The organism is Kouleothrix sp. 19917 (genome assembly GCF_057073505.1).
Map to the genome: position 1 here is coordinate 3,978,090 of NZ_CP097099.1, position 115,343 is coordinate 4,093,432.

Annotated in this window: 96 protein-coding genes, 1 tRNA gene and 1 riboswitch (2 of these 98 cut by a window edge); of the genes, 41 read left to right on the forward strand and 56 right to left on the reverse strand. The window is 63.2% G+C overall.

Going from position 1 to position 115,343, the window contains the following annotated elements; genetic code table 11:
* The 4 genes from fabD to M1P90_RS16275 all read right to left on the reverse strand — a co-directional run.
* Positions 1-82, reverse strand: partial view of an ACP S-malonyltransferase gene (gene fabD, locus M1P90_RS16260; RefSeq protein WP_483704039.1) — the 5' end (the start) only. Its footprint begins 845 nt before the window's first position; only the first 82 of its 927 coding nucleotides appear in the window; its start codon is at positions 80-82; its stop codon lies beyond the left edge, outside the window.
* A gap of 188 nt (positions 83-270) precedes the next feature.
* Entirely contained in the window at positions 271-1,263 is a 993-nt protein-coding gene (locus M1P90_RS16265) for a beta-ketoacyl-ACP synthase III (protein ID WP_483704041.1), read from the reverse strand.
* Between the two features lie 123 nt (positions 1,264-1,386).
* Positions 1,387-1,584: a 50S ribosomal protein L32 gene (rpmF, locus tag M1P90_RS16270; RefSeq protein WP_483704043.1), complete on the reverse strand. Its 198-nt coding sequence runs from the start codon at positions 1,582-1,584 to the stop codon at positions 1,387-1,389.
* Between the two features lie 79 nt (positions 1,585-1,663).
* Positions 1,664-2,191, reverse strand: coding sequence for a YceD family protein (locus M1P90_RS16275; RefSeq protein WP_483704045.1), 528 nt, complete (start codon positions 2,189-2,191; stop codon positions 1,664-1,666).
* 60 nt (positions 2,192-2,251) lie between these two features.
* Here M1P90_RS16275 and M1P90_RS16280 point away from each other — a divergent pair, with 60 nt between their 5' ends.
* Positions 2,252-2,776, forward strand: a complete 525-nt coding sequence (locus M1P90_RS16280) for a hypothetical protein (RefSeq protein WP_483704047.1) — start codon at positions 2,252-2,254, stop codon at positions 2,774-2,776.
* A gap of 47 nt (positions 2,777-2,823) precedes the next feature.
* On the opposite strand, the gene coaD is transcribed toward M1P90_RS16280, so the two are convergent.
* The 5 genes from coaD to M1P90_RS16305 all read right to left on the reverse strand — a co-directional run bounded on the left by coaD (position 2,824) and on the right by M1P90_RS16305 (position 6,952).
* Positions 2,824-3,303 carry a pantetheine-phosphate adenylyltransferase gene (coaD, locus tag M1P90_RS16285; protein WP_483704049.1) on the reverse strand — a complete coding sequence of 160 codons (480 nt, stop codon included), beginning with the start codon at positions 3,301-3,303 and terminating at the stop codon, positions 2,824-2,826.
* 39 nt (positions 3,304-3,342) lie between these two features.
* On the reverse strand, positions 3,343-3,936 hold the full coding sequence (rsmD, locus tag M1P90_RS16290) for a 16S rRNA (guanine(966)-N(2))-methyltransferase RsmD (RefSeq protein WP_483704051.1): 594 nt from the start codon (positions 3,934-3,936) through the stop codon (positions 3,343-3,345).
* A gap of 2 nt (positions 3,937-3,938) precedes the next feature.
* Positions 3,939-4,790, reverse strand: coding sequence for an arginase family protein (locus M1P90_RS16295; RefSeq protein ID WP_483704053.1), 852 nt, complete (start codon positions 4,788-4,790; stop codon positions 3,939-3,941).
* A 1-nt stretch (position 4,791) separates the two neighbouring features.
* Positions 4,792-6,114 carry an aspartate aminotransferase family protein gene (locus tag M1P90_RS16300; protein WP_483704055.1) on the reverse strand — a complete coding sequence of 441 codons (1,323 nt, stop codon included), beginning with the start codon at positions 6,112-6,114 and terminating at the stop codon, positions 4,792-4,794.
* Positions 6,115-6,217: 103 nt separating this feature from the next.
* Complete coding sequence (locus M1P90_RS16305; RefSeq protein WP_483704057.1) at positions 6,218-6,952, reverse strand: metallophosphoesterase family protein; 735 nt, start codon at positions 6,950-6,952, stop codon at positions 6,218-6,220.
* Between the two features lie 103 nt (positions 6,953-7,055).
* Here M1P90_RS16305 and M1P90_RS16310 point away from each other — a divergent pair, with 103 nt between their 5' ends.
* Complete coding sequence (locus M1P90_RS16310) at positions 7,056-8,639, forward strand: GerMN domain-containing protein (RefSeq protein WP_483704059.1); 1,584 nt, start codon at positions 7,056-7,058, stop codon at positions 8,637-8,639.
* A 62-nt stretch (positions 8,640-8,701) separates the two neighbouring features.
* On the opposite strand, the gene M1P90_RS16315 is transcribed toward M1P90_RS16310, so the two are convergent.
* From M1P90_RS16315 to rpsB, 11 genes are all read right to left on the reverse strand, one after another.
* Positions 8,702-9,037 carry a hypothetical protein gene (locus M1P90_RS16315; protein WP_483704061.1) on the reverse strand — a complete coding sequence of 112 codons (336 nt, stop codon included), beginning with the start codon at positions 9,035-9,037 and terminating at the stop codon, positions 8,702-8,704.
* Positions 9,034-9,306, reverse strand: a complete 273-nt coding sequence (locus M1P90_RS16320) for a hypothetical protein (protein WP_483704063.1) — start codon at positions 9,304-9,306, stop codon at positions 9,034-9,036. Before M1P90_RS16320 ends, M1P90_RS16315 begins: the two co-directional genes overlap by 4 nt.
* A gap of 3 nt (positions 9,307-9,309) precedes the next feature.
* A complete protein-coding gene (gene cas4, locus M1P90_RS16325; RefSeq protein WP_483704065.1) occupies positions 9,310-9,831 on the reverse strand; it encodes a CRISPR-associated protein Cas4 in 522 nt (173 codons plus the stop codon).
* Entirely contained in the window at positions 9,822-10,070 is a 249-nt protein-coding gene (locus M1P90_RS16330) for a hypothetical protein (RefSeq protein WP_483704067.1), read from the reverse strand. Before M1P90_RS16330 ends, cas4 begins: the two co-directional genes overlap by 10 nt.
* Before the next feature lie 51 nt (positions 10,071-10,121).
* Complete coding sequence (locus M1P90_RS16335) at positions 10,122-11,243, reverse strand: M50 family metallopeptidase (RefSeq protein WP_483704069.1); 1,122 nt, start codon at positions 11,241-11,243, stop codon at positions 10,122-10,124.
* Positions 11,244-11,557: 314 nt separating this feature from the next.
* Entirely contained in the window at positions 11,558-12,457 is a 900-nt protein-coding gene (locus M1P90_RS16340) for a phosphatidate cytidylyltransferase (protein ID WP_483704071.1), read from the reverse strand.
* A complete protein-coding gene (gene uppS / locus M1P90_RS16345; RefSeq protein ID WP_483704073.1) occupies positions 12,417-13,133 on the reverse strand; it encodes a polyprenyl diphosphate synthase in 717 nt (238 codons plus the stop codon). The genes M1P90_RS16340 and uppS overlap by 41 nt, the downstream gene beginning before the upstream one ends.
* Positions 13,134-13,203: 70 nt before the next feature.
* Complete coding sequence (gene frr / locus M1P90_RS16350; protein ID WP_483704075.1) at positions 13,204-13,761, reverse strand: ribosome recycling factor; 558 nt, start codon at positions 13,759-13,761, stop codon at positions 13,204-13,206.
* 12 nt (positions 13,762-13,773) lie between these two features.
* Positions 13,774-14,505: a UMP kinase gene (pyrH, locus tag M1P90_RS16355; RefSeq protein WP_483704077.1), complete on the reverse strand. Its 732-nt coding sequence runs from the start codon at positions 14,503-14,505 to the stop codon at positions 13,774-13,776.
* Between the two features lie 53 nt (positions 14,506-14,558).
* Entirely contained in the window at positions 14,559-15,089 is a 531-nt protein-coding gene (locus M1P90_RS16360; RefSeq protein ID WP_483704079.1) for an elongation factor Ts, read from the reverse strand.
* Positions 15,090-15,256: 167 nt separating this feature from the next.
* Entirely contained in the window at positions 15,257-16,054 is a 798-nt protein-coding gene (gene rpsB / locus M1P90_RS16365; protein WP_483704081.1) for a 30S ribosomal protein S2, read from the reverse strand.
* A gap of 261 nt (positions 16,055-16,315) precedes the next feature.
* Here rpsB and M1P90_RS16370 point away from each other — a divergent pair, with 261 nt between their 5' ends.
* The 5 genes from M1P90_RS16370 to M1P90_RS16390 all read left to right on the forward strand — a co-directional run bounded on the left by M1P90_RS16370 (position 16,316) and on the right by M1P90_RS16390 (position 21,438).
* Positions 16,316-17,005, forward strand: coding sequence for an adenylate kinase family protein (locus M1P90_RS16370; RefSeq protein WP_483704083.1), 690 nt, complete (start codon positions 16,316-16,318; stop codon positions 17,003-17,005).
* A gap of 55 nt (positions 17,006-17,060) precedes the next feature.
* On the forward strand, positions 17,061-18,590 hold the full coding sequence (locus tag M1P90_RS16375) for a glycogen synthase (protein WP_483704085.1): 1,530 nt from the start codon (positions 17,061-17,063) through the stop codon (positions 18,588-18,590).
* Between the two features lie 296 nt (positions 18,591-18,886).
* Positions 18,887-20,251 carry an alpha/beta fold hydrolase gene (locus tag M1P90_RS16380; RefSeq protein WP_483704087.1) on the forward strand — a complete coding sequence of 455 codons (1,365 nt, stop codon included), beginning with the start codon at positions 18,887-18,889 and terminating at the stop codon, positions 20,249-20,251.
* A 149-nt stretch (positions 20,252-20,400) separates the two neighbouring features.
* Positions 20,401-20,625, forward strand: coding sequence for a hypothetical protein (locus M1P90_RS16385; RefSeq protein ID WP_483704089.1), 225 nt, complete (start codon positions 20,401-20,403; stop codon positions 20,623-20,625).
* A gap of 6 nt (positions 20,626-20,631) precedes the next feature.
* Entirely contained in the window at positions 20,632-21,438 is an 807-nt protein-coding gene (locus M1P90_RS16390) for a P-loop NTPase (RefSeq protein ID WP_483704091.1), read from the forward strand.
* A gap of 47 nt (positions 21,439-21,485) precedes the next feature.
* Here the strand turns inward: M1P90_RS16390 and M1P90_RS16395 are convergent.
* Positions 21,486-21,575, reverse strand: a tRNA-Ser gene (locus M1P90_RS16395).
* A gap of 183 nt (positions 21,576-21,758) precedes the next feature.
* On the opposite strand from M1P90_RS16395, the gene M1P90_RS16400 reads away from it, so the two are divergent.
* The 3 genes from M1P90_RS16400 (at position 21,759) to M1P90_RS16410 (ending at position 26,199) form a co-directional block, all read left to right on the forward strand.
* Entirely contained in the window at positions 21,759-22,415 is a 657-nt protein-coding gene (locus M1P90_RS16400; protein ID WP_483704093.1) for an O-methyltransferase, read from the forward strand.
* 78 nt (positions 22,416-22,493) lie between these two features.
* Positions 22,494-24,428: a GAF domain-containing SpoIIE family protein phosphatase gene (locus M1P90_RS16405; protein WP_483704095.1), complete on the forward strand. Its 1,935-nt coding sequence runs from the start codon at positions 22,494-22,496 to the stop codon at positions 24,426-24,428.
* Positions 24,429-24,471: 43 nt separating this feature from the next.
* Positions 24,472-26,199, forward strand: a complete 1,728-nt coding sequence (locus M1P90_RS16410) for an ABC transporter permease (RefSeq protein ID WP_483704097.1) — start codon at positions 24,472-24,474, stop codon at positions 26,197-26,199.
* Positions 26,200-26,434: 235 nt separating this feature from the next.
* Here the strand turns inward: M1P90_RS16410 and M1P90_RS16415 are convergent, their stop codons facing one another.
* The gene (locus tag M1P90_RS16415; protein ID WP_483704099.1) at positions 26,435-27,997 is read right to left on the reverse strand and encodes an FAD-dependent oxidoreductase; all 1,563 of its coding nucleotides are present in this window, start codon (positions 27,995-27,997) and stop codon (positions 26,435-26,437) included.
* A 154-nt stretch (positions 27,998-28,151) separates the two neighbouring features.
* The gene (locus M1P90_RS16420) at positions 28,152-29,438 is read right to left on the reverse strand and encodes a citrate synthase (RefSeq protein WP_483704101.1); all 1,287 of its coding nucleotides are present in this window, start codon (positions 29,436-29,438) and stop codon (positions 28,152-28,154) included.
* A gap of 239 nt (positions 29,439-29,677) precedes the next feature.
* Between M1P90_RS16420 and M1P90_RS16425 the strand changes: the two genes are divergently transcribed.
* Complete coding sequence (locus M1P90_RS16425) at positions 29,678-30,418, forward strand: PIG-L deacetylase family protein (protein ID WP_483704103.1); 741 nt, start codon at positions 29,678-29,680, stop codon at positions 30,416-30,418.
* Positions 30,419-30,508: 90 nt separating this feature from the next.
* Here the strand turns inward: M1P90_RS16425 and M1P90_RS16430 are convergent, their stop codons facing one another.
* The 5 genes from M1P90_RS16430 to M1P90_RS16450 all read right to left on the reverse strand — a co-directional run bounded on the left by M1P90_RS16430 (position 30,509) and on the right by M1P90_RS16450 (position 36,129).
* Complete coding sequence (locus M1P90_RS16430; protein ID WP_483704105.1) at positions 30,509-30,931, reverse strand: response regulator; 423 nt, start codon at positions 30,929-30,931, stop codon at positions 30,509-30,511.
* A gap of 121 nt (positions 30,932-31,052) precedes the next feature.
* On the reverse strand, positions 31,053-32,045 hold the full coding sequence (locus M1P90_RS16435) for a LacI family DNA-binding transcriptional regulator (RefSeq protein WP_483704107.1): 993 nt from the start codon (positions 32,043-32,045) through the stop codon (positions 31,053-31,055).
* A gap of 153 nt (positions 32,046-32,198) precedes the next feature.
* Positions 32,199-33,332 (reverse strand): carbohydrate ABC transporter permease, encoded by a 1,134-nt coding sequence (locus tag M1P90_RS16440; RefSeq protein ID WP_483704109.1) that lies wholly within the window; start codon positions 33,330-33,332, stop codon positions 32,199-32,201.
* Complete coding sequence (locus M1P90_RS16445) at positions 33,333-34,451, reverse strand: carbohydrate ABC transporter permease (protein WP_483704111.1); 1,119 nt, start codon at positions 34,449-34,451, stop codon at positions 33,333-33,335.
* Between the two features lie 136 nt (positions 34,452-34,587).
* Complete coding sequence (locus M1P90_RS16450; protein WP_483704113.1) at positions 34,588-36,129, reverse strand: ABC transporter substrate-binding protein; 1,542 nt, start codon at positions 36,127-36,129, stop codon at positions 34,588-34,590.
* A gap of 579 nt (positions 36,130-36,708) precedes the next feature.
* Between M1P90_RS16450 and M1P90_RS16455 the strand changes: the two genes are divergently transcribed.
* On the forward strand, positions 36,709-38,076 hold the full coding sequence (locus M1P90_RS16455) for a nicotinate phosphoribosyltransferase (RefSeq protein WP_483704115.1): 1,368 nt from the start codon (positions 36,709-36,711) through the stop codon (positions 38,074-38,076).
* Between the two features lie 113 nt (positions 38,077-38,189).
* The gene (locus M1P90_RS16460) at positions 38,190-38,834 is read left to right on the forward strand and encodes a hypothetical protein (protein WP_483704117.1); all 645 of its coding nucleotides are present in this window, start codon (positions 38,190-38,192) and stop codon (positions 38,832-38,834) included.
* An 87-nt stretch (positions 38,835-38,921) separates the two neighbouring features.
* On the opposite strand, the gene M1P90_RS16465 is transcribed toward M1P90_RS16460, so the two are convergent.
* A complete protein-coding gene (locus tag M1P90_RS16465) occupies positions 38,922-39,287 on the reverse strand; it encodes a hypothetical protein (protein ID WP_483704119.1) in 366 nt (121 codons plus the stop codon).
* Positions 39,288-39,504: 217 nt separating this feature from the next.
* On the opposite strand from M1P90_RS16465, the gene M1P90_RS16470 reads away from it, so the two are divergent.
* The 5 genes from M1P90_RS16470 to M1P90_RS16490 all read left to right on the forward strand — a co-directional run bounded on the left by M1P90_RS16470 (position 39,505) and on the right by M1P90_RS16490 (position 48,731).
* Positions 39,505-41,997: a hypothetical protein gene (locus tag M1P90_RS16470; protein ID WP_483704121.1), complete on the forward strand. Its 2,493-nt coding sequence runs from the start codon at positions 39,505-39,507 to the stop codon at positions 41,995-41,997.
* A 201-nt stretch (positions 41,998-42,198) separates the two neighbouring features.
* A complete protein-coding gene (locus M1P90_RS16475) occupies positions 42,199-42,912 on the forward strand; it encodes a response regulator (RefSeq protein WP_483704123.1) in 714 nt (237 codons plus the stop codon).
* A 77-nt stretch (positions 42,913-42,989) separates the two neighbouring features.
* Complete coding sequence (locus M1P90_RS16480) at positions 42,990-44,138, forward strand: sensor histidine kinase (RefSeq protein ID WP_483704125.1); 1,149 nt, start codon at positions 42,990-42,992, stop codon at positions 44,136-44,138.
* Between the two features lie 423 nt (positions 44,139-44,561).
* Positions 44,562-46,892, forward strand: a complete 2,331-nt coding sequence (locus M1P90_RS16485) for a VC_2705 family sodium/solute symporter (RefSeq protein WP_483704127.1) — start codon at positions 44,562-44,564, stop codon at positions 46,890-46,892.
* 417 nt (positions 46,893-47,309) lie between these two features.
* Complete coding sequence (locus M1P90_RS16490; protein ID WP_483704129.1) at positions 47,310-48,731, forward strand: MFS transporter; 1,422 nt, start codon at positions 47,310-47,312, stop codon at positions 48,729-48,731.
* A gap of 361 nt (positions 48,732-49,092) precedes the next feature.
* On the opposite strand, the gene M1P90_RS16495 is transcribed toward M1P90_RS16490, so the two are convergent.
* Positions 49,093-49,281 (reverse strand): hypothetical protein, encoded by a 189-nt coding sequence (locus M1P90_RS16495; protein WP_483704131.1) that lies wholly within the window; start codon positions 49,279-49,281, stop codon positions 49,093-49,095.
* A gap of 420 nt (positions 49,282-49,701) precedes the next feature.
* On the opposite strand from M1P90_RS16495, the gene M1P90_RS16500 reads away from it, so the two are divergent.
* Positions 49,702-51,204 carry a carboxypeptidase M32 gene (locus M1P90_RS16500; protein ID WP_483704133.1) on the forward strand — a complete coding sequence of 501 codons (1,503 nt, stop codon included), beginning with the start codon at positions 49,702-49,704 and terminating at the stop codon, positions 51,202-51,204.
* 203 nt (positions 51,205-51,407) lie between these two features.
* Here the strand turns inward: M1P90_RS16500 and M1P90_RS16505 are convergent, their stop codons facing one another.
* Both M1P90_RS16505 and leuS read right to left on the reverse strand, forming a co-directional pair.
* The gene (locus M1P90_RS16505; RefSeq protein ID WP_483704135.1) at positions 51,408-51,848 is read right to left on the reverse strand and encodes an META domain-containing protein; all 441 of its coding nucleotides are present in this window, start codon (positions 51,846-51,848) and stop codon (positions 51,408-51,410) included.
* A gap of 173 nt (positions 51,849-52,021) precedes the next feature.
* Positions 52,022-54,472 (reverse strand): leucine--tRNA ligase, encoded by a 2,451-nt coding sequence (gene leuS / locus M1P90_RS16510; protein ID WP_483704137.1) that lies wholly within the window; start codon positions 54,470-54,472, stop codon positions 52,022-52,024.
* 1,071 nt (positions 54,473-55,543) lie between these two features.
* Between leuS and M1P90_RS16515 the strand changes: the two genes are divergently transcribed.
* The 4 genes from M1P90_RS16515 to M1P90_RS16530 all read left to right on the forward strand — a co-directional run bounded on the left by M1P90_RS16515 (position 55,544) and on the right by M1P90_RS16530 (position 59,234).
* A complete protein-coding gene (locus tag M1P90_RS16515; RefSeq protein ID WP_483704139.1) occupies positions 55,544-56,305 on the forward strand; it encodes an SDR family oxidoreductase in 762 nt (253 codons plus the stop codon).
* A gap of 381 nt (positions 56,306-56,686) precedes the next feature.
* Positions 56,687-57,478: a Nif3-like dinuclear metal center hexameric protein gene (locus M1P90_RS16520; protein WP_483704141.1), complete on the forward strand. Its 792-nt coding sequence runs from the start codon at positions 56,687-56,689 to the stop codon at positions 57,476-57,478.
* Between the two features lie 219 nt (positions 57,479-57,697).
* Entirely contained in the window at positions 57,698-58,126 is a 429-nt protein-coding gene (locus tag M1P90_RS16525; RefSeq protein WP_483704143.1) for an FKBP-type peptidyl-prolyl cis-trans isomerase, read from the forward strand.
* A gap of 172 nt (positions 58,127-58,298) precedes the next feature.
* The gene (locus M1P90_RS16530; RefSeq protein WP_483704145.1) at positions 58,299-59,234 is read left to right on the forward strand and encodes an IS1595 family transposase; all 936 of its coding nucleotides are present in this window, start codon (positions 58,299-58,301) and stop codon (positions 59,232-59,234) included.
* Positions 59,235-59,374: 140 nt separating this feature from the next.
* Here M1P90_RS16530 and M1P90_RS16535 read toward each other — a convergent pair whose 3' ends face one another.
* Together M1P90_RS16535 and M1P90_RS16540 are read right to left on the reverse strand one after the other, a co-directional pair.
* Positions 59,375-60,706 carry an aminotransferase class I/II-fold pyridoxal phosphate-dependent enzyme gene (locus tag M1P90_RS16535; protein ID WP_483704147.1) on the reverse strand — a complete coding sequence of 444 codons (1,332 nt, stop codon included), beginning with the start codon at positions 60,704-60,706 and terminating at the stop codon, positions 59,375-59,377.
* 628 nt (positions 60,707-61,334) lie between these two features.
* Positions 61,335-62,267, reverse strand: coding sequence for a DMT family transporter (locus M1P90_RS16540; protein WP_483704149.1), 933 nt, complete (start codon positions 62,265-62,267; stop codon positions 61,335-61,337).
* A 342-nt stretch (positions 62,268-62,609) separates the two neighbouring features.
* On the opposite strand from M1P90_RS16540, the gene M1P90_RS16545 reads away from it, so the two are divergent.
* The gene (locus M1P90_RS16545; protein ID WP_483704151.1) at positions 62,610-62,756 is read left to right on the forward strand and encodes a hypothetical protein; all 147 of its coding nucleotides are present in this window, start codon (positions 62,610-62,612) and stop codon (positions 62,754-62,756) included.
* Between the two features lie 8 nt (positions 62,757-62,764).
* Here M1P90_RS16545 and M1P90_RS16550 read toward each other — a convergent pair whose 3' ends face one another.
* Positions 62,765-63,979, reverse strand: coding sequence for an IS701 family transposase (locus tag M1P90_RS16550; RefSeq protein WP_483696970.1), 1,215 nt, complete (start codon positions 63,977-63,979; stop codon positions 62,765-62,767).
* 170 nt (positions 63,980-64,149) lie between these two features.
* On the opposite strand from M1P90_RS16550, the gene M1P90_RS16555 reads away from it, so the two are divergent.
* The 4 genes from M1P90_RS16555 to M1P90_RS16570 all read left to right on the forward strand — a co-directional run bounded on the left by M1P90_RS16555 (position 64,150) and on the right by M1P90_RS16570 (position 67,487).
* Positions 64,150-64,605 carry a hypothetical protein gene (locus M1P90_RS16555; RefSeq protein ID WP_483704153.1) on the forward strand — a complete coding sequence of 152 codons (456 nt, stop codon included), beginning with the start codon at positions 64,150-64,152 and terminating at the stop codon, positions 64,603-64,605.
* A gap of 251 nt (positions 64,606-64,856) precedes the next feature.
* The gene (locus M1P90_RS16560) at positions 64,857-65,882 is read left to right on the forward strand and encodes a tetratricopeptide repeat protein (protein WP_483704155.1); all 1,026 of its coding nucleotides are present in this window, start codon (positions 64,857-64,859) and stop codon (positions 65,880-65,882) included.
* Positions 65,883-66,026: 144 nt separating this feature from the next.
* Positions 66,027-66,581 (forward strand): hypothetical protein, encoded by a 555-nt coding sequence (locus tag M1P90_RS16565; protein WP_483704157.1) that lies wholly within the window; start codon positions 66,027-66,029, stop codon positions 66,579-66,581.
* A 150-nt stretch (positions 66,582-66,731) separates the two neighbouring features.
* Positions 66,732-67,487 carry a DUF429 domain-containing protein gene (locus M1P90_RS16570; protein ID WP_483704158.1) on the forward strand — a complete coding sequence of 252 codons (756 nt, stop codon included), beginning with the start codon at positions 66,732-66,734 and terminating at the stop codon, positions 67,485-67,487.
* A gap of 108 nt (positions 67,488-67,595) precedes the next feature.
* Here M1P90_RS16570 and M1P90_RS16575 read toward each other — a convergent pair whose 3' ends face one another.
* From M1P90_RS16575 to M1P90_RS16585, 3 genes are all read right to left on the reverse strand, one after another.
* On the reverse strand, positions 67,596-68,921 hold the full coding sequence (locus M1P90_RS16575) for a nucleotide sugar dehydrogenase (RefSeq protein ID WP_483704160.1): 1,326 nt from the start codon (positions 68,919-68,921) through the stop codon (positions 67,596-67,598).
* 373 nt (positions 68,922-69,294) lie between these two features.
* The gene (locus M1P90_RS16580) at positions 69,295-70,530 is read right to left on the reverse strand and encodes a glycosyltransferase (protein WP_483704162.1); all 1,236 of its coding nucleotides are present in this window, start codon (positions 70,528-70,530) and stop codon (positions 69,295-69,297) included.
* 8 nt (positions 70,531-70,538) lie between these two features.
* Complete coding sequence (locus M1P90_RS16585; protein ID WP_483704164.1) at positions 70,539-73,442, reverse strand: glycosyltransferase family 39 protein; 2,904 nt, start codon at positions 73,440-73,442, stop codon at positions 70,539-70,541.
* A gap of 185 nt (positions 73,443-73,627) precedes the next feature.
* Between M1P90_RS16585 and M1P90_RS16590 the strand changes: the two genes are divergently transcribed.
* On the forward strand, positions 73,628-73,852 hold the full coding sequence (locus M1P90_RS16590; RefSeq protein WP_483704166.1) for a hypothetical protein: 225 nt from the start codon (positions 73,628-73,630) through the stop codon (positions 73,850-73,852).
* A gap of 79 nt (positions 73,853-73,931) precedes the next feature.
* Here M1P90_RS16590 and M1P90_RS16595 read toward each other — a convergent pair whose 3' ends face one another.
* From M1P90_RS16595 to M1P90_RS16620, 6 genes are all read right to left on the reverse strand, one after another.
* The gene (locus tag M1P90_RS16595) at positions 73,932-75,416 is read right to left on the reverse strand and encodes a GAF domain-containing sensor histidine kinase (RefSeq protein ID WP_483704168.1); all 1,485 of its coding nucleotides are present in this window, start codon (positions 75,414-75,416) and stop codon (positions 73,932-73,934) included.
* A 264-nt stretch (positions 75,417-75,680) separates the two neighbouring features.
* A complete protein-coding gene (locus M1P90_RS16600; RefSeq protein ID WP_483704170.1) occupies positions 75,681-76,832 on the reverse strand; it encodes an iron-containing alcohol dehydrogenase in 1,152 nt (383 codons plus the stop codon).
* Between the two features lie 233 nt (positions 76,833-77,065).
* The gene (locus tag M1P90_RS16605; protein WP_483704172.1) at positions 77,066-78,325 is read right to left on the reverse strand and encodes a CpXC domain-containing protein; all 1,260 of its coding nucleotides are present in this window, start codon (positions 78,323-78,325) and stop codon (positions 77,066-77,068) included.
* Positions 78,326-78,649: 324 nt separating this feature from the next.
* Positions 78,650-80,407 carry a long-chain-fatty-acid--CoA ligase gene (locus M1P90_RS16610; RefSeq protein WP_483704174.1) on the reverse strand — a complete coding sequence of 586 codons (1,758 nt, stop codon included), beginning with the start codon at positions 80,405-80,407 and terminating at the stop codon, positions 78,650-78,652.
* Positions 80,408-80,491: 84 nt separating this feature from the next.
* Entirely contained in the window at positions 80,492-80,662 is a 171-nt protein-coding gene (locus M1P90_RS16615; RefSeq protein WP_483704176.1) for a hypothetical protein, read from the reverse strand.
* Between the two features lie 172 nt (positions 80,663-80,834).
* A complete protein-coding gene (locus M1P90_RS16620) occupies positions 80,835-81,611 on the reverse strand; it encodes an anti-sigma factor (RefSeq protein ID WP_483704178.1) in 777 nt (258 codons plus the stop codon).
* A gap of 247 nt (positions 81,612-81,858) precedes the next feature.
* Between M1P90_RS16620 and M1P90_RS16625 the strand changes: the two genes are divergently transcribed.
* The 5 genes from M1P90_RS16625 (at position 81,859) to M1P90_RS16645 (ending at position 85,849) form a co-directional block, all read left to right on the forward strand.
* The gene (locus tag M1P90_RS16625; RefSeq protein ID WP_483704181.1) at positions 81,859-82,365 is read left to right on the forward strand and encodes a hypothetical protein; all 507 of its coding nucleotides are present in this window, start codon (positions 81,859-81,861) and stop codon (positions 82,363-82,365) included.
* 67 nt (positions 82,366-82,432) lie between these two features.
* A complete protein-coding gene (locus tag M1P90_RS16630) occupies positions 82,433-83,134 on the forward strand; it encodes a response regulator transcription factor (protein ID WP_483704183.1) in 702 nt (233 codons plus the stop codon).
* A gap of 93 nt (positions 83,135-83,227) precedes the next feature.
* Complete coding sequence (locus M1P90_RS16635) at positions 83,228-84,655, forward strand: sensor histidine kinase (RefSeq protein ID WP_483704185.1); 1,428 nt, start codon at positions 83,228-83,230, stop codon at positions 84,653-84,655.
* A 115-nt stretch (positions 84,656-84,770) separates the two neighbouring features.
* Positions 84,771-85,181: a RusA family crossover junction endodeoxyribonuclease gene (locus M1P90_RS16640; RefSeq protein WP_483704187.1), complete on the forward strand. Its 411-nt coding sequence runs from the start codon at positions 84,771-84,773 to the stop codon at positions 85,179-85,181.
* Positions 85,181-85,849, forward strand: coding sequence for a hypothetical protein (locus M1P90_RS16645; RefSeq protein WP_483704189.1), 669 nt, complete (start codon positions 85,181-85,183; stop codon positions 85,847-85,849). The genes M1P90_RS16640 and M1P90_RS16645 overlap by 1 nt, the downstream gene beginning before the upstream one ends.
* A gap of 148 nt (positions 85,850-85,997) precedes the next feature.
* Here M1P90_RS16645 and metX read toward each other — a convergent pair whose 3' ends face one another.
* From metX to M1P90_RS16670, 5 genes are all read right to left on the reverse strand, one after another.
* Positions 85,998-87,128 carry a homoserine O-acetyltransferase MetX gene (metX, locus tag M1P90_RS16650; RefSeq protein ID WP_483704191.1) on the reverse strand — a complete coding sequence of 377 codons (1,131 nt, stop codon included), beginning with the start codon at positions 87,126-87,128 and terminating at the stop codon, positions 85,998-86,000.
* 107 nt (positions 87,129-87,235) lie between these two features.
* Positions 87,236-88,525 carry a homocysteine synthase gene (locus tag M1P90_RS16655; RefSeq protein WP_483704193.1) on the reverse strand — a complete coding sequence of 430 codons (1,290 nt, stop codon included), beginning with the start codon at positions 88,523-88,525 and terminating at the stop codon, positions 87,236-87,238.
* A gap of 165 nt (positions 88,526-88,690) precedes the next feature.
* A riboswitch (SAM riboswitch) is annotated at positions 88,691-88,835 on the reverse strand.
* Positions 88,836-89,204: 369 nt separating this feature from the next.
* Positions 89,205-89,531, reverse strand: coding sequence for a hypothetical protein (locus M1P90_RS16660; RefSeq protein ID WP_483704195.1), 327 nt, complete (start codon positions 89,529-89,531; stop codon positions 89,205-89,207).
* 53 nt (positions 89,532-89,584) lie between these two features.
* A complete protein-coding gene (locus M1P90_RS16665; RefSeq protein WP_483704197.1) occupies positions 89,585-90,874 on the reverse strand; it encodes a vanadium-dependent haloperoxidase in 1,290 nt (429 codons plus the stop codon).
* Positions 90,875-90,961: 87 nt separating this feature from the next.
* On the reverse strand, positions 90,962-91,174 hold the full coding sequence (locus M1P90_RS16670; protein WP_483704199.1) for a hypothetical protein: 213 nt from the start codon (positions 91,172-91,174) through the stop codon (positions 90,962-90,964).
* A gap of 323 nt (positions 91,175-91,497) precedes the next feature.
* Here M1P90_RS16670 and M1P90_RS16675 point away from each other — a divergent pair, with 323 nt between their 5' ends.
* Positions 91,498-94,566 (forward strand): ATP-binding protein, encoded by a 3,069-nt coding sequence (locus tag M1P90_RS16675; RefSeq protein ID WP_483704201.1) that lies wholly within the window; start codon positions 91,498-91,500, stop codon positions 94,564-94,566.
* Positions 94,567-94,637: 71 nt separating this feature from the next.
* Here M1P90_RS16675 and M1P90_RS16680 read toward each other — a convergent pair whose 3' ends face one another.
* The gene (locus tag M1P90_RS16680) at positions 94,638-95,816 is read right to left on the reverse strand and encodes an MFS transporter (RefSeq protein ID WP_483704203.1); all 1,179 of its coding nucleotides are present in this window, start codon (positions 95,814-95,816) and stop codon (positions 94,638-94,640) included.
* A 711-nt stretch (positions 95,817-96,527) separates the two neighbouring features.
* On the opposite strand from M1P90_RS16680, the gene abc-f reads away from it, so the two are divergent.
* The 5 genes from abc-f (at position 96,528) to M1P90_RS16705 (ending at position 102,538) form a co-directional block, all read left to right on the forward strand.
* Positions 96,528-98,294, forward strand: coding sequence for a ribosomal protection-like ABC-F family protein (gene abc-f / locus M1P90_RS16685; RefSeq protein WP_483704205.1), 1,767 nt, complete (start codon positions 96,528-96,530; stop codon positions 98,292-98,294).
* Between the two features lie 128 nt (positions 98,295-98,422).
* Positions 98,423-99,214 carry an ABC transporter permease gene (locus M1P90_RS16690; RefSeq protein ID WP_483704207.1) on the forward strand — a complete coding sequence of 264 codons (792 nt, stop codon included), beginning with the start codon at positions 98,423-98,425 and terminating at the stop codon, positions 99,212-99,214.
* Positions 99,215-99,685: 471 nt separating this feature from the next.
* Positions 99,686-100,534 (forward strand): ABC-2 family transporter protein, encoded by an 849-nt coding sequence (locus tag M1P90_RS16695; RefSeq protein ID WP_483704209.1) that lies wholly within the window; start codon positions 99,686-99,688, stop codon positions 100,532-100,534.
* The gene (locus M1P90_RS16700) at positions 100,485-101,501 is read left to right on the forward strand and encodes an ABC transporter ATP-binding protein (RefSeq protein WP_483704211.1); all 1,017 of its coding nucleotides are present in this window, start codon (positions 100,485-100,487) and stop codon (positions 101,499-101,501) included. Before M1P90_RS16695 ends, M1P90_RS16700 begins: the two co-directional genes overlap by 50 nt.
* Positions 101,502-101,671: 170 nt before the next feature.
* Positions 101,672-102,538: an ATP-binding cassette domain-containing protein gene (locus tag M1P90_RS16705; protein ID WP_483704213.1), complete on the forward strand. Its 867-nt coding sequence runs from the start codon at positions 101,672-101,674 to the stop codon at positions 102,536-102,538.
* Between the two features lie 182 nt (positions 102,539-102,720).
* Here the strand turns inward: M1P90_RS16705 and M1P90_RS16710 are convergent, their stop codons facing one another.
* Positions 102,721-104,865, reverse strand: coding sequence for a CHAT domain-containing protein (locus M1P90_RS16710; protein WP_483704215.1), 2,145 nt, complete (start codon positions 104,863-104,865; stop codon positions 102,721-102,723).
* A gap of 230 nt (positions 104,866-105,095) precedes the next feature.
* Positions 105,096-107,015: a peptidoglycan recognition protein family protein gene (locus tag M1P90_RS16715; RefSeq protein ID WP_483704217.1), complete on the reverse strand. Its 1,920-nt coding sequence runs from the start codon at positions 107,013-107,015 to the stop codon at positions 105,096-105,098.
* 403 nt (positions 107,016-107,418) lie between these two features.
* On the opposite strand from M1P90_RS16715, the gene M1P90_RS16720 reads away from it, so the two are divergent.
* Positions 107,419-109,038 (forward strand): M2 family metallopeptidase, encoded by a 1,620-nt coding sequence (locus M1P90_RS16720; RefSeq protein ID WP_483704219.1) that lies wholly within the window; start codon positions 107,419-107,421, stop codon positions 109,036-109,038.
* Between the two features lie 96 nt (positions 109,039-109,134).
* On the opposite strand, the gene solA is transcribed toward M1P90_RS16720, so the two are convergent.
* The 4 genes from solA to M1P90_RS16740 all read right to left on the reverse strand — a co-directional run.
* Positions 109,135-110,277 (reverse strand): N-methyl-L-tryptophan oxidase, encoded by a 1,143-nt coding sequence (gene solA, locus M1P90_RS16725; RefSeq protein WP_483704221.1) that lies wholly within the window; start codon positions 110,275-110,277, stop codon positions 109,135-109,137.
* A gap of 267 nt (positions 110,278-110,544) precedes the next feature.
* Positions 110,545-111,420: a DMT family transporter gene (locus M1P90_RS16730; protein WP_483704223.1), complete on the reverse strand. Its 876-nt coding sequence runs from the start codon at positions 111,418-111,420 to the stop codon at positions 110,545-110,547.
* Complete coding sequence (locus M1P90_RS16735) at positions 111,421-112,065, reverse strand: GntR family transcriptional regulator (RefSeq protein ID WP_483704225.1); 645 nt, start codon at positions 112,063-112,065, stop codon at positions 111,421-111,423.
* A gap of 323 nt (positions 112,066-112,388) precedes the next feature.
* Positions 112,389-115,343, reverse strand: partial view of an AAA family ATPase gene (locus M1P90_RS16740; RefSeq protein WP_483704227.1) — the 3' portion only. 354 nt of this gene lie beyond the right edge of the window; only the last 2,955 of its 3,309 coding nucleotides appear in the window; its start codon lies off the right edge, out of view; it ends in the stop codon at positions 112,389-112,391.

A 115,343-nucleotide genomic window follows, 5' to 3' on the forward strand; every position in this document is an offset into this window, starting at 1 on the left:
CCGCCGCCGACGCCTCGTACAGGTCGCGCCCCATGCCGACGTGCTGCGAGCCCTGGCCGGGGAAGACAAAAGCAATTGCCATACGCTCCATCCTACAGAATGCGACGAGGAGACAAAGAGATGCGATCTCCTTGCCTCCTCATCACTGCGTCACCAAACAATTTCTAGTGCAATTCCAGGTGAGGTTTTCGGGCAGAGAAGGCCTTGCTGCGCATCGCAATCCCAACCCCTAACCCCCATTCCCTAAACCCTGCGCTGAAAGCGCACTCGTTACGGGCGGCCCCAGCGCACCACCGACGATGCCCAGGTCAGGCCGCCACCAAACGCCGTCAGCAGCACATAGTCGCCCGGCTTGAGCCGGCCCTGCGCAGCCGCTTCGGCCAGCGCAATCGGGATGGTGCCCGCCGACGTGTTGCCATAGCGGTCGAGGTTGACGAACACGCGCTCCATCGGCACATCCAGACGCTTGGCCGTGGCCTCGATGATGCGCAAGTTGGCCTGGTGCGGCACAACCAGCGCCAGGTCTTCTTTCGCCACGCCAGCCTCGGCCAGCGCCTGCGTCGAGGAATCGCACATGCCGCGCACCGCCAGCTTGAAGATTTCGCGCCCGTTCATGTAGACGTACTGGCGGCCCTGCTCAAGCAGCTCGGGTGTGGCAGGCATGCGCGTGCCACCGGCATCAACCGCCATCAGGTCTTCGTCCTTGCCCGAAGCGCCCAGCACGCTGGAAAGCTGGCCATACGGCTCGTCGCTCGGCTGGAGCACCACCGCGCCCGCGCCATCGCCAAACAGCACGCAGGTGTTGCGGTCATTCCAGTTGATGTAGTGCGTAAACACATCGCCCGAGATGAACAGGACGTTGCGCGCCGCGCCGCTGCGGATCATGCTCGTCGCCACGCTCAGGCCGTACACAAAGCCGCTGCACGCCGCCGCCAGGTCGAAAGCTGCCGCCTGCGGAATGCCAAGGTTGGCCTGCACCGTGCAGGCTGTCGCAGGGAAAGGCCGGTCGGGCGTGCAGGTGGCGAGGATCACAAGATCGATTGCAGACGCATCGAGGCCAGCAGTCGCAAGCGCGCGGCGGCCCGCCTCGGTCGCCAGCGTCGAGGTGCTTTCGCCCTCGCTCACCACGCGGCGCTCGCGGATGCCGGTGCGCGTTGTGATCCACTCATCGGAGGTGCTGACCATGCGCTCAAGATCGGCGTTGGTGAGCACGCGCTCGGGTACGGCCATGCCCCACCCGGTAATTGCGGCATACCTGGACATAGAGGCCCTCACAGGTCGATCGCCCGCAGCGATCGTCTACGGGATAATAAAAGATGGCGGATGAATGATGAACATAAGGGTTTCATCTTTCATCCGCCACCTTTATACGAGGCGCGCGTGGCGCTATGCGTTCTCCGACTGGTTGCGCTGCTCAACCACCTGGCGGCCACGATACGTGCCGCAGTTCTTGCACACATAGTGTGAGCGCATGAGCTGGTTGCACTGCGGGCAGGTCACCAGTGTCGGCGCGTCGAGCCGCTGATGCTGGCGGCGGTTGCCACGGCGGTGGCGCGAAACTTTTGTTTTTGGTGCGGCACCCATGATGTATCCAAATCCTTTCGTGATTGCTGGTATCACTTGATATTGCAGGTGCGCACAGCACAGCGCGCACGCATGGCCATTATTCGTTCAGCAGCGACTTCAGCACCGCAAAGCGGTCGTCGCCATCATCCGTCACGCATCCGCACTCGCCCTGATTGCGGTCGGCCCCGCAGGTCGGGCAGAGGCCCTTGCAATCGGGCTGGCAGAGCGGTTGCATCGGCATTTCAAGCAGCGCATATTCGCGCAGCGCCTCACCCAGGTCGACCAGATGACTCTCGTCGATGAAGAAAGGGTCGTCTTCGTCGGGCTTGGGCAGCGGCATTCCGGTGTTCACTTCGATGCGCGAGTGAAACTCATCCTGGAACTGGATATGCAGCTGCTCGCGGGCAGGGTTCAGGCAGCGGATGCATGGCAGCTCAACGATGCCTGCGGCATCGGCGTCGGCCAGCACCCCGGTGGTGGTGCGGGTAAAGCGCACTTTGCCATCGAGCTGCCGCAATGTCATGTCGTCGTCCAGCGGAAGGGCGTTTTCGGTGAAGGTATAATTTCGCCGTGCGCCAACTTCTTCGCGGAGCAACTGCGCGACATTGAATTTCAAGTCTGTCATTTTTTTGTCTAGGTGCATGGTTTGGTACGCTCCTGCGCACTCACAGAAGCTGCATTATAGGTGAGCCGCGCCGCGCTGTCAAGCCACAAACGCGCACGAGCCCGCCCGTGCCGCGCCAGCGCGCTGCCGAGCCACGATGCAGTTCATTCGGTTTCAGGGCTGGCCGGGCCGCCGCTAGCGCGCCGCTTCTTCGCCCTGATTCAGCGCGCGCAAGCCATTTTGCACATTGGCAATCTGGCGGGCGAGGCGCTCTTCAAGGTCTTCCAGAACCTCGCGGGCGTAGTCGTCGGCGCCTTTGCGCGTTTCTTCGGCATCGCGCTCGGCCAATTCCATCAGGCGCTGGCGCTCGGCCTCAACCGCGGCAAGCAGGCCATTTTCTTCCATGGCCTGCCGCACCTGCGCCTGGGCTTCGCCGATCAGGCGATCCTGCTCAGCGATTACGCGCCGGGCCTGCTTCAGCTCGTCGGGCACTGCCACGCGCATGCGGTCGACAATGTCGAGAATGCGCTCTTCATCGACCAGCAGGCGGCCGCTGAAGAAGACGCGGCGACCCTCGGCCAGCGCATCTTCCAGTTCGTCAATTAGTTGATCTAGCTCGATAGCCGATCACCTCCTCACCAGCGTGGCCCGCGCTAGGCGCGGTAGGCGCGTTTCAGCGCAGTGACAACATGCGGCGGCACCAGCCACGACACATCCCCGCCCAGCGAGGCGATTTCGCGCACAGTGCTGGAGCTGAAAAAGGTGTATTCGTGGCCCGCCATAAACAGAACAACGTCGATTTCGGGCGCAAGCTTGTTATTGATCTGCGCCATCTGAAATTCGTGGTCGAAATCGCGCGGGTCGCGCAGGCCGCGCACAATCACCGAGGCGCCGGCCTGGCGCACATACTCGATTGTCAGCTCGGAGTAGGTGTCGACCTTCACGCGCGGCAGATGCTGGGTCGCTTCCTTCACCATGCTGATGCGTTCGTCGGTGCTGAACAGCAGGTTCTTGTTCGGCCGGTCGAACACCGCCATAATCACGGTGTCGAACAGGCGCGCAGCGCGCGTCACAATCTCCAGGTGCCCATTCGTAATTGGGTCGAAGCTACCAGGATATACGGCAATCGTCACGACGAGCTCCTTTGCGAGTCGCGAGCGCGATCCCCACAATTATGGCTCGCTTACCGCCTGTGTTTCGCGCTCGGCAGTGTCGGTAGCTAATTCATAGATCGAAAAGCAGGAATCGCCCAGACGGCGGAATTTGCGGCGGCGAATGCCCGGATACTGGTCGGCAAGCTCCACGCGGGGCGAGTGCCCAACGATGAACAAGCCATCGTCGCCAAGCAGCCCCGAGGCGCTCACAGTGCGGATTGTGTCTTCTATCGCAGGGTCTGCGTATGGCGGATCCATCATGATTATATCATAGTTCTCTGGCGGGCGAACGCTGGCCAGAAAGCGCCCGACCTGCATCTGGTGCACGCGCGATTGCTCGGTGAAGTGGGTGTGCGCCAGGTTTTCGCGAATGATCGAGCAGACATGCGCCCGCATCTCGACGAAGTCGGCCCAGCTTGCCCCGCGCGACAAGCACTCAATGCCGATCGAGCCAGTGCCGGCATACAGGTCGAGCACGCGCCCGCGAATCGGGCCGTAGCCTTCCAGCACCGAGAATAACGCTTCCTTGACGCGATCGAGCATGGGGCGCGTTGTCATGCCTTTGGGGGCTTTTAGCCGGTGCCCCTTGGCCGAGCCAGTGATCACTCGCATAGCTACCTCGCCTCCGGCACGAACACTGCCGCCAGCACATTCAGCGCCGCCCGCGCCGTGCGCCCATCCGCGTCCTTCTCGGGGTTGACGGCGGTGAGCGACACGGCGGCCAGATTGCCCAGCCCGGCCACGTCGCGCGCTACTTCTGCCAGGTGCGCAACCGCAAGGCCGCCGCTGGTGGGGAAATCGACGCCCGGCGCAACCGCCTGATCGAGCACGTCGATGTCGATATGCAGGTAGAGCTGCGCGGCTCCGGCCAGCACTTCACGCGCTTCTGCCAGCGCCGCCGCGCCCTGCATCAGCATATCGCTGCTCAGCACCATCGCGCGCGAGTTGCGCAGCGCCTCGGCTTCCAGCGGGTCGAGGTCGCGCGCGCCCAGCAGCGCCACACGTTCTTCACTCACTGGCACAAGGTCGCACGCAGCGCGCATCTCATCCAGACCGCGCCCAACCGCGCAGGCCAGCGGCATGCCGCCCAGGTAGCCGCTGACCGAGATCGCGGGTGTGTTGAAATCGCCGTGCGCGTCGATCCATGCGATTGCGGTATCGCCCGCCCGGCCCAGACCCGCTACCGCGCCCAGCGCCACCAGGCAATCGCCGCCAAGAACAAGCGGGAAGCGCCCGTTCGCCCGCGCCGCACCTACCCGCGCAGCCAGTGCGGCGGCAAGCTCGCCAATGCGCGTTTCGCGCGGCGCAGCCGAAGGCGGGATCGTAACTGTTTCCAATACCACGCTGTGGCCTTGCGCGGCAAGCTGCTCACCCAGACCGCCGCGCAGCAGCGTTTCTGGTGCCAGGCCCTTGCCCACGCGCAGTTCGTCAAGGTCATATGGCACACCAATAATTGTTATGTCCATCTCACAGCTCGTCAAGCGTGGCCGCGAACGCCGCAACCGTCGCGTCAATATCCGCATCGGTATGCGCCGCCGACAAAAAGCCGCTGCGCCCGCGCATCAGGTCAACGCCGTGGTTGTTCAGGCCCAGGCGCAACTGCTGGAGCAGGCGCGCATCGCCGCCGCTTTTTAGCTCGGCCAGCGGCACGCCAGCGGGCAATTCGCCCGGTGCAAAATCAACGCTGCTGCCCACCAGCAAGTGAAAGATCGAGGCGTCGCCATAGGCTGCCCAGCCGCTTAGCTCACGCGAACGAAACACCTCGTTGATACCTGCGATCAGGCGCTGGGCCAGGGCCGTGGCGTGCGCGCCCGGCTTGCCATCTGCAATACGTTCAAGCATAGCCACGCCCGCCGCCGCCGACAGCGGGTTGGCGTTAAAGGTGCCGTTGTGGCGAATCTTGTGCTCACGGTTCCACGCAGCATCGCCAAAAGCCAGGTGCTCCATAATGTCGGCGCGCCCACCCACCGCGCCGCCCGGCAAGCCGCCCGCCAGCACTTTTGCCATGGTGGTCAGGTCGGCGCGCACACCCGAACGCTCCTGCACGCCACCCGGCAGCACACGAAAACCCGTCACCACTTCGTCGAAGATCAGCACGACGTTGCGGTCGTTGGCGAACTGGCGCAGCGCGCGCAAAAAGTCGTCGCTCAGCGGCACCGCGCCATACGACGCGCCGCTCGGTTCCAAAATCAGGGCGGCCACGTCATGGCGCTGGGCCAGCGTTTGCTCAATGGCGGGAAGGTCTGCGGGCAGCACCTCGGTGGCGTGAAACAGGCCGTCGGGCACGCCGGGCGGGTTGGCATCGGCGGCGGCGTCGCGCGTCAGCAGGTCGTGCCAGCCGTGGTAGTGGCCAGCCAGGCGCAGCACGGTGCTGCGGCCGGTGAAGGCCCGCGCCAGCCGCAGCGCCAGCATGGTCGCTTCGGTGCCCGAGGCGGTGAAGCGCAGACGCTCGACACTCGGGAACATGCCCATCACCAGCTCGGCCCAGCGCAATTCAAGGTCGTGCTCGGCGCCGTAGTGCGTGCCGCGCGCCATCTGCCCGGCCACGGCGGCTACAATCGCCGGGTGGGCGTGGCCCAGCATCAGCGCGCCATGCCCGGTCACATAATCGATCAGCTCGTTGCCATCGACATCCCACTTATGCGCGCCCGCGCTGCGCTCAACATACAGCGGAAAGGGCGCAACAAAGCGACCATCGTGCGTCACGCCATTCGGGAAAATGCTGCCAGCGCGGGCGTAGCGCTCGGCCGACCCAGGGTGGCGGCGCTGGTATTCGGTTTCAATTGTCATGGTTGTTCCTGGTTCAGCTGCGTCTCAGCTCCGCGCCAGCACGGCGCGTGCGAATTTCTGCGGCGGGTGGCGTTGTATTGAGTGGGGAAGAAGAAATGCCGACCTACATTCCATACTCAAGGCGGCGAATCAGCGCCGGGGGCAGGTGAGCTTCGCGCATCTGGCGCTGTGTCTGGGGCACATCGTACTCGATACGCTTGAACAACACCGTGTTTGCGTCGGTGTCGAGAATGATATAGGCCGCCCGCGGGTCCTGGTTGCGCGGCTGGCCAACGCTGCCGGGGTTGAAAAAGTAGCGAAAGCCGGGTTCAAGCTCGAACTGCGTGTCGGCCTCGCCCAGCATCGGGTCGCCACAGGTGCCATCGGGGTGCAGGCGCACTACCAGCGGCACGTGCGAATGGCCAATAAAGCACACTTGCTGCGTAAACAGCTCGAAATTATCTTCGGCCTGCGCGCGCGAAAGCAGGTATTCCCACACCGGCTCGCGTGGGCTGCCATGCGCCAGCAGAAAGCGATCATCAACTTCCATACTTGGCGCAAGGCCATCCAGCACCGCGCGGTTGTCGTCGTCGAGCTGCTTGCCGTTCCAGATATTCGCGGTGCGCGCGTCGGGGTTGAAATCGCTCAGGTCGATCTTGCCCAGGCAGGCCAGGTCGTGATTGCCGCTCAGCATCAGGTCGGCGCGCGCGCGCATCGCCAGCACGCACTCGTTAGGGCGCGGGCCATAGCCAATCGTATCGCCCAGGTTCCACAGCTGATCGTACTCACCAGCGACACTCAGAACCATATCGAGAGCTGTGTAGTTCGAATGAATGTCCGAAACAATCAACACGCGCATAGCTGTTAACTTTCAGTAATCGAGAGGCTTTGCAATCGGCGAACCCGGCACCGTATAATTATGCAAGAGCGTCGTACCACAACACCAGGGAGATCTGCTCATCATGGCCGAGCCAACCGGACACTGCCCATACCTCGGGCTGAAGCAAAATCGGGCGATTCGTTTCGCCTCGCCCACCGGCGAGCATCGCTGCTATATTAGCGGCGAACCGCTCGACATCCCTGTGGATCAATCGACATACTGTCTGTCGCAGGGCCATTTGCAATGCCCATTATACATGGGTTTAACCGTCCCCACAACGGTTGAGCCAAACGACACTGTGGTTGCTGCCGGGGCGGCGGGCGGGCTGGCCGGCTGGTATGGCTCGCTCTCGCGGCGCGATCGGCTGGTCTACACGCTGATGCTCGCCATGCTGGCGGTAATAATTGGCATTTACCTGCTGGTGGGCCTGCAATCCGTTTTGAACAACAACCCAGCGCGGCCAAGCGCAATCGCCGAGCTTTCAACCGACGCTGCCACAAACGGCGCTGCCGAGCTTGCAACGGCCGCAGCCAGCAGCGTGGCGAACGCGCCCACTGCGCAGCCCACCGACGCCCAGGCCACGCCAACCGATCTGCCAACCAGCACGCCCGAGCCGCAGCCGACGGATGAACCGACCGACGTGCCGATCATTCTGCCGCCCACCGGCGTATCCACTGCCGCGCCAACCAGCGCGCCTGTGCCGAGCGCAACAACCGCGCCAAGCCAGCAGCCAACGCAAGCGCCCGCGCCGAAGCCAACGCAAGCGCCCGCATCCAAGCCAACCCAGGCACCGGCGCCCACGCAAGCGCCCGCGCCGAAGCCAACGCAAGCGCCCGCACCCAAGCCAACTCAGGCACCGGCGCCCACGCAAGCGCCCGCGCCAACGGCGGTGCCCGTCGCCCAGGTTAGTACCGAAAATGTGACGCTGTACTTCGCCGACCCGAGCGGCACGCTACTGGTGCCGGTGCATCGCAACACGCGCGTCGAAAACAACCGCGTTGCCACGGCGGCAGTGAACGAGCTGATCGCCGGCCCACGCAACGGCCTGAACCGCATGGTCAGCGCGGAAGCCCGGCTGCTCGAGCTGCGCATCGAAAAGGGCCGCGCAATCGCCAACTTCGATCGCGACCCCGGTGGCTACGACGCGATCGTGTTCACGCTGACCGAATTTTCGACTATTAGCAGCGTGCAAATTCAGGTGAACGGGGCCAACCTGGGTGGGGTGCGCGCTCGGCCGATCCTGAACCCGCTGAACCCGCAAAACCTCGCCGTCAACTATAGCGCAACCGAGTTTCTGCCGCTGTACTTCCCATCGGCTACCAGCAACCACGACATCCGCCTGATGCGCATGGTGCCGAAAACCAAGCAAACTGCCCAGGCCACCGTGCAGGCGCTGCTGGAAGGGCCGGGCGCGTACAATGGCCTTGTGCGGCGCGTGCTGCCCGAAGGCACGCAGCTGCGCGGTATCAAGCTGAATGGCGACGTGGCGCTGGTCGATTTCACCGAGCCATTTGCCCACGCGCCCGAGCTCGACGCCGCCATGCGCACTGTGGTCGAGTCGCTCACGACGCTCAAAACCATTCGGGGCGTGCAATTCCTGGTCGAAGGCAATCCTTTCGCCGATGGCAAAATCTTCCGTCTCCCAGCGGCAATCAACCAGGAATAAGCCGCCAACGCAGCGAGGCCGCCGAGCATGGCTCGGCGGCCTCGTTTGTTATATTTCCTACCCTACCACCACGAGCCAAGCTCACGCACATGCGGCTCGGGCGGAACCACGCAGCAGCGCTCACACATCCGCAGCGGAATGCCAGTCTGCGTTTCCTCAATCAGCTTCTCGCGCCCGCCGCACGAGCGGCACACGCTCAAATTCTCAATGTCGTCGGCCCGCCAGAGCTGCGGCGAAACCATCATCTCCACGCGCTGGCTGAAATTCAGCAGGGCAACTTTCACGCATACTGCTGCGGGAAACACTTCTTCCACACGCGCAAACAGCTGGTGGCGGTAGGAATAGACTTCATCGCCAACTGCAATATCGCGCATGCGCGGGTGTTGGATTATTTTCATACGGTTTGCAGCTGCGCGATCAAGGCGCGCAGTTCCTCCTGATCCAGCCGAAAGCTCGGGTCGTCGCCAAACATCAGGGCGTCAAGCGCCTCCGCCAGCTCGTTCTCGGCGCCGGGCTGGTACGCCTCGGTGCCAAGCTCCTCGGCATAGAAGCGATCAAACGCCCAGGCGGCCAGCGCCTTTTCGCTCAGCGCGCCATCCAGAAAGGCCGCGATCTGGCTTGCAACCGCCGCGCGCGTGATCGGCGCGGGCTGGTCGTTCGTACTCACATGCTACTCCGCAAGCTCAAGCGCCTGGTCGCACTGTTCGAAAAAACCGCATCCCAGGCAGCGCCGCGCTTCGTCGTGGCTGCGCTCGCAATCAACATCAGCAAGCGCGTCGCGCATTTCGTCGAGCAGCGCCAGCACGTCTTCGCGCAACTGCTCGGTATAATCGAGCCGAAACGTGCGCGTGGCGTAGCGCAACAAGCCATAGGGCGGCGCAGCACCACTCGTTTCTTCCACCAGCACACAGTATGCGGCCAGCTGCATCAAATCCGACTCATACGGCCGCTCGGCGCGGCGCCCGGGCTTCACCTCTACCGGCACCGTCTGGCCGCGCACATTGAGCAGGTAGTCGGGCTTGCCAACCAGGCCCAGCTTACGCGCCAGCAGCGGCTTCTCGGGTGTGCTGCCGCCCGTATCCTGATACGACACCGGCACCCAGGGGAGGCCCGTGCCGCGCCGCATGCGCAGCGCCGACAGCCACACCAGAAAGGCCACCATCAGCAGCGCCAGGCCGAGCGTCACGCCCATCCGCGCCCTACGACAATCAGTAAGAGGCCCGCCAGCAACAATGCGCCCGCCACCAGCAGCAGCGCCCGGCTTCCCGCAACGGCGCGGCCATGGCGATGGTGCAGCACAGTGCCGAATTCGCGCCGCTCGTGGCCTTCCGGCTCCCAGCCGAGCGCGCGACGCAGCCACCACGCCCGCGCACAGTAGACATACTCGCCAATCTCACTGGCGCGAATAATTGGTGGCCGCTGGTTGCTCAATGCGTGTACCCGGTACTCTACCACAAATTGCTAGCCTTAGCCAACGATTGATTACTGACCGCCCAGCACTGGCGCGCCGCCGATCCAGTTTGCCACATCCGAAACGGTGATAATCAGCATCAGGCCCATCAGCATCATAAAGCCTACTGCGTGTACCATCGCTTCTTTCTCGGGCGGGATCTTCTTGCCGCGCCGCACCATCTCAATCAGCGAGAAGAGAATGTGGCTGCCGTCCAGCGCGGGAATCGGCAGCAAGTTCACCAGAAACAGGTTCAGGCTGATCAGGGCCGTCCACTGCCAGAAGCCGCTCCAGCCATCGCGCGCAATCACTTCGCCAGTGCCGCGCGCAATTCCCACCACGCCTGTCACGCCGCCGGGAGGGGCCGCATTCAAACCGATCAAGCCGCCAATCATCTGCCCCAGGCCACTAATAAAGCGACCAAGCACGTTCCAGGTATATTTGAAGCCATAGCCAAATGCCTCTGGCAGGCTTGCGCTCGCCATCTCGGTATTCTGCCCATACGAGAAGCCAAAGCCGCTCGGATGGCTGACACCCTGCTCATCCGTCCACGCGCCCGGCGTCACCGAAAGATTCAGCGTCTGGCCGTCGCGCTGCACCACAAGGGGTAGCGTTTGACCGCCGCTGTTTTGCGCCGCCTGCTTCACCAGGTCAATATTGCGGCCAATGGTCTGGTTATTCAGCGCAAGAATGACGTCGCCGGGCTGCAAACCAGCGGTGGCGGCGGGCGTACCCGCAAACACCCGGTCGATTTGCACGCCATCGGCGTCGCGCGGCACGCCCCGCACCGCGAACAGCGAGCCGAAGATCAGAAAGGCCAGCACGAGGTTCATCAGCGGGCCAGCCACCAGCACCAGAATCTTCTTCCACGGTGCCGCCTGGGCCAGGCTGCCCACGCCATACAGCGTTTCGCCTTCGCCGCCAAAGCGCACAAAACCGCCAATCGGCAGCCAGTTCAGGGTATATTTTACGCCATTGCGCTCGAACAGCGTAACGGCGCGCGGCGGGTAACCCAGGCCAAATTCATCGACCTTGATGCCAAGCCAGATCGCCGTCAAAAAATGGCCAAGCTCGTGCACCAGCACAAGGAGGCCAAGCATCACAAAAAAAGCAATCAGCGTTACCACGCCGCTCGGTATAGGCAAGTTCTCCAAGGCTCGGTACTCCTCATGATCTGGTTCGGCAGCTCCGCCCCAGCACGCCTCAGTGGCTAATGCTGGCTCTAAGTGTACCCCGCAGATTCGGGCCTGTCAACAGAATTGGCACGAATAGCAGGGCGAATATCTTTACACTTTTCGACGTTCATGAATAAAAGTATCAATACAAATGGCAAAATTTGGTTAGTTTCTCTGCGCTTCTGTAAAAGCCAATTCTCTGGATCAGTCGCTGCAACGCGCGCGGTGGCAAGCACAACAACGCCGGGATGCGTTCACCACACCCCGGCGTGCTGGGCACTCCTGCGCGCATTTTACATGAGAAACAGCTTGATCAGGTAGTACAGCACCGGGCCGGTAAACAGCAGGCTGTCAGCGCGATCAAGGATGCCGCCATGCCCTGGGATGAGATTGCCGGCGTCCTTCAGGCCCACCTGGCGCTTAATCAATGACTCGGCAAGGTCGCCCAGCGGGCCAACGATGCCGCCCACAATGCCGAGAATGACCGCCTGCGGCACGCTCAGCGGCAGCGCCAGCAGCAGCACAAACGCCACCGCCGCCACAACCGAGCCAAGCAGACCGCCAACCGCGCCTTCCCAGGTTTTTTTGGGGCTCAGGCGCGGGGCCATTTTGTGCCGGCCAAGGTATTTCCCGGCAAAATACGCGGCGGTATCCTGAATCCAGGTGATCGCCAGCACCACCACAATCCAGGCCGCGCCAGGGTCGAGCTTCAGGCCAATCGCGGCAAGCGCGCCCGTGCCGCCTGGTGTTTGCAGCGCGCGCAGCAGAATGAAATGCCCGAGCAGCCAGCCGATGTACACCGCGCCAGCCAGCGTCAGCGCCCACGAAACAAAGCCGTTCTGCTCGCTTGGGCGCGTCAGCTCGAAGATTAAGCTGCCGATCACCAGCAACGTCACCGCAGCAACAACGAGGTCGGCAATGCCAAGTGCCGCCAGCGCAAATGCCACAATCAGCAGCAGCGCCGCCACCAGGCCCACAGCCCGGCGCGGGTGGTAGCCAGCCTGCGAAAACGCGCCATACAGCTCGATCAGGCCAATGATGGCGGCAACCACCACAATCGCCACCACCGACCAGACGCTCCACCACACCGCCCCCACCACAATCGGCAGCAAAACGAGCGCGCTGATCACGCGCTGGCCCAGCGAGCTTTTATTACTTGACAAGGCCGCCGAAGCGGCGTTCGCGCTGTCCATACTCTTGAATCGCCTGGCGTAAAAGCTCAGGGCTAAAATCTGGCCAGTAGGTTGGCGTCACCCAGTATTCGCTATAGGCCGCCTGCCAGATCAGGAAGTTCGAAAGGCGCCACTCGCCGCTGGTGCGGATGATCAGGTCGGGATCGGGGATGCCGCCCGTAGACAGGCGCTCGGAGATGAGTTCTTCGGTGAGTGCGTCGGCAGAAATGCCCTCGGCCAGCAGCGTGCGCACGGCCTCGACAATATCGGCGCGGCCGCCGTAGTTGAAGGCAACGCACAGGTTGATGCGCTGGTTCTCGCGCGTGAGATCGAGCGCCTGCTGTGTTTTGCGCTGCAACGAAGGCGACACGCCTTTCATGGTGCCCAGGTGGCGGATGCGCACGCCCTCGGCGTGCAGCGAGCGCGTCTCGCGGTCGAGGAACTCGCTGAAAATACGCATGAGTCCCTCGACCTCGGCCGAAGGGCGCGACCAGTTTTCGGTGGAAAAGGCGTAGATCGTCAGGTATTGAACGCCCAGGTCGGTGCATTCGCGCAGAATTCGCCGAATATTTTCCACCCCCGCGCGATGCCCCGCAATTCGCGGCATGCCACGCTGCTTCGCCCAGCGCCCGTTGCCATCCATAATAATGGCGATATGGCAGGGCGGATGCGGCTGTGCTGGCTTATCCGGCGTCATGCTTAACCCCCAAGTGTACGATTGCAGGTTCAATTATTGCGGCGGGCAATCGCAACGGTACGCGCCGAACCTAGACTTCCATGACCTCGGCTTCTTTGGCCGCGCCGATCTGCTCGACTTCGCGGATGTACTTGTCGGTCAGCTCCTGGAGCTTTTCCTGCCCGCGCCGCTGGTCGTTTTCCGAAATCTGCTTGTCGTGCTCGAGCTTCTTCACTGCATCGAGCGCGTCGCGCCGCTGGTTGCGCACTGCCACCTTGCTTTCCTCCACCTGCGACTTGACCTGCTTGGTCAGCGCGCGGCGGCGATCTTCAGTCAGCGGCGGCACCGACAGGCGGATCACCACGCCGTCGTTCGACGGGTTGATGCCCAGCTCGGAGTTCTGGATGGCCTTCTCAATCGCCTTGATCGTCGATTTGTCGTAGGGCTGAATGACGATCATGCGCGCATCGGGCGTGGTGATGCCAGCCAGCTGGTTCAGCGGCATGTTTGAACCCCAGGCTTCCACCTGCATGTGCTCGACCAGGGCCGGCGAGGCACGGCCGGTGCGGATCGTCGTCAGGTGCTGGCGCAGCGACTCGACCGACTTCTTCATTTTCCCTTCGGTATCGCGCAATACATCGTTGATCATGCCTGTGCTCCTTTAGGCAGCAGCCGTGTCGGACACCAGTGTCCCGACGTTCTCACCGTTTACAATTCGCTCGATATTGCCCTGGCGCATGGCGTCGAAGACAACAATCGGGATTTTATTATCCATACAGAAGGTCAGCGCCGTGCGGTCCATCACTTCCAGCCCGCGCTGCAGCGCGTCCATATAGGTAATGGTATCAAAGCGCGTGGCCGATGGGTCGCGCTTGGGATCGGCGGTGTACACGCCATCGACGCCGTTTTTCGCCATCAGGATGACTTCGGCGTGAATTTCAGCTGCGCGCAGGGCCGCCGCCGAGTCGGTGGTGAAGAAAGGCCGGCCGGTGCCGCCCGCCAGAATGATCACGCGCCCCTTTTCGAGGTGGCGAATCGCCCGGCGGTGAATATACGGCTCGGCAACTTCGTCCATCTTGATCGCGCTCATGGCGCGGGTGACGATCCCACGCCCTTCCAGCGCGTCCTGCAGCGCCAGGGCGTTGATGATTGTCGCCAGCATGCCCATGTAGTGGGATTGCGCCGTGTCCATGCGGCGGGCCGATGCGCGATTGCCGCGCCAGATATTGCCGCCACCCAGCACCACAGCAACCTGCGCGCCACGCGCAAGAATGCTTTGAATTTCATGCGCATAAAACTCGAGCACAGTCGGCGAGATCGAGTCGCCCTGTTCGCCGATCAGCGCCTCGCCACTGAGCTTGAGCAATACGCGGTGATACTTTGGCTCAGTCATAGCGTGTTCCACACAAAGGCGGGGCGGTGATAAGCCGCCCCGCTTCTGCCTGGTTATCCTCCAATCTCATAGCGCACAAAGCGGCGCACAACCAGGTTTTCGCGCACTTTGGCCACTGTTTCCTTGATCTTGTCTTCGATTGTGCGCGAGCCGTCTTTGACGAAGGGCTGCGCCAGGAGCACATACTGCTCGTAGTATTTCTCGGCCGTCTCGCCGCTCTCGGCAATCACGTCGGCGGGCACGTCTTCGGCCTTGAGGTAGCGCGGGTTCATCGCGGCGATATGGAGCGCCAGGTCTTTCGACAGGGCGATGAAGTCTTCGGTGCGCGCCACAAAGTCGGTCTCGCAGTCGAGCTCGACCATCGCGGCCATGCGCGAGCCGGGGTGCACATAGATCTCGATCCGGCCTTCGTTGGCCTCGCGGCCCTGAACTTTATCGCTTACCTTCATACCCTTCTCGCGCAGGATCTCGATGGCTTTCTTCATGTCGCCTTCGGTCTGCACAAGAATATCTTTGGCTTCTTTAATGCCAGCGCCGGTACGTTCGCGCAGTTCCTTGACCATTTGCGCAGTAACTTCTGCCACGTTTCGTCTCCTTACAGGTTGGTGGCCGCGCCCAGCATAGCGGCATCGGGCCGGCGGGCGCAAGCACTCAGGTGCATTATGACATAAAAAGGGGAAGAGCGAAGGCCGCATGTGGTGCCGCCGCCTTCGTTCTTCCTCAGCTTACCGGGGGCGGGGCGCCGCGCGAATTAAACGGCTGGTTCCTCTTCGGTTTCGTCGATCATGTCGGCCTCGGGCGCGGGCTGGTCGTAGCGGCCACCGCGCATCTGGTCGGCCTGCGAGCTTTCGCGGCGCGTGGCGCCTTCAACCGCCGCGTCGGCGATCTTGCTGGTGATCAGGCGAATGCTGCGGATCGCGTCGTCGTTGGTTGGGATGACATAGTCGATCAGGTCGGGGTCGCAGTTTGTGTCGACCATGGCGACGATCGGGATGCCGACCTTGCGCGCTTCTTTCACGGCCAGGTCTTCCTTGTGCGGGTCGACAATGAACAGCGCGCCGGGCACGCGATCCATGCGCTTGATGCCGCCAAACACGCGGTTCAGCTTCTCGATTTCTTCGCCAAGCTTCATGCCCTCGGCCTTGGTCAGGCGGGCGAAGTCGCCGCGCTCGCGCTGCTCTTCCAGATCGGCCAGGTAGCGCAGCCGCTTGCGAATGGTGACGAAGTTGGTGAGCGTGCCGCCCAGCCAGCGCTGCGTAATCGCATACTGGTTGGCGCGCGCCGCTTCTTCAGCAACTGCTTCCTGCGCCTGCTTCTTGGTGCCGACAAACAGGATCTTGCCGCCAGCAGCAGCCGTTTCGACGACGAAGTTGTACGCCGCCGTCAGGCCGGTGATGGTTTTCTGCAAGTCGATGATGTGGATGCCGTTGCGGGCCGTGAAGATGTACGGCTTCATCTTCGGGTTCCAGCGCTTGGTCTGGTGGCCGAAGTGCGAGCCCGATTCGAGCAGCGACTTCATGGATACGAGCCGTTGGGTTCCCTGGGTCATAGGATTGCTATTCCTCCTTAAAAGATTGAGTTTCCGCCACCCCCCTCTGCTCATGCGCAGAACCGGCGCGCCGCCGGCAGGATTGCCACGATCAGGGGATGTGTGTACTTCGGCGCGCTGTGACGCACCGCCCCGTAGTATAGCATACAAGCCCGGCAGCGGCAAACGGATGGCGCTGTGATGCGCGCAAGCGCCCCGGCGCGCAAGCCATGAGCATTGCGTTATAATAGCGCCATTCGCTCATAAAGGCAGATCAATTCTATGCACACCATGCCGCCCCTGAATATTGTGCTGGTCGGCCCGCCCGGCTCGGGCAAAAGCACGATCGCCGAGGCGATTGCGCGCGAGTGCCAGCTTGTGAGTATTTCGACCGGCCAGCGTTTGCGCGCCGAGATGCAGGCCCGCAGCGCGATTGGCCGCGAGGTGATGCCTTACCTCGACAAGGGCAACCTTGCGCCCGATTCGCTGATGGACCGGCTGCTGCGCGCTACGCTGGAAGGGCTCGATCCCGACCAGGGCTTTTTGCTCGATGGCTACCCGCGCACGCTGCACCAGGCGCGCGGCCTGGGCGGCATGCTGGCCGACTTTGGGCGCACGCTCCACGGTGTGCTGGCGCTTGAGGTCAGCGATGAAGAGGTGGTGCGCCGCCTGAGTGGTCGCCGCATCTGCGAGGGCGTGGGCGAGCCTTTCCCGGTGCATATCGATGATCTGTCGAGTGTGCTGCGCTGCCAGGAGCGCGGCGGCCGCCTGGTGGCCCGCGACGACGACCGCCCCGAGGTCGTGCGCCAGCGCCTGGTGGTGTATCATGAGCAAACGCAGCCGCTGCTGGACTTTTACCAGTCCGGCGAGCAGCTCGTGCAAATCGATGCCACTGGCGCGCCCGCCGAGGTTGCGCGCCGCGCGCTGGCCGCGATTCAGCAGCTGCGCGCCGCAGCACCTGCCGCACGGTAGCGGAATGCCGCGCGTTCAGCACGCCTTCACGCAATGCTGCCTGAGATGAGGCCCTATGAGCAACCCGCCTTTGCGTATTCTGATCATGACGCCCGAGATGGTGCCGTTCGCCAAAACCGGCGGCCTGGCCGATGTTGCCGGCGCGCTGCCCAAAGCCCTGCGCGCGCTTGGCCACGATGTGCGCGTGGCAATGCCGCGCTACAGCCGGATCGACCCGGCGCGCTTCCCGCTTGGCGTTGCGGTGCCCGAATATACTGTACCCATGGACGACCACGATGTGAAGGCCGAGCTGCTCGAAACGGGTGTGCCCGCGCCCGGTGGCGACGTGCCGGTGTACATGGTCGACAACCAGCACTACTACGAGCGCGACGGCATCTATATGTATGAAGACGATGCCGACCGCTTTATTTTCTTCTGCCGCGCAACGCTGGAAGGCATCAAGCTGCTGGGCTGGCAGCCCGACATTATTCACTGCCACGACTGGCACACCGCGATTGTGCCGAACTGGCTGAAAACCATTTACAAAAACGACCCGTTCTACGCTCAAACCGCATGCGTTTTCACCATCCACAACCTCGCCTATCAGGGCATCTTTGGCTACCGCGTGCTCGAAATCGCGGGCGTCGATGAGTATGGCTTTATCGCCCACCCCGACATGCCGCACCTGAACGATGTCGTCGATTTTATGGGGCGCGGCATCTACTACGCCGACATTATCAACACCGTCAGCCCAACTTACGCCAGCGAAATTCTCGAACCAGACTATGGCGAAGGGCTCGACCCGCTGCTGCGCGACCGGCGCGATCGCCTGTATGGCGTGCTCAACGGCATCGACACCGATTTGCAGAACCCGGCGACCGACCCATACATTGCCGCGCACTACGATATAAACAACCTGGCCGGCAAGCGCGCCTGCAAGCTTGACTTGCAACACGACGCCGGCCTGCCGAGCAGCCCCGGCACCGTCGTCATTGGCGCAATCTCGCGGCTGGCCGATCTCAAAGGATTCGACCTGATCGAGCAGATTGCCGAGCCGCTGCTGCGCCACAACGACGTGCAGCTCGTTATTCTTGGCACCGGCGACCAGCGCCACCTCGACCGCCTGAACCAGTTGCGTGGACGTTTCCCCGAGCAGGTCGCGCTGTTCAACACCTTCAAGGCCCAGCTTGCGCAAAAAATCTATGCCGGCTCCGATATCTTCCTGATGCCTTCGCGCGTAGAACCGTGCGGCCTGGGCCAGATGATCGCCCTGCGCTATGGCACCATCCCGGTGGTGCGCGAAACGGGCGGCCTGGCCGACACCGTGCGCGACTACGAGCCGGCCACTGGCGCGGGCAATGGCTTTTCGTTCGGGGAATACGACTCCATGGCGCTGTACACGGCCTTGATCCGCGCGCTGGAAACCTATCGCCACCAGGATACGTGGTCACAGCTTATTCAGCACGCCATGGCGGCCGACCATTCGTGGCACAGCTCGGCGCGCCGCTACACCGAACTCTATGGGCGCGCGCTCGCCAACCGTCGCACGCAGGCCGCCCAAACGCCATACTGGCGTGATGCTGCGACATCGTATCGCGAAGATTAGAGCAGTTGAGCCACAAACGCATATGCTGAGATCTGGCGCTTTTCTCCGTGACCTCAGTGTTCTTTGTGGCCCAAGGCTCTGGCCTTAACCATAGGCACGCCCCGCGCCCCGACCGCGCAAACCGCCACGCAGTGCGGCCGATCACAGATTGATACGAATTGTTCGCAGGATCTCTGCTTCTGCGGAATGACAATTCGCTCATAATCAGCGCCAACACCTGCGAAAACACCGCTCACACAACGTTCTTGCCAACGACAATTGCGATGACTGGCGACCAATTCGGGCGGGAGATTGCTATGGCAACATATACGATCAATGGGCAAGTGCTGTATGTGCAAGAGGCAGGGCCAGCCCATGGACCAATTGCCATTCTGATTCACGGCTGGTCGAGCTCGTCCTTCACCTGGGCGCCAATCATCCCGATCCTGAGCAAGCGCTACCGCTGCATCGCCATCGACCTGCCGGGCTTCGGGCAATCGCCTGCGCCGGCCAGCAAGCCGACCATTGTGGGCTATGCGGACCTGATCGCGCAGATTATTGTGAAGCTGAATGGCGACCACGACCGCGCCGTGCTGGTGCTGGGCCACTCGATGGGCGGGCAGATCGCCGCCACGCTGGCGCTGCTCTACCCCGTGCTGGTCGACAAGCTGGTGCTGCTCAACCCCGCCCTGAGCGGCCGCCTTTCCACGCGCGTGAATTTGCTGATGAAGCCGCACGTTATGGCCGAACGCAGCTCGGTCATTGAATGGCTGCTCTCCATGGCCGCGAAAACCCCGCTCGACTACACCGACTACCTGCTGAAACCCTCGAACTTTGCCGAGCGCGCGCACGTTTCCGAGCAAGCCTACGCGAAAATTCGCGAAGACGCCCGCCGCCGCGGCCAGGGTCAGGTGCGGGCGGCCTGTTTTGTCGCCATGCAGCAGGGCGATCTGCGCGGCCAGCTTGGGCGCATCGAGCCGCAAACGCTGGTGTTGTGGGGCGCGGAAGACAATATTGTGCCGCTGCGCGATGCAGGCGCGGTGGCGGAAGAATGGCCGCGCGCCGATCTGCGCCTGATCCCGAACGCCGGGCACTGGCCGCAATTCGAGCAGACCGACGCCACGCTGCGGCATATTGCGCACTTCCTGGGCCTGCCGCCCGCGCTCAGCGACCGCCCGGCCGAAACCGATAACGACCTCGCGCATCTGCAAGAGATCGCCGGCTTCCTGAACAACTCGGAAATTGGCGAGCACCTGACCGAAGCGCAGCGCCTGCGGCTGTCGTCGCTGGTGCACTCAAACGGCTACGGGGCGGGCGACAAGGTTGTGTCGATGAACAGCAATGGCAACGAGATGTATATCGTCAAGGCTGGCACACTGGAAGTGTGGCTCACCACCGACAGCGGCACCACGCGCCTGGCTTCCATGAATGCCGGGCAGGTTGCAGGCGAGCTCGCGCTGCTGGAAGGCGTGTCGCGCAGCGCTGATTTGCGGGCCGGCCCGCAAGGCGCGCAACTGCTGACGCTCACCAAAGAAGCGCTCGACTCATTGGCCGAAGACGACCCCGCAATGGGCATGCGCATGATGCAGAACCTGGCAATTTCGCTTGGTAAACGCTTGCGCCTGCAAAACTGGCGGGCCGCCCGCGCCGAAGAAAATGCGCCCGGCTTGCCTCAGCGTTAGGCGTTCACTTGTTCCATAGTGCATCACAAGAGTCGGCACAGCCGGCTCTTTTATTTCGCGCAGGGCGGCGCTATGCTATAATCAGCAGCAAATCTTCTCCGCCTCCCTATTCACTTCGTGCGCTGCTTGAAGTGCAGAAAGCGACATCTATGAGCGGCAAGCTCATTTCATTCTTCCGCCTGCCAACCGCAAGCTCAGTGCGCATTGGGCAAGTGCGCATTGTGAAAGATCGCAATGGCGTGATCTACGCCGACGGCAGCAAAGTGCTGAGCGCCACCACCACCGGCGCGCATTCCGTGCTCAAGCTCACCGACGGGCGCGACTTTTACGTGCTCACCACCGAGCTGCAAAGCGTGCCTAAGGCCAAAGGGTAGCGACGCATGAGCCAGCGCCAGATCCCCAATATCGCGCGCGTGCTGGCGATTGCCAGCGGCAAAGGCGGCGTGGGCAAAACGACGGTGAGCGTGAACCTTGCGCTGGCGCTGGCCGCGCGCGGCGCGCGGGTGGGCATTTTCGACGCCGACATTTACGGGCCGAACGTGCCGCTGATGCTGGGTGTGCGGCGCACGGCCTCGGCCTCGGGCTTGCTGCCGATTGTGCGCGCCAACGCCGAGCCGTATATTCCGCCGCTGGAGCGCTTCGGCCTGAAGGTTATGTCGATTGGCTTGCTGGTTGGCGAGAACGACGCCGTCATGCCCGACCCGCACGACGCCGGGCGGATCGTCACCCAGACGTTTGGCGACGTGAAGTGGGGCGCGCTCGACTACCTGCTGATCGACCTGCCACCCGGCACCGGCGAGCCGCAGCACAGCCTGGTGCGCAGCTACCAGATCGACGGCGTGGTGGTTGTGACGACCCCGCAAGACCTTTCGCTGCTCGACACCTCGCGCTCGCTGGGCCTGTTTCGCAGTGCCCACGTGCCCATCCTCGGCCGCATCGAGAACATGAGCTATATGATCTGCCCGCACTGTGGCGAGCAGATCGAGGTGTTTCACCACAGCGAGCGCAGCTGGGCCGTGCGCGATGCCAACCTGCCGCTGCTTGGGCGCATCCCGATGGACATTGCGATCAGCCGGGGCATCGACGCCGGGCACCCGCTGGTGCAGGCCGCGCCCACCAGCGCCGATGCCGCCGCCTTTGGCGCGATTGCCGCCACGCTGGATACGATGCTGCGGGGACAGGCATAAAAAGCGCGGGCAGCTGCCAAAATGCTTGACAGCTGCCCGCGCCACGGTGGCGGGGAGGGTGGGATTTGAACCCACGAGGAGGTTGCCCCCCTACGGCATTTCCAGTGCCGCGCACTAGGCCACTATGCGACCTCCCCAAGTGTAAAGCGTTTCGTGCGCGGCTTCCATTATAGCAAAAATCACCGCTTCGTGCAATGCCGCAGCGCGCGCCCAGGCCCAATTTTCTGTTCAGATGAACAAAACCACATATCGGGAAACAGCGATATGTGGTACAATCGGGGCTGCGTGATTCCGCGCTGGAGCGCGCAAGGAGGGACCACATGCGCGATGACATCACAAACTTTGCCATCGAAGACTACCTCAGCAACCTGATGCCCCCACGTTCGGGTGTGCTGGCCGAACTTGAGCAGCGCGCCTACGAGCGCGGCCTTCCGCTCGTCGGCCCGGTTGAAGGGCAGTTGCTCTACCTGCTTGCAAAAAGCTCCGGCGCGCGCGAAGCGCTTGAAATCGGCACGGCCACCGGCTACGCGGCTACATGGCTGTTGCGCGCCGTGGTGCCCGCCGGCGGCCGCCTGACGGCGATTGAGCGCCAGCCCGAGCGCTACAAACTGGCGCAAGACTATATTACGCGCGCCGGCTATGGTGAGTGCCTGAATATTATCGAGGGCGAGTGGTTCAGCGTGCTCGAAACCGTGTCTGGCCCCTTCGACCTGATCTTTCTCGACATCCTGCGCAACCTGTCCAATGAGCACGACGCCGTCAAGGCGCTGGAGCTGTGCGTTTCGCGCCTGCGGCCCGGCGGCATGCTGATAGGCGATAATGTGCTGTGCAACGGCCTGGTGGTTGAAGAAGATGCTGCCCCAACCGTGCGCGGCATTCAGGAATTCAACCGGGCGATCATGCAGCACCCGCAGCTCGAATCGGTCATTATTCCCGTGCGCGATGGCGTTGCCATCTGCCGTAAGAAAGACGAATAATTTACGATTTATGATTTATGATTTACGATTAGAACGCGCCAAATCGTAAATCGTTAATCATAAATCGTAAATCGAACTATGCCCGCACTCACCGACGCCCAGCAGCGCATCGCCGAGCTCACCACCCTGAATGAGCTGGCGCAAACCCTCAACCGCGCGCTTGATTTGCGCGAGGCGCTTGATGCTGCCTTGCCCAAAATCGTCGAGATCATGGGCTTGCGCACCGGCTGGATCTTTCTGCACGAAGAAGGCGCGAGCTTCCGCCTGGCCGCGCGCCACGAGCTGCCGCCCGCGCTCAACTACCCCGGCCCGGCCTGGTCGGGCGAGTGCAGCTGCCAGGAAATGTGCCTGGGCGGCAAGCTCAGCAAAGCCGTCAATATGGTGCGCTGCAGCCGCCTGCGCCACGCCGTCGGCGACAAGCGCTCGCTTGCGCAGCACGCCTCGGTGCCCATCCAGGGCGAAGCCGAAGTGCTCGGCATCCTGAACGTTGCCACCTCAGAGTATGGCCGTTTCACGCCACCGCAGCTTCAGCTCCTTTCGGCAATTGGCTTTATGCTTGGCACCGCCATCACCCGCACCCGCCTGCACGATCAGGTGAAGGTGCGGCGCGTGCAGGAGCAGGCCGCGCTGCTCAAGCTCTCGCAGGAACTGCTCGGCGCCGAATCGCTTGAGCCGGCGCTGCAGCGGCTGGTGCGCGTTGGCGCGCGTCTGCTCGAAGCCGATGCCTGTGCATTTATTGAAGCCGACGAGCAGGAAGGCCGCGCGATGCTGGTGGCTGCGCACGGCTGGCACTACCTGCCCAAAGGCGCGCCGCCCGTCGTGCTCGACTCAGTCAACCCGCACCTGTGGTACCTGCCCGAAACCAGCGCCGCGCTCCATGAAGATGCGCTCGACGACCTGCCGCAGCTGCTGGAAGCCCAGCGCTTCCAGGGCCACCTCGCGCTCACCATCGAAATTGGTGGCGCGCCGGTTGGCACGCTGATGATCAACACACACACGGCGCGCCGCTTCCTGATGGACGAAGCGCAGCTGCTTGGCTTGCTCGGCAGCCAGCTCGCCCAAACGCTTGAGCGCGAGCGGCTGCATCAGGAAGCGCTCGCCCGCCAGCGCCTCGAACAGGAGCTGAACCTCGCGCGCGATATTCAAAGCACCTTCTTGCCGGCCGGCTGCCCGGTTGCGCCGGGCTACTCGATCGCGGCCTTCTACCGCGCGGCACGGCAGGTTGGCGGCGACTTCTACGACTTTATTGAGCTTGCGAGCGAGCAGCCCGGCAATGGCGTCGAAAAATCGGGCGAGCCAATGGCGCGCGGGCAGGCCCAGCCCAAGGGCGCAGCGATGAGCCGGCAAGATCGCGAGCTGGAGTTCTGGCGCACTGGCCGCATGGCCCCGCGCCCGCCCAAATCGAACCAGACCATCGCGCTGGATCAGGCTGGCCGGCTTGGCATTGTGATCGCGGACGTGACCGATAAAGGCGTGCCGGCAGCCTTGTTTATGGTGCTGTCGCGCACCATCATTCGCGCCACCGCCAGCGATGGCCATTCGCCCGTGGCGGTGCTTGAGCGCGCCAACCGCCTGATCCTTTCCGACGCGCGCTCGGGCCTGTTCGTCACGTGCTTCTACGCCATTCTGGACACGGAAAGCGGCGATCTGATTTTTGCCGACGGCGGCCACAACTACCCGCTGCACTATCGCACCGCTCAGGCCAGCATCGAGCCGCTGCAGGCGCAGGGCATTGTGCTCGGCATTGTGCCCGACGCACGTTTCGAGCAGCACGCCACCGTGGTCGAGCCCGGCGATGTGGTGGTTTTCTACACTGACGGCGTGACCGAGGCGATGAACCCGCGCCGCCAGCTGTTTGGCGAAGAGCGCCTGGCCGAAATTCTGCGCCGCAGCCACCACCTCTCGCCCGAAGAGATCATCGACCGGATCATCGACGCGGTGACGAGCTACACCGCCGGCGCGCCCCAGACCGACGATATCACGATGGTGGTGCTGAAGCGCAACGCCGCGTAAGCAAGCCCCCCACGGAACCGCCTGCCAATTTCCCGGCGAGCCTATGCGATACCGCGCCCTGATTTTCGCGCTGCCGCTGCTTTTCATGGTCTTCTTTTTCCTGTACCCCCTGGCGGCGATTCTGCGCCTGAGCTTTGGCGGCGGCGAAGGCGCAAGCGGTGCGGGTCTGGCGCAGCTCGTTGCCGACAGCTACTACCTCGAAGTGCTGTGGTTCAGCACCTGGCAGGCGCTTGTTTCCACCGCGCTGACGCTGCTGGTTGCTCTGCCGGCCACCTATGTGTTCACGCACTACGCCTTCCCCGGCAAAAGCCTGCTGCGCGCGATTGCCACCGTGCCCTTTGTGCTGCCCACGGTGGTGGTGGCGGCAGCCTTCAAGGCGCTGCTTGGCCCGCGCGACCTGCTGAATAGCACCCTGCAACACTGGCTCGGCCTTGCCACCCCGCCCATCCAGCTCGACCAGACACTGGCGATTATTCTGCTGGCGCATGTGTTTTATAACTACAGCGTCGTGCTGCGGATCGTCGGCAGCTTCTGGAGCACACTCGACACACGCGTGGAACAGGCGGCGGCAGTGCTGGGCGCGAGCCGGCTGCGCACCTTCCGCGAGGTGACGCTGCCCCTGCTGCTGCCCTCGCTCGGCGCGGCGGCGCTGCTGATCTTCATCTACACTTTTTCGAGCTTTGGCGTCATTCGCATTCTGGGCGGGCCGCGCTTCGCCACCGTCGAGGTTGAGATTTACCGCCTGACATCCGACCTGCTGCGCCTGGATGTGGCGGCTGCGCTGGCGCTGGTGCAGATCGCGGCGACGCTGCTGATGACGGTGTTCTACACGCGCCTGCAAGCGCGCGCAACCGTGCCGCTGGCCATACACGCGCGCAGCGCAGCCGCCCGCCCGATCCGCACCGGGCGCGAACGCCTGCTGGTCGGCGCGAATATTGCCATGCTGCTGCTGCTGATTGCCGCGCCGCTGCTGGCGCTGGTGCTGCGTTCGCTGGTAGAAATCGGCGCAGATGGCACGGCCGCGCCGACGCTGGATTTCTACACGCGCCTGAACCAGAACAGCACGCGCGGCGCGTTTTTTGTGCCACCGCTGACGGCAATTGGCAACTCGCTGCGCTTTGCGCTGGCCGCAACGGTGCTTGCACTGGCGGTGGGCGTGCCGGGGGCGTACCTGCTGGCCGGAAGAAGCAAGAAGCAAGAAGCAAAAACCAGGCAAATCCCGCGCAGGTTCTCGGTTCCTGGTTCCTGGCTCGCGGCTTTGCTCGACCCGCTGTTTATGCTGCCGCTCGGCACCAGCGCGATCACGCTTGGGCTGGGCTATATCATTGTCTTCAGCCGCCCGCCGCTTGCCCTGATTGCCTCGCCCTGGCTGATCCCGGCAGTACACGCGCTGCTGGCATTTCCGTTTGTGGTGCGCTCGCTGCTGCCCGCCCTGCGCGGCCTCGACCCACGGCTGCGCGAGGCGGCCGGGGCGCTGGGTGCAAGCCCCCTGCGCGTGCTGCGCGAAATCGACCTGCCGCTGCTTTTCCCGGCGCTGCTGGCGGGCGCAGTGTTCGCCTTCACCGTGTCGATTGGCGAGTTTGGCGCGGCGCTGCTGCTGGCCCGCCCGGAAAACCAGACCGTGCCGGTGGTGATCGACCGGCTGCTGGGCCTGCCCGGAGCTTTGAACTATGGCCGCGCCCTCGCGCTCAGCACCATCCTGATGCTGACTACCACGCTCAGCTTTGTGCTGCTTGAGCGCGTGCGCTTCCGCGACCTGGGCGAGTTCTAGTACCAACTCCGCTTGATTCTTCTTCTGGTACTGCGCCACGGCAAGGCCGGGGCGCAGTACCAGACAAGAAAATTCGGGGGCGGCAAAGCCGCCCCCGAACCCCCACCAAATAGAGGCTTTACCCGAGTGCTGAACATTCGTTTCAGCAATATTCGCCATCCAGGCTCTGGCAAGAAGCGTGTTGTATAGCAGAAAATGCAACTGCCTTCTGCCAACTGCAAACTGCTCTGCGGCGCTACGGCCGGTTTTCGCTGGCGCGCTTCCGGGCACGCTTGCGGCGCAGCATAGTGTGGCGCACGCGCGTCATTCCCGCGCTCACCAGGCCGGCAAACCATTCTGGCTCGGCGGGCGGCGCAAGCGGCCACGGCTCGCGGCCAAGCTCGGCCAGCAGCAGGTTCGCCGCTGCCATTCCCGTCGTTGCAGCGCGCTCAAGGTACATAGCCGGGTGCGGGTGCGCCACCCAGTCGCCGCAGGCCACCATGCCGGGCCAGGGCGTCCCTACCGCCAGCACGCGCGCGGGGTCGCCCGGCGTAAACAGGGTATGCGTGGCCGGGTTGCGCTGCAATGTCGTGTGCAGGAGCTGGCCGCGCAGCTCGGGAAAGGCGCGGTAGATGTCGAGCTGCACGCGCGCCAGCAAGGCTGCGTCGGGTTGCTCGCCCGCCGGTGGCGCGCCATACAGATGCACTTCGACCGCGCTGCCGCCGGTGGCTTCGTGCCATGCGCGGTACGCGGGCTGTAGCCGATGCAGCCAGAAAAAATTGTCGATCGCAAAATCGCCAGTGCACATCCCCGACTCGGCTACCGGGCGCGGGCAGGCGGCAAACCACATGCGGACGATCGCCGTCGCAACGCCAGCGGGGAAGCGCAATTCCCCGGCGCGCGCTGCCGTGGCCGGGCTGTTCCTCAGCAACTGCGCGGCGGCAGGCGCATCCAGCGCCAGCACCAGCCGGTCGGCCAGCAGCGCGCGCTCGCCCGCGCCATCGTCGTAGTGCACCTGCCACTGCTCGCCAATGCGGTCAATCTGCGTGGCCCGGCAGCCCAGCCGAATGCGCGCCCCGCAGGCGCGCGCCCGCTCGGCCAGCGGCTCGGCAATGCACGCGCCGCCCGTGCCGGGCAGGTAGCCAAACACCCACGAATCGCGCCGCAGAAGCGTGTAGAAGCGCAGAAACGCAATAAAGCCCGCCGCAGGCGCGGCTTCAGGGTGGGCCGCCAGCGAGTTGCGCGCCAGCCCGACAAACAAGCTGCGCAGCGTAGGCGACCAGCCGCGCGTGAAATCGGCCAGCGTCATGCCATCGAGCGCCTTGCCCTCCACCAGCGGGTCGATCGACATTGCCGAAAGCAAGCTGCCCGAAATCAGCAGCAGCGAGGCCAGATCGCGTGGCGAGAGCATGGCCCAGAAGCGCGGGCGCACAAACAGCGCAAGGTAGTGGAACGGCGCGGGCACTATGCTGGTGCGCATGGCGCTGCCAATCGCGGCGGCGCGCACCCGGCGCTCGCGCCCAAAAATCCACGTTTCCTCACGCGATGGAACCAGTTCGGGCATGATGCCGTGATGCGTGAGCAAGGCGCGCAGATTGTGGTAGGGCGACCAGATGCCATGCACGCCGTGTTCGGCTGGGAAGCGCCACGTCGCGCCGTCGGCGCCTGCAAGTTCGGCCGCGGGCGAATCGCGCAAGCGCCCGCCCACCCAGCGCGGGTCGGCTTCGAGCAGCACCGGGGCCAAACCGCGCTCGGCCAGCAGCGCCGCCGCCGTGAGCCCGGCAACGCCGCCACCAAGAATGCAAATGCTGGTCATCATCGCCTCGCACAACAGCAACGCCAGAGAGCAGTATGTCGCTCCCTGGCGTTTCGATCTGGCCCAAAACAGCCTGGTTGAAGTTTGTTTGCTAAGACGAAGGACGAATGATCAAAGCACGTTTCGTCATTCGTCTTTCGTCAGCGGCGCAAGTGTTTTAGCGCTTGGCAATCGCCACATAGTCGCGCTCGGGCTCGCCAATATACAGCTGGCGCGGCCGGGCGATCTTCTGCTCGGGGTCGTTCAGCAGCTCGACCCACTGCGCCAGCCAGCCCACCGTGCGCGGAATGGCAAACAGCACCGGGAAGAACGGCGTCGGCAGACCCATCGCCTGGTAGATCAGGCCCGAGTAGAAGTCGACATTCGGGTAGAGCTTGCGCGAGATAAAGTACTCGTCTTCCAGCGCGATGCGCTCCAGCTCCAGCGCCACATCGAGCAGCGGGTTGCGGCCCGTCACCTCGAACACTTCGTAGGCCAGCTGCTTGACGATCTTGCCGCGCGGGTCGAAGTTCTTGTACACGCGGTGGCCAAAGCCCATCAGCTTGCCCTCGCCCTTCTTGACGCTTTCAATAAAGGCGGGAATGTTCTTGGTGCTGCCGATCTTGGTGAGCATGCGCACCACCGCCTCGTTCGCGCCGCCATGGAGCGGGCCGTAGAGCGCGGCGGCGGCACCGGCCAGCGCAACATACGGGTCGGCGTGCGCCGAGCCAATCGCGCGCATGGTGTTGGTGCTGCAATTCTGCTCGTGGTCGGCGTGGAGAATGAACAGCACGTCGAGGGCGCGCTCAAGCACCGGGTTGGGCTTGTAGCGCAGCTCCGAGCGGCGGAACATCATGCTCAGGAAGTTACCGGCGTAGCTCAGCTCGTCGTCGGGGTAGACAACCGGCAGGCCGCGAATATGGCGGTACGAGAAGGCCGCAATCGTCGGCACCTCGGAGATCAGGCGCACGATCTGCTCGTTGCGAATGGCCGGGTCGAAGATCTGCGCCGACTCGGGGTGGAAGCTCGACGATGCGCCAACTGCGCTGATGAACATGCCCATCGGGTGCGCGTCGTGGCGGAAGGCGTCGATCAGGTGCTTGATGTTTTCGTGAATATACCAGTGCTTCTTGATCTGGGTTTCCCATGTCGCAAGCTCAGGCGCCGTCGGCAGATTGCCGTTCAAAATCAGGTAGGCCGTCTCAAGGTGCGTGCTTTTCTCGGCAAGCTGCTCGATCGGGTAGCCACGGTAGCGCAAAATCCCTTCATCGCCATCGAGATAGGTGATCGCGCTCTTGGTCGAGGCGGTGTTGGTGAAGGCCGGATCGTAGCTCATCAGGCCATAGTCGCTCGGTTCGATCTTCAGCTGGCGCAGGTCGCTAGCGCGGATAGCGCCATTGGCAACCGGAACCTCATAGGTCTTGCCAGTCCGATTATCGGTGATGGTCAGCGTCTCCGTTGACATTGGAGGACTCATCCTTTCTGTATACTTGCAGAATGCAATTCCAGGTTGTTCCACCTATGAACGCCGGGGCGTTCTTCAAAGCCGCAAGCGGCTGTTCAGCGATACGAGGCAGCCCACTGCGCCGCCTGGGCGCGCTGCCACATTCTAGTTTGAGATATTATACGCGGTTTCTGCCCGCACAACGCAGCCGGTAGTGCTATCATACGCGGGCAAGGATCAGTTATGTTACAGGAAATACGATGACGACCCTACCAACGCCACGGCGCGTGCTTGCCGTGATGGCTCACCCCGATGACATTGAGTTTATGGCCGGCGGCATGGTCTCGCGCTGGGCACGCCTCGGCGTCGAGCTGCACTACTGCCTGCTCACCGACGGCAACAGCGGCAGCCGCGATCCGTCGCTCACCCCCGCCGTGCTGGCAGAAATGCGCCGCGCCGAGCAGCGGGCCGCTGGCGCGCTGTTCAACGTATCGAGCTACAGCTTCCTTGGCCGCAGCGACGGACGGCTGGTGGCCGATATCGAGCTGCGCCTGGCGATTGCCCGCGAGATCCGGCGCGTGCGGCCCGACACGGTTGTGACCTGCGACCCACGCTTTTTCTACGGCCCCAATTATATCAACCATCCCGACCATCGCGCCGCCGCCGAGGCCACGCTCGCCGCCGTGATGCCAATTGCAAACACGCGCCTGGCCGCGCTTGAGCTGCTCGACGAAGGGTTCGAGCCGCACGACGTTTCGACCGTCTACCTGGCTGCGCCCGACCGCGCCACGCTCTGGCTGCCTTTGGAAGAGCAAGATCTCGACCGCAAAGTGGCCGCAATGAAGGCACACACCACCCAGATGGGCGGCTGGGATGCCGGCGCGATGCTGCGCCAGTTCGCCGCCGGTGCTGCCGAGGAAGCGCGCCGCAATGGCGTGGAGTGCGAGTTTGCCGAAGCCTACGTGCAGATCATGCTGCGCCAGCCGCCCGCAGAGGCGTAGGCAGCGCGCCATGCAGAAAGCCCGAAGGAGCGCGCTCCTTCGGGCTTTCTGCATGTTGGAATTTGTGCGCAAGCTGCGCCGGGCAGTTGCTTAACCGGCGGCCTCGGGTGGGTAGGGGGCGTGGTGCTGCAGCAGCACCCGCATCGACATGAGCAGGTCGGGCGTGTTGAAGGGCTTGGTCACGACACCGTCGGCGCCAACCTGCTGCCCGTGGTGGCTTGCCGACGCATCGTCGAGGCCCGTCAGCAAAATGATCGGGATATGCGCAGTGCCAGGGTTTTGCTTCAGCATCTGGCAGACGGTAAAGCCGTCGGGCGGCGGCATGGTGACATCGAGCAAGATCAGGTCGGGCGGGCTTTCGCGCACATATTCCAGCGCGGCCTGCCCGCTGTGCACCGCCTGGGTTGTATATCCTTCGCGCTCGATCAGCCGCGCCACCACGGCCGCAACCAGCGGTGAGTCATCTACTATCAATACCTGCGTTGGCACATCGACCTCCCGCGTGCTCGCCATCTGGCGCGCCCGATCTGTTGCCATATTCACCGATAATACACCGCCCATGCTACCACCTCATCATCGTTTGTGTGTTGCGGCACCCAGCGCCCAGGCGCGGCGTACCAATTGCTCAATTGCCTCACGCCGTTTCGCGCGGCACAATTTCAAGCGGCAGCGAAACGCGCTGCGGCGGCCGCGCCTGATTGGCCATGCGGGCCAGCAATAGCTCAACCGCCACCCGCCCCGACTCCTCGAGCGGCTGGCGCACGGTCGTCAGGCCAATATAATCAGCCACTTCCACATCATCGAAGCCAACCACCGCTACATCGCGCGGCACGCTCAGCCCGCGTTCGCGGGCGGCTTTCAGCACGCCCATGGCTTGCGTATCGCTTGGGGCGAAAATGGCAGTTGGCGGCTCGGGCGTCGAGAACACGGCATGTGCCAGGCGGCGCGCATTTTCAAGGCTGTGCGTTCCGAGCTGAATATGCTCGGGCGCAATCTGGCAGCCATTGTCGGCCAGCGCCTGCTGATAGCCCAGCAAGCGCCGCTCGCTGGTATGAATCGCATAATCGGGAACGCCGGCGTCGCCCACAAAGCCAAAACGGCGATGCCCCTGCGCCAGCAGATAGTGCGCCACCAGCGCCCCGCCCGCAATATCGTCGATCTCGACACTGCTGAACGACGGGTGCGCACACTCGATCAGCACCGTTTCCAGATTATGAGCGCGCAAGCGCTGGGCTGCCGCATCGCCAAACGGCAGAGCCATCACAATCAGGCCATCCAGGCGGCGCAGCACCGGCAAGCTGGCCAGGTAGCTGTCGCGCCGCGCCGCCGACTCGACGTTATAGATCACCATTTCATACGATGCATCCGCAATCGCCGCAACCCCGCGAAAGCGCTGAACAAACGATGGGTAGGTAATAAACGGGGCCAGCACCCCAATGCGCCGGGTGCCCTTGCGGGCGCGCGCAGTTGCTTCGGCCTTGGGCACAAAATGCAGCCGGTCGATCGCTGCCTGCACGCGCGCCCGTGTTACCTGATTAACCTGCTCGGGGGAGTTCAGCACGCGCGAAACGGTCGAGATGCTCACGCTGGCGAGTTTTGCAATATCATAGATTGTTACATCAGACATGCCATCCTCGATCGGCACTGCGTTGCACCTCTCTGCTCAGCGTCGAATAGAATTTTCGTGGCACGCAGCAGCCGTGGCAGCGCATTGGTGAAGCGATGGCGGCTGTTCGGGCCTAACGAACAGCCGCCAGAAGAATGGAAGCGCCTGTTCTGCCTAACCCTTCACCGAGCCGGCCATCAGGCCGCGCACGAAGAAGCGCTGCAGTGAGAAGAAAACAACCAGCGGCAGCAGCATCGAAACAAAGCCACCTGCCGTCAGCAAATACCAGGCCTGCCCGCGCGACCCAAGCATCTGCGCAAGCTTGATTGTCATGACTTGCTGCTCGGGCGCGGTGCCGAGGAAGATCAGCGCGTTCAGGTAGTCGTTCCAAACCCACATAAACTGGAAGATCGCGAACGACGCCAGCGCCGGTACCGACAGCGGCAGGATCAGGCGCAGGAAGATCGTAAACTGCGATGCGCCGTCGATAAACGCCGACTCAAGGATCTCGCGCGGGAGCTGGCTGATGTAGTTGTAGAGCAGATAGATCGCCAGCGAAAGGCCGAAGCCAGTGTGCACCAGCCAGAGCGCCAGAAAAGTACCGTTGATCTGCAAGCCGCTGAATGCGCGCAGCAGCGGGATCAGCGCCACCTGTCCGGGGATCACCAGCAGGCCAACCACCATCGCAAAGAGTATTTTGCGCCCCGGGAAGCGCATCCACGCGAAGGCGTAGGCCGCGAAGGTCGCCAGCAGGATCGGGATCACCGTGGCCGGGATCGTCACCGTCAGCGAGTTCAGGAAGGCCTTGCTCATGTCTTCGCCCTTTTCGGTTCGGGTGGAACCATCGGGCAGCGTGAGCGTGAACTCCTGGCCAAACAGCACGTTCTGGTAGTTGCTGGTGGTGAAATTCGCGTTCGAGGTCCATTCTTTCTGCTGAACATTCAGCAGGCGAGCGCGCCGGTTCGCCCAGATCACGCGCCGGCCGTCAGGCAGATTGTAGCCAGCAATCAGCTGGTCGTTGCTCAGTGTCACGCCCAGCTGCGGGATCTCGATCGGCTGATCGAGCGGGATGCCTTTGGTGAGCTGAATCTGGTTCGCCTGCTCGCTCACATATTCCTGGTGCGGGAACACTGTCCACCAGCCGCTGTTGATAATGTCGCTGCTGTTGCGGAACGACGATACCAGCAGGCCAAGCAGCGGCACCAGCCAGATGATGCAGATGATCGCCAGCGTGCCGTTGACAAGAATGCCATTGACGAGCTTGTTGCGGCTGGCGCTGCCGGTTGTTGTTTTTGCCATCGCTGCCATTTAGAAGCCCTCCTGTTTCCCGAGCTGGCGCAGGTTGTAGATCATCACCGGCGAGATAACGATGAAGAGCACGATCGCGATAGCCGCGCCGTAGCCAAAATTACGGTTGGTGAAGAACTGGCGGTAAAACTCAGTTCCAACCACCGAGGTGCCGTACTGGCCACCCGTCATCACAAACACCTGGTCGAAGATCTTCAGCGTGCCAATTGCGGTGGTGGTCGTCACCGTCAGGATGGTGCCCTGGATGTAGGGAATAATGATTTGGAAAAAGGCCTGAATCTCGGTCGCGCCATCGACCTGCGCGGCTTCGATGATGTCGGCTGGCACGCCCTTGAGCGCCGACGACAGCAGCACCATACAGAAGCCGGTCGACCCCCAGATCATCACCAGCACCAGAAACAGGTTGTTCCAGGGTTGCAGCGTCAGCCACGATTGCGGCTCGATACCCAGCGATGTCAGCATGGCGTTCAGCACGCCGATTTGCGGCTGGCCAAGCGGCGCATAGGCGTAAATAAAGCGCCAGATCACGCTCGAGCCCACCAGCGAGATCGCCATCGGCACAAAAATGATTGCCTTGGCAACCGTCTCGAACGCGCTGCGGTCGGCCAGCACGGCGATCAGCAGGCCCAGGATCACACAGGATGCGGTGCCGGCAAACAGCCAGATCAGGTTGTTGCGGAACGACTCAAGCATTGAGCGATCGGTGAATGTGGCAATGTAGTTCTGCAGCCCAACGAACTGAGTGGTATCGTTGTTGAAGAAGCTCTGGTACAGCGTGATCAGGGTTGGGATGGTGAGAAACAGGAAAAGAATGGTAATGCCAGGCATAAAGAACAGGAACGGCAAGATCCGATTGCGCCACGTGGTGGGCAGCGCTTCGATCATCGCATTCGTGATGCCAAAGACAGCGGCAACCCCTCCCACACCCCAGACGATCGCAATGATCGCATTGAGCACTGAGGCGGTCTTGGTTCCTCTCAGGTATAAAAACCCGAGCCAGAGCAGCACGAAAACAACAGCTAAGCCGACAAGCGCAATGACAAACTGTCCCGGGTTCCACCCATCGGACCGGGCAGATGAAGCAGGGCGCTTCTCGACTTCTTGCGTTTGTTGGATCATCTTCGACCTCCTCGTATGCAGGCCGGTCGCGGCCTGGGGCAGTTTGGACGCGCTGTGACTACTGTAGCAGAGGGAGGAGAAAGTCGGTGTGTTATGCGCGGGCGGGCGACATCACTGCCGCCCGCCCACAGAAACCTTACTTCTTGACGTTCGCCCAACCATCCTGGATGGTCTTCAGCGCTGCGTCAAGGTCGGCACTCCCGCTCACATAGTCGGTCATGCCCTTCCAGAAGCTACCAGCGCCAACCTCGGCCGGCATCAGGTCCGAGCCGTCGAAGCGCGCGCTTGAAGCACCCGCAATGATCTCGGCGGCCTTCTTGTCAACCGGGCTGACATAGTCCGACAGAACGGCATTCTTGTGGGGCGAGATCGCGCCATTGCCAATCTTGATCCACGGCGCAACCGACTCGTAGGTGGTGAAGTATTCCATCACCGCGCGAACTTCGGGGCGGTCGTTGAACATGCTGAACAGGTCGCCCGCGAACAGCACTGGCTTGCCATACTGCGGATCAATCGGCGGCAGGTAGAAGAAGTCGTAGTCGACGCCGGCCTTGATACCAGGCTTGGCCTGCTCCATGAAGGTGGTGATGAACGTACCCTGGCGGTGCAGCCAGCACTTGGGCGGGTCCTGCACCATCGGGGCCGGCGCGTTGCCAAAGTTCGTGGTGGCGATGGCCGCGCGGCCACCGTACACGTACTTATCGTTGAACCAGATGTCGCTCATTTTCTGAACGGCATTCTTAACGACCGGGTCGGTGAACGGCAGCTCGCCCTTGGTCCACTTGTCGTAGTTCTCAAGCGAGGTCGTGCGCAGCATGATGTCTTCGACCCAGTCGGTCGCCGGCCAGCCGGTCGCGCCGCCCGACTCGATGCCGATGCACCAGGGGGTGTCGCCATCGGCAACGATCTGATCCATCAGCTTGGTCATGTCGTCCCAGGTCTCGGGAATGGTGTAGCCAGCCTCGTCAAAGGCTTTCTTCGGGTAGAAGACAATGCTCTTCAGGTTGATGCGGTTGAAGACGCCACCCAGGATCATCTTGCCACTGGCATCGGGTGCCGTGTTGGTGTCGATAAAGCCCTGGTTGTAGTTCTTCTTCAGCCAGTCGGCCTTGATAAAGCCGTTGAGGTCGATCAGCTTGCCCTGCTTGGCATAGCTGGCCATCACGCCCGGCTGCGGGAAGTTGACGATATCTTCGATCGTGCCGCTCTGGGCCTTGACGGCAATCGACTCGGTCGTGCTGCCCGGAACCAGGTTCACGGTGATACCGGTCTTCTCCTGGAAATCCTTAAACTGCGCCTTGAACTTGTTTTCTTCGTCGCCCGACAGGCCGTGGAGCAAGCTGACGGTGGTGCCTTTGTACTTGCCGGTATAGGCATCGGCCAGCTCCTGGCCAATCTCAGCATAGTCAACGGTGCCAGTTTCGCCGCCGCTCGACGGGGCAGCGGTGGCCTCGGCCATTGCGGTGGGCGCTTCAGCCATCGCCGTTGGCGCTTCCGCCATCGCGGTGGGGGCCTCAGCGGCCGGGGCAGCGGTTGGTTCGGCGGCCGGTGCGGCCGTGGCCTCAGCGGCCGGTGCAGGAGCCTGTGTCGGGGTTGCCGCGGTGCTGCCACCGCAGGCCGCCAGGATCAGGCTGGCGAACATTGCCAGCAGTACGAGCGAAAAGCTCTTCCTTCGCATAGATCTGTCCTCCTAACAAACGTTGTAGACGAGGATCAACAGAATACCCGGTGCGGACTGAAAGCACTGAGATACGAACGCGACCTCCTTTCAGCGAATGCGTGAGTGAGGCGGAAGGGTACATCGACGAAAGCCGTGGGCGACAAAACGCCAGGCCCTGGCGTGGCACGATATGAAAGAAGTGGGTTATGAAAGGCGTTCCTTATCATACCGCAAAACTTCCATTTGTACAGAAAGCCCAGAACACGGCCCGAATACGCTACCCAATACCAGCCCAGTCCACTCAGGCCGGCCCGCTATCCCTCAGAACGGCGCAGAACGCCGATGAATGCATGGAGCGTAGGGATGAAATGATGATTGAAACAAACTTTTATGAAAGCACTTTCAGTATATATGACGGTGAAAAGATTGTCAAGAGGGTATGATCAAAATCTTAACAAGATTCGCCGAATTACCCCGAACTACGCAAAGCACCGCACCTTGGATCTCTGGGCGGGGTATTGACAAACCCAAAACTTTCGCGTACAATGCTTATTGTCAATTATACAATAAACTATTGAGACGCAAAGGACAATCGCAATGAGCATTTTCGACAATCAGCGCCTGACGAATGAGTCGTTCAAAATAGATGCCGAGCGCATGCGCAGCGGCTGGTATTCCGACAAATATTTCGAAAATATTGTTGGGATGCTGAGCGTGCTGGCGCAGCGCGCCTATGGCTTTCAGGGTCATTCGTACCGAATGGCAGCAGCAGGAATCGATCCGCGCAATATCGACATTGGCAACCTTGAAGTCGAAATGCAGTGGTTTACGCGCCGCCAGCCCTTTTCTGTGGTTGCCGGAGTCGACAAGGCGCTGGCAATGCTGGCGTGCTGCACCGGCTATTTCGCGCCCGACGGCTCGTTCGTGAACACCTACGACCAATTGGAAGTGGAAGCCGTGCACGACGGCGTGATGGTGCCCTACAGCGGCGACCCGCTGAACGTTCGGCCAGTGCTGCGCGTGCGCGGGCGCTACCGCGACTTCGCGCTGCTCGAAACGCCAACGCTGGGCGCGCTGACCCGCGCGACCCGGATCGCCACAAACGTGTACAATGTGCTGGGCGCGGCGCGCGGCAAGCCGGTGCTGTTCTTCCCGGCGCGCTTCGACGCGCACGAGGTGCAGGCTGCCGACGGCTATGCCTACAATATCGCGGTGCAGCGCTTCAATATGGATCACGGGCACGCGGTTGGCTCGTTTATCTCCACCGACGCGCAGGGCGACTGGTGGGGCGGGCTGGGTGGCGGCACGGTGGCACACGCGGCGATTGCGGCCTTTCTGGGCGATACGGTCGAGTGCATGCTGGCCTTCGCGGAAACGCGCCCGGTCGAGATCCCGCGCATCGCCCTGATCGATTTCGACAACGATTGTGTTGGCACCACGCTCGCCGTGATGGAAGCGATGTTCCTGCGCTACCGCGAGCTGAGCGATGCGGGCCAGCACGACGAGGCAGCGCGCTACAAACTGTTTGGCGTGCGCCCCGATACCAGCGGCACCTTGCGCGACCGCAGCGTGCCGCCGCTGGGCCAGAAAGACCTGGATATGGGCGTTGCGCCGCGGCTGGTCTTCTTCCTGCGCCAGGCGATCGACGATGCATGGCAGAGCTGGAAGCTGCCACCGGAATGGGTCGAGCGGGCGCGCGCGTGGTGCCACGATGTGAAAATTGTGGTGACGGGCGGCTTTGGCCCGCGCAAAATCCGCCGCTTCGAAGAGCTGGGCGTGCCGGCCGACATCTACGGCGTCGGCTCGTCGCTCTTCTCGAACAGCGACGAAGAAGGCACCAACAACGATTTCACCGCCGACATTGTGCGCGTGAAGATCGCCGGCGAATGGCGCGACCTGGTGAAAATTGGCCGCCGCGCCTGCGACAACCCCGATTTGCAGCCAGTGAACGCGGTGGAGGTATAACCGCGACGACCGACAACCTGCCAGCAGGCGTATGCGATACGCCCCCGGCGACAACCTGCCAGCAGGCGTATGCGATACGCCCCCGGCGACAACCTGCCAACCGTACTGCCGCTATGCGAGACGCCAAAGCTTTAGCCGAATATCTGCGCCAGCGCGCGCCGCTCACCAGCGTCGTGAGCTACCCGGGCCGCGGGCCGTGGGGCAATAACCGCTACCCCGGCAACTGCTCGGGCTACCTGCTGATCGATCTGTGCGCGACCTTTCGGCCCGGCCACGTGCTCGACCCGATGGAAGGCGGCGGCACCAGTCGCGAGGTCTGCGCCGATATGGACATTCCGTACAGCGGCTTCGACCTGCACAGCGGCACCGATAGCCTGCGCGACCCAATTGGCAAAAACTACGACCTGATCTTCTGGCACCCGCCCTACCACGACATGAAGCTGTACAGCGACGACGCGCGCGATCTCAGCCGGGCGGGCTCGCTGCCGGCCTTCACCGCACTGCTGCGGGCGGGCTACTGGCGCTTTTTCGAGCTGCTGGCACCGGGCGGGCGGCTGGTGGTGCTGATGGGCGACCTGCGGCGCGGCGGGCGCTACGAGCCGCTCACCGTCGATGTGGCGCGGCTCGACCGCCAGCACATCGAGTCGATTGTCGTCAAAATCCAGCACAATGTCAGCTCGAACAGCACGCGCTATGGCGGGGCATTCGTGCCAATTCTGCACGAGACGCTGACAATCTTCCGCCGCCCGCCCGGGTAAAGAAGCATGCAAAACCACCGGGCGCAGGGTGTGCGTCCGGTGGTTTGCGTGGTACTTCTGCCAATATTCTGACGTTTTGCTCAGCAGCTAGACAAGGTAGGCGAACAGGTGCGTTTGCAGATATTTCCAGAGCGTCGGGCGAGCCACCTGGCGCGGGGCCAGCGGCTGCGTGCGCCGGCAGCTTGGGCAGTGTTCGAGCTTGAGCTGAACCTGGGCGGTGAACAGGCCGCCACAATCGGCGCAGGCGCGGCGGTGGTTGGCTTCGGCCAGGTGGTAGGCATAGTGCGTTTCGCACCAGACCGCATCCTTGCGGCACTCGCGGCACAGGTGCTGCGGCTGGCCATTGGCATCGTTGCGCACGCGCCGCCAGTCGGGATCGAACAGCGCGCTGTAGTTCTTGCATATATCGCAGGCGACGAATGCGCCCTGGTCTTCTGACTGAATAAAGCTCATGCTAATCCTCTTCCAATTGCATCGACCGCAGCGAGTGGACAGTCGTCGTCAGCACCGCTATCATTGTCTTCGCTATACATTATATACAAAGCAAAGTTCTTTTCAATTGTATGATTCATACAAATCACTGCGCAGCGAAGCGGCTCTTTTCCCGCGTGGCGCGTGTTTGCTCTTTCTGATGCAGCGCCCAGCTCACAGCCATCGGTAGAAATACACAATGCGACGATTTTCAACCCATACGCAAACGCCAGACCCAAACAGCGCAGTCGGCTATGGGCCGTGCAGCGGCGCGTGGCTGCTGTTTGCAACGCTCGGCAATATGCTGGCGGCGCTGGTGGTGGCCGGCATTCTGGCGGGCCACGCCGGCATTCCGCTGAGTGCTGGGCTCTTGCTTGGCGCGGCGTGCGCTGCGGGCCTACCCTCGCTTGTGCCGCTGCTGCGCGGGCGGGTTGTGCCGCGCTGGCCCGAGCTGGCGGCCGCGCTGGTGGCGGCATGCGCTGTGGCCGGCGCAGGCTTCTGCGCCGCATGGCCCACGCTCCTGCCGATGGGCATTTCGGTCGACGCCGCGCATCACATGCAGCTAATCGACTGGTTAGTCGCGCAGCGCGCGCTGCCGCCGATCACGAACGCGACGCGCGGCCTGCTGGGCGAGATGAACGCCTACCCGGCTGGATTTGCGCTGCTTGTAGTGGCGGCAGCGCGCGCGGCTGGCCTGCCCGCGCTGGAAGTGATGTACCCCTGCGCGGCGATTGTCGGCGGGCTGGTGGCGGGCGTGGTGGTGGCGCTGGCCGCTGGCCCATCTGCGGCCACGCAGTCGCGCTGGTGGCAGGCGCCGCTGCTGCTGGCCGGCCCGCTGCTGCTGCTGAGCCACGCCACCTTCTTTATGGATGCCTACCTCGACCAGAGCTACTACACCATGCTGTTTGGCGTGCTGCTGACGCTGCTGGCGTTTGGCCACGCGCTGGCCCTGCCGCGCTGGCCGCTGGCAGCTGCCGCGCAGCTGGGGCTCACGCTGGCGGCGCTGGCGAGCACCTACCCACTGTGGCTGCCGCTTCCCGCCGCGTTTGCCGCGCTGGTGCTGGCACGGCGTTGGCGCAGCGCGCAGACGATCTGGCAGGCGGCGCTGGTCTTCGCGCCACCGCTGCTGATGGGCGTGCTCGATGTGCTGCCACGCAGCCGCGCCGGCCAGGCGGTGCTGGCCCATCAGGGTCTGGTGGCGCTGCCGACGTTGGCGCGGCTCGCGCCAATTGTGCTGGCGCTGCTTGGCGCTGTGGTGCTGCTGGCCGCGCGCCGTGCCCGTGGGCTGCTTGGCGCGGCGGGCGTGGTGCTGCTGGCCGCGCTGGCGCTGGCCGCGCTGGCAGGCACCGGGCGGGTGGCAAACTACCACGCCTACAAGCTGCTGTTTGTGCTGACGCCGCTGGCCTGCGCAATCGTATCTGCTGCCGCGCTGGCGCTGGCCGAACGGCCGCGCTGGGAATGGCTAGCCGGCGGCGCGGCGCTGGGCCTTGCGCTTGCAACAAGCGCCTTCACGCAGCCGCCGACGCGCATCCAGCTGGTGACGCCCGATCTGGTGGCGGCGGCGCGCTGGCTGCGCGCAAACGAGCCCGAAGCGGCGACGCGCGCGCCAGTGGTTGGAACCTCGCTGGCGCCGCTGGCCTACTGGGTGCAGATCGGCTTGCTCGGGCAGCGCCGCGACAGCGCGCCAATTGCGCAGCGCGACCTGACTGCGTCGCTGCCGCCCGCCGAAAGCTGGCTGATCGACACCGAGCAGCCGTCGGTGGCGCTGCTGGCGCGCGCCAACGAGCGCCTGCCGGGCGTGCACACGCTGGCGCAGTTTGGCGATGTGCGGGTTGTGCGGCGCGACAAGCCGCTGGACGTAGCGGCGCTCAACCCGCTGGTGCTGCGCTACCACAGCTTCTGGGAAGACGAGCGCCTGAAAACCGCGATTGAAATCCAGCACCCGCTGGCCGGCCCGCTGCCCGAGCTGGAAATCGCGCTGGAGGCCGATGGCAAGCCGGTCAATCGCTTCCTGCTCGCGCCCGACCCGCAGCGCACCCGCCCGCAGTACCTGGGCGTCGACCTCTTGCCCGCCACGCTTGGCGGCGAAGGCTACGTCAATACCAGCGACTTCCCGCGCTTCGCCGGGCCAGCCGCGCCGCCAGCCGGCAACTACACGCTTGTGCTGCGGCTGATGCTGGCCGGCCAGAGCGTCGATGAGCGCGTGCTGGCGACCTTTGTGCGCAGCGGCGATGGGCAGATTGATGCGCTTGTGCCGGGCAGCGGCGAGTTTGTGTACCTGCGCCACAAGGCAGAGACGGCGGCACTGCGCGACAGCACAACCGATTTTGGTGGCGGGCTGGTATTGTCTGGCTGGAATGGACCTGCGCGTGCTGCGGCCGGCGCTCCCCTGGCAATCGACCTGCGCTGGCAGGCGGGCGCGCACACCGCACAGGCCTTCTTTCCCGAACTCCAGCTGCTCGATTCCAGCGGCAACGTCGTCGCAAGCGAAACATCTGCGCCGCAGGGTGGCTTCTACCCAAGCTGGCTGTGGCGCGCAGGCGAAAGTGTGGACGAGCAGCGCACGCTCGCGCTGCCGCCCGACCTGCCGCCCGGCAATTACCGCCTGCGACTGCTTGTGCACGATTACGTGGCGCAGCGCGTGCTGGGGCCGGCAGAGCTTGGCGCTGTGGAAGTGGTTGCACAACGCTAGAATGCAGAGCCATGTTAATTGCCGCAGATTACACAAATATGGGCCTATAATCTGCGTAATCTGCGTAATCTGTGGATAAATTTTTTGCGACTTTGACATCGCCCTGACTAGAATGGTATCACTGCGCGTGCCCGCGCCAGATATGCTACAATAGCCGCTGCAAACCCCAATTGTGGCTTTTTAACGCGAGGAGCTGGCTCGATGCAGAGCGCAACGATCCTTGTGGTTGACGACGAACCACCGATCCTCGATCTGATCGCCAGCTACCTGCGGGCCGATGGCTTTGCCGTGCATACCGCGCTCGATGGCCCAACTGCGCTTGCGCAGGCGCGCGCCACCCGCCCCGACCTGATCGTGCTTGATGTGATGCTGCCGGGCATGGATGGCATGGAAGTGTGCCGACGCATTCAGCAGGAATTCGACGTGTATGTGCTGATGCTGACCGCCCGCGCCGAAGAAATCGACAAGATCGTTGGGCTTTCGGTTGGCGCGGACGACTACCTGACCAAGCCGTTCAGCCCGCGCGAGCTGGTGGTGCGCGTGAAGGCCATTTTGCGCCGCAGCCGCACGCTGGGGCCACGCGCCACCCAGCCCACGCCCGAGCGCCCGGCGCTGCGCTTCGACGATCTGGCGATCGACCCCGACACACGCGAGGTGTGGCACAGCAACGAGCAGATTGACCTGACGCCACGCGAGTTCGATCTGCTGTATGCGCTGGCCGAACAGCCGGGCCGCGTGTTCAACCGCGACCAGCTGCTGGAGCGTGTGTGGGGCCACGATTTCGCTGGCATCGACCGGGTAGTGGACGTGCATGTGGGCCTGCTGCGCCGCAAGCTCGAACCCGACCCGGCGAACCCAACGTTTATCCAGACGGTGCGCGGCGTGGGCTATAAGTTCGTTGGGCGCCGGAAGTAAATTTTAAGTGTTGAATGCTAAGTTTTGAGTGCTAAATTTGAAACTCAACATTTAGCACTCAACACTCAAAATTTCTTATGAGCTGGCTACGACATCTCCGCTGGAAGCTCTTTGTTTCGCACCTCTCGATCCTGGTGATCGGCGTGATCGTGCTGCTCGCCACGGCGCACTTTCTGGCTGGCACGCAGCTCGTCCCCGATTCGCAGCTCAGCCTGGGGCAATCGGCTTCGGAAACCGGGCAGCTCGACGCATCCGAACTGCCGGCCAGCCCGGCCAGCCAGCAGGAGCGCTTTCAGGCGGTGGTCGATCAGGGCCTGCTGATCTCGGCCTTTGCCGCGCTGGCCGCCGCCGTGGTCGTCAGCCTGTTTGTGTCGCGCCGCATTGTCGAGCCGCTGCAGGAGCTGACCTTCACCAGCCAGCGCCTGGCGCGCGGCCACTACCACGAGCGCACTACCACCCGCTCAGACGACGAGCTGGCCGACCTGAGCCAGAGCATCAACCAGCTGGCCGAGGCGCTGGAGCAAACCGAGCAGCGCCGCCTGGCCCTGCTGGCCGACGTGGCCCACGAGCTGCGCACCCCGCTCACCACCATCGAAGGCTACATGGAAGGGCTGATCGACGGGGTGATCGCGCCGGAAGAGCATATTTTCGCGATGATCCAGCACGAGGCTGCGCGCCTGAAGTGGCTGATCGAGGAGATGGCGGTGCTGTCGCGCGCCGAGGCCGGGCAGCTGCGCGTGACGCCGCGCCCGCTGGCGCTGAGCGGCACGATTGCGCATGTGGTCGCGCAGTTTCAGCCGCAGTTCAGCGCCAAGGGTGTGACACTGCGCACCAGCCTGCCGCCCGACCTGCCCGAGATCGTGGCCGACCCCGACCGCCTTGAGCAGATTATGATTAACCTGGTGTCGAACGCAGTGCGCTACACGCCCGCTGGCGGGAGCGTGACGATCGCTGCCGGGGCGCACGATTTCTTTGTGCAGATCAGCGTGCGCGACACTGGCATGGGCATCACCGCCGAGCATCTGCCGCACATTTTCGAGCGCTTCTACCGCGTCGATAAGTCGCGCGCGCGCCAGAGCGGCGGCACCGGCATTGGCCTGACGATCACGCGCCACCTGGTATATGCGCAGGGCGGCGAGATCTGGGTGGAGAGCGCCGGCACCGGCCAGGGCGCTACATTTTATGTCACACTGCCGGTGCACGACGCGGCGGCGGTTCCGGCGTGACGGGGCGACAAGATGACGGGTGAGCGCAGAACCGAGAACCTGCCTCCTGCCTCCTGCCCACTGCCTCCTGCCTCCTGCCGACTGCCGACTGCCTCCTGCCTCCTGCCGACTGCCGACTGCCTCCTGCCGACTGCCTCCTGCCGACTGCCGACTGCCTCCTGCCGACTGCCCACTGCCTCCTGCCTCCTGCCGACTGCCCCCTGCCTCCTGCCGACTGCCGACTGCCGACTGCCGACTGCCGTGCAACACGCCATAGCCGGTGAGAAAAGCACGCGCCCGCGCGCGCAGCATCAGCAGCAGGGGCGAGCGCGAATCCGCCGTGGGAATGAGGCGCAGCGCACCAGCACACAATCTGCGCTACAATAGTCGCGTCACACGCCATCCAATAGTCGCAGCGCCACCCCACACAGACGAGGTGGAACAATGGTGTTTAACTGGTTTGGGCTGGTTCAGCTGATCGTGCTCTGGCTCCTGGTCGTCGTTGCGGCCGTGTGGGTGCTCGACTGGCTGTTCCCACCGCTGCGCCGCGACGAAAGCGAGCTGCCGGCCACGCCGCGCCAGCCGCTGCCTGCGCCTGTGCGCATTGCCGAGCCAGCGCGCCTGGCTCCGCTGGCACCGCCGCGCGCGAACCGGGCCGCCTGGCGTGCAAATTTGCGCATCGTTGGGGCGCTGCTGGTCATCTGGGCAGTGGTGTCGTTTGTGCCGGCGATCTTCGCGCAGCAGCTCAACCAGATCCAAATCTTCACCGGCTTCCCGCTGGCCTACTACATGGGCGCGCAAGGCTCGCTGGTGGTCTTTCTGGGGCTGATCACCGCCTACGCCTGGCGCGCGGCCCGCCTTGATCGGCGGCTGACCCCGGCCCTGCGCCTGCCCGAGGGCACGCGCGCCGGTCGCGCCGCCACGCTCCGCCTGGGCCTGATCTATATCTGCTTCACCATTGGCTTTATTCTGTTTGCGCTGCTCATGGGCGTGCTCGAACAGCGCTACAACCTGCCCGCCAACGTCAGCGGCTGGGCGCTGATGATCGTCATGATCGGCCTGTACGCGGTGATTGGCGTGGCCAGCCGCACCAGCAAGCTCGACGAATATTTTGTCGCGGGGCGGCGCATCCCGGCCTTCTTCAATGGCATGGCGATCAGCGCCGACTGGATGAGCGCGGCTTCGTTTATTTCGCTGGCCGGCACGCTCTGGCTGCTGGGCTACGAAGGGCTGGCCTATATCACCGGCTGGACGGGCGGCTATGTGCTGCTGGCGCTGCTGCTCGCGCCCTACCTGCGCAAATTCGGCCAGTACACCATCCCCGATTTTGTGGCAACCCGCTACGAAGGCCACCGCCCGCGCGTGGTTGCGGCCGTGATCGGCGTGATCATCTCCTTCACCTACCTGACCGCGCAGGTCACGGGCATTGGCATTATCATGAGCCGCTTTCTGGGCGTGAACTACCTGGCCGGCGTGACGATCGGCCTGAGCGCGGTGCTGTTCTGCTCGTACCTGGGCGGCATGCGCGCAATCACGTGGACGCAGGTGGCGCAGTGCATTGTGATGCTGATCGCCTACCTCACGCCGGTGACGATCCTGTCGTACCGCTCGACGGGCGTGCCCATCCCACAGATCATGTATGGCGAGGCGCTGCAGCAGATCACGCGGCTGGAAGTGGCGCAGGGCATCAACACCAGCTACGTCGCGCCGTTCAACGATTGGAGCGTGTGGAATTTTCTGGCGCTGATGTTCTGCCTGATGGTTGGCACCGCCGGCCTGCCCCACATCCTGATCCGCTTCTACACCGTGCCGGATGTTGGCGCGTCGCGGCGCAGCGTGGGCTGGGCGCTGCTGTTCATCTGCATGCTCTACTTCACCGCGCCGGCCTACGCCGCGTTTTCGCGCTTGGAGGTAATGCAGAATGTGGTGGGAAAGCCAATCACGGCCGTGCCCGAGTGGGCAGTAAACTGGGCAAATGTTGGCCTGATCGACTACACCGACCTGACGACACTGGACGGCAAGCCCATCACATCGCTGCCCGACTGGGCCAATACCCTGGTGCAGAGTAAGGAGCTGCTGATCAGCGACCGCAACGGCGACGGGCGCGTGGCGCTGGGCGAGCTGAGTGGGCCGGCCACGCTGCCCCACGACGGCGCAAACCCCACCGATGGCATTTTGCAGTTCAGCGAGCTGAAGATCGACCCTGACGTCGTGGTGCTCGCCACGCCCGAGATCGCCGGCCTGCCGCACACGGTTGCTGCGCTCGTGGCCGCGGGCGGGCTGGCCGCCGCACTTTCCACCGCCGACGGCCTGCTGCTTGTGATCGCCTCGGCGCTTTCGCACGATCTGTATGCGCGCACGCTCTACCCTGGCAGCGCCGCCCGCGAGCGCTTGCTGCTTGGCCGCGCGATGGTCTTCCTGGTTGCGGTGGCGGCCGCCTTTGCAGCCACGCGCCGCCTGCCGCTGATCGTGCAGCTGGTGGCGTGGGCGTTTTCTTTTGCCGCCGCGACTTTTTTCCCCGTTCTGGTGCTCGGCATCTTCTGGAAGCGCGCCAACGGCCGCGGCGCAGTTGCAGGCATGATCGCCGGCCTGCTCACCACCCTGGCGTATATGCTGCTGAACTCGCGCGACCCCAGCTTCAATGTGCTGGGCATCACCAATGTCGCGGCGGGCGTGTTTGGCGTGCCAGTGAACTTTTTGGTGACAATCGTCGTCAGCAAGCTCACGCCGCCGCCCTCGCCCGAGACTCAGGCGATGGTCGAATCCTTACGCTGATTGCGCCCAGCCAGGTCGATCTTTACAGAAACTTTACAAACACTGGCCTCAGCCCTACTACAACGCCAAAAATGCCGCCGCACGGCCGCCAAAATATTTACACAAAATTCACCATAATCTTGATCGGGCTTGACAATCGGGCCCTACTATACGAGCATCACGAACTACCCTGAACTACGGCCCAATATCACCAAGTGCACACCAATGCGGTGGTGTGTTTCCCTGAACGCCAGCATGCCCGCGCCTAACGTTCGCGCGCGCACGGCCAGGTTGCCGCTGGTGTACCCCTGGCATAGCGTAAAAGGAGGAGAACAAGACCGTATTCGCCCGCCTAACGACGCAGCCCCACTACCATCGTGAGAACGCGCACTCAGCGACGCAGTGACGCACAGCCGTAAGCTCAAAGGAGAAACATCTATGGCTACGATGACAGCCGCCGCGCCCAGCACCGCAGTCGATACCAAAGGTATCTGGAAAGTCATCCTCGCTTCCGCCCTGGGCACCATGATCGAATGGTACGACTTCTACATCTTTGGTAGCCTGGCAACCGTAATCGCTCTGAAGTTCTTCCCCACCGAAAGCCCAACTGCTGCACTGCTTTCAACCCTTGCAACGTTTGGTGCCGGCTTTGCCGCCCGCCCGTTTGGCGCGCTGGTCTTTGGCCGAATTGGCGACCTGGTAGGCCGCAAGTACGCCTTCCTTGTCACCCTGCTGATCATGGGTGGCGCAACCACATTGATCGGCCTGATGCCAACCTACGCCTCAATCGGCATTTTGGCCCCGACGATCCTGGTGCTCATCCGCATCGTTCAGGGTCTGGCGCTGGGCGGCGAGTATGGCGGCGCAGCAGTGTACGTTGCCGAGCACGTGCCCGACAACCGGCGTGGCTTCTACACCAGTTTCATCCAGATCACCGCGACGCTAGGCCTGTTTGTGTCGCTGCTGGTCATCCTGATTGTGCGCGGCGCGATGCCAGCGGCTACGTTCAACGAGTGGGGCTGGCGTATTCCGTTCATCCTCTCGATCTTCCTGGTGGGCGTATCGGTCTATATCCGCTCGAAGATGAAAGAGTCGCCGCTGTTCACCAAGCTGAAGAGCGAAGGCAAAACCTCGACCTCGCCGATCAAGGATAGCTTTGGCAGCGCGCGCAGCTGGCGCACTTTCTTCCTGGTGCTGCTGGGCGCGGCGGCCGGCCAGGCGGTGGTATGGTACACTGGCCAGTTTTATGTCAATAGCTGGATGAAGAGCGCGCTTAAGATCAACGCGACTACCGCTGACACCGTCACCGCAATCGCGCTGGCGCTGGGCATGCCTTTCTTCGTAGTGATGGGTTCGCTTTCGGATCGCATTGGCCGCAAGAAGGTCATGATGGCCGGTAACCTGCTGGCAGTCATTTTCCTGTACCCGATCTTCCTGGGCATCCAGTCCGCCGCTGGCCCGATCACGCCTGCGGTCACCGATGCTGCTGGCAAAGTTGTGACGCCAGCTGTGGCGGCCACCCCCAACACCGTGATGATCACACTGCTGATCTTCCTGATGCTGCTGTTCGTCACGATGGTCTACGGCCCGATCGCTGCCTTCCTGGTCGAGTCCTTCCCGGCCAAGATCCGCTACACCTCGGTGTCGCTGCCCTACCACTTTGGCAATGGCTACTTCGGCGGCTGGCTGCCCTTTATCGCCACCGCGCTGGTCGCCAGCACTGGCAACGTCTTCGCTGGCCTGTGGTTCCCAATCGGCGTCGCCGCGATGACATTCATCATCGGTATGCTGTTCCTGAAGGAAACCAACCACATTTCGATCCACGACGAAACCGAAGAAGCATACCCAACACCGGCCTAGCGCGAACACTCGCACCGCACACAAGGACGGCGGGGCCAGATGGCCTCGCCGTCCTTGTGTGCGGTGCTCAATCGGCTAAAGAAGTACGCACTGCGCACTTAGCTTTGTAGTGCGTAGTGCGTACTTCGTAAGAGAGAAGCCGGTGTAGCAGTGCCTGGTTATATTATGGCGGTTTGCAGAACAATTGAACACTCATATGCTGGCGAGAAGGCGTTGTAGCGCGGAAAATCCAACTGCGTCCTGCCGACTGCAAACTGCTGTGGTGCAGTATCGAGAAAGCGATGTGGAAATCGGAGCAGAGTTTCTGCATTGTAATCACCAATCCCTATTCCCCATCCCGTAACCCTGCGCTGAAAGTGCATTAGGCCTGCTGCCGCCCGCGCAGAAAGCGCAGCCCCAGCGTCACCAGCACCGCCACGATCAGCACCACAAACCACGGCACCGGGATGCGGAACAGCATCGACACGCCGTAGGAAACGCCTAGCAGCACGGTAAAGATCAGCGCAAAGCTCAGCAGCAGCGCTTCCCGATTCGACTCATCCGATTGCATCGCTTTATTTCTCCTCTGTATCGGGCCTTTGTCTGGGCGTCGGTCTGGGCGTATACGATACGCCCTTCGTCAGTCTGGCCGTATACGATACGCCCTTCGTCAGTCTGGCCGTATACGATACGCCCTTCGTCAGTCTGGCCGTATACGATACGCCCTTCGTCAGTCTGGCCGTATACGATACGCCCTTCGTCAGTCTGGGCGTATCGTATACGCCCTTTGTCAGTCTGGCCGTATACGATACGCCCTTCGTCAGTCTGGCCGTATACGATACGCCCTTCGTCAGTCTGGGCGTATACGATACGCCCTTTTGATACGCCCTTCTCGCCCGGCCCAGCATAGTATACACCCAGCATCCGCCCACCGCAGCAAGGGAGTGTGGTACACTATCGCCGCACGCAACGATAGCATGCGGAGGATTGTGTGGAACAAAAATTTGAACAACTCCAGGAGCGGCTCGCCGAAGTCACCGATCTTCAGGCGGCGGCGGCAGTGCTCGGCTGGGATCAGACGACCTATATGCCTCCGGGCGGCACCGAGGCGCGCGGCCGCCAGATGGCCACGCTGGCGCGGATCGCCCACGAGAAGTTTACCGACGACGCGGTTGGCGCGCTGCTCGATGACCTGAAACCTTACGAGGCCAGCCAGCCCTACGAATCCTTCGAAGCCAGCCTGATCCGCGCCGCCCGGCACGACTACGAGCGCGCCATCAATGTGCCATCCGATTTTTTGACCAAGCTCTACACCCACGCCGCAATGTCCTACGACGCCTGGACGCGCGCGCGCCCGGCCAACGACTTCGGCGCGGTTGAGCCAATTTTGGAAAAAACACTCGAGCTGAGCCGCCAGTATGCCGAGTTCTTCCCGCACGAGCATATCGCCGACCCGCTGATCGACGATTCCGACTATGGCATGAAAGCGTCGTCGGTGCGCACGCTGTTCCGCGATCTGCGCGACCAGCTGGTGCCACTGGTGCAGGCCATCACCGCGCAGCCGCCCGCCGACGACGCGTGCCTGCGCCAGCATTACCCCGAAGATCAGCAGCGCGCCTTTGGCGAGGCGGTGATCACGCGCTATGGCTACGATTTCGGGCGCGGGCGGCAGGACAAAACCCACCACCCGTTTATGACCAAGTTCTCGATTGGCGATGTGCGCATCACCACGCGATTCAACGAGCACGACCTGGGCGACGGGCTGTTCAGCACGCTCCACGAGGCTGGCCACGCGCTCTACGAGCAGGGCGTCAATCCCGCATTCGAGGGCACGCCGCTGGCCAGCGGCACCTCGTCGGGCGTGCACGAAAGCCAGTCGCGCATGTGGGAAAATATTGTGGGGCGCAGCCGGGGCTTCTGGCAGCACTTCTACGCGCAGCTTCAGGAAACCTTCCCGCAGCAGCTTGGCGATGTCGATCTCGACACCTTCTACCGCGCGGTGAACAAGGTGCAGCGCTCGCTCATTCGCGTCGATGCCGACGAGGTGACGTACAACCTCCACGTCATGCTGCGCTTCGATTTCGAGCTGGCGATGCTGGAAGGCAGCATGCGCGTGCGCGACCTGCCCGACGCCTGGCACGAGCGCATGGAATCCGACATTGGCGTGGCCCCGCCCGACAACCGCGACGGCGTGCTGCAAGATGTGCACTGGTACAGCGGGCAGATCGGCGGCGTGTTCCAGGGCTACACTATCGGCAATATCCTGAGCGCGCAGTTCTACGAAGCCGCCACAAAGGCGCACCCAAGCATCCCGAACGACATTGCGCGTGGTGAGTTTGGCGCATTGCACGGCTGGCTGAAAGACAATATCTACCAGTATGGCCGCACGTTCACCGCGCCCGAAATCGTCGAGCGCGCCACTGGCAGCCCGCTGAGCTTCGAGCCATACATCCGCTACCTGCGCGGCAAGTTCGGCGAGCTGTACGGCTTATAAACGCTACGGGCAGCTGCGTTAACCACCAAGACACCAAGGCACCAAGAGTTTACAGTTCTTGGTGCCTTCGTGTTTATTTTCAAATCGCTCTGTGCGTGCGCTAGTGCATTATCAAAAAAGTGATGCGGAAATCAGGGAAGAGTTTCTGCATTGCAATCACCAAACCCTATTCCCTAAACCCTAAACCCTGCGCTGAAAGCGCACTACGCCGTAAACGTCATCGTGCCGCGCGGCGAGGAAATGGTGAGCTGATTTCCGCTCACAGCATAGGTCGATTCGCCCTGCAGAATGGTCGCGAAGGTCGTTTCCTGCTGGTTCAGCGCCGGGTCAGCGCTCGCCATCAGCGTGCTCATCAGGTCGGAGGTGGTGAGCGTGCCGCCACTGGCGCGGTAGGTGCCGCCAAAACTGTTCACGCTTGAGTTGCCGCTGACCTTGCCACTTTCGAACTTCACGGTGGCGTGGCTGTTCGGCACGGCCGGCTGACCGTTGATTGCCACGAGCTGCCAGGTTTTGCCTTCCAGCTCAGGCGCGGCGGCATTTGTCCCCCACGGCACCAGCAGCCACGCGCCCAGACCCACCAGCACAATCGCGGCCAGCGCCACCAGCCACACGTTCGGGCGGCGCGGAGAATTTGCTTCACTCATTGCCCTGCTCCTTTTGCTGCGTATTGAAGCACAGACGCAATGCGGCGCGCGAAAGTTCCCCTTCACGCGCCGCAGCCCTGACAAAGAATAAGTTGTTTTAGCCACAGAGAACACAGAGGCCACGGAGTTGGATTTCTCGCCCTGTGCTCTCGGTGCGCTCTGTGGCTCGTTTCTCAGCCTGTCACGATATTCACCAGCCGGCCCGGCACCACCACCACGCGCCGCACGGCCCGCCCGCCAATCGCGGCCTGCACGCCCGGCGCGGCCAGCGCAGCCGCCCGCACCGCCGCCTCATCCGCGCCCGCCGCCACGCGGATGCGCTCGCGCACGCGCCCATCCACCTGCACGGCCAGCTCGTGCTCAGCCTCGGCGACGACGGTCGCCTCCGGCCAGGGGGCGTCGTGCACCGAGCCAGCGCCGCCCAGCCGCTCCCACAGCTCCTCGCTGGTGTGCGGGGCGAAGGGCGCCAGCAACAGCACCAGCGTGCGCCGCGCCTCGGCCGCATGTTCCGCCAGCAGGCTGTTCGCGCTGCGCAGCCAGTTGGCGAACTCCATCAGCGCGGCGATGGCCGTGTGGAAGCGGCGCGCGTGCAGCTCTTCGGTGACGCGAGCGATGCACGACGAATGGCGAATGACGAATTGCAAATTCGCTGCCTCGGCACTTGCCGCTTCATCATCGCCTGCTCGCCCTCCTTCGTCCTCCGTCGTTGGTCGTTCGCCCGTACATATATCCCACACCCGCGCCAGAAAGCGCACCATGCCCACCACGCCACGGTCGCTGAAGTCGGCGTCTTCGTCGAATGGCCCCAGGAACAGCAGCGCCATGCGCGTGGCGTCGGCGCCGTAGCGCGCAATGTACTCGTCGGGGTTGACGACATTGCCACGCGATTTGCTCATTTTGCGGCCATCGCGCGTGATGGTGCCGTGCAGGCGCAGCCGCGCAAACGGCTCGGCGTGCGGCAGCAGCCCAATGTCGTGCAGCGCCATGCTGATGAAGCGCGCATACAGGTGGTGCATGGTGGCGTGCTCGGGCCCGCCGGTGTACATGCCCACCGGCACCCAGCGCCGCACGCGCGCATCGTCCCACGGCACGTCGTCGCGCTCGGTGGAGGTGTAGCGCAGGAAGTACCACGCGCTGTCCAGAAAATTGTCCGACACATCGGTTTCGCGGGTGGCCGGGCCGCCGCACTGCGGGCAGGTCGTATTCACCCACTCGGCCACGGTTGCCAGCGGCGACACGCCCGCACCGGTGGGGCGGAATTCGTCCAGCGGCGGCAGCAGCACCGGCAGCTGCTCGTCGGGCACCGGCAGTGTGCCACAGGCCGCGCAGTAAACGATTGGGATGGGCGGCCCCCAGTAGCGCTGCCGGCTGATCAGCCAGTCGCGCAGGCGGTAGCGCACAGCGGGGCGGTAGGCAGTTGGCACTTGCCAGCCGGCCGTGGCTTCACTCGGCGTGGCATCCACTTCCGAATGAGCACTGCCTTCTGCCGGCTGCCCGCTGCCGACTGCCATCAGCCCATACGCCTCGGCAAAGCGGCGGTCGCGCTCGTCGTGCGCGGGCACGCCCATGATTGCGCCAGTGCCATAGCCAGCCAGCACGTAGTCGGCCACCCACACAGGAATGCGCTCGCCATTGGCCGGGTTGGTGACATACAGACCCGTGAATACGCCGCTTGGTACGCCCTGCTGGCGCTCCAGCTCCAGCCGCCGCGCAGCCGCCTCGGCATAGGCGCGCACCTCGGCGGCATGCGGCCCGCCCGCCGCGACAACTTCCCGCACCAGCGGATGCTCGGGTGCCAGCGCCACAAAGGTCGCACCGAAGATCGTGTCGGGGCGCGTGGTGAAGACGGTGACCTCGCTGTGGAAGGGCGAAGCATTCGCCGTGACATCAGCGCCAGCTTGCCCGCTTGGGTCGAATGCTTCGCCCATACAAATTTCCGCGCCCTCGCTGCGCCCGATCCAGGCCTGCTGGCGCTTGATCACGGCTGGCGCAAAATCGACCTGGCTGAAATCCAGCAGGCGTTCGGCGTACTGCGTGATGCGGAAGAACCACTGCGTCATCTCACGCTGGGCCATGGGCGTGTCGCAGCGCTCGCAGCGCCCGTCCACCACCTGCTCGTTCGCCAGCACGGTTTTGCACGAAGGGCACCAGTTCACGGTCGCGGCGGCGCGGTAGGCCAGCCCGGCGCGAAACAGCTGCGTGAAGATCCATTGCGTCCAGCGGTAGTAGCGCGGGTCGGTGGTATCGACCTCGCGGCCCCAGTCGAAGGCCGCGCCCAGGCGGCGCAGCTGTGCGCGGAAGCGCGCGATTGCGCGTGGGGTCAGCTCGTGCGGGTGGGCGCCAACTTTCAGCGCGTAGTTTTCGGAGTGGATGCCGAAGGCGTCGTAGCCAATTGGCTGGAAGACGTCGTAGCCCTGGCGGCGCATGAAGCGCCCGTAGGTGTCTGCGCCGCCAAAGCTGAAGACGTGACCAACATGCAGGCCCTCACCGCTTGGGTAAGGGAATTCCATCAGGTTATAGAAGGGGCGCGCAGCGCGATCCAGATCGACCGCGCCGCGCCCCTCGGCGGCCCAGCGCGCCTGCCAGCGCGACTCAATAGCGTGGGGGTTGTACTCCTCGTTCATCGTGATTCTCCCTGGTTGGCGAAACGGCAACGACCAGCGGGTGCGTATTGGCCAGCAGGCTTAGCAGGCGGCGCACGCCAGGGAGAAGGGAGCGCGATTCTTTCTTGGTACGCATGGGAAAAATCTCCAATTTATTATTTACAAATTTACGATGTGATCCATCAAATGATTGAGCCGTTCCAATAGCCTGCGGCAGCAAGGTAATCAATTTTATTTTGTCGTGCAATATTGCGATGCGCGCAACATTGCACGACAAAGAATAAAAAATACCGCTCTGCCGAAGGCAGTTGCTGCCGCGTAGGGGCAAAGCAGCCCCAGGCAACAAAAAACCTTCCCGCGCAGGGAAGGCTGTTCGTCGCGCCCGCAGTGAGCGAACCCGATTCGCGTCAGCGAATCATGTGCGCAGCCTTCCTTGCCCACAGCGAAGGAGCCCTCCCGGGTCGCGGAGAGCGAGTGGCAGATCGAGCAGGATGTTGCGCGCAATCGTCACAGCCTGGAACTCCATATCATTTCGACACACACCTATTCTACCATAGGTCTTTGCAATGCCGCAATCGGCCTTTGGGCGGACAAGCGATTTACGATTGACGATTTGCGATTGACGATTGGGGCAAGTGGCGGCCACAATCTTCCAGCGTCCTGAGTAGGCCGAAGGCCGTATCGAAGGGTGCTGGGCGCTAAACAACTAGCGAATAATTCACCGCAAAGACGCAAAGAGCGCGGAAAAGCGATTTACGATTGACGATTTGCGATTTACGATTGAGGCAAGTGGCGGCCGCAATCTTCCAGCATCCTGAGTAGGCCAAAGGCCGTATCGAAGGGTGCTGGGCGCTAAACAACAAGCAATTCACAGGAGGGCGCTGGTTTTCGAGGCGCTGGGGAGCGAGCTTTGCTGCACCCTTCGATACGCGCTCCGCGCTACTCAGGATGCCGAATGTTTTAGTAATCAACAATAACCTGCCAACTGCTCACTGCCGACCGCTAACTCAACACTCAACACTCAAAACTCAAAACTCGCTTCCCCAGAATGTGCTATGCTCCCCCGCACAGGTGCAGCAAAGGAGCAAAGCAATGTCAGAATCGATGGCGGGCAAGGTCGCGCTTGTGACGGGCGGCGGCTCGGGGATTGGGCGGGCGGCGGCGCTGGCCTTTGCGCGGGCGGGCGCAGCCGTGGCCGTGGCCGATGTCGACGCGGCGGGCGGGCAGGCCACCGCCGGGCAGGTTGCGGCGGCGGGCGGTGCGGCGCACTTCATTCGGGCCGACGTGTCGCGCGCGGCGGATGTGCAGGCAATGGTGGCGGAAACCGTGGCGCGCTTTGGGCGGCTCGACTATGCGCACAACAATGCCGGGATCGAGGGGCGCGTGGTGCCGCTGCTGGAGTGCGACGAAGCCGAGTTCGACCGCATCATCGCCGTGAATTTGAAGGGCGTGTGGCTGTGCCTCAGGCACGAGCTGCCGCAGATGATCGCCCAGGGCGGCGGCGCGATTGTCAACACTGCCTCGGTGGCCGGGCTGGTTGGCTCGGCGGGCATGGCCGCGTATGGCGCAAGCAAGCACGGCGTGGTGGGCCTGAGCAAAACCGCCGCCGTGGAATATGCGCGCGCTGGCATTCGCGTGAACGCCGTCTGCCCCGGCTTTATCCACACGCCCATGGTCGATCGTTTCACTGGCAACGAGCCCGCCGCCAACGAGCGGCTGGCGCGCAACGCCCCGCTCAAGCGGCTCGGCACGCCCGAGGAAGTGGCCGAAGCGGTGGTGTGGCTGTGCTCCGACGCGGCCGCGTTTATCACCGGGCACGCGCTCGCGATTGATGGTGGATTGATCGCTCTTTAGGTAATCCGCAGATTTCACAGATTGCGCAGATTATAGAGAAACTTGCCTGTGCACGCGAAAGCATGGTGATTGGGCCACAGAGAACACCGAGATCACCGAGCAATAGAGCTATATTTGGTCCTTTTTTTACGCACTGCGCACTATGATACAAAAACATAGTGCGTAATACTCAAACTCCTGGTGTCTCGGTGTCTTGGTGGTAAACGCCCTTATCGCGCTTATTGTGATGGTCATGCCTTTGATATTAAACACCAAACGCATCTGCGTAATCTGCGAAATCTGTGGATGGTTCCCACTTCGCAAAAGCGCCGAAATCGTGCTACACTCGCGCCCTCTGGCGCGGCACCGTCCGCCCGCGCCGCACAAGCGAAAGAGCAGACTATGAGCAGCGAACCAAGCATCCAGCAGGTGATCGACCGTATTCTTGCGACCACGCCCTTCCAGCCCGGCGTCGATACCGTCGATACTGTCAAAATCGGCAATGCCAGCCAGCCCATTCGCGGCATTGCAACAACGTTTCTGGCAACGTGCGAGGTGATCGAGCAGGCGGCGGCCAGCGGCGCAAACCTGCTGATCGCCCACGAGCCACTGTTCTACAACCACCTCGACGAAACCGACTGGCTGGCGAACGATCCGGTGTACGCCGCCAAGCGTGCGCTGATCGAGCAGCATGGCATGGTGATCTGGCGCTTCCACGATTTCTGGCACGCCCGCCGCCCCGACGGCATCTACGTCGGCGTGCTGCGCGCGCTGGGCTGGCAATCCGACGCCGACTCGCCCTTCCTGTGCACGCTGCCACCCACCACGCTGGCCGAGCTGGCCGCGCAGCTCAAGCAGCGCCTGGGCGTGGGCGTTGTGCGCATGGCCGGCGACGCCGACATGCTGGTGCGGCGCGTGGGTTTGCTGGTTGGCGCGCCGGGCGGGCGCTTCCACATCAATGTGCTGGGCCGCGACGACGTGGACGCGCTGGTGTGTGGCGAGATCGCCGAGTGGGAAACCTGCGAGTATGTGCGCGACGCAACGCGCCTGGGCATGAAGAAGGGCCTGATCGTCGTTGGGCACGAGCCAAGCGAAGAAGCTGGCATGGCCTACCTGGCCGAGTGGCTGCGCGAAAACGTGCCGGGCGTGCCGGCGGCGCACATCCCCTCGGGCAATCCGCTCTGGTATGCCTGATGCGCCTGCGGCGCGACTAATCCACAGATTTTGCAGATTTCGCAAATGAAAGACCTCATATCTGCGAAATCTGCGGATGAATCTGGGACTTTAATAGGCCCTGCGGACACATGCGCCTCTTTGCGCCAGGGCACTGTGTATGCTATGCTGTAGCGCACCAGGGGTATGTGCCGGGCGCTGGCGCGGCGGCAGCCCGTGGCTATGAGAAGGAGTTTCCGCATGACGCAGGCCAAAAACGGCGATACAGTGCAAGTTCACTATACCGGCACGCTCGACGACGGCACCCAGTTCGACAGCTCGGTTGGGCGCGAGCCGCTGGTGTTTACGCTCGGCACCGGGCAGGTAATCGCCGGTTTCGACCAGGCGATTCTGGGCATGCAGCCCGGCGAAACCAAGCGCGTGAATATTCCCGCCGACGACGCCTATGGCGAATATGAAGAAGACCTTGTGTTCGAGGTTGCGAGCGAGCAGCTGCCCAGCGGCTTCGCGCCCGCGCTTGGCGAGCAATACCAGATGCAGCAGCCCGACGGCCAGGTCGTTGTGGTGACGGTGAGCGAAATCTCGCCCGACGGCGTGACGCTCGACGCGAACCACCCGCTGGCCGGCCAGGACCTGACCTTCGAGCTGGAGCTGGTGGGCATCGAGTAGGCCCAACGTTTTGGAAAAAGGCGGGCGCAGGCAGAATTCGTTCTGCCTGCGCCCGCGTTGTTTGGTAGCAGTATTCGGTTGTCAGGATTCAGGAGCTTTTTGGTTTGCTAAAGCCTTCTGCAATGGCTCAACAGTACAAGTAGTGCAAACTGAGTCGAGCATTGGTATACTGATGGACATGGATTTCCCACTACTCACTTTGCTGGATACCGACGCTAGTGTGGCCTGGCTCGAACAGCATTTCCATCCCGACGGTTTCGGCTGCCCGCATTGCCAAGCCGCCCTGACGAACGCCCGACGCTTTCGCATCAATCGTGGCAGTGGCTTGCCAGTCTATCGCTGCCGCGTCTGCCACGGCGTCTACACGCTCTATAGCCGCACGATTTTCGAAGGCTCTCACTTGCTGCCTGCCCAGGTTGTCTTGCTGCTTCGTGGTGTGTTTCAAGGCCAATCGAGCGCTCAATTGGCGCGCGAACTTGAACTCACCGAAAAGACCACGTTAAAATGGCGCCATCGCCTTCAAGCCCAAGCCGAATGCATCCAACCGACCATACCGCTGGCGGATCGGAATACCGAGAGCGACGAGATGTTCCAGAACGCGGGCGAGAAAGGCACCGAGCACTTCGAGGCGGCTGACCCACCGCGCGTGCGGGCCAATAAGCGTCGCGGGCGCGGGACATTCGCCAACGACCGACCACCCATTCTCGGAACGGTTGGTCGCTTGACCGGTCAGGTGCGGCTGCGGGTGGTGAAGGACACCAAGCAGACGACCTTGCGGGCGCATGTGGAGCAGTTCACCGGAGAAGGTACGCACGTTTACACCGACGAATACGATAGTTATGCGACAATCGAACGCCCACATACGACGGTGTGTCATGCAGCGCGTGAATGGGCACGTGATGCGGATGGAGACGGCACGCGCGAAGCGCATACCAATACGTGCGAAGGGATGTGGACTGGGTTGCGCACGTATTTGCGTGTATTTCGAGGCGTACATAAAGCGTACCTCAGTGGCTATGTGGCGCTGCATGAGTTTCGGGTCAATCTCAAAGCGGTCACCGAGTTGTTCGTCGCCGCACTTGTCACCGTGCACTACTTGTACTGTTGAGCCTCTGCAATTTCCATTTACTTGAGCTGCAAGCTCTACTCTAGCAAGCTTCCAGGAAGCTAATCTGGCTATCAGGTTGAAGTAAAACTGGCCTGAGCTTCCTGGAAGCTGAGTGCAAGAATATGTGTTTGCCAAGGTACTTACGCCCGCACGAAATGCAGGGTCTGGAAGCCCTGCCGCAGCGCAACAACTTCGTCGCGCACGGCAGCAGGCGACTCCCCGCGCACCAGCACGCGCGCAATCAGCTCAGCCACGCGCGGCATGTCGGCGGGCTGCATGCCCCAGCGCGTAATTTCCTGCGTGCCCAGACGAATGGCGTTGAAGTCGCCCGCGATGCCCGGCAGCGGCAGCTCGATTCCACTCACCAGAATGTTCGCCCGTTCCAGCAGGCGCGCGCCAGCGGTGCCGCCGCCATAAGCGTGCGCGTGAATGGCGACGTGCTGCGAGGCCGTGTGGCCGCGCCCGGCAACTGCGTGCACCGGGCAGCCCGCTTCCGCCAGCGCGGCGGCCAGCGCCCGGGCATTGGCGATGCACATTTGGGCATAGGCACGCCCAAACTCGCGCAGATCGAGCATTGCAACCACCAGCGCAGCAGTTTTCGCCAGGTCGAAATTCGCCGTCAGGCCGGGGTAGGCAATCGCATCCAGCCGCTGCGCCAGCTCGGCGTCATTCGTGAGGATCATGCCCGACGGCGGGCCGCCAAACGACTTGTAGGTCGAACTGGTCATCAGGTGCGCGCCTTCGGCCAGCGGCTGCTGAAATTCTCCGCCCGCAATCAGGCCCGACATATGCGCGGCGTCGTACATCAGGTAGGCGCCGACCGAGTCGGCAATTGCGCGCACCTCGGCGACCGGGTAGGGGAACAGGCACATACTGCCCGCGATGATGATCAGTTTGGGGCGCAGGCGCACGGCTTCTTCGCGCAGCGCGGCCAGGTCGATTGTCATGCGCGCCGCGTCGTAGGGCACATCGTGAATATCGAGGCCATACAGCCCGGCCGCGCCCGCCGCGTGATGCGTAACATGCCCGGCGGCGCTGTCGGCAAAGGCCATGATCGTGTCGCCGGGGCGGGTGCAGGCCATGTAGGCGTACAGGTTCGCCAGCGAGCCGCTGCCCACGCGGAATTCGGCGTAGCGGCAGCCAAACAGCTCTTTCAGCAGCTCGGCCGCGATGATCTCGATCTGCTCGGCGTGCTGCATGCCCATTTCGTACTTCGCGCCGGGGTAGCCCAGGCTGGGCCGGCTGCCGACGCTGGAGGCAAGCAGGCGCGCGGCGCGCGGGTTGAGGATGTTGGTGCCGGCGTACAGGCTCAGGCACTCGCGATCCATGTAGTGCTCGTGGCGACCGAGCAGGCCGATCACTTCCTGCTCCAGCGCGTTGGAATCGAGCGCGCGGTAGGCGGCGGCGCGCTGCTGGATGGCGCTTTCAAGCTCGGCGGGCACCCAGGGCCGCGCCGCGTCGGTTGTTGTCATAGCAAACCCTTTACGAAGACACGAGACACGAGACGAAGGACCGCCGACGAAGGACGAGCGGAAATTTACCACGGAGACACGGAGATTTTGGATTTACGATTTGCGATTTACGATTGGGACGAACGACAAACAACAAACGCCGGTGGTATTCACCGCAAAGAGCGCAAAGAACGCGGAGGTTCAGGTATTGGGTACAGGTTGAATGTTAGCAAGTTGCAGGTTCTCGGTTCTGCGGTTCTGCAGTTCTGTTGCAGGTTGCAGGTTTGAAGGTTGCAAGTTGCAGGTTCTGCGGTTCTCGGTTCTGTTGCAGGTTGCAGGTTTGAAGGTTGCAAGTTGCAGGTTCTGCGGTTCTGCGGTTCTCGGTTCTGTTGCAGGTTTACAGGTTGCACGTTTCTGCCTACCGCCCACTGCCTCCTGCCCACTGCCTCCTGCCTACCGCCCACTGCCTCCTGCCTACCGCCCACTGCCTCCTGCCCACTGCCTACTGCCTACTGCCTCCTGCCCACTGCCTCCTGCCTACTGCCTACCGCCCACGGCCTCCTGCCTACCGCCCACTGCCTCCTGCCTACCGCCCACTGCCTACCGCCCACTGCCCACTGCCTCCTGCCTCCTGCCTACTGCCTACTGCCTACTGCCTACTGCCCTCCCCGCCGCCCGCAAACACCACCAGGCTCACGCCCGCGAGCATCAGCGCCGCGCCGGCCAGGAACGCCAGCCCAAGCGGTTCGCCCAGCAGCAGCCAGGCCAGCAGCACGCCCGCCACCGGCTGAAAGTACATCATTGCGGCTACCGGCGCGGCACTGGCCCGCCCGAGCGCCCAGAACAGCACCAGAAAGCCAAACACCGTCACCAGCAGGCCGGTGTAGAGCAGCGCCGCGACGCCAACCGGCGTGAACTGCGGCACCTGCCCAGTCGCCCACTCATAGCCGGCGAAGGGGATCATCGCCAGCGTGCCGACCGCGCCAGCCGCCGCGGTTGTGGGCAGGGGCGCGTGGCGGCGCATCAGGTCGCGCCCAAGCAGGTTGTAGACCGCCCAGCCCAGCGAGCCCGCCACAAAGATCGCGTCGCCCAGCGCGCGATACGCAAAGCCCGCGCCGGCATTATCGCTCGGCCAGACAATCAGGAGCAGGCCGGCAATCGCGAGCGCAAAGCCCAGCGCACCCCGCCTGCTCAGGCGCTCGCCAAGCCAGGGCCAGGCCAGCAGCGCCACCCACAGCGGCGTGGTCGTCGCAATCATCGAAACGTCGGAGGCCGGGCTAAGCTGGAGCGCGACCGTCTGGCTGAGCTGCACAAAACAGAAGCCGCACAGGCCCATCGCGGCGATGCGCAGGCCGTCGGGGCCGCGCAGCAGCCGCCAGGTCGCGCCGCGTGCCATTGGCAGCAACACGGCCAGCGCGATGATAAAGCGCAGCAGGGCAAAGGTCAGCGGCGGGATGCTGGCGAGCGCGGGCTTGGTGATCGGGAAGGCTGCACCCCAGATCACATTCACGCCGGCCATGGCGAGCACGGCCAGCTGCGCCCGGCGCACAGCGACATCCTGGGAAAGTGTTGTGGTAGTCATTGGTTTTGTTTCGTCAGCACGGCACAGTGCGCGTATGATACCGCAGATTGCGTGCGGCGCTGCGGAGGGGCGCAAGAAACGGAACCACGAAGACACGAAGGAACGAAGGGGTGAAAGGGACGGGAACCACGAAGGCACGAAGGGGCGAAAAGGGCGGAAGGAACGGGAACCACGAAGGCACGAAGGGGCGAAGGATTTAGTTATGATGCGAAATAATTCAACAGGGCGTGATGTATACATGTTATGCGAAAGTTGCTTAAATAGCCCATTACGACAATCGTTAGGCGAATCTCTCCTTCACAGTTTGGCGTTTTCATGCCAACAGAATAAGAAGGAGGGATCATGCGAAAGATTTGGATTATCGGATTTCTTGTGCTATTGATTGGTTGCAGTGCGCAAGAGGCAGCACAAGCACCGACACAGACACCATTCATTATTCGCCAGGTTGTAACGAGTGTTGTTATCCAAACTAAGGTTTTGCAGAAATAGGCGAAAGCTCAGGGTAAAGCCAAACGGAGCTTGATATCGGACAGAGTCATGCCTTGGTGCGATTGTTCGATGGCCCAAGCAAGCGTTTTGCCCAAGGTCTCGCGAGCGATGGTGCGACAGGACTCGCCAATGGTCATCAGGCGTGTGTGAGCCCATTCGAAGGCACGATCATGCTTCAATTGGCGCATCAGAGCCGTGTACGCCAGGACGACGAGGTGCATGTGCCTGGTCTGGCCCATCCCGTCCCTGAGCTGACACTCGCCCATGCCCAAATGCTGCTTCCCGTCCCGATGAAAGGTCTCCGTCCCTGTCCAGCGCTTTTTGTAGACCTTCAAAATGCGATGAGCTTCCCACTGGGTTCGGTTGCTGATCAGGATCTTGCGTGGCGTCGCAGCTTCTGCTTCTGACCACAACACCAGAATACGCACTGGGTGGTTGACATTGGGCAGACGAACGGACTTGGTGAAGTACCATTGCGTGTGACCGCCGACCGTAAACTTGGTGCGAACAAGCGGCGTGAGCGTTTTGACCCACTCAGTCACGCTGGTCTGCTTCCCGCTGACTACAATCACTCGGTTGGCTTTCAAATCACCGATGTAGCTGCGACCTTTGGCGTGGAGGGTGTTCATAATTGGCGCGTTGGTGAAGTAACTGTCGAAGGTGAAGTCGCCCGGTATGTCCTCAGCGACAACCCAATCGATCAGTTCCTTAGCGAGGTCGGTGTGATTCTTGAACGGGCGCTCGTCGTCGCACTGCTCGCGCTTGCGGAAGCGCCGGAAATCGAGCGGATAATGCTTCCCACTCGGGTTGACGTAGTTGGCAAACAGGTAATCGTGGGCGATCAGGTGGCGTTTGTCGGCATGGTCCCAGAAATAGCCGACATCCTCTATCAGTTTGCCGTCATGATCTATCAAAGTGTTATCGATCGCGATAACGCCGTCGTGACGATAGCGCGTTGCAGCGTCCTGTTGAAGCCATTCGAGCCGGTGCGCGTTGATGCGCTGGACATCCCAGGGCGCTTCAGTCAACCATCGATTGAGAGTGGATTGGTCGGGTGGGGCGGCAAACTCTCGCGTGATACCGCTCACGGTCTTGTGCTCCGCTACAAACAGCCCGGTCAGGTATTCGGCAAAGTGGCGGCGTGAAGGCTCATTTGGAAACAGGTCGGCGAACTGGACCAGCAGTTCCTCGACCACCTGTGGTATCGCGACAATTGCTGGCACCTGTGCCTCCCAACTGGTAGACCAACGCTCGCCTGATCATATGCTCAGAAGCTTGTTGCCGCAAATCTGCAAAAGTCCAGATCCAAACACAGGTTGTAACAGCGACACCGAAGCCCGCAACCGCGACACCAAAGGCCACAGCTACTCCAAAAGCTACGGTAGCATCTGAAGTGACGGCATCACCGGCAGCAGGAAAATGGGTTGTAGATAAGAGCACATCATCATTTGACGACTCTTCCACGGTTGTGCTTGCGCTAAAAGCTGAAAATGATATACCGGGTACCGTTGGAGACGTTCGCCCGAAACTCATTGTTCGATGCCAAGAGCACGTTAAAGAGGTCTATATCTATACTGGTAATCAGCCCGATGTGGAAAGCGGCAATTACGACGGTGCTACGGTGCGTATGCGTTTCGATAGCGACCCAGCTATAACACACAATGCGGGTAAATCGACAGATGGAGAAGCACTTTTTCTCGATCCGAGCGGCAAATTTATTGAATTGATGCTGAAGCATCAAAAGCTCGTTTTCGGTTTTACGCCCTATAGCAGTAGTCCAACTGAGATTAACTTCGACCTTCAAGGCTTACCTGACGCTATCGGGCCACTCAATGATGCATGTAAATAATAACCGTGAGGTTTCATCAGGTTAACGCGTGTACGGCCCGCAACTCCCCCTTTCTCCCAAACTGGAAAGGCGCCACGTAAATCCCTTCAAACCCTTCTCCCGTTCTGGGAGAAGGGTGCCGCATCGCGGCGGGATGAGGGCAAATAGCGCATTTCTCTACAGCAGCGGAACAACCAATAATACGCAAGTTGCTTAAATAGCCCATTACGACAATCGTTAGGCGAATCCCTTCATCCTCGTTAGGCGTTTTCATGCCAACGATAGAGGAGGTTCCTATGGCCCAGTTTTGCTCAGAATGTGGCGCGCCGCGTGTTGATGAAAATGTCCACTGCACTTCTTGTGGCGCAGAAATCTTGATAGCCAAGCCAAAACGTAAACGCCGCGACCTTACTGTTGATGAGTTGGTTCACCAAGGTTTAAGTCGATATGGTTCGGGGCGAACAAGTGCAGCAAGAGAGTCTTTTACGAAAGCTGTTGAGCTAGATCCCACATCAGCCGAAGCTTGGTTTGGTCTAGGAATCACTAACCCCAATGATCATATAAAGCAACAAGAATGTTTTGCACGCGTTCTAGAAATTAACCCAGAGCATGAAAAAGCTCGTCAATGGCTAGGTAATGTTGAAAGAATTTTACAAAACAAGAATGCTTTTTTTGCTCCGCAACCAAATCCGCAGCCACCGCAGCCACATCCGCAAGCAATTGTACCAACGAACACAAAAGGAAACTGGACAATTCACATTTCGAGCCAGCTTATCACTATTCCGAAGCAATGTGTCTGTTGTGGCGGGCAGCCAGACACCCAAAAGACCTTTACAGCCACACAGACACGGGGAAAGCAGGTTTCTACACGCATCAAAAATGCACAAACTAAAGGATGGGATTTTCCCTTTTGCTATCACTGTATTGAGCATGATCGGCAAGCGTCACAACTTATGGTAGGACCAAGATGGGGATATGCTGGTTCGGTCATACTGCTATTAGGGGCTGTGTTCACAATTCAAATATGGCTTATCGCTCTTATCTTGGCATGTGCCGCTATAGTGGGATTGTTCTTTGCCTCCAAACGAATGAATACTGCAAAAGCTCATGCACGTGAATTGCTTCATCCTACCTGTGTTGATACGAGCAATAAAATAGTTCAATATCTTGGCTGGTACAAATCAACGCATTCGTTTAGTATCCAGGCGCAAACATATGCGATCAATTTTATGCGCGCTAATCGGGCAAGGCTTGTAAATATGCCAATCGAGGTTTTGCGTGTTATTGATGGTCAATAAAGGTTCATAGCTGATAATGGTGACCGGTGCGCCGATGGTAGTGCGCAAATTTATAAAATAGCCCATTACTACCATCGTTAGGCGAATCCCTCTTTCTTCGTTAGGCGTTTTCATGACAAACGCTACGAAGGGAGAGGGATTTTCATGAGCGAAACAACAGTAACAAAGCAATGTCCATTTTGCGCAGAAACAATTCAGGCTGCGGCTGTCGTATGCAGGTACTGCAATCGGGATTTGAATGCGCCAATTGTTGACAGTTCAAAAGATCGGGCGCTGCTGAATACTTCGATTGCGGCGTACACAAAGGAAGGTTGGCGCATAACCAGTCAATCGGACAGTGGCTTTCAAGCCGTGAAACCACGCCAATGGTCAACCGTGGGGCTGGTGCTGTTTGTCCTTTTGCCAGGATTATTGGGTTGCGTGTGGGTTTATGGCTTTGGAATCGCGCTATTAGGTTTGTTGCTCGTGACGGTCGATTATTTGTTGAAGAAAGAACAGCAGGTGTACGTTACAGGGCAAAGCATCCGCAAGGACGTTGTTGATAAGCTCGCACCAGCGCGAATTATGACCCAGGCCGGCGGCAAGCAAACTGTATGCTCAAAGTGCGGCGGCTTCGTTCGGGCCGATGCAACTGAATGCAAGCACTGCCGAGAAGTATTTACGCCCGCGCTTGATACATCGCCAGTTTTCAAAGACTGAACAAGCCATACGCTTTCAAATAGAGAATAGTGCATAACACTGACAGGTTCTTGGTTCTCGGTTCTTGATTCTGGCAGGTTTGTTATAGCAACTTGGTGTCTTGGTGTCTTGGTGGTAAAATTTCACAGTTCGCACTACAGGAACATCCCTATGCTCTTCATTGGCCTCGACCTGGCATGGACGCCGCATAACGCCACCGGCGCGGCGCTCGTGCGCGGCGACGCGGATGGCGGCGAGCTGCTCAGTACTGCGCTGCTCGGCAGCATGGACGAGATTGTGCAGCATGTGGCCGAGGCCGCGCCGGCCGGCACGCCCGCGCTGGTGGGCGTGGATGCGCCGCTGTGGGTGCCAAACGCCACCGGGCGACGGCCGGGCGAAAGCGAGCTGGGGGCAGTGTTTGCAAAATTCCAGGCCGGCGCGCACCCGGCCAACCGGGGCATCGCGGCCTTTCGTGAGGGCGTGCGCGGCGAGGAATTAGTGGCGCGGCTGGCGGCGCATGGCTTCACGCACGATTGCGCGATTGCGCCGGGCGCGCCGGCCCGCCAGGTGATCGAGGTCTACCCGCACGCGGCCATGGTCGCGCTGTTTGGGCTGGCGCGCACGCTCAAGTACAAAGCCAAGCCGCGCCGCAGCCGCGAAACGCGCATGGCCGCCTGGGCCGAATACCAGCGCCACCTGGCCGCCCTCGCCGCCGCCGAGCCGTCGCTGCGCGGGCAGGATGCGATTGTCGCGCACGATGTGGGCGCGCTGCGCGGCCGGGCGCTGAAAGATTTCGAAGACGGGGTGGACGCGGTGATGTGCGCGTATATTGTGCTGTTTGGCTTCCGCTGGGGCGCGGCGCGCTGCCGCACCTTTGGCACGATGGAAGGCGGCTACATCTACTCGCCGGTGCCGCAGCCCGGGTAGACGAAGGACGACCGACCAAGCACAGCAAGGATTTTCTCACCACAGAGAAGCGTAATGCGTAGTGCGTAGCAGAGTGAGATTCTACGCACTACGCACAATGCACTATCTCTACAGCAGCACGATCTTTTCGCGCCCGTTCGGCACAGAGCGCGTGGCGTTGCGCGTATCCACCACCACCCGCGCACGCTCGACGATATGCGCATAGTCGAAGGCGCTATGGTCGGTGATGACGACCACGCAATCTGAATCATCCAGCAGCGCATCCGAAAGCGGCGTGGTGCTGAACGTGCGGCCGTGGTGGTCTTCGAACTGCGCCACGTGCGGATCGACCGTGGTGATCTCCGCGCCATCGCCTTCCAGCAGCTCAATCACCTTGAACACCGGCGACTCGCGGTAGTCGTCTACGTCGGGCTTGTAGGCCACGCCCAGCAGCAGCACCTTTGAGCCGTTGATCGCCTTGCGCTGGCCGTTCAGCGCGCGCGCCACCAGATCGTGAACGTGGCGCGGCATCTGCGTGTTGATCTCGCCGGCCAGCTCGATAAAGCGCGTGGTCAGGTCGAACTCGCGCGCCTTCCACGTGAGGTAGAAGGGGTCGACCGGGATGCAGTGCCCGCCCAGGCCCGGCCCCGGCGTGAACTTCATGAAGCCAAACGGCTTGGTGGCGGCGGCGTCGACGACCTCCCAGACATTCAGGCCCATGCGGTCGCACAGGAGCGCCAGCTCGTTCACCAGCGCGATATTCACCGAGCGGAAAATATTCTCGAACAGCTTGGTCAGCTCGGCCACGCGCGGCGAAGAAACCGGCACCACGCGGCTGGTGATGTGGCTGTAGAAGGCGACCGCCAGCTCGGTACAGCCGGGCGTCACGCCGCCCACGACCTTGGGCGTATTCTCGACCGTCCAGCCCTTGCTGTTGGTCTGCCCCGGGTCGATGCGCTCGGGCGAGAAGGACACAAACACATCTTCGCCGGTTTTCAGCCCGGTCGATTCCAGCTCGCGCTGAATGATTTCCTCGGTGGTGCCGGGGTAGGTTGTGCTTTCGAGAATGACAAGCTGGCCGGCGCGCAGCACACGCGCAACGTCCTGCGCGGCCCGCTCGATAAACGAGGTGTCGGGGTCGCGGGTGAGGTTGAGCGGCGTGGGCACGCAGATCACCACCACATCGCACGAGCGCAGCCGCCGGAAGTCGGTGGTGGCCTCGAAGCGGCCATTTTCGCGCAGCTCGGCCACCTCGGCGCTGGTCACGTCGCCGATATAGCTGGTGCCCGCGTTCAGGCGCGCAGCGCGCTCGGCGCTCACATCGAAGCCCAGGACATTGAAGCCAACCCGCCCGGCGCGCGTAGCCAGCGGCAGGCCGACATAGCCCAGGCCAATCACGCCCAGGCGCGCGGCGCGGCTTTGGATTTTTTGCAGAAGTTCGCTCTGGATGGACATACGAGTTCCTTTATTTGGTTGCAGGTTTATAGGTTTGCAGGTTGCACGTTATTTCGACGAAAGACGAAAGACGAATGGGATTTCACCGCAAAGAGCGCAAAGGACGCAGAGGGTTGCAAGTCGCAGGTTTGAAAGTCGCAGGTTTGAAAGTCGCAGGTTTGAAAGTCGTAAGTTCGTAGGTTGAATGTTGGAAAGTTGCAGGTTCCGCAGTTCTCGCCCTTCGATACGGCCTTCGGCCGGGGCACCCTATGGGTCCAGGACGTGGTTCTCGGTTCTGCGGTTCCTGGTTCTGCGGTTCCTGGTTCTGCGGTTCCTGGTTCCGCGCTCACCCTTTCACCCCTTCACCTTGTCACCCTTTCACCCCTTCACCCCGTCACTCCCCCAGCGCCAGCGCATAGGCACGCTCGAAACGCGCCGCCGTCTGGTCCCAGGTTAGCTCGGTGACGACGCGCTCGCGGGCAGCCGCGCCCAGCCGCGCCGCAAACTCCCGGTCGGCCAGCAGGCGGTTCACCGCCGCCGCAATTGCCGACGGGTCGCGCTCGGGCGTCAGCAGGCCATGCACACCGTCGGTAATTACGTCGGGGATGCCGGCCACGCGTGAAGCCACCAGCGGGCGCGCGGCGGCCATGCCTTCGAGCAGCGCGTTCGGCAGGCCATCGACATTGCCCTTCTGGTCGCGGATCGAGGGCACGGCATAGACGTCTGCGGCGCTAATATACTGCGCGGCGCGCTCGCGTTCGAGCTGGCCGGGAAAGCGCACGCTGGCGGCAATGCCCAGATCGTGCGCGCGGCGCTCCAGCTCGTCGCGCAGGTCGCCATAGCCGGCCAGCGCCAGCACCGCCGTAGGGTGCGCGGCCAGCACCTGCGGCCATGCTTCCAGCAGGTAGGTCAGCCCTTTTTTGTACACCAGCCGGCTCACCGTCAGCACCAGCGGCGTGGTCGGCGGCAGGCCCAGTTCGGCGCGCACGGCAGCGCCCGCGCCAGGGTCGGGCTGGAAGGCGGCTACGTCGACGCCATACGGAATGACGCTGGTGCGCTCGGCGGGCGCGCCCAGGCGCAGCGCGCGGTCGCGCAAATCGCCGCTGCACGCGGTGATCGCGCCCGCTGCGCGGTAGGTCGCGGCGGCAGTGAGCGACAGTGGCGCGGCGCGCTCGGCCAGGTAGACATCCGAGCCGTGCATGCTCACCACCAGCGGCAGCCCGCGCAGACGCGCCACCAGCGCGGCCGGCGTGCCATTCGGGATCACCCAGTGGCCGTGGATCAGGTCGAAGCGCGTGCGGGCGCTGAGTTTCAGCATTGCCAGCATGCCCGCGCCAACGGCCAGCGGCGCGGCGGCCAGCACTGCGCCTTTCAGCCCAACATCGGCCTGGAGCGACTCGGCGTAGCCCCAGACGTTCAGCGCGCGGGTGGGGCTGTAGCGAAAGAAGTGCAAATGCACGCCGCGCTCAACCGGCGCGCGCCGCACGTCGCGATGGAAAGGAGCGACAACATGGACAGTGTGGCCGCGCCGCACCAGCCCGGCGGCAATTTCCTCAATAAACGGTGCCGTCGTTTCGCCCGGGTACTTCGGGTACGACGAAGTGAGCATACAGATATTTAAGGGTCGCACAACAATTCCTATGGGGCAATCGCCGCCACGCCGCCATAATCGGCCGGCAGGCGATACACATGCGTCACCAGCTCGGTTGGCTGGCCATCGACAATCGCCGAATATGGTGGCGTCGCATACACGTCTTCAAAACCAAGCTGGTCGTCTTCCAGCATGCCGTCGAGCAGATTGCGCGTGTCGGCGCTGGGCTGCGCAAAGGTGTCGCGCACGAGGTAGCGCACGCCATAGAAGCGCGCCAGCTTCAGAAAGACCTCGCGGCTGCGGGTGTTTGGCACCATCAGCGCGGGGCGCTCGCTGACCCAGTTGAGCTGCCAGGGCAGGCGCGTCATCACCACGTCGTTGGGGTCGGTGTGCGTGCGCAGCCAGGTGTAGGCGTCGGTGTCGGCCTGGTAGAGCGCGGGCTCTTCGCGCACTTTTTTCGCGTTGTAGGGCCACGAAGGCGCAATCACCAGCGCCAGCGCCACCAGCGCCAGCACCAGCCCGGCAGGTGCCCAGCGCCCGTCGCCAATTGCCGCCACGCGATCGTAGCCGCGCCACAGCGCATAGCCGGCCAGCAGCGCCATCCAGGGCATCACCATCAGGAAATAGCGTTCTTCGTCGGCGTGCCAGTAGCCCACCAGAAACAGGAAGTAGGGGCCAAAGGCCAGCACGAGCAGCGCCAGCAGGTTGCGCCGCGAGCGCAGCGCGCCAAGCGCGCCCAGCAGCGCCAGCCACGCGCCCACGCCAAACAGCAGCGCCTTCTTCTGGCTGTCGGGGTCGCTCAGCGCGCGCGACTGGTCGAGCCACGGCGGCAGCAGGTAGTTGCGCACCGCCTGCGCCTGCGTCGCCAGCTTGAGCAGCGTCACGTCGAAGCCCCAGCGCAGCACCCAACTGCGGTCGGGCACGCCGTCGGCGCTCAGGCTGCCCTGGCGTGTAAACACACGGTAGATGTCTTCCCAATCGCCAAAACCCAGCACCCATGCGTCGTGGCTCTCGGTCGAGTAGAAGGGCTTGCCAAACAGCAGCATGTTGCGCGCGAGATAGGGCGCGAGAATCACGAGCGCGAGCCCGCCCCACAGCACCGCCGCCGCCAAAGCACGCGGCAGCGCCCGCCGGTCGCGCCAGGGCAGGCGCAGCAAGAGCCACACGCCAATGCCCGCCGCGATCAGCGCGCCGCTCGGCTTCTGCAAGAGCATCAGGCCGGTCAGAATACCAGAACCAAGCAGCGACCAGCGACCGCCGACTACTGACCACGCCACGTTTTTCTGCCGCCCATCGTCCTTCGTCGGTCGTCCTTCGTCGTCGGTCGTCAGTCGTCGGTCGTCAACTGCTCGATACAGCAGGTAGATCGCGCCAAACGAAAACACCACAAACGCCAGGTCGCTGGTGGCGTAGATCACCAGGCGGAAAAACAGGTAGTTCGTCAGGATCATCAGCGCGGCGGAAAGGCCCACGCGCCGATCCCAGATGCGCGCGCCAGCGGCATAGATCAGCGCCACCAGCAGCGCCATGAAGATCAAGTTCGGGATTTTGGCGGCCCAGTTCTGCGGGCCAAACAGCAGAAAGAAAGGCGCGATCCACACGGGCTGCATCAGCGGCCATGTTTCCTGCGGGCGCGTCACGCCGGGGCCGTAGGGGTTGAGCTGATAGAACTGCGTGACGTAGTCGACCACCCAGCCGCGCCCGCGCACGAGGTTGCGCGCCACCACGGCATTATCGGCATAGTCGGCGTGCCCAACGTAGGGCAGCTGCGCAATCAGCGTGGCCTCGTAGCCCAGCCAGATGATCGCCGCCAGCAGGAGCAGGCCAATCGCCCAGCGCCGCGCGCCCAGCCGCCGCACAATCGCGCCCGCCAGGCGGGGCAGCCCTTGCCGGCCACGCACCAGCACCAGCAGCACCAGGCCCGTGCCAAGCATGCCATACAGCAGCGAGTCGGGGAAGCTGCGGCGGAACAAGGCCACGCCCGGCAGGCCCAGCGTCGCGCTCAGCCGCCCAACCAGGTATATCAGCCAGGCGGCCACCAGCGCCACCAGCCCATAGTTCAGCGCCCGGCCGCGCGCGTAGCGCCGCAGCAGCGCCACGCCCAGCGCCAGCAGCTCGCGCCGGTAGGCCAGCAGCATCAGCACAAGCAGCAGCGCCGCCAGCCAGGGCAGCAGCGCGGCCGCCCACACCCGCGCCAGCGCCAGCACGATCGCCACTGCGCTGATCAGGAGTGTGGCCAGCACAAACGAAACGTTGGGCCGCCGCGTGAGCGCCAGCAGCGCCAGCATGCTCAGGCCGCTGCACACAATCAGCCACAGCAGCGGCAAGAGCGCCGGCCGCACAAAATACGCTGGCGCGGTGCCGCGCAGCTCAAGCGCGTCGATGCGAATGCCTTTGGGGCGCGGGTCGCCGCCGGTGAAGGTAGCGGAGGTGTGAAGATGCAGCGTTAGCGTGTCGCGGGTATTTGCAGATGCGGGGATGGTAAATTCGTGGCTGGCCCACTCCGCGCCGGGCTGAAATGTGAATACTGGCACGCCATTTGCTGTTATTTCCGCCGTTGGCTGGCCATTCCCGGCAGCATCTTGCGGCCAGCCCTGCGCGCGCAAGTTCACAAGAACGTCGCCGCCGCCCAGCCCGGGCAAATTGATATCGGCATCCTGTCTTGTCCAGCGGCTGCGGTCGCCAGCGTTCCCCGTAATTTCATCGCTGTAAAACGTAAATGCGTCGCCTGCGCCCAGGCCCTGGCTTGCATCGAGAAACAGGCGGTCGCCCAGCCAGCCAATTGCAATCCGCGAATCGAGCGGCGCCTGGTAGGCCAGGAAGCCCGCCAGCAGCGCCAGCAGCAACACCAGCACCAGCCGCAGATCGCGCAGATACGCAAAAATACCCCGGCGTGCCGGGGAGCGCGCAGGCCAGATCTTCGGTTGTTGGCTCGCCGTTTCGGTACTCACGCAGCCTATTATACCGCGACTTCAGCTGACGAAACAATGCGCCGCAGCTGATGGGCATGCAGGATACGGCCTACTAGACACAGGTACAAATTGTGTTAAAATAGACCGGATTTCTGTGTTGCGTTTTACAATTGTTATAGTTTGGCGGGCAACGTCGCCTGCATCGTTGCGAGAGGAAGCACCCTATGTCTGTTGTTGAGCTGGACGTATTGATTGACCGGCTCCTTCCGCAGATTCTGGCTGACCGCGAGCTGGGCGATGGTCGCATTTTTACCCGGCTTCATCTCAATCATCTTTGGGCACTCAGCTGCCTCCATGCCGGCGAATGTTTCGACGAAGAGATTTTAGCCCGGCAGGTCGCCAATCATCTTCCTCCGCGCGTGCTGATGTCTCGGGAAGTTGGCGCGTAAGCCAAAAAACAAAACACAAGGCGGGCGATCCACACTAGGATCCCCGCCTCTTTTTTTTTGGCCCTGAAATACCTGCGCGTCACGCACTCACAAATCGCTCGCGCAAACCCTCGTACACTGGCACGTCATCCAGGCTGGCAGCAGGAATAGCCACACAGATCGTCGAACCGTGCGGGCTGCTTTCTTCCAGCCAGATCCGCCCGCCCAACGCCTCAATATCGCGCCGCGCAATGCTCAAACCCAGGCCCGTGCCCGGCGTGGCCGAAAGCGCCCGCGCCCCACTTCCGCGATAAAACGCCTCGAACAGCCGGTCGCGCTCTTCATACGGAATGCCCGGCCCTTCGTCGGAAATACGGAGCAGGACATTCCCGTCGTGCAGATGCGCGGCCAGCGTCACCTGCCCGCCCTCGCTGTAGCGCACCGCATTATCGACTACTTCGTGCAGCGCACGGCCCAGGCTGGGAATATGCGCAACCCCGGTCAGCTCAGGCGACACGTGGATATCGAAATATACGCCCTTTGCCGCCGCAATCGGCTGGTACGATTCGATGATTTCTTCGAGCAGTGGCAGCACGCGCACCGGCATGATCGGCGGCGACTGCTCGGCGGCAGGCGGGGCCAGCCCAAGATCAAAGGCCAGCACGCGATCAACCAGCGCCTGGAGCTGCGCAATACCAGTGCGCGTAATATCGGCCAGCGCCGGCGTCATGCTCGCCTGCCGGTCGTAGAGCTGAATGGCAAGACTGAGTGTTGTGAGCGGGGTGCGCAGCTCGTGGCCCACGCTCTGGATGAACTCGGCCTTGAGCTGGTCGAGTTCGCGCAGCTCGTAGTTCAGGCGCGCAATTTTGCTGTAGGCGCGCGCATTCTCAAGCGCGCTGCTCACGGCGGGGGCCAGCATCAGCAGCACATTGATCACGCGCTCGGGGTAGAACTGGCCGCGCAGCGACGGGCCGCAGCCGTAGATGCCGATCAGCTGGTTGCCAACTCGCAGCGGCAGCACCAGGCGCACGCCCTGGCTGGTTAAGGGCGACCAATCCAGCTCGGGCTCGTTGGTGGGGATAATGAGGTAAGAAGCATTGGCGAGGCGGCGCGCGATCACGCCATTGCTCAGCAGCGGTTGCCCCGGGCCTGGCCCCGACGCGCTCACCATCACAAAGGCGCGCTCGTCCGGCGGCTCCAGCATCCACAGCCGCGCGCCCTGCACGCGCAAGCGCAGCGGCAGATCTTCAAGCAAAATAAAGGCCAGGCCCTCGGGCGTGAGTGTGTGGCTGAGCTTTGCGCCAATATCGCGCAGCATCACCTGGCTGGTTTGCCAGTTGCGGTGCAGCAGGCGGTTAAATCCCACCGCCAGCCGGTTCCGCAGCGGCACCACCAGCGTTGCCACAAACACCGTCACAAGGACGTGGCCAAGCGGCATGGCAGAAGTGTCGAGAAGTGGCGCCAGAGTGCTGATCAGCACGAAATAAAGAACGCTCAGCAGCACGATCAGCGTACTGATGGTGAGCGCTTTTCCCGTGAGACGAGCGCGCCGATCCGACCCGACTAGCGTCGTTCTGCTATCCACGGCCCCCCCTTAGCGTGATCGCTCTATTGTAGAGAACGCCAGAATAGGGGGGAAAAGATACGCGAGGGGCCAAAAAACTTTATGATAGGCCGGTAGCAGAAACCTAGCAATAGATTATTGTAATTTACGCAGGCGTCAGCGAAGCCACGAATATGGCAATACTAGCATCTGTATCAAATATTTTTCAGAAGAATCATGTAAATTCGGTTGAAATAACTATACAATGCCAACAACCGATCCGCCCATATGTTCGCCCAACCAGCGCTACCAGGCGGCGTGTAGGATGTCGGCAAGCTGCTCGGCGGCCAGCGCGCGCGGGTTATTTTGCAGCGCCGGGTTCGCCAGCGCCACCTCGGCCACGCCGCCAAGCGAATCCTCGGGCAGATTCAGGTCGCGCAGGTGCGCGGGCAGCCCGCAATCGGCGGCCAGCAGGCGCACCGCGTCGATGCCGTCGGCGATCACGTCTTCCTCGGGGCGGCCGCCCGAGTTCACGCCCATGTAGCGGGCGATTCGCGCAAAGCGGTTAGGCACCGCCACGCTGTTGAATTGCATGCCATACGGCAGTACAACAGAGCTAAGCATGCTATGCGGCAAGCCAAACGCGCCATCAATTGCCTGCGCGGCGGCGTGGACCATGCCGAGGCTCGCGCCGCCACTGCTCGAAAAGGCCATGCCGGCGATGCAGGCGGCAATCAGCAGCGCGCCGCGTGCGCCCATGTCGTCGCCGTCGTAGGTGGCGTCGCGCAGGTTGTTGGAAATCATGTCGATCGCCTGGAGCGCCAGAATATCGCTGATTGGGTTGGCATCCGCGCCGGCCAGCGCCTCGATGGCGTGGGCCAGGGCCTGCATGCCAGTGGCGGCGGTGAGCTGTGGGGGCAGGCTGCGCAGCAGCTCGGGGTCGAGGATCGCCAGATCGGGCGCGAGCGCGGGGTGTGCAAACGAGAGTTTTTCGCGCGCTGCTTCATCGCGTATCAGCGCCCAGCCCGAGACTTCGCTGCCCGAGCCGGCGGTGGTGGGGATGGCGATCAGGGGCAGCAGCGGGCGGCTCAGGCGTGGCGCGCCCATATGATCGCGCAGCGCGCCGCCTTCGGCCAGCAGCAGGCGGATGGCTTTGGCAGTGTCGATTGCCGAGCCGCCGCCAAGCGCCACCAGCACATCGGCACCCTGCGCGGCAGCCGCGCCCTGCGCCACCGCAAGGACTGAGCCGCCCGCCGGGACGTCGCAAAATGTGCCCGCCACCTTGCCAGCAATGTTCGCCTGCACCCGCTCGACCAGGCCGGCGGCATCCACGCCCGCGTCGGCCACAATCAGGGCGCGGCGGGCGCCCAGGCGCCCCAGCTCAGCATCGAGCTGGCCCAGCGCGCCAGCCCGAAAAAGGACGCGTGGCCGCACCTGAAACGAGAAAAAATCTAGCATGCTCTGCTCCCGCTCGGGCTAGTGCGCTTTCAGCGCAGGGTTTAGGGAATGGGGTATAGGGTTTCGTGATTCCAATGCGCTGAGGTGGCATTCGCCACCACCTGTTCGCATTCTGTGTGTACTGGTTTCTTCGAAAATTCGCTGCTGGTTATGACTGAAGACGAATGACCAAGTTGCGCTTTGTCGTTCGTCTTTCGTCTCGGCACCAAGAAACCAACATCACCCGAACTGCCCTACTGTTCTTCCAGGCCGGCGCGCACAGTGCGCAGCAGCTCGCGGCTGGCGGCGGCATTGCTGGCAAGCTGCGCGTTCCCCTGCCGCTCGGCCTGCTGCGCCAGCGATTGCAAAGCCGCCTGGGCGCGCTCAGTCAGCACAATCGGATAGGCGGCCAGCACCTCGGCGCGCGCGTCGTCGCCCTGGGCGGCCAGCAGCGCATCGAGCGCGGCCTGGAGTGCGGCCGGGCTGCCAAGCTCCTCGCGCAGAGTCGCCAGCTCTTCGCGCCGGTCGTCGATCGCCTGGGCCAGGCGCTCGTTGCCTTCTTCCAGCGCGGCTTCCATGCGCGCAAACAGCTCGCCGTCGGCCCAGTGCTCCAGCAGCTGCGGGTAATCGCGCGCGGCGTCGGCCAGCGTTTCGGGCGAACTGGCCTGGAGCAGCGCCTGAAAGGCCAGCGGCGCAAGGCGCGCGGCAGCAATCGCTTCGGCTTCCGGTTCGGCAATCGGCGCGGGCTGCGGCTCGGGCAGGGCCGGGCCACCGCTGCGCATGCGCGCCAGCGTTGCGCGCAGCTCACGCAGCGCGTCGGAAACGGCGCGATCGTCGCCATAGGCGGCTTCGGCCAGCTGGCGCACCAGCGCGTCGCCATCATCGGTCAGCAGCGTGGGGTTCGCGGCAAGAATCGCGTCAAACTCGGCCTCGTCGTCGGCGGCAAGCAGATCGCGCACAGCGTCGGCCAGCTCGCTATCCACGGGCGCGGGCGCTGGCGCAGCAGGGGCCGGGGGCGGAGGTGGCGCAACAGGCTCGCGAGCCGATGGCTTGAGCGCGCCAATTACGGTTTCAACCGATTTGCCAAAGCTGGGCTGCGCCGGGCCTTCGCCGCGCCGCACGCGCTCGCGGCGCATCACTGCGCGCCGCACGCCCGCCACTTCCTGTTCCAGCTGCACATCGCCGAGGTAGGGCAGGCGCTGATCTTCGGGCAGCTCGCCCACCAGCGCATACAGCAATTCCTGGGCGCGCTCGCGCCACTGGTGCTCCTCGGTGTCGGCCGGCACCGCGAAGTAGACACGGCGGTTGGCCGGGTCGTGGTAGAGCATGGGAACCGAGGCGGGCCACTGCTGGCCGCAGGCCGGACAGACCGCAATATTGAGTGTTTCGTCGCGCAGCGAGGCCGCCAGGTCGGGTCGCTCAGCGGCGTCGACCAGCGTCCACACGCCTGCATCGACGGCGCGCTGGCAGTTCGGGCAGCGCAGGCGAATGATTTCCTGTGATGATACAGCCATATTCTCTCGCGGCGCCGCGCCCGTGGCTGCGGCGGCATGGCGGAAGCTCAGCAGCCGCGCTTGCGACTGCCTTCACATTGTAGCGTATGGATCGGGTGAGTCAAGGGGGGTAAGCACGAAGCACATCACCGTTGAAATGGGGGCGATAGCTATCCACAGATTACGCAGATTACACCGATGCGAGGTCGATAATTTGAATCAGTGTGAGGTTTTTCCGCGAATAGTGCGGAAAAACCTCACAGATGAATAGCGTAACCAAAGGCAGAAGGGCGCAAGCTCACGAGCTGAAAGCCCCACCATCCCCTATTCCCTATCTCCCATGCCCTACGCCGGCGTGGGCTGCTCGGGCGATTTGGGCGCGGATTTGGCGGCCTGTTTCTGCTTTTCTTCCTCGACCAGCACGCGCCGCAGCACCTTGCCAACCATCGTCTTGGGCAGCTCGGTGCGGAACTCAATGTCGCGCGGCACCTTGTAGGGCGCGAGGTGCTGCTTGCAGAACTGCTTGATCTCGTCGGCGCTGGGCTGCTGGCCTTCTTTCGCCACCACATACGCCTTCACGGTGTCGTCGCCGCGCGTGGGGTGGCGAATGCCGACCACAACTGCTTCAAGCACCTGCGGGTGCATAAACAGCACTTCCTCGACATCGCGCGGCAGCACTTTAAAGCCGGAAGCGATGATCATGTCCTTCTTGCGGTCGACAATAAAGAAGTAGCCGTCGGAGTCGGTTTTGCAGATGTCGCCGGTATGCAGCCAGCCGTCGGCGTCCACCGTTTCGCTGGTTTCGCCGGGCTGGTTCCAGTAGCCCGCCATCACCTGCGGGCCGCGCACGCACAGCTCGCCTTCTTTTTCGCCGCCAATCGGCAGCTCTTCGCCATTGTCGAGGTCAATGATCTTGGCCTCGGTGCTGGGCATGGGGATGCCAATCGAGCCATTCTTGCGCGTGCCAAACACTGGGTTGCAGTGCGTCACTGGCGAAGCCTCGGTCATGCCAAAGCCCTCGACCAGCCGCCCGCCGGTGATCTGGCCAAACTTCTCCTGAATTTCCATCGGCAGCGGGGCCGAGCCGCTGATGCAGGCCTTCACCGACTTCAGGTCGTAGTCCGCAACGCGCGGGTGGTTGACGATGCCGATATACATGGCCGGCACGCCCGGGAAGAGCGAGGCGCGCTCTTTCTGGATGATGTTCATGACGTTGTCGATCGGGCGTGGGTTCGGCACGATCACCATTTCCGCGCCGATCGAGATCGCAAACAGCATGCTCACCGTCATGCCATACACATGGAAGAACGGGATCGCCGCCATCATCTTTTCCGCGCCGGGCTGCGTGTTGGTTAGCCAGCTCGCCACCTGCGCGGTGTTCGCCACCAGGTTGCGGTGGGTAAGCATGGCCGCTTTTGGCAGGCCAGTCGTGCCGCCCGTGTACTGAAACAGCGCGGTGTCGTCGGGCGAGATGCCGACCTGCGGCAGGTTCGGGCCGTATTTGCTCACCAGGTCGCTGTAGAAGAACAGGTTCGGCCCGGCCGGCACATCGACCCAGGCCGGGTCTTTGCGCTGTTTGGCCTTCACCAGCATGCTCGACGGAAAGCCCAGCGTGTCGAAAATGTGCGTCACGATCACGCGCTTCACGGGCGTTTCGGCCTGCACTTCTTTCAGGCGCGGCCAGAACAGGTTGAGGATGATAATCGTTTCGGCGCCCGAGTCTTCGAGCTGGTGCTTCAGCTCGCGGGCGGTGTAGGTCGGGTTGTTGTTCACCACCACCGCGCCAAGCTTGGCCGTGGCGAAAAACGCAATCACGAACTGCGGCGAGTTGGGCAGCATCAGCGCCACACGGTCGCCCTTGCGCACGCCCAGCTGGTACAGCGCGTTGGCAAAACGGTCGACCTGCTCGTTCAGCTGGCGGTAGGTCATCTGCCCGCCAACAGTGTAGCGCCCGCCGAGCAGGTAGCTCAGCACAAAGTTGGTGGCAGTGTTGTAGGGGTATTTGCGCGCACTCTCGGTCAGAAAGGTGTCGAGCGTGGTGGCGGGAACATCGACCGTGTGCGGCACGCGCGCTTCATAGCTCGAAAACCAGGGCTGCTGCATCTCATGCTCCTTCGCATATGGATCAAGGGCGGCTGCCTGGGCATGGCAAGCGCCCTTGATCCAGCCCTCATACAATTGTGGGCGCTACACTTCTTCTTTGAGCCAGCCGCGCTCGCGGGCAATGAACTTGATAGTCGCGTCGTCGGGCGGGTAGAGGCCAGCCGCCTGGTAGGCGTAGGCCAGCAGCGCCGCGCCGCCAACCATGCCCAGGCCCAGCCCAATTAAAAAGGTCATTATTCCCAGAATTTTACGCATTTTCGGCACTCCTCGTATCGCGTGAAGCGTATGGATGCTGTTTGTGTGGCGGTATGATACCGCAGGGCGGCAGCAACCGTCAACTCTATCGGGCAGCGGGAAGGAAAAAGGAAAGAGCGCCGGGGGGCAATTGGGCGTGGCAGCCGCATGCCCCCGCCGAACGCAGGGGCGGCTAGCCGCGCCGGGGCGGGCGCAGCGCGCTGGCAAGCGTGCCGCTCAGCACGACGGCTGTGCTGGGCTGCTGGCTGCCGCCGCTGGCTTCAACCGTCACCATCACCTGCTCATACTCGGCCACGGGTGCGGGTGCTTCGAGCGCCAGGGTGGCGCTGCCATCGGCCGCAACGGCAAAGGTTGCCGAGGGCACCTGCTCGCCCGCGCGCGCAAACCAGAACTGGTAGGTGGTGCCGGCAGCCGCCACGGGCAAGCCCTGCACCACCAGCACAGCGCGCTCGCTGCCGGGCTGCATATACATTGTGGCGCTGGCCCCGCGCCGCGGGCTTGTCAGGTGGCGCGCCAGCGTTTGTGGCGCGGCGGCGAACAAGGCTTGCTGCTGTTGTTGGGCAAGCTCGCCGCGCAGCGTGGCGGCTTCGCGCTGGCTTTGCGCCAGAGCATCGGCAGTGCTGTACAGGCGGGTGCGCGTGTAGGCGGCCAGCGTGCCAAGCGCCAGCGCGCACACCAGCAGCATTGCCAGCGCCAGGTGCAGCGCGCGCGCCTGCTGCCGCAAACGCGCAATATCCTGGTCGAGCCCAATCCGCTCGAACACGCGCCGCTTCACGCGCTCAGGCGGCAGATCGGGGGCGGCAAGCGCGTCGAGCGTGGCGCGGTAGCTTGCGGCTTCGGCCTGGCACAGCGGGCAGGCGGCCAGGTGCTCGGCCACTTCGGCGGCTTCGCCAGGGCTGAGCGCGCCAAGCACATAGGCCGGGAGCGAATCGGTTGGGTGGGCATTCATCAGCAAAACTCGCACTAGGGCTTCAGGGAAGGGCAGCGTGGCGGGGTGCGGGTGGCTTCTGGCAGTGAATACGCAGGCATAGCGTGTATGGATGTGCGGCAGGTTTGCGCGCCCTGCCACCAAATGCAGTACAATATCCCAGATCCATGCCCGATATCTTCAAATTCGCTTCACAATCTTTGGCTATACTTCAGTTGTCGCGAAGCAATGAATGCACACGACATCGACTATAGACGAGGAGAATACAATGGAAGGTAATGGGCGCAAACTTGCATGGATCGCAATCGCGCTAAGCGCGGTGGCGCTGGTTGTTTCGCTTGGCGGCCGGGCGCAGTCCTGGCGCAGCTTCAACGGCCCGGCTGGCTATACACAGCAATACGAGCAGCAAGGCCCGATGATGGGGCCCGGCCAGGGGCAGGGGATGGGTCGCGGCCACGGGCGCGGCCAGTGGCAGCAGGGGCCGCAGGCACCGCAAGCGCCACAGGCCCCCCAGGCGCCGAACCAGCAGCAGTTCGGGCGTGGCCCGCAGGGCGGCATGATGGGGCGCGGCCCCGGCCATATGCCCTTCTTCTTCCTGCCGTTTCTGCTGATCGGCAAGCTGATCAAGCTGCTGTTCGTGGTCGGTCTGATCTGGCTGGGCTTCCGCCTGATCCGTGGCCGCAACCGCCCGGCCGCGCCAGCCGCCTATGGCAGCACGCCGCAGCGGCCCGGCCCCGAGCAGCCGCCCTACCCCGACGACACGCCGCAGGAGTAAGAACGGAGCGCGTAGTGCCAGGGGCGTAGCGTAACCACGCTGCGCCCCTGGCATTACCGGAACGACTATGGCAACACGCACAATTCTGGTGGTAGACGACGAGCCGGGCATCGTGGCAATCGCGCGCGATTACCTCGATCGCGCCGGCTTTCGCGTGGTGACGGCTGGCGACGGGCCGAACGCCCTGCGGCTGGCGCGCAGCGAGCGCCCCAGCCTGCTGGTGCTCGACCTGATGCTGCCGGGCATGGATGGCCTGGACGTGACGCGGGCGCTGCGCAGCGAGCCGGCCACCCGCACGCTGCCGATCATTATGCTCACCGCGCGCGTGGACGAGACCGACCGCCTGATCGGCCTGGAGCTGGGGGCCGACGACTATATCACCAAGCCGTTCAGCCCGCGCGAGCTGGTGGCCCGCGTGCGCGCTGTGCTGCGCCGCGCCGAGGGTGAGCGCGACGCCGACACCATTCTGCGCGTTGGCGAATTGCAGATCGACTTCCAGCGCCGCAGCGTGCGCGTCGAGGGCGCGCCCGTGGATCTCACCGCCACCGAGTTCGAGCTATTATCGATCCTGGCGCGCGAGCCGGGCCGGCCCTTCACCCGCGCCCAGCTGCTCGACATGGCCTACGACGTGAGCTACTCGGGTTTCGACCGCACCGTGGACGCGCATATCAAAAACCTGCGCCGCAAGATCGAGCCCGACCCGCGCAACCCGCGCTATGTGCAAACGATCTATGGCGTGGGCTACAAGTTTGCCGAAGATGGCGAGTGAAGGGATACAGACAAGAGACAAGAGACAGGAAAAGCCAAACAGTGTGTGTCTCTCTGACTCCTGGCTCCTGACTCCTGACTTCTGAATACCGCTATGAAACCACGCCTGTTCTGGACAATGCTGCTGGCCTTTGCGCTGGTAATCGTGCTGAGCGTCTGCGGAATGCTCGGCTTTGTGGCGCTGGCCGTGTCGGGGCAGTGGCAGCCGGCCGCCGTGCGCGAAACATTCCGTGAATTCCAGCAGACCTACGCGCTTTCGCTGGGCGACTACTATGTGGCGAATGGCGAATCGTGGGCCGGCGTCGAGCAGCGCTTCGAAACGCTGCCCTCGTTTGGGCCGGGCGGGCTGTTCGACTACGCGCTGGCCGACGCGAACGGGCAGATTATTGCCAGCACCGACACCAGATACCCTACCGGCACGGTGCTTTCAGCAAAAGACCTGAAGGGCGGGATTGTGGTGCGGGCGCGCAACCAGGAGGTTGGCACGCTCCTGTTCGACAACGGCCCGCGTGGCATGATGCAAAACCCGCCCACAGCGCCCAACCCGCCCACAGCGCCAGCACGTGGCCCGCGCGCCGTGTTCTGGCCGATCCTGCGCAGCTTCCTGATCGCCGCCGCCGTGCTGGTAACGGGCCTGCTGCTGCTGGCGCTGTTTTTTGTACAGCGCATCAGCCGCCCGCTGCGCACGCTCACCGCTGCCGCCCAGCAGCTCGCCACCGGCGCGCTCGACGTAGAGGTCAAGCCCGCGCCCATCCGCGAAGTAAACGAGCTGACGCAGGCATTCAATTCCATGGCGCGCTCGCTCTCCGCCGCCGACCGCCAGCGCCGCCAGATGACTGCCGACATCGCGCACGAGCTGCGCACGCCGCTAACGATCATCAAAGGGCGGCTGGAAGGCATGCAGGATGGCGTCTACGAGCCCAGGCCCGAGGAGCTGGAGCGGCTGCTGGGCGAAACTGCGCTGCTGGAGCGCCTGATCGAAGATCTGCGCCTGCTTGCGCTGGCCGAAAACGGGCAGCTCCCGCTCTACCGCGAGCCAATCGACCCGCGCGATCTGCTCGACAACGCGCATAACGCCTTTGCGCGCCAGGCCGCCGAGCAGCATGTCGCGCTCGCCGTCGACGCGCCCGACGACCTGCCCGCGCTCGATGCCGACCCGCAACGCCTGGCGCAGGTGCTGGCAAACCTGGTGGCGAACGCGCTGCGCTACACGCCCGAAGGCGGCAGCATCACGCTCGGCGCGCACACTGCCGGGCAGGAAGGGGCCAACGCCGTGGTGCTCGAAGTGCGCGACACCGGCGCGGGCATCCCCGCCGACGACCTGCCGCACGTCTTCGATCGCTTCTACCGCGCGGATCGCTCGCGAACGCGCAGCAGCGGCGGCACCGGCCTGGGCCTGGCCATCGCGCGCCAGATCATCCTCTCGCACGGCGGCACCATTCAGGCCAGCAGCACCGAAGGCCAGGGCACGACCATCACCATGACGCTGCCGCTTGAGGGCAGTGCAGTGCTAGTGGTGTAATACGCTAGAACTATAGCAGGTGCGCCATTTTGCCTGCCTCTTAGCCTCTGCCTCACCTCCCAAGCTGTTCTGGTATAATATAATTCTTCGACAGAGGGCTGAGAGCGAAGTATCTATGCTGCCGTTTGAGTTCATCGTTGATGGCCCACCCGTCTCGCATCAAACACGGCATGCTGCCCGCTTGCATGCATGGCAACACACTGTGCGAGCCGCAGCAGTACAGCGCTGGCCCGCCAATACACCACCCACTCAGGCACGACTCAGCTTTACAGTAACGTACTATCACGATGGTGTTTCGGTGCGCATCGACAATGATAATTTGGTCAAACCAATTCAAGATGCGCTGAATGGCTTCATTTATGAGGATGACAGCCAGATCACGGATACCTATGTTCGCAAGACTGATTTGAATGGGAGTTTTCGCGTTCGTGGCATGTCACCAGTCCTTGCAGAGGGCTTCTGTCGCGGTAACGAATTCCTGTATATCCGCATTGATGTGGCTCCTGACCATGGGGAGTTGATTTGATGACTCTAGATACAACCGCACGTGAGCATCAACGCCTGCTCGAAGTCGCTCGCGAATATCGCCAGCGCGGCTATGATGTTATTATTGAACCGCCACCTGACCAACTGCCAGATTTCCTTGCCCGCTTTCGTATTGACATGGTAGCGCGTAGTTCCGAAGAAAATGTAATTGTTGAAGTGCGAACGCAAGAGTCGCTTGGAAGCGCTCCAGAACTTGACGCAGTTGCCCAAGCACTTCACGATCAGCCAACTTGGCGATTCGAGCTTGTGGTGACGAACCCGAAGGAACGTTCATCACTTCAATTAAAATATGCAACTTCGCTCACTGATCGTGACATTACATACCGCCTTCGTGAAGCACAGCAGTTATCAGATCAGGAGCACGGGGAGGCTGCTCTGATGCTTGCCTGGTCCGCAATTGAGGCATTACTGCGCGCTATTGCGAGTGAGGAATCTGTCTCTGTTACACGCAATAATCCAGGCCAACTGACGAAAAGCCTATTCACCTATGGGGTACTTGATAAGGAACAATACCAGATCTTAGAGAAGGCATTTCAAGCACGAAACAATATTGTACATGGATACAAAGATCACCAATCGCTCGCAAGTACATTGCAGAAGATGCTACACGTCGCAGATCAGCTGCTACAACAGCATATAGCTCTGTAGTTTCTGTAATATCGCCAATAATCACTTGCCCAAATGAGCTTTCCAGCCAACCTCTGCGCCTCGCTGCGCACCGAGCGGTACAAAACAACGGACGGCGAGCATATGCTCGCCGTCCGCTACTTTCCACTATCCCCTATTCCCACCAGTCCTAGCTCGCCAAGCCCGCCAGAAACTCTGTGATGATCGGCCCCTGCGGCTGGTAATCGACCAGGAAGGCGTCGTGGCCGGCGCTCGACGGCAGCACTACATGCTCCGATGGGCGGCCAATCCGCGCCAGCGCGTCGGCGATCTGCTGCGACTCATCGACCGGGTAGAGCCAGTCGCTGGTGAACGAGAGCAGCAGGAATTCCGACTGGCTGCGCGCCAGCGCGGCGTCGAGCGAGCCATAGCGCGCCGGCAGGTCCCAGTAGTCCATCGCCTTGGTGATATACAGGTAGGAATTGGCGTCGAAGCGCGCGTTGAAGCTCGCGCCCTGGTATTCCAGGTAGCTTTCGATTGCGAACTCGCGCTCCAGCGAGAAGGCCGGCCCGCCGCCCTGCTGAAACGCCCGCCCGAACTTGCGCTCCAGCGAGGGCTCGCTCAGGTAGGTGATGTGGCCGATCATGCGCGCCACCGCCAGCCCATCGGCGGGCGCCTGGCCGTCGTAGTAGTCGCCACCGCGCCAGTTCGGGTCGCTCATGATTGCGCGCCGGCCAATGGCGTTCCAGGCGATCGTCTGGGGCGAGGAGCGCGCGCTGGTGGCCAGCAGCAGGGTGCCGCGCACGCGCTCGGGCAGGGTTGTGGCCCATTCCAGCGCCTGAAAGCCGCCCATCGAGCCGCCCGCCACTGCCAGCAGCTGGTCGATGCCCAGGCGATCGAGCAGGCGTGCCTGCGCGCGCACCATGTCGCCAATCGTGATCACCGGGAAGCGCGCGCCGTAGGGCTTGCCCGTGCTGAGATCGACGCTGCCGGGGCCGGTGCTGCCCTGGCAGCCGCCCAGCACATTCGAGCAGATCACAAAATATTTATTGGTATCGAATGGTCGCCCCGGCCCCACCATTGCATCCCACCAGCCCGGTTTAGCCGCGCCAGCGTACCAGCCCGCCGCGTGCGCGTCGCCGGAAAGCGCGTGCAGCAGCAGGATGGCGTTGTCGCGCGCCGCGTTGAGCGTGCCGTAGGTTTCGTAGGCCAGCGTCACTGGCCCGAGCCGCGCGCCACTTTCGAGCTGCAGCGGTTCGAGCCAGGTCATGCTGCGGCGTTCGACCACACCCACATTATCAGTCTGTCGATCGAGTGTCATAGCGATCATCGTCTCGACTCCACACTGTAAGGGCGATGCATCGCCCGCGTTAGCGGTGATTCACAACACATCAGGGGCGATGCATCGCCCTTACGCCATGGTGCCGCCTAGACCTTCGCCAGGGCCTGATCCAGGTCGGCAATGATGTCGTCAACCGTCTCGATACCGATCGACAGACGCACGTAGTCGTCGGTCACGCCCGTCAGGCCCTGCTCCTCAACCGTCAGCTGGCTATGGGTTGTCGACGCCGGGTGGATCGCCAGGCTCTTGGCGTCGCCAATGTTGGCCAGGTGCGAGAACAGCTTCAGGCTGTTGATAAACGTCGCGCCAGATGCACGCCCGCCCTTGATGCCAAAGCCCAGGATGCCGCTCTGGCCTTTGGGCATCATCCGCTTGGCCAGCTCGTAGGTGGGGTGGTCGGGCAGGCCCGGGTAGTTCACCCACTCGACCTTGCTGTGCTCTTGCAGATATTTCGCCACAGCCAGCGCGTTCTGCGAGTGGCGCTCCATGCGCAGCGGCAGCGTCTCGATGCCCTGCAGCAGCAGGAAGGAGTTGAACGGGCTGATCGCCGCGCCCAGGTCGCGCAGCAGCTGCACGCGTGCCTTGATGATGTAGGCCAGCGGGCCAAGCGCCTGCGTGTACACCAGGCCGTGGTACGACTCGTCGGGCTGGGTCAGGCCGGGGAAGCGCCCGCTTGCCGCCCAGTCGAACTTGCCGCTGTCGACCAGCAGACCGCCGATGCTGGTGCCGTGGCCGCCGATGTACTTGGTGGCCGAGTGCACCACAATATCCGCGCCGAAATCGAACGGCTTGCACAGGTACGGCGTCGCCGTGGTCGAGTCGACAATCACCGGCACGCCGGCCTCGTGGGCAATCGCCGAGATCGCCTCAAGGTTCAGCACGTCGAGCTTGGGGTTGCCGATCAGCTCCAGGAAGAACGCCTTGGTGTTGCCGTCGATTGCGCTGCGGAAGCCATCCAGGTCGCGCGCATCGACAAAGCGGGTGGTGATGCCCAGCTTTGGCAGGGTGTGCTTGAACAGGTTATACGTGCCGCCGTACAGGTCGGTCGACGACACGATGTTGTCGCCCGCGCCAGCAATATTCAGCACCGCAAACGTCTCGGCGGCCTGGCCCGAAGCCAGCGCCAGCGCGGCCACGCCACCCTCCAGCGCGGCGATTCGCTGCTCGAGCACATCCTGCGTCGGGTTCATGATGCGGGTGTAGATATTGCCGAATTCCTGCAGGCCGAACAGGCGCGCGGCGTGGTCGGTGTCCTTGAACTGGTACGACGTCGTCTGGTAGATCGGCACCGCGCGCGCGCCAGTGGTCGGGTCGGCCTGCTGGCCGGCGTGGAGCGCAAGGGTTTCAAAGCCGGTGAATTTCGTTTCGTCCGCCATCGGGAATGCCTCCTTACAACGAGAACAAGCCACGTGCCACAGGTGAGGCGCTGCGCGATGGGGCTGGCAACAACAAAGCCCTCATCGCGCAGATGAGGGCCATGGAAACGCTGAAACAAAAAGCCCTTCCAAAACCATAGGAAGGGGCTTACGTCCGACGTATGCCTCTCATCTTCCAGTCGCGCTGCCGGATTTGGCACCCTAATGATCAAGCTGCGCATGCCTCGTGTACTAAACGTTGCACGCCTACGCTTTTTCCAGGGTTGCCGAGGTTTCATCGGGCCGGTCCCTCCACCTCTCTGGATAAGAGTTGCGCTATTCAATTGTTGCGCCGAATAATACGTGAGTTGCGCAGAAATGTCAAATAGCCATTCGGCGGATTGGCGCTCGTCCGAAAGGCGGATGAGGCCAGGCCGGGGAACTTCTTAAGCAGCCGCGAAGCATTGGAACGCACAGAGATTAACGATCTATAGAACCAAACTCAGTACTTTGGAAAATACGTTATTTCATACAACGGGCAAGCTTCCAGGAAGCTCATCTGATTATCAGGTTGAAGCAAAACTGGCCTGAGCTTCCTGGAAGCTGAGTACAAGGAAACTTCGTTGACAGAGTACTCAATATCCTCTGTACGCTCTGTGGCTCAATTCATTTGCTCTTCGCTGTAGTGAGGGGGTGTCGCTCAGCGCTCGCGGGGCGACAGATCGAACGCGAGCAGCACATGCCGCACGCCGGGTCGGTTCAACGTCAGCTCGAAGTGGCGTTCCATCTGCAAGCGGTAGGCTTCGCAGATATCGATTGGTACTTCGGCCGGGCAGCCCTCCAGAATGCCCAGCGAGAGGCGTGCTCCGTTGTGCACATTGACATCATAGCGGAAGGCCGGCGCGCTGCTGAGCAGCGCGCCAAGCCCCAGCACCAGCGCCACCACCAGCCCACCAGCCCACAGCCCCACCTGCGCCGCCACGTTTGGCTTCGCCCTCTGGCGCAGTAGCTCGTTCGCTCGTGCCATTCCGCCCTCCCTGCGCCTACCACATTTCCAGCGCTGGCGCCCTTCTGCCGGCCCTAGCCGCCAATTGGCCGCAAAGCATGCCCAAAGGCCCATTCGGCTACCAGCCGGCCCTGCGCACGGGCCACTTCATCGGCGCTGCGGAAGTGGAGGCCCTGGTAGATGCGCACGTTCACGGTATCCCACGCCAAGTCCGAGAACCGAGTGTATGTGCGCATCTTCGGCTTGGCATTTGCATTGGTGCTGACAACCGTGAAGACCACGCGATCCGTGCCGAAGTACAGTTCCAGCATACGGGTCAGCGCGCCGACTGCACCATTCGCGCCCGATGTATACTCGGGATAATTTGGCGTATTGAGAAATGGTTGCCAGCTCGGGTCGCCCTGTGTCTGCGGGTTGCCGTCATTCTCGCCCTCGTTGATCGCCGTGACCGGTCGCCAGTAGACGTAGGCCGACTTGCTATCCCACGTGACAATAAATGAGTCAGCAATTGCCAGCGCGCCGAGCGCCAGCAGCCGCGCATTATCGCCAATGTTGTCTGTGCGCCACGCCGCAACATCGCGCAGCGTTTGGTGCAGAAGAATGAAATAGTTACTGGCGTAGAACGTTGCAAGTTGGGTCTGGTCGGGTCGTCGGCTGCCATCTGCAAGACCACCCAACGCCTTCACCTCGTTGTATTCCCTGGCATACTGGTCGCTGCTCAGCGCGGGGGGCGGCGGCGCGCGAAACTGGTCGCCACGCTGCAATGTAAACGGCGGAACCGTGCCAAGCAAGGGGCTCGCCATTGGCGCCAGCGTTGGCGGCGGCCCCGGCAGCAAAGACGGCGTCGGGCGCCACTGGCCAGGCGCGGTGCCACCAGTGAACGGTGCCGGGGGCGGGTTCGGCACGCGCCCATCATTCGCCCGCAGCGCCAGAATGCCCGCCGCAGCCGTCGCGCCAACCTGCACGCCCGGGTCGCTTTCGGCCAGGCCGTGGGCAGTAAAGTACTCGTTGTACATCGAATCGAGCGCGGCTTGCTGGCCGGGCAAAATGCCAACGAGCACATCGTGCGCGGCCTTGGCGGCGGCGGCCTCGGGCGAGCCAGACGTACCAGCCGGGAACGCTACGTGATATGGCGCATAGCGTCGATCGATCGCCTGGACGGCATCGTGAACCGCGGCCTGCACGACCGCCAGATCAAGGAATGGAATGGGAGTTGGGCGCGGTGGTGTGGCCGTGGCCAAAAACTGCACAGCAATGTTATGCCAGGCAGTTGCCGCATCGGGCTCTGCGCTGGCGGTTTGGCCGATTGCGCGTGCCCCCGCCACTGCGCGCGTGCTGCTTGCCCCATTCAGGATCGCGGACATTGCTAGAACAGCCACAGCCAGTGCGCGCCAAGTGCGCCAGGTATTCCTGCACATACCGAACATTTCGTCCCCCTTTCATAGAATTCCTCATCGTGATGTCTCAGGCGACTGCGTAGTGTCCTCAGTCTCGTCAGCCGTTAGTGCTTGGAGAAAGGCGCACAGTCGCGCCACGTCGGCAAAGCCTTTCCGCTCTCCAGTGGGCGCATCTTCGAGCGCTGCCCGCCAGACCATGCCGCCTTCCTCGCTTTCGGCTTGCCACAGGCGCAGGAGGTAGACACGATACCGCCGCGGTTCGGTCATCGTTTCACCTCTTGGGCGCCGTTGACAGCGAGTGAACTAGTGCATAATCAAGAAAGCGATGCGGAAATCAGGGAAGAGTTTCTCATTGCAATCGCCAAACCCTATTCCCCAAACCCTAAACCCTGCGCTGAAAGCGCACGAGGGCTATTTCTCGATAAGGCGCTGCAAGGGAACGTGCGTGCCAGCATAGCAGGCGAGCGTCAGAGAAACGTCACAGAATGTGCCAATACCTGTTGTTTCGCACCACCGGGAGCGATATAATGGCGCTATCGCATTCCTGAGTCAGCTACTGTCGCGGTGGGGGTGGGTGGAGGTGGTTCGCCATGGCTCGACTATCGCTTACGCTGCTTGGCCCAATGCAGCTCACGCTTGGTGGCCAGCCGGCTGGTGGCTTTGCCTACCACAAAGCGCGGGCGCTGCTTGCCTACCTGGCAGTTGAAGCCGGCCAAACGCACCAGCGCGACACACTGGCCGCCCTGCTGTGGCCCGAACTGCCCGACGAAGCGGCGCGGCATAATTTGCGCCAGGCGCTCGCCAACCTCCGCACGGTGCTCGGCGATGCCAGCGCTATTCCACCATTCCTGCTCATCACCCGCGACACCATCCAGCTCAACGTAAGCGATAGTGACAACCTGGATTGTTCAGCTTTTGCCGCTTTGCTGAAAGAATGCGAGCGGCATGCGCATCGCCACCCCGAACGCTGCTTCAGCTGCGCCACTCGGCTTGAACAGGCCGTTAGTCTGTACCACGGCGATTTTCTGGCCGGCTTCAGCGTGGGCGACAGCGCGCCATTCGAGGAGTGGCTGCTGCGCAAGCGCGAACGGCTGCATCAGCAAGCGCTTGGCGCGCTCACGCGCCTGGCCGTCTTTCACGAGCGGCGTGGCAACCACGACCAGGCTCGCGACTGCGCCCAGCGCCAGATTGAGCTGGAACCCTGGCGCGAAGAAGCTCACCGCCAGCTCATGCGGTTGCTGGCGCACAGCGGGCAGCGCAGCTCCGCCCTCGCGCAGTACGAAAGCTGCCGCCGCATCCTGGCGCGCGACCTGGGCATCGAGCCAGAAGCTAGGACGACCGCGCTGTATGAGCAAATCCGCGACGGGACCCCGCAAACCGAGAATGAACTAAGGGCGTATAGCAATACGCCCAAACCAGGCACCCCTCAGATCCGCCACGCGCAGCTACCCACCGCGCCAACGCCACTGATCGGGCGCGAGCGCGATCTGGCGGAACTGGGCGCGCTGCTGGAGAATCCGGCCTGCCGCCTGATCACAATCGTCGGGCCGGGCGGCATTGGCAAAACCCGCCTGGCGCTGGCTGCGGCGGCTGAGCAGGCCGACATGTTCACCGATGGCGCGGCGTTTGTTCCGCTCCAGCCGATCAGTTCGGCCGCGTTTCTGGCGCCGGCAATCCTCTCGGCGCTGAATATCCAGCCTCAGGGCCAGCGCGACCCGCACGAGCACGTGCTGGCGTATCTGCGCGACAAGGAGCTGCTGCTCGTTCTCGACAACTTTGAGCATTTGCTTGCGCCTGAGCTGAGCGACGGCGACGGTGCACCAGTGCTGCTGGCGGACATTCTTCGGCGCGCGCCCGGCGTGACATTCCTTGTCACATCACGCGAGCGCCTGGCAATGAGCGACGAATGGCTGTTTGACCTGCCCAGCCTCGCGTACCCGCCGGGCGAAACGGTCAGCGCGATTGAAAGCTACAGCGCGGTGCAACTGTTCCTGCGACGCGCCAGCCAGGTGCGGCGGAATTTTGCGCCTGCCGAAGACGAAGCACGCGCAGTGGCGCGGATCTGCCGGCTGGTCGAGGGGCTGCCGCTGGCGATTGAGCTGGCGGCGGCCGCGCTGCACACGCGCTCGTGCACAGCAATCGCGGATGCGATTGAGCGCAGCAGTATGGGGCTATCGAGCGAACTGCGGGCCACGCCGCAGCGCCACCGCAGCATCCGGGCAGCGTTCGAGCACTCGTGGCGCTTGCTCTCCAGCGAAGAGCAGCGGGTTTTTCCGCGCCTGTCGGTATTTCGCGGCGGATTCGGTCAGGATGCCGCTGCTGAGGTTGCCGGGGCAACGCCACAGCTTCTTGCCGCCCTGATCGACAAATCACTGCTGCGCTGGGATGGCGTGGCGCGCTACGACATGCACGAGCTCCTTCGGCAGTTTGCCGCCGAGAAGCTTGAGCAGGCCGACGATACCAGGCAGGCGCACAATCAACATCTCGCGCATTACCTGGCGCTTGCCGAGTCAGCCGAAGCTCAGCTTGCCGGATCGGAAGTAGGACGAGAGCTGAATCGAATTGATGTTGAACATGACAACACGCGGGCTGGATTACGTTGGGCGCTTGAACAGGGTGATAGCGCATCTGCACTGCGATTAAGTGCGGCGATGAGCAAGTTCTGGGAAGTGCGCGGGTACTGGAGTGAAGCACGGCAATGGCTGGAACAGGCATTGACCGTGAGTCGTGAGCGTGGGGCACACACGAATGCAGACCCCGCGCTGCCCCGTTGGTCGGCACGAGCGTTAACCCAGGCAGGCAGGCTGGCATGGTGCCAGGCAGATTTCACCAGGGCACACGATTTACTTGAAGAAAGCCTCAACGTACATCGGAGGCTCAACGACCAGGACGGCTTCAACTTTGTTCTTGGCATCCTGGGTGGCCTGGCCTTTGACCAAGGCGATTATGTCACGGCGCGGGCGCGCTATGAGCAATACCTCGCTTCCTTGCGAGCAGAAGGAGATCCTCGCTGGGTCGGCGACGCGCTTTTCTGCGTGGGCCTTGTGGCATATAACCAGGGAGAGTACGCAACAGCACAGGTGCTGCTTGAAGAAAGCCTGACGCTTATCCGGGTTTCGGAACATGAGCTTGGCGTCACCTACCCACTCAACGCCTTGGGCAATCTGGCTAATCTGCAGGGCGATTATGCCGCAGCGCAGGCGTTTTACCAAGAATGCCTGACAATCCGGCGCAAGCTCGCCTACAAACGTGGCACTGCAGCAACGCTCGCCGACATGGGCAATGTGCAGACCAAGCTTGCGCAATACCCAATGGCCTGGGCACTTTACCAGGAAAGTCTTGCGCTGTATCGCGAGCTTGGAAATAAACGTGGCTTGCTGATCGCGCTCTCGGGCTTGGCGTGCCTTGTCCAGAACCAGGGGCAGCCGCTCGCCGCTATGCGCTTGCTGGGCGCAGTTGAAGCGCTGCTTGTTCAGGAAAGCACGCGACTTGACGAGCCTCAACGCTCGCACATGCAACACACGATTACGGCGGCACGCGCCCAGCTCGACGAAGCGAGTTTCGCAGCCGCATGGGCCGAAGGGCAGCACATGCCGCTTGAGCAAGCGATTGCGTATGCGCTGGAAATGAGCTGCGTGCAGATCGAGCACGCAGCCTGATCGCTTTGATACGAGCCCTTCGTGTCTTCGTGGTACATGCCGCTGGCGTCGTTATGTGAACCGTGTTGACCCTAACCGCCGCCCAGCTCGCCCAGCGCGGCCGGTCGCCGCTCGGCCTGCCCAAGCCACCAGAAGATTGCCACAATCGCCAGGAACAGCGCCGCCGGGCTGATCATCGCGGCGCGGATGGTAGCCCGCTCGCCGATCAGGCCCATCAGGTAGGGCACGACGGTGGTGCCAAGCCCGCCGCTGCCAACCAGCAGCGCAAACACTGTTCCCGACGACGCGGTGTAGCGCTCGCTGCCATAGGCGGCAATCAGCGGCCACTGGCTCGAATAGGTCAGCCCAAGCGCCGCAATCACGGCCCACACCGCCGCGCGCGCCTCGACCAGGCCGGATGCCAGCGTCGCCAGTGCGGCCAGCCCGGCCAGGCCGATCACAATCGTGCGCAGCTCGTAGCGCAGCGTGAGCTGGCCGCACAGCAGCCGCCCAACCGTCATTGCCGCCCAGAACAGCCCCACCGCCACGCTCGACTCAATGATCGAAAAGCCCAGGCTGCGCGTCAGGAAGGTCGACATCCAGCCCCAGCTGCCAACCTCGGCACCGGTGTAGAGCATCATGCACAGGCAGATCAGCAGGAAGCGCCGATTGCGAACCAGCGCGGCAAACGCCGCCCAGCTAATCCGGTCGGTGCTGGCAAGTTCCGGCACGCGAATCGCAACAAACAGCACAACCAGCGCGAGCGCCAGCACCCCCAGCGCGGCATAGCAGAGCCGCCAGTCGAAGCCAGCCGCCAGCAGCATGCCCGCCCCAATCGGCCCGACCAGCGCGCCAACGCCGAAGAAGACCTGCGCCATGTTCAGGGAGTAGCTGGGGCGTTCGGGGTTCAGCGCCACCACCAGCGCGCCGATCTGGCTTTCGAGAATGCCGCCAAACCCGCCGATGAAAAACGTCACCGCGCATACGGCCGCGAACGAAGGCGCCAGCGGCATCGCCAGCAGCGCAAGCGTGAAGCCGGCCAGCGCCACCGCCAGCACCCGCCGCTTGCCCCAGCGGTCGGCCAGCACCCCGCCAGCCAGAATGAACGCCACCAGGCCGAGAAAGCTGACCGTGAAGATCACGCCCGACTCGGCCATGCTCAGCGCGAACGAGGCGGCAATGGCCGGCAGCAGCGGGCTGGTGATCGTCAGCGCAACCGCAAAGAGCGCCATAACCGCGTAGCAAACGAATGTGAGGAGCCTGGTGTGCATTGTGTGGTTCTCTTCTGTTGATGCAGCGATCAGGGCTGCGTGAGCCGCTTGTAATAGCGTATTCGGTTCCGCTGAGTGACCGTGCGATTGTATCACGCTTGCGCTTCCGCGCTGACGCCCACTGGCCCGGAAGCAAGGCCGTGTCAAGGTCCCAAACATCATCCACAGATTACGCAGATGACGCAGATATGAGGTCGCTAATACCAAGTCCGAGTAAACACTTCTTCTTTGTCATTCTGAACGGAGCGGCAGCGAAGTGAAGAATCTCCTATTCACATGAGCGAGAGATGCTTCGCTTCGCTCAGCATGACAATTCCGAAGTAATCATCGGTATTGGTATAATCTGCATCATCTGCGGAATCTGTGGATAGATCGCATTCCATCCAACGTGAATATGCCCTGGCCTCAAAAGGCGGTCCCACACGCGAAAATCAGCCCTGCGATGGACACCGCCCGCACGCCAGTGTGCTACACTGCGCGCAGATATTTTCTGAAAGGCACGATCATGCGCTGGAACGCCGTCACAACCTGCTGGAACTCAACCCGTGGCGGCACACTGCGCGCTGGACATAGGATTACTGTGCCCAGCGACAGGTTGCGTGTGTAAACACTTTCACTGAGAAAGAACCGAACGTCGTGGGCCAGGTGCGGCTCGCGGCGTTTTTTATTGCCTACACCCAGCTCGCCTGGCCCGGAATACAGGAGGCCCTTGTGATTATTGCAGACATCAACAACATTGCGCGCGTCCATGGCGGGCGCACAATCTTCAAAGAGCTCAGCTGGACGATTCAGGACGGCGAGCGCATCGGGCTGGTCGGGCCGAACGGCGTGGGCAAATCGACATTGCTGCGCACGCTGGCCGGGCTGGAAGCGCCCGAGGCCGGCGCGGTGACGCTGCGGCGCGGCGCGCGCGTGGCCTACCTGCCGCAGGAATACAGCGGCGAGGCCGGGCGCGGCGTGCTGGCCGAGCTGCTGGCCGCCCGCGACGACCTGGCCGCGCTTGAGGCACGCATCGCCGCCGCCGAGGCGCGCATGGGCGAGCCCGAGGTCGCGGGCGATATGGACGCGCTTGGGCGCGTGCTGGCCGAGCACGAGCGCCTGCTCGAACAGTTCGACGAGCTGGGCGGCCCGCGCCTGCATAGCCGCGCCGAAACGCTGCTGCGCGACATGGGCATGCCCGAAGCGCAGTGGCAGCGCCCAATGGAGCTGCTCAGCGGCGGGCAGCGCAAGCTGGTGGGCCTGGCGCGCTGCCTGCTGGCCGATCCCGACCTGCTGCTGCTCGACGAGCCCGACAACCACCTCGATCTGGAGCGCAAAACCATGCTCGAGCGAATTGTGCGGCAGTTCGCCGGCGCGGTTGTGATCATCTCGCACGACCGCTACCTGCTCGACGAAACCGTCACGCAGATTGCCGAGATCGAGCCTGCGCCGGGCGTGATTGCGCGCCTGAAGCAGTGGGAAGGCAACTACTCGGCCTTCGTCACGCAGAAAGAGCTTGCGCTGCTGCGCCAGCAGCAGAGTTATACCGCGCAGCAGAAAGAGATCGAGCATCTGGAAGCGGCAATTGCGCGCTTCAAGGTCTGGATGAGCGTAAGCCTTGACCCGCGCCTCAAGCGCCAGATCAACAACAAGCAGCGCCAGATCGACAGCATGGACAAGATCGAGCGGCCGGTGCTGGAGCGCCGCAAAATGGCGCTGCAATTCCGCCCGCACGCGCGCGGCGGCGCCAAAGCCATCGAGCTGCGCCGCGTTGATAAGACCTTTGGCGACACGATCATTCTGCTGGACGCCGCCGCGACAATCATGAATGGCGAGCGGATCGGCATCGTGGGGCCGAATGGCGCGGGCAAGTCGGTGCTGCTGCGCATGATCCTGGGCCAGCTCGCGCCCGACGCTTCATCCAATCGCGGGCAGGTGCACGACGCAATCTGGATCGGGCCAAGCATTCAGGTGGGTTTTTACGCGCAGCAGCACGAAACGCTCGACATGAGCCGCACGCCAATCGAGGCGCTGCGCGACGTGCGCCCGATGTACGAGGCCGAGGCAGTCGCCAAGCTGGGGCGCTTCCTAATCCCTTACGCCGCCGCGTCGCAGCCGATCGCCAAGCTCAGCGGCGGCGAAAAAAGCCGCGTGCAGCTGGCCCGCCTGATGCTGACCGGCGCGAACTGTCTGCTGCTCGACGAGCCAACCAACAACCTCGACATCGCTTCGGCCGAGGTGCTTGAGCAGTCGCTCGACGAGTTCGCTGGCACGGTCGTGGTGGTTTCGCACGACCGCTACTTCCTCGACCGGGTGGTGGATCGCATCTTCGAGGTGCGCGACGGCGAGCTGCGCGTGTACGAGGGCGGCTATAGCTACTACGCCGAAGAAAGTGCGCGTCGCAGCCAGCCAGAAGCATCGATTTCACCACCAAGACACCAAGACACCAAGGATCAAAAGTCTGTTTCAGCGCAAAAAGCCACGCCTAAACAAAAATAGTCTCAATCCTGGTTCCGTTGTTTGAGTTTCGGCGCTACGCGCCGAAACTCAAACAACAATAAAATCAGAAGAACCTTGCTGCCGCAGGCTCGAAGCGTGTTGCGCAACACAAGAGCAGATAAACAACAATGAACAAAACAATCCACAAATACTGGAAAACCGCCGCCATGGCTGCTTCCAGCTATATTGGCGACAGCCCGCTCTTCCTGATCGACTACCTGCTGCGCCTCTTGCGCGTGCTGGTGCTGCTCTCGATCTGGCGCGCAATCCTCGCCGGGCGCGGCCCCGTCGCGGGAATGACGCTTGGCGCGGTGCTGACCTACACGCTGATCGCGGAGGTGTTTGCCGCCCAGCTCGCGCCACGCACCGAGCTCGACAGCGAGTTCTGGAATGGCGGCATCGCCACGCGCCTCTTGCAGCCGCTGGGTATCTTCGGCCACTTTTCGGCGGATATGTTTGGGCGCTGGATGTTCGAAGGGGCGGTGTTTGGCTTGCCGCTGCTGCTGATCGCGCCCTTGCTGGGCGTCGATCCGCGCCCGGCCAGCGTGGGTGCGGGGCTGCTGTTCGTGCCAAGCCTGCTGCTGGCAATCAGTGTCGGGCTGGCGGTGGAATATATTTTTGGCGGGCTGCTCATCCTGCTGGAGATGCCGCACTGGGCGGTGCGCCAGATGCGCAACGCAGTCACTACGCTGCTGTCGGGCGCGCTGATCCCGCTGGCGCTGCTGCCGCCCGCCGTGGGCGCGGCGTTTGCGTGGCTGCCCTTCGCGGCAATGGCCTCGGCCCCGCTGCAGATCTACACTGGCACGGGCGCGCCCTTCGCGCTGCTCCTCTCGCAGGCGGCGTGGTCGCTGGCGCTGTGGCCGCTGGCGCACTGGCTGTGGCACATCGGCCGCGAGCGCATGGTGTCGTATGGCGGGTGACGAGGTGACACGAGCAGTAAGCAGCCGGCAGTAGGCAGTTGGCAGTAGGCAGTTGGCAGTAACCTGCAAATCTGCAAACCTGCAAACCTGCAACCTTCAAACTTGGAACTTGGAACCTGAAACTTTCAAACCTTTGTGCCCTTTGCGCCTCCGTGGTTCATGCCCGGTCGTCCGTCGGTGTCGGCGGTGAGCAAGAAAATAATGCACAAGAAGTGAGTCAGTAGCGTCCTGAGTAGCGCGTAGCGCGTATCGAAGGGCGCGGCTAGACGGCACCCTTCGATACGCGCTACGCGCTACTCAGGATGCCGCAGTGAGTCGTCGGTCGTCTGTGGTCGTTCGTCGTTCGTCCCAATCGTAAATCGTCAATCGTAAATCCAAAATCTCCGTGCCTCTGTGCCTCCGTGGTGAATTATTCGGTCGTCGTTCGTCCCAATCGCAAATCGTCAATCGTCAATCGTAAATGGAAACGATATGCCTATTACTCACACCATCCGGCGCATTCTGCAGCTGTGGCGCATGTATGCCGCGCTGGATTTCACCTTTCTTATGTCCGACATTCGCCTGGCGCTGACATGGTACGTGTCGGATGGAATCGTCAATTTCGCGACGGTCACGGCGACGCTGCTGCTGGCCGAGCGCTTTGCCGGCATTGGCGGCTGGTCGCGCGACCAGATTGTGTTTATGCTCGGCTACGCCACTGTGGTCACCGGGCTGATGCACACCTTTTTCGGCTACAACGTGCTGATGATCAGCCGCCGGCTCGGGCGCGGCCAGCTCGACCACACGCTGGCGCAGCCGCAGCCGATCTGGCTGGCGCTGCTCACCGAGGGCTTTATGCCCTTCTCGGGCGCGCCGATGATTCTGCCGGGGCTGGGCCTGCTGCTGTGGGCCGGGGCGCGCCTGCCGCTGGCGATCGGGCCGGGCTGGCTGGCGCTGTTTGCGCTGAACCTGGCGGCTTCGGCGGCAATTGTGCTGGCCTTCGCCTTTCTGTGGGGCAGCCTGGCCTTCTGGGCGCCGCGCTCCGCCGAAGAAATCAGCAGCTCGGCGATTCGCCTGCTCGATCAGCTCAAGGGCTTCCCGCTCGACGGCATTGCGCCGCTGCTGCTGGGCAGCATGCTGGGCGCGCTGCCGGTCGGTTTTGTCGCCTGGTACCCCTGCCGCGCGCTGCTCGGGCTGGGCGCGTCGCCCGCCGACCTGTGGGTCACGCCGCTGGCCGCGATTTTGTTTGTGCTCGCCGCAATCGCCCTGTTTCTGAAAGGAATGCACCACTATGAACGGATTGGCTCCCAGCGCTACAGCAGCTTCGGGCATCGCGGTTGAGCTGCGCGGCGTTTCCAAAACCTTTCGCCAGAAGCAGCGCTCCGAGCGCCTGCGCGATGCCGTGCGCGGCATGTTCCGCCCGCCCGTGCGCGAAGTTCATGCGCTGCAAAATATCGACCTGACCATTCGGCGCGGCGAGATCGTGGCCTACGCAGGCCCGAATGGCGCGGGCAAAAGCACTACCGTGAAAATGCTTTCGGGCATGCTCGCGCCCGACGCCGGCACAGTGCGCTCGCTGGGCATGGACCCGGTGCGCGAGCGGGTGCGCTATGTCAGCAAGATCGGCGTGGTGTTCGGCCAGCGCACCGAGCTGTGGTCCGATCACCCGGTGGCGGCCAGCTTTGAGTGGAAGCGCGTGGTGTGGGACATCCCGCGACCGCGCTACGAGCGCATGCGCGATTTGGTGAAGGAAGTGCTCGGCCTGGGCGAGTTTTTCCACAGCCTCACGCGCGAGCTGAGCCTGGGCCAGAAGATGCGCGCCGAGCTGGGCATGGCGCTGCTCCATGAGCCCGAGCTGCTGTTCCTCGACGAGCCAACCATTGGGCTGGATGTGCTGGCCAAGCGCACGATCCTCGGCTTCATCAAGGAGCTGAACCGCGAGCAGGGCGTGACGATTATGATCACCAGCCACGACATGGCCGAGCTGGAGCAGCTGGCCGGGCGGATCGTGATGATCGACCACGGGCGGCTGGCCTTTGACGGGCCGTTCGAGCGGCTGCGGCGCGAAGTTTCCGACCAGCGGCGGCTGCTGCTGGAAACGCCGCCCGGCCCCGCACCCGAGCTGGCACACGCCGAGCTGGTGCGCAGCGCCGACGGCCGCCACGAGTATGTGTTCGACGCAACGCGCACCGGGCTGGCCGCGCTGCTGGCACAGGCCGCCGCCCAGACGCAGGTGCTCGACGCCGAAACGCACCGCGCGCCAATCGACGAGGTGATTGCCGACATTTACCGGCAGTGGCAGCGTTAGCGCATTTTCGATTTACGATTTTCGATTTCCGATTGCGCTGGCACGATACTCATGCTGAACGAGCGCCACCGAAATCCGCACAGGTCGTTTGCAAATGCGCTAGCGCGTGAGCGCACGAGCCTGCGTTGCACACGCTCAGCTGGTGTACAATCAAAGGCGTGAGCACTGCCATGTCCGAATCACTCATCGCCATCGACGGCGCGCACTACACCTACCCGGCGCAAAGCGGTCGCTTCAGCGCCAGCCCGGCTGTGCCCGCGCTGCGCGGCGTGAGCATGCGCGTGGCGGCAGGCGAATATCTCGCGCTGCTGGGCCACAACGGCAGCGGCAAAAGCACGCTGGCGCGGCTGTGCAACGGGCTGCTTCTGCCCGAGCGCGGCAGTGTGCGCGTAGCAGGGCACGATACGGCCGACCCCGCAGCGCGCGCCGCTGTGCGCGACGTGGTGGGCATGGTCTTTCAAAACCCCGACAACCAGATCATTGCGACGCTGGTGGAAGATGATGCCGCCTGGGCGCTGGCAGCGCGCGGCTGGCCCGCCGAGCGTATTCGCGAGCGGGTGGCGTGGGCGCTCGAAACCTGCGGCATTGCCGACCTGCGCGGGCAGGCGCCGCACCGGCTTTCGGGCGGGCAGCGCCAGCGGCTGGCGGTGGCGGGGGTGCTGGCGCTGCGCCCGCAGGTGCTGATCGCCGACGAGGCCACCGCCATGCTCGACCCGCTGAGCCGCGCCGCGCTGGTGGGCTTGCTGCGCGAGCTCAACCGCGCCCACGGCCTGACGATTATTCACGTGACGCATTTGCTGGAAGAAGCCGCGCTGGCGGATCGCGTGCTGGTGCTGGAAGCGGGGCGCGTCGCGCTGGATGGCACGCCCGCCGCGATCTTTGCCAATTTGGGCGAGCTGGCGCGCTTGCGTCTGGAGGTGCCCGCGCCAATCGAGCTGGCGGCGCGCTTGCGCGCGGCTGGTCGGCGCATCAGCCCGGCCGCGCTGAGCGTGGAAGCGATTGCCGAGGAAATTGTGCGCACGCAGCGGCGGCGCTAGCGGAGAAATACAAACGAGCCACAGAGAGCAGCGAGATCAGTGAGGAAGAGTATCAAACTCCATGTTCTCGGCAGACCATATCAACGTGGAATAGGAAATGATATCTATCCACAGATGACGCAGATTTCACAGATTATAGACTTCATATCTGCGTAATCTGCGCAATCTGTGGATGTGTTACTCTACCCGCGCGCAATCATCACGTCGCCATTGCTGTACAGCGCATACAGCAGCCCCATGATGTTGTGCTTGTCGCGCGCGTACTCCACGCGCAGGTCGCGCAGCAGCTCACCCAGCGCCACGTCGCCGGCCGTAAAGCGTTTCACAAACTCCTTGGCGAACTCGGCCGCGAAAAATGCCGGCGTCTCGACCTCGGTGCCAAGCACGCCGCGCGCGCCGCGCGAGAGCAGGAACGGCACCCAGCCATCGTACAGGAACGGGCTGAGTTCGGCGCTCTCGCAGGCGTTCAGGAACACCAGCGGCGCCTGGCGCAGCCGCTCCACCGCCGAGCGCGTCTTGAGCTTCATTTCGGCAATTGTGGTTTTTGCGTCGCTGAGCGAAATGCGCGAGAAATCCACGCCGCCGTCCTCGCCGGTTTGCTTGCTGATCGCGTGGCAGTAGAAATAGATCAGCGGCGGGCTGTCCGGGCCGCGCATCAGGCGCACCAGGTCGGCCACGTTCGGGTACTCCTGGACGCTAATGCCGGGCAGGGTGCTGAAGTAGTCGCGCTGGCCCTGCACCACCGGCTCGCCAAACTGCGCGTCGATGGTGTTGTTGCACACAAACGCCATATCAACCGTGTCGCCCACGCTGATCGTTGGGTCGAAGTTGATCAGGTTGCCGGCGGTGAACTCGGGCAGGTACTCGATCACATGCTTGAAGCCCCAGAATTGATCGTAGCTGGGGTTTGCCAGCGCATCGTCGTCGCCGTCGAACAGAAACGACCAGGGGAAGAAAAAGCGCTCGGCGACCACCTGAATGTTGAGCTGGCGCGTGCGCGACAGGCTGGTCAGCAGGTCGCCCATGGCGCGGGCATCGTCGCGATTGTTGTTATAGAACAGGTTGTAGTACAGCAGCGCGCCGGCCTCGGCCAGCTTCTTCATGCCGTCCAGCCCCGCCTCGGCCGCAATCTTCGTGTCGAGGTTCTGGTACACCAGGTTGCCCTGCGCATCTTGCGCATGCACCACCTCATACAGCGTTTTGCGCGCGCTGGCGACCCAGTCGGCAATCGCCTCGGTGCTGATGTCGAGGTAGGCGCGCGCCACGCCGCCGCCCTGCACGCTAATGGTGTAGCCAGGGTCTTTGCGCATGATCACGACGTTGACGCTGGTCTGGCGCGGGCGCGGGCGCAGTGCCGCCGCGCTGGCGACCGTCAGGCCAGCGGCGGCGGTTTCGACGGCGGGCGTGCCGGGCGGCAGCTTCTCGCCCACATTCACGCTGATTTCAATCTGCTGGAACAGGTTGCTGTTGATGTAGAGCGTGGCATGCAGTGTGTTCTTGCCGGTCTTGCTGGCCTCGATCGTGAAGGTGACGGTGTTCTTCGAGGGGATGTTCGCCTCGACTGGGACAACAATTTCCTGCGCGTCGACGCCGTAGAGCGTGAAATCGCCCGCGTCGACCGTCACCATAATTGTGGCCGTGACCTTGCCTGCGGCGAATTTTTTGATCGCGATGCCTAACGCGCCGCCACTGCCAGCCTGCACCACCGCATCATCGCGCGGCTGGTCGACGTTGAATTTCAGCTCGTAGGGAACATCAACCTGCATGGGCGTTTGCTTGCTCACGCCCGGCAGCCAGCCATTCACCACGCGCGTGTCGGCGGCCGGGGGCGCATCCTCGGCGGGCAGCGCCTCGGGCACGGGCATGGCGGCAGGGATGGGTTCGTCGCTGAGCGTGCGCGGGCGGGCAGGCGCTTTGGCAATGAATGGGTCGGGCGGCAGGTCCTCAGCGCCGCGCAGCTCGCGGGTGAACAGGCCAAGCACCGCGCCCTTGCGCAGCACCACCAGCCGCTTGCCGGGCTGCGCATCGCGCTGATCGCGCGCGCCACTCAGGCCCATGCTGTCCTGCTCAACGGCGGCGACGGGCATCGGCAGACCGGGCACGCTGCCGATCACGCTCGTCAGCGTGATCTGGGAATTGGCGCCCGCCAGCGCTTCGATCTCCAGCCAGCGCACCACCTGGTACAGGCCGCTCGGCAGGGGCCAAACGACATAGGTGTAGGCGCGTGTCCCGGCGTTCGCTGGCAGCCGGTCGCGCACCTGGCCGACCTGATCGCTCGCCGCGACCAGAATGTAGCCTTTGTTCAGCTCTACCTCAGGGATGGGCATGGCCGTCCTCCTGGCTGATTTCGTACGGTTCGCAAGTTATAGGTTTTCAGGTTGCAGGTTTGCAGGTTGTCGCCGGGGCGTATCGCATACGCCTGCTGGCAGGTTGTCGCCGGGGCGTATCGCATACGCCTGCTGGCAGGTTGTCGCCGGGGCGTATCGCATACGCCTGCTGGCAAGTTGTCGCCGGGGCGTATGCGATACGCCCGTTCGTCATTCGTCTATCTCCGGGGCTACTTCATGCGCTTGCGAAAGGCTTCCCACGGGAATGCATCAGGGTCGCTCGGATGGTCGGGCGCGAGGTCGCTCCAGCGCAGCACGGCGTCGGCGGGCAGCTCGTAGCGTGCGCGCAGGGTGTTCGCCAGCCACGCCAGCGCGGCCAGCTGCGCGGCCGGGTAGTTGCCGGCCTGCTCGGCAGTGATGCCCAGGCTGATCCGGTTGATGTTCTGGCGGCGGCCGTTCCAATCGGCCATGCCCGAATGCCAGGCCGCGCAGTCGTCGTTCACCAGTTGATAAATAGCGCCATCGGCAGCGACAACGTAGTGGCTCATGCCCTGCGTGTCGAGCGCGGTCATGGCGGCCAGGATCTGGGCAAGCGGGCCAGGCGCGCTATGCAGCACCAGCAGGTTGATCTTCGAGCCGCTGCGGTCGCCAAACGCCACCGCCAGCGCCTGCGGTGAGCTGTACTGCACAATGTGGAAGGCGGCCGGCGCGGGTTCGAGCTGGGCACCGGCTGGCAATTTGGGCGCTGGCGCGGCCGCAGGTGCCTCGCGCGCCGACAGCACCGCCGGGCGCGGCGCATTGGCAAGCTGGCTCAGGCGACGCACATCCGCCCAGTTCGGTATGACGTTATACAGCGTATCGGTGGCATAGACCTGAATGGCATACTGCGCGCTGCCCGACGCAACCCGGTACGAGTCCGAGAGCGCCGCGCCCAGGTTCCACGAACGCGCAAGCTGGTGGAAGGCCCAGTCGGGGTGGTAGATCGCCCCGCCACGCGCATAGGTCTGCGTCAGCAGGGTGTCGCGCAGGCGCACGCTTGGCGCGTCGGCGGAATTAGCGAGCTGGCTCAGGCGGCGCACGTCGCTCCAGTTCGGCACTTTGTTGTAGAGCGTGTCGAGCGCAAACGGCTGGAAGGCGTATTGCGCGCCGTCGATGGTGATGGTCGCGCTTTCGCCAATCGGCGGGCCGAGCTTGCTGGCCAGCGCAAACTGGTGAAACGCCCAGTCCGGGTGGAAGGTCGCCCCGCCAGCACGATAGGTTGCTTCGAGCAGGGCGCGGCCCAGACCGCTGGGGGGAATACTGCCGCCGAGCAGCTCAGACAGGCGGCGCACATCGCCCCAGTTCGGCACTTCGCTGTAGAGCGTGTCGCGCGCAAAGGGTTGAAAGGCGTAGGTTTTCCCACCATCTTGCAGCGTTGTGTTGCGGCCAATTGGGAAGCCCAGCGCATTCTGCACGGCAAACTGGTGAAAGGCCCAGTCGCTGTTGTAGCCTTCGCCGCGCCGCTTGTAGCTTTCTTCCATCAGGGTTTCGAGCAGCGCCTCATTGTCGGGTGTGGGCGTGCCAATCGGGCCGGGCGGCGGCGGTGGCGGCGTGCGGTTCGCCAGCCAGGCGTCGATCTCGCCAATCACCCAGTCTTTGGTCACCGCCCAGCCGGGGCAGCTCTTCTGGTTGGTGTAGTCGCGGTGAAACGAGATCAGCTGGCGCGGGGCGATGCCGAGGCGTCTGGCAAGGCCACCGATCACGGCTTTGGCGTTTTCCCACACCGCGCCGCCGGGCCGCACGCCGTCGTAGTTGCCCACCATCTCCAGGCCAATCGAGTACCAGAACTTGCCGCTGCTGACGCCCGAGTTGCCGGTGCCGGCGTGAATGCCAACATCTTTCATCGGCGTGAACAGCCAGATCCCGTCGGGCGCGGCATACACATGCGGCGCGGCCGTCCAGCCTTTGCCGCCATAGAAGCGTTGCATGCCCTGCATCGAGCGCAGGCCGGCCCACTGCTCGACGGTTGGCACAAAGGTATGGTGCAGCACCAGCCGCGACGGCGCGATTGGGCCGAAATCGTAGCCTGCCACGTAGCTGAGCCATTCGGGGATGTTCAGGCGGCGGCCGATCATCGGCGGCACGCCTGTGGTGGGGTCGTTGGTTGGCACAGGCCACCTCCATCAGTTGCCGCGCGCGGGAGCGCAACGGCGGAGGGTACGCCCGATCCTAGCACGCCGATCAGGCAGAGTCAAGCTATTTGCCTTTGCACGGGGCAGTTTGGTAGAATGGCGGGCCGGTAATTAGAGTTCGCAGGTTGCAGGTTTGAAGGCTGCAGCTTGGGCGACGACCGAGACTTCGTCCTGGACCCAAAGGGTACCCCGCGGCGTCAGCCGCGTATCGAAGGGCGACGACCGAGTTACTTCACCACGGAGGCACAGAGACACGGAGTTTTACTGTTGCATGGTGAATGTTTGCAAGTTGCAGATTTGTGCAAACTCAAAACTCAACATTCAACATTCAAAACGTGCAATCTGCGACCCGCTAACGAAATCCTCTCATCAAGGAGCACCTATGGAGACCCAACGACGCGATCTCGCCGCGCAGGCGCGCGAATTTATTGACGCAATGGTGGCGCGCATCCACCCGGTTGTGCGGGCCTACAACACCGCCCAGTGGGATCTGGCGACCACGGGCGCGCCCGAGCACCGCGACGCGCTGGAGCACCTGGGAGCAGAGCACACCCGCGTCTACACCAGCAATCCAGCCGAGTGGGACGCCATTCAGCAGCTCTACGCCGGGCGCGACGCGCTAGCCGACGCCGGGCTGCGCCGCGAGGTCGAGCTGCTGTACCGCAGCTTTGCCGCCGCGCAGATCGCGCCCGACCAGATCGACCGCATCGCCGCGCTGGAGGCCGGGCTGACCGACCTGTACACGAACTTCCGCGGCACCGTCGACGGCGCGCCAATCGCCAACAACGAGATCACCACCGTGCTGCGCGAATCGGACGACTCGGAGGAGCGGCGCGAAGCCTGGGAGGCCGGCAAGCAGATTGGCGCAGCTGCGCGCGACCCGCTGCTGGAGCTGGTGCGCCTGCGCAATGCCAGCGCCCGCGCGCTTGGCTTCCGCGATTATTACGCCAAATCACTGGAGCTTCAGGAAGTTGATGAGGGCGAGCTGTTTGCGCTGCTCGACGATCTTGAGGAGCGCACGCGCGAGCCGTTCCGCGCGCTCAAGGCCGAGCTCGACGCCGCGCTTGCGGCGCGCTGCCGCGTGCCGGTGGAGGAGCTGCGGCCCTGGCACTACAGCGACCCCTTCTTTCAGGAAGCGCCCCGCACCGGTGCGGCCGATTTCGACAGCATGTTTGCCGACGAAGATATTGTGGCGCTCGCCACCCGCACCTTCGACGGCATCGGGCTGGAGGTGCGCGACATTCTGGCGCGTTCCGACCTGTTCGAGCGCGAGAACAAAGACCAGCACGCCTTCTGCACGCATATCGACCGGCTCAGCGACGACGTGCGCGTGCTGTGCAATATCCGCCCCGACGCACGCTGGATGGACACCACGCTCCACGAGCTGGGCCACGCGATCTACGACAAATATCTGGGCGAACAGCTGCCCTACCTGCTGCGCGTGGCGGCGCACATCAACACCACCGAGGCGATTGCAATGCTGATGGGCCGGCAGGCGATTCGGCCCGACTGGCTGGTGCGCGTGCGGGGCCTGAGCGAAGAAGAAGTGCAGGCCATGGCCGCGCCAGCGCATGCCGAGCAGCGCATCGCCCAGCTTGTGTTCCTGCGCTGGGGCCTGGTGATGGTGCACTTCGAGCGTGCGCTCTACGCCGACCCCGACCGCGCCGACCTGAACGCGCTGTGGTGGGAGCTGGCCGAGCGCTTCCAGATGCTGACCCGGCCCGAGGGGCGCGACGAGCCCGACTGGGCGGCGAAGATCCACCTGGCGATTGCGCCCGTCTACTACCACAACTACATCCTGGGCGAACTCACCGCCAGCCAGCTTGGCTCGGCCATCGCCGCGCGCACGCCCGAGCGCCGACTGGTCGATAGCCCAGCCACTGGCGCATTCCTGCGCGACGAGCTGTTTGCGCTGGGCGCGCAGCTGCCCTGGAACGAAACCCTCGCCCGCGTCACCGGCGAGCGCCTGAATGCGCGCTATTTCGTCGAAGAGTTTGTGTAAAAGAATTTCGTCAGGGCGGACCTTTCTGGGCGGACCTGTCTGGGCGGACCTGCGTGTCCGCCCCCTATCTGTCTGGGCGGACCTACGTGTCCGCCCTCACATCCCAAACCGCCCCACCCGAAACCGCGAAATATCGTGGCGCGTCTGACCGTGAGTCGCCAGCTCGGCCAGCACCTGCCCAATCGCCACGCCGAACTTAAAGCCATGCCCCGAGCAGGGCGAGCCGATCAGCACCTGCGGGTGGGCCGGGTGGAAATCGAGCACAAAATCTTCGTCGGGCGTCATCGTGTAGCGGCAGCTCACCGCCTCGATGATCTCGCCCGTCAGGCCGGGCAGCAGGTCGGTGGCATAGGCGTGCAGCCGCGCCAGCCGCTCCTGATCGATCGAGCGGTCGGGGTCGTCGGGCGCGACCTCGGGGCCAATCCGGTCGACCATCAGCTTCACGCCCGTGTGGTCGAAGATCGGAAAGCCCGAGCCAAGCACGGTTGTGGCGGGGTAGCGATGGATGAACAGCGGGAAGCGACCGGGCATATATGCGGCCGGGTCGTGCGCGGCGAAAAAGGCCAGCTGCTCCTTCAGCACCACCAGCGGCAGGTTCAGCCCAAGCTGGTTGAGCAGCGGCAGCGCCCACGAGCCCGCGCAAATCACCAGCTGGTCGGCGCGGAAGATCGTGTCGTCGCTGCGCACTTCTACTCCCGCGCCCGACACCGCAACACTGCGCGCCGCCGTATGCTCGAACAGTTGCGCGCCATTGCGCACCGCCTCGCGCGCCAGCGCGGCCACGCAGCGCCCGGCCGCCAGCAGGCTGTAGTCGGGTTGGAAAAAACCGATCGTGCCTTCGGGCAGGCGAAACTGCGGGTAGCGGCGCATGATCTCGTCGGCGTCGAGCGCCTCGAAGGGCACGCCAGCCGCCTGATAGGTTGAGCCAATGCCCTCCAGGCCAAGCGCGTCGGGCGCGCCAAAATCGAGCCCGCCGCACTGCAGCATCAGGCGCTCGCCGCATTCTTCCTCAAGCTGGTGCCACAGCGCATAGGCAGCCTGCGCCAGCCGCACATAGTCGATGCTGTCGTAGGCCAGGCGAATGATGCGCGACGGGCCGTGCGAGCTGCCCAGGCTATGGCCGATGCCAAACTGCTCCAGCAGCGCGACCCGCCGGCCGGATTTCGCCAGATGGTACGCGGTTGCGCTGCCCATCACGCCCCCGCCAAGCACGATCACATCCGTGGTGTGGGTATTCATGACGCCTCCGATGAACCGGTGACAAGATGACAAGGTGAAAGGGTGAGCGTAGAATCAAGAACCGCAGAACCAAGAACCGCAGAACCAAGAACCGCAGAACCGCGTCCTGAGTAGCGCGCAGCGCGTATCGAAGGGCGAGAACCAAGAACCTATAGCACAAAGCTTCGCGCTCTTTGCGCTCTTTGCGGTTCATTCCCCGGTCGTCCTTCGTCGGTTGTCAGGCGTCGCTCACCTAACCTGCAACCTTCAACTTTCAAACCTGCAACCTCAGGTGGTCAGCCACACGCCCACCAGCGTCAGCGCGCCGCCCGCGAGCTGCCAGCCCAGCAGCGGCTCGCCCAGAAACAGCACCGCCACCGCTACGCCCACAATCGGCACGAGGTTGATGAACGTCGCGGCCTGGCTGGCGTCGAGATGCGTCAGCGAGCGGTTGTACAGCAGGTTGGCCGTGGCCGACGAGATCAGGCCCAGGTAGGCGATGCTCAGCCAGCCCGCCGCCGAAATTGCTGGCGGCAAGGCCCCACCCGACTCAATCAGCGCCAGTGGCACCAGGCCGAGCGCGCCAATCGCCGTGCTGTAGGCCGTCACCGTGAGCTGGTCGACGGCGGCGACGCGCTTGGCGAGGATGGTATACACCGGCCACAGCACCATTGCCGCCAGCATCAGCAAGCCACCGAACAGCGGGTCGCTGGCATTGTCGCTCGGCGCGGCCACCAGCACCACCAGCGCAACCCCCAGCAGCGACAGCACGATCCCACCAATGCGCCGGCTGCTTGGGCGCTCGCGCAGCAGCAGCGTCGCCAGAATGATCGTCACGACGGGAATGGCGCTCTGGATGATCGAGGCCAGCGCGGCGCTGGTGTAGGCCAGCGCCAGGTTCGAGCCAGCCTGGTAGAGCGAAAAGCCGCACAGACCCATGCCGGCAATCGCGGCCCACTCGCCCGGCCGCAGGCGCGGCGCGTCGGCGCGTCGGCGCAGCAGCGCGAATGGCAGCAGCACCAGCGCGGCCAGCACAAAACGCAGCAGCGCGATCCACACTGGCGGCACCTCGGCGATTGCCGCTTTGGTGACGGTAAACGCACTGCCCCAGACGCTCATCACCAGCAGCAGCGAGGCAATGGCCAGGGCGCGGCCAGATTTCATCTACTCGCTCCACTGCTCAAGCAGGCGTGCTTCAGAACGGGCCAGATGTGCGCGCACCGCCGCGCTGGCCGCATCGCCATCGTGGGCGCGGCAGGCGGCCAATATTGCGCGATGGTCGGCGTGGAGCGATTCGACCGCGCCGCTGGCCGAGGCGCTTGCCACCATGTAGCGGCGGCTGCGCTGCCAGAGCGTTTCGATGGTTTCGAGCCAGCGCGGGCTGCCAGCGGCGTGGTACAGCACCCGGTGAAACTGCTTGTCGATTTCGAGAAAGGCTTCCCACGGCCCGGCAAAGCCTTCAAGCTGCGCCAGGAGCCCCGCCATCTCGCTCAGGTCGGCGTCATCCAGGCGCGGAGCGCCGTGGCGGGCGGCCAGCTCCTCAATCGCGCCTCGGATGGCATACAGCTCAAGCAGCTCGTCGCGGCCGGGCGTGGTGACAATCGCGCCACGATGGGGCAGCTGCGCAATCAACCCTTCGCTTTCGAGAATCGAAAACGCCTCGCGAATGGGCGTCATGCTGACGGCATAGCGACGGCTCAGGTCTTCGAGCACCAGGCGCGTGCCGGGCTCCAGCTCGCCGCGCAGAATCGCCTCGCGCAGCAGGTCGGCGGCAACGTCGCGCTTGGTGCGGTAGCTTGCAAGTGTCATAGCGCTATTCCATAAAAACCAAGAACCGCAGAACCGCAGAACCGCAGAACCACAGAACCGCAGAACCGAGAACTGAGAACCGCAGAACCGCAGAACCGAGAACCACAGAACCACAGAACCAGCCAGCGCATCTACGGGCGTGAGCGCCGATAGAAAGTGTGACTGGCGATTTAGGATTTGATATTTTATAAAATAGTAGGAGAGAAGCGCGATTTTGTCAATCTGTGTGCAGCAGCAAGACAGGCGACAGGCAACTGCGCGCCGAGCGCATCAGGATGCGAATCGCGTCAATCGCAAATCGCAAATCGTCAATCGTAAATATGCTAGGGTGTGGCAATCGCGCGCGGGGGGCGCTCAGCTTCGGCGGCCTGGCGCAGCGCCGCCAGCAGAAACGCATCGATCTGGCCGTCGCGCAGAACAGCCTGCACATCGGGCACGCGCACGCCTGTGCGGGGGTCGCGCACGGCGCGGTGGCGGCCTTGCGTGGTATACACGCGCGCCACGGCATCGCCCGCGTCGTCGGTTTCGCCGCCGAGCGCCACGCGCTGCAAGGCCGCCGCCAGCGCCTCGGGGTCGTCGTCGGCGGGCAGCTCGCCCACCGGCAAGATGCTCACGCGTGCCAGGTCGCGCTGGCGGTCGTCGGCCGGGCCGCTGTGGAGCTTGTGCAGGCCCGTTTCGCCGCGCAGAAACTCGTAGACATTGCTGCCGCGCACGAACAGCGCCAGCGGGCCGGGTTCGACCAGCTCGTAGCCCTTGCGCGCGGCCCAGGCCGCATACATCGCCAGCAGCTGCGCGGCCCATGCGTCGCTGTCGCGGCCAAGCGGCACCACGCGTAGCAGCGCCTGATCGTGGCCCGCGCCCGCGCCAATGCCGGCCAGCTCCATCTGCACATACGCAAACTCAGCCCCGAGCTGATCGAGATCGCGCGCCAGCTCGGGGATGCCGCGCCGGTCGCGGCGCAGGCGGATCTGGCGGCCTTTTTCTTCTAGGTACTCGGCGCGCTCGGCCAGCTCGTCAAAGCGCTTCAGCACGCGCTCAAGGTGGTACACCCGGCTGAGCACCTCGCGGGCGGCGGCAGGCTCATCCCAGAAGCTCGGCTCGGCGGTGCGGCGCAGCAGGCTCGAAACTTCGCGACGCAGCGATTTCACCACCGGGCTGGCCGATTCGTCGGCCGTGCGGGCGCGCAGATCGCGAATGCCGCGCAGCACCGCCTGGATGTCGGTTTCCAGCCGCCGGTCGGGCGCGGGCGCGAGGGCCGCCAAATCGGGCTGCTCGTCGGGGATGTCGAGCGACACCAGGCTCAGCGCGATCTGGCCCTCGCGCACGCCAAAGCGCAGCAGGTGGCCCGCGGAATCACGCGCCTGCGCGGGGCCGGGGTCGCGCTCGACCACCAGCCGCGCCAGCGGCAGAATGACCATGCGCTCGATCTCGCGCTGGAGCGGGCGCGCGCCATAGAGCGGGTGGAAGCCCTGCGCCAGCAGCCGCTCGATCACCGCGTCGTCGATTTCGACCAGCAGATTGCGGCCAACCACACCTTCGCGCATCAGCAGCTTGCCCAGCTCGCGCCGCGTGATCAGGCGCATCGCGTCGAGCGTGAGCGGGCGAAACGCAATGATTCGGTCGATGCGGTTGAAGAACTCGGGCCGGAAGAACTGCTCGGCCTGCTTGGTGAAATGCGCGCGCAGCCGCTCGTCGCTGCCGGCCGGGTCGGCGCGACCAGCCGCGCCAAAGCCAATATCCTGCATCTCGCGCCGGCTCGCGCCCAGGTTCGAGGTCATGATAATAATGGCGTTGCGGAAATCGGCGGTGCGCCCGCTTGCGTCGGTCAGGCGGCCTTCGCCCAGCACGCCCAGCAGCGCGTCGAAGACCTCGCGGTGGGCTTTTTCCAGCTCATCGAACAGCACCACGCAGAAGGGCTGGGCGCGCACCTGCCGCGTCAGCTCGCCCTCGCTGTCGGGCTTCCAGGCCGTGCCAATCAGGCGCGGCAGCGCGTCGGCCGAGGCATACTCGCTCATATCGAAGCGCAGCAGCCGGTCGCGCCCGCCGAACAGGAACTCGGCCAGCACTTTCGCCAGCTCGGTTTTGCCCACGCCCGTCGGCCCAACAAAGAAGAAGCTGCCCAGCGGCTTGTGCGGGTCGTTCAGCCCGGCCTTGATCACCGTCACAAGGTCGACCATTGCGCCGACCGCGTCGGGCTGGCCGAGCAGGCGTTCTTCGAAGTAGGCGCGCACGTCGGGCACGCGCATGGCCTGTTCATCGGAAAGAATGAACTCGGGCAGGCCAGTGGCGCGCGTAAAGGCGCGAATGGCGTCGGCGCGGCCAAGGGCGCGCAAAGGTTGAGCGCGCTCAATTCCTGCGGCGCCGGTCGTGTCGCGGGCGAGGTCTTCCAGAAAGCGCACGGCCTTGCCGGGAAAGGCGCGGTAGGGCATGAAACGCCGCGTCAGGTTGAGCGCCGCCGCGACTGCTGCCGGGTCGATGCTCAGGTTGCGGGTGGCTTCGAGCCGGCGCGCGGTTGCGTGCGCAATCGCCTGGGTGTCGGCCTCATTGGTTTCGCCCACGTCGATGCGGCGGAAGGCGTTCATAAAGCTCGGCTCGACCCGCATGCCCGCGTCGAATCCCTCGGGCGCACACTCGCAGATGATGGTCAGCTCGCCGCTTTCGAGGTAGGGGCGCAGAAACCGGCCCATGTTGTTGTCGCTGCCGCTCCAGCGCCCAGCGTCCAGGATCTCGTTCGGATCGGCCATGTACAGGATCTGGCGGCCCCGGCGCACCTGCTGGATCAGGCGCTGGGTGCGGCCCTGCCACTCGCCGGTGTATTTCATGCCGGCGATCAGGTTGTTGGCCGTCACCGCCCAGACCTCGCGGTCGCGCAGCGCGGCCGGCACATTGCCCTGCCGAATACGCTCGACGATTTCGTGCAGCAGCGCGGTTTTGCCCACGTCGGCGCGGCCCACCAGCATGATACTGCTGAGCTTGTCGCCCGCCAGCGCGGTCAGCACCTGCTCCACCAGCGCGTCGCGGCGGTCGGCGCGGCCGAGTTTGCCACGCGCAGCCTGTTCGCTCAGGTTCATGCCGCACAGCGCGAGGACGTTTTCCTGATTATGGGTGTTGCTCAGCTCAACCGGCTCGGGCTCGGCGAGTGTGGGCGCGGGGATCGTCAGCACTTCCAGCGTTTCGCTGCCGTCGAGATCGGCCTCGACAATCGCGGGCGATTTCCACTTGCGCATGTGGTGCAGCAGGGCGGCGCGGGCCTGCGCTTCCAGCTCGCCCGGCTCGTT

What these genes read in the sequence shown, in the direction of transcription:
- M1P90_RS16265 (WP_483704041.1), bottom strand. Translation starts at nt 1,263, where the DNA reads ATGTCCAGGTATGCCGCAATTACCGGGTGGGGCATGGCCGTACCCGAG.
- rpmF (WP_483704043.1), bottom strand. Translation starts at nt 1,584, where the DNA reads ATGGGTGCCGCACCAAAAACAAAAGTTTCGCGCCACCGCCGTGGCAAC.
- M1P90_RS16275 (WP_483704045.1), bottom strand. Translation starts at nt 2,191, where the DNA reads ATGACAGACTTGAAATTCAATGTCGCGCAGTTGCTCCGCGAAGAAGTT.
- rsmD (WP_483704051.1), bottom strand. Translation starts at nt 3,936, where the DNA reads ATGCGAGTGATCACTGGCTCGGCCAAGGGGCACCGGCTAAAAGCCCCC.
- M1P90_RS16295 (WP_483704053.1), bottom strand. Translation starts at nt 4,790, where the DNA reads ATGGACATAACAATTATTGGTGTGCCATATGACCTTGACGAACTGCGC.
- M1P90_RS16300 (WP_483704055.1), bottom strand. Translation starts at nt 6,114, where the DNA reads ATGACAATTGAAACCGAATACCAGCGCCGCCACCCTGGGTCGGCCGAG.
- M1P90_RS16305 (WP_483704057.1), bottom strand. Translation starts at nt 6,952, where the DNA reads ATGCGCGTGTTGATTGTTTCGGACATTCATTCGAACTACACAGCTCTC.
- M1P90_RS16310 (WP_483704059.1), top strand. Translation starts at nt 7,056, where the DNA reads ATGGCCGAGCCAACCGGACACTGCCCATACCTCGGGCTGAAGCAAAAT.
- M1P90_RS16315 (WP_483704061.1), bottom strand. Translation starts at nt 9,037, where the DNA reads ATGAAAATAATCCAACACCCGCGCATGCGCGATATTGCAGTTGGCGAT.
- cas4 (WP_483704065.1), bottom strand. Translation starts at nt 9,831, where the DNA reads ATGGGCGTGACGCTCGGCCTGGCGCTGCTGATGGTGGCCTTTCTGGTG.
- M1P90_RS16340 (WP_483704071.1), bottom strand. Translation starts at nt 12,457, where the DNA reads ATGGACAGCGCGAACGCCGCTTCGGCGGCCTTGTCAAGTAATAAAAGC.
- uppS (WP_483704073.1), bottom strand. Translation starts at nt 13,133, where the DNA reads ATGACGCCGGATAAGCCAGCACAGCCGCATCCGCCCTGCCATATCGCC.
- frr (WP_483704075.1), bottom strand. Translation starts at nt 13,761, where the DNA reads ATGATCAACGATGTATTGCGCGATACCGAAGGGAAAATGAAGAAGTCG.
- pyrH (WP_483704077.1), bottom strand. Translation starts at nt 14,505, where the DNA reads ATGACTGAGCCAAAGTATCACCGCGTATTGCTCAAGCTCAGTGGCGAG.
- rpsB (WP_483704081.1), bottom strand. Translation starts at nt 16,054, where the DNA reads ATGACCCAGGGAACCCAACGGCTCGTATCCATGAAGTCGCTGCTCGAA.
- M1P90_RS16370 (WP_483704083.1), top strand. Translation starts at nt 16,316, where the DNA reads ATGCACACCATGCCGCCCCTGAATATTGTGCTGGTCGGCCCGCCCGGC.
- M1P90_RS16375 (WP_483704085.1), top strand. Translation starts at nt 17,061, where the DNA reads ATGAGCAACCCGCCTTTGCGTATTCTGATCATGACGCCCGAGATGGTG.
- M1P90_RS16380 (WP_483704087.1), top strand. Translation starts at nt 18,887, where the DNA reads ATGGCAACATATACGATCAATGGGCAAGTGCTGTATGTGCAAGAGGCA.
- M1P90_RS16385 (WP_483704089.1), top strand. Translation starts at nt 20,401, where the DNA reads ATGAGCGGCAAGCTCATTTCATTCTTCCGCCTGCCAACCGCAAGCTCA.
- M1P90_RS16390 (WP_483704091.1), top strand. Translation starts at nt 20,632, where the DNA reads ATGAGCCAGCGCCAGATCCCCAATATCGCGCGCGTGCTGGCGATTGCC.
- M1P90_RS16400 (WP_483704093.1), top strand. Translation starts at nt 21,759, where the DNA reads ATGCGCGATGACATCACAAACTTTGCCATCGAAGACTACCTCAGCAAC.
- M1P90_RS16405 (WP_483704095.1), top strand. Translation starts at nt 22,494, where the DNA reads ATGCCCGCACTCACCGACGCCCAGCAGCGCATCGCCGAGCTCACCACC.
- M1P90_RS16410 (WP_483704097.1), top strand. Translation starts at nt 24,472, where the DNA reads ATGCGATACCGCGCCCTGATTTTCGCGCTGCCGCTGCTTTTCATGGTC.
- M1P90_RS16415 (WP_483704099.1), bottom strand. Translation starts at nt 27,997, where the DNA reads ATGATGACCAGCATTTGCATTCTTGGTGGCGGCGTTGCCGGGCTCACG.
- M1P90_RS16420 (WP_483704101.1), bottom strand. Translation starts at nt 29,438, where the DNA reads ATGTCAACGGAGACGCTGACCATCACCGATAATCGGACTGGCAAGACC.
- M1P90_RS16425 (WP_483704103.1), top strand. Translation starts at nt 29,678, where the DNA reads ATGACGACCCTACCAACGCCACGGCGCGTGCTTGCCGTGATGGCTCAC.
- M1P90_RS16430 (WP_483704105.1), bottom strand. Translation starts at nt 30,931, where the DNA reads ATGGCGAGCACGCGGGAGGTCGATGTGCCAACGCAGGTATTGATAGTA.
- M1P90_RS16435 (WP_483704107.1), bottom strand. Translation starts at nt 32,045, where the DNA reads ATGTCTGATGTAACAATCTATGATATTGCAAAACTCGCCAGCGTGAGC.
- M1P90_RS16440 (WP_483704109.1), bottom strand. Translation starts at nt 33,332, where the DNA reads ATGGCAGCGATGGCAAAAACAACAACCGGCAGCGCCAGCCGCAACAAG.
- M1P90_RS16445 (WP_483704111.1), bottom strand. Translation starts at nt 34,451, where the DNA reads ATGATCCAACAAACGCAAGAAGTCGAGAAGCGCCCTGCTTCATCTGCC.
- M1P90_RS16450 (WP_483704113.1), bottom strand. Translation starts at nt 36,129, where the DNA reads ATGCGAAGGAAGAGCTTTTCGCTCGTACTGCTGGCAATGTTCGCCAGC.
- M1P90_RS16455 (WP_483704115.1), top strand. Translation starts at nt 36,709, where the DNA reads ATGAGCATTTTCGACAATCAGCGCCTGACGAATGAGTCGTTCAAAATA.
- M1P90_RS16460 (WP_483704117.1), top strand. Translation starts at nt 38,190, where the DNA reads ATGCGAGACGCCAAAGCTTTAGCCGAATATCTGCGCCAGCGCGCGCCG.
- M1P90_RS16465 (WP_483704119.1), bottom strand. Translation starts at nt 39,287, where the DNA reads ATGAGCTTTATTCAGTCAGAAGACCAGGGCGCATTCGTCGCCTGCGAT.
- M1P90_RS16470 (WP_483704121.1), top strand. Translation starts at nt 39,505, where the DNA reads ATGCGACGATTTTCAACCCATACGCAAACGCCAGACCCAAACAGCGCA.
- M1P90_RS16475 (WP_483704123.1), top strand. Translation starts at nt 42,199, where the DNA reads ATGCAGAGCGCAACGATCCTTGTGGTTGACGACGAACCACCGATCCTC.
- M1P90_RS16480 (WP_483704125.1), top strand. Translation starts at nt 42,990, where the DNA reads ATGAGCTGGCTACGACATCTCCGCTGGAAGCTCTTTGTTTCGCACCTC.
- M1P90_RS16485 (WP_483704127.1), top strand. Translation starts at nt 44,562, where the DNA reads ATGGTGTTTAACTGGTTTGGGCTGGTTCAGCTGATCGTGCTCTGGCTC.
- M1P90_RS16490 (WP_483704129.1), top strand. Translation starts at nt 47,310, where the DNA reads ATGGCTACGATGACAGCCGCCGCGCCCAGCACCGCAGTCGATACCAAA.
- M1P90_RS16495 (WP_483704131.1), bottom strand. Translation starts at nt 49,281, where the DNA reads ATGCAATCGGATGAGTCGAATCGGGAAGCGCTGCTGCTGAGCTTTGCG.
- M1P90_RS16505 (WP_483704135.1), bottom strand. Translation starts at nt 51,848, where the DNA reads ATGAGTGAAGCAAATTCTCCGCGCCGCCCGAACGTGTGGCTGGTGGCG.
- leuS (WP_483704137.1), bottom strand. Translation starts at nt 54,472, where the DNA reads ATGAACGAGGAGTACAACCCCCACGCTATTGAGTCGCGCTGGCAGGCG.
- M1P90_RS16515 (WP_483704139.1), top strand. Translation starts at nt 55,544, where the DNA reads ATGTCAGAATCGATGGCGGGCAAGGTCGCGCTTGTGACGGGCGGCGGC.
- M1P90_RS16520 (WP_483704141.1), top strand. Translation starts at nt 56,687, where the DNA reads ATGAGCAGCGAACCAAGCATCCAGCAGGTGATCGACCGTATTCTTGCG.
- M1P90_RS16525 (WP_483704143.1), top strand. Translation starts at nt 57,698, where the DNA reads ATGACGCAGGCCAAAAACGGCGATACAGTGCAAGTTCACTATACCGGC.
- M1P90_RS16530 (WP_483704145.1), top strand. Translation starts at nt 58,299, where the DNA reads ATGGACATGGATTTCCCACTACTCACTTTGCTGGATACCGACGCTAGT.
- M1P90_RS16535 (WP_483704147.1), bottom strand. Translation starts at nt 60,706, where the DNA reads ATGACAACAACCGACGCGGCGCGGCCCTGGGTGCCCGCCGAGCTTGAA.
- M1P90_RS16540 (WP_483704149.1), bottom strand. Translation starts at nt 62,267, where the DNA reads ATGACTACCACAACACTTTCCCAGGATGTCGCTGTGCGCCGGGCGCAG.
- M1P90_RS16545 (WP_483704151.1), top strand. Translation starts at nt 62,610, where the DNA reads ATGCGAAAGATTTGGATTATCGGATTTCTTGTGCTATTGATTGGTTGC.
- M1P90_RS16560 (WP_483704155.1), top strand. Translation starts at nt 64,857, where the DNA reads ATGCCAACGATAGAGGAGGTTCCTATGGCCCAGTTTTGCTCAGAATGT.
- M1P90_RS16565 (WP_483704157.1), top strand. Translation starts at nt 66,027, where the DNA reads ATGAGCGAAACAACAGTAACAAAGCAATGTCCATTTTGCGCAGAAACA.
- M1P90_RS16570 (WP_483704158.1), top strand. Translation starts at nt 66,732, where the DNA reads ATGCTCTTCATTGGCCTCGACCTGGCATGGACGCCGCATAACGCCACC.
- M1P90_RS16575 (WP_483704160.1), bottom strand. Translation starts at nt 68,921, where the DNA reads ATGTCCATCCAGAGCGAACTTCTGCAAAAAATCCAAAGCCGCGCCGCG.
- M1P90_RS16590 (WP_483704166.1), top strand. Translation starts at nt 73,628, where the DNA reads ATGTCTGTTGTTGAGCTGGACGTATTGATTGACCGGCTCCTTCCGCAG.
- M1P90_RS16600 (WP_483704170.1), bottom strand. Translation starts at nt 76,832, where the DNA reads ATGCTAGATTTTTTCTCGTTTCAGGTGCGGCCACGCGTCCTTTTTCGG.
- M1P90_RS16605 (WP_483704172.1), bottom strand. Translation starts at nt 78,325, where the DNA reads ATGGCTGTATCATCACAGGAAATCATTCGCCTGCGCTGCCCGAACTGC.
- M1P90_RS16610 (WP_483704174.1), bottom strand. Translation starts at nt 80,407, where the DNA reads ATGCAGCAGCCCTGGTTTTCGAGCTATGAAGCGCGCGTGCCGCACACG.
- M1P90_RS16615 (WP_483704176.1), bottom strand. Translation starts at nt 80,662, where the DNA reads ATGCGTAAAATTCTGGGAATAATGACCTTTTTAATTGGGCTGGGCCTG.
- M1P90_RS16620 (WP_483704178.1), bottom strand. Translation starts at nt 81,611, where the DNA reads ATGAATGCCCACCCAACCGATTCGCTCCCGGCCTATGTGCTTGGCGCG.
- M1P90_RS16625 (WP_483704181.1), top strand. Translation starts at nt 81,859, where the DNA reads ATGGAAGGTAATGGGCGCAAACTTGCATGGATCGCAATCGCGCTAAGC.
- M1P90_RS16630 (WP_483704183.1), top strand. Translation starts at nt 82,433, where the DNA reads ATGGCAACACGCACAATTCTGGTGGTAGACGACGAGCCGGGCATCGTG.
- M1P90_RS16635 (WP_483704185.1), top strand. Translation starts at nt 83,228, where the DNA reads ATGAAACCACGCCTGTTCTGGACAATGCTGCTGGCCTTTGCGCTGGTA.
- M1P90_RS16640 (WP_483704187.1), top strand. Translation starts at nt 84,771, where the DNA reads ATGCTGCCGTTTGAGTTCATCGTTGATGGCCCACCCGTCTCGCATCAA.
- M1P90_RS16645 (WP_483704189.1), top strand. Translation starts at nt 85,181, where the DNA reads ATGACTCTAGATACAACCGCACGTGAGCATCAACGCCTGCTCGAAGTC.
- metX (WP_483704191.1), bottom strand. Translation starts at nt 87,128, where the DNA reads ATGACACTCGATCGACAGACTGATAATGTGGGTGTGGTCGAACGCCGC.
- M1P90_RS16655 (WP_483704193.1), bottom strand. Translation starts at nt 88,525, where the DNA reads ATGGCGGACGAAACGAAATTCACCGGCTTTGAAACCCTTGCGCTCCAC.
- M1P90_RS16660 (WP_483704195.1), bottom strand. Translation starts at nt 89,531, where the DNA reads ATGGCACGAGCGAACGAGCTACTGCGCCAGAGGGCGAAGCCAAACGTG.
- M1P90_RS16665 (WP_483704197.1), bottom strand. Translation starts at nt 90,874, where the DNA reads ATGTCCGCGATCCTGAATGGGGCAAGCAGCACGCGCGCAGTGGCGGGG.
- M1P90_RS16670 (WP_483704199.1), bottom strand. Translation starts at nt 91,174, where the DNA reads ATGACCGAACCGCGGCGGTATCGTGTCTACCTCCTGCGCCTGTGGCAA.
- M1P90_RS16675 (WP_483704201.1), top strand. Translation starts at nt 91,498, where the DNA reads ATGGCTCGACTATCGCTTACGCTGCTTGGCCCAATGCAGCTCACGCTT.
- M1P90_RS16680 (WP_483704203.1), bottom strand. Translation starts at nt 95,816, where the DNA reads ATGCACACCAGGCTCCTCACATTCGTTTGCTACGCGGTTATGGCGCTC.
- M1P90_RS16690 (WP_483704207.1), top strand. Translation starts at nt 98,423, where the DNA reads ATGAACAAAACAATCCACAAATACTGGAAAACCGCCGCCATGGCTGCT.
- M1P90_RS16695 (WP_483704209.1), top strand. Translation starts at nt 99,686, where the DNA reads ATGCCTATTACTCACACCATCCGGCGCATTCTGCAGCTGTGGCGCATG.
- M1P90_RS16700 (WP_483704211.1), top strand. Translation starts at nt 100,485, where the DNA reads ATGAACGGATTGGCTCCCAGCGCTACAGCAGCTTCGGGCATCGCGGTT.
- M1P90_RS16705 (WP_483704213.1), top strand. Translation starts at nt 101,672, where the DNA reads ATGTCCGAATCACTCATCGCCATCGACGGCGCGCACTACACCTACCCG.
- M1P90_RS16710 (WP_483704215.1), bottom strand. Translation starts at nt 104,865, where the DNA reads ATGCCCATCCCTGAGGTAGAGCTGAACAAAGGCTACATTCTGGTCGCG.
- M1P90_RS16720 (WP_483704219.1), top strand. Translation starts at nt 107,419, where the DNA reads ATGGAGACCCAACGACGCGATCTCGCCGCGCAGGCGCGCGAATTTATT.
- solA (WP_483704221.1), bottom strand. Translation starts at nt 110,277, where the DNA reads ATGAATACCCACACCACGGATGTGATCGTGCTTGGCGGGGGCGTGATG.
- M1P90_RS16730 (WP_483704223.1), bottom strand. Translation starts at nt 111,420, where the DNA reads ATGAAATCTGGCCGCGCCCTGGCCATTGCCTCGCTGCTGCTGGTGATG.
- M1P90_RS16735 (WP_483704225.1), bottom strand. Translation starts at nt 112,065, where the DNA reads ATGACACTTGCAAGCTACCGCACCAAGCGCGACGTTGCCGCCGACCTG.